This is a genomic window from Litorimonas sp. WD9-15 (assembly GCF_050271975.1).
Lineage (GTDB): Bacteria > Pseudomonadota > Alphaproteobacteria > Caulobacterales > Maricaulaceae > Litorimonas.
This window is the reverse complement of record NZ_CP189850.1, coordinates 973,774-1,089,116: the sequence shown is the minus strand read 5'-3', so window position 1 is coordinate 1,089,116 and position 115,343 is coordinate 973,774. Positions and strand designations below refer to the sequence as shown.

Below are 115,343 nucleotides of genomic sequence, written 5' to 3'. Positions count from 1 at the left end.
GGAACCCCTGCCTTATGAGCCCGTGGAAACGGTAGAGCCTGTCGAGACATTTGAGAGCTTCCCGCAATCCGTCGAAGCGATTGAGCCGCCCGTCATGGACGAACCGGCCCCTGAAGAGGTGCCCGTTGAGGAGGCCCCTGTTGAAGAGTTGGGCGAGGAGACACTGGACGCGACTCCGATTCAGGACCCCGTTTTGGAAGCGCCTGAGCCGGTTACCGACCTCCCGCTGGAGCTTGAAACGCCCTTAGAGGAAGGCGTGACGGATTTACCAGAGCCGGAGATTGAGGTTGAAACCGAGACGGATGTCGAGGTGGAAGAACCAACACTCGAAGACGGTGAAATTTATTAATTCCACCCCATTCTAAAACAAGAACCCGTCGGAGTTTCCGGCGGGTTTTTTCATGCCTAATCGTTTTTCACGACTCGCAGGAAGGGCCGCTTCTGCCCCGGTTTGGCCGTCGGTCGTGCAGGCGGGACATATTCGGGAATATAGGGTTCAGGTTTCGGCTTTGGCGCAACGGGTGCGTCTGTGACGGCGACAAGTTTCGGCGGGCCCGCATTGACGGGCGGGGGCGAAACTTCTTCCTCCTCGAAATCATCCTCAATGTTACGAACACGCGGCGTGAATTTCGATTTACGTTTTGACTTGAAAGAAGACCGCGCGCCATCCTCATTTTTCCAACGATCCGCCGTCCGTGTATAGTCGCGATCCGGATCAGGCTCTGTCGGCGCTTCCGCCTGTTTTTTCTTCAACTCTTTCACTTTGCGGTTCATCCGCGCGACGACCTGTTTCTGCGCCGCAGAGAGTGCATCGCCCGCGCGACCCTTTTCCAGATCATGAAAGGCAGAGCCATAAGTGTCGAGCCGTTCCAAGACGCTCTCGCCAAACTCATCCTCAAAATCTGAGATATGGCCCAACTCGGTCAGCTTGGCATGGAGGCGGGCGATTTTGCGTTTGGCGTTAGATGAGGACCGTTCCCGCGCCTTGGCCATTTTATCACGGTAGGCGGTCTCCGCGCGCTCCCGCGCCTCGGTCTCGGCCTGCCATTGCTGTCGATCATAATCGGACATAGCGCCCGATTAGAGTATTTAGAACGAAAAGGGAACAGAAAAACCTGCTCTTAAACCCCGTCCGCGGCTTCCAGATAAATATCCAGCAGGGCTTCCTGCTCGGCGCGTTCATTCTCGTCCTGTTTGCGCAGGGCGATGACCTTGCGCATGACTTTCGTGTCGAGGCCGAAGGTCTTCATCTCGGCATAGACATCGCGGATGTCGGAGGCGAGCTCGGCTTTCTCGGCCTCCAACCGTTCAACCCGCGCAATGAATTGGCGCAGTTTTTCGCGTGTGGCTTGGCCCATCTGATCGGCGCGGTCGGACTCACTCATCATGGCTATTTCTCTTCAAAAGGATAAACTGGAAGCAGGCTCATAGCGCCCCGCACGCGCAGACGCCACGCCCCGCCGCACCAAAATATGTGGATGAGACATTATTTCAGGTCGCCCCGCTCCGTCAGCCGTATATAAAGCCGACACACATTACAGAAAGCCTCCCATGCTCATCGCTCTTTATATCCTGACCGGCCTCGCCTTTGTCTTTGTCGTCGTGACCCTCGTCATGGGGACCGCCGCCATGACCCAGAAAAGCGAAGCCAGCCGCAAGAAATCCAATGACTGGATGTGGCGCCGGATTTACGCGCAGGTCGCCGCCATCGGCCTGCTCGCGCTCACCGTTTATATGCGCGGCAAAGGCGTCTAGCGTTGGTCAAGCTGAACAAGATTTATACGCGCACGGGCGATGACGGCTCGACGGGTCTCGTCGATGGGTCGCGCCTGTCCAAGACCGCGCAGCGCGTCCGCGCTTACGGCGATGTGGATGAGACGAATGCCGTCATCGGGCTTGTTAGGCTGCATCTGGAAAATCGCCGGCTCGACGACATGCTCTCGCGCATTCAAAACGATCTCTTCGACCTCGGCGCAGACCTCGCCACACCGCTCCCCAATGCGGGCGAAGCGGATAGCGAATATGCCCTGCGTATGGTGCCGGAGCAGACGACGCGGTTGGAACAGGAATTAGACGCGCTCAATACGGATCTCGCCCCGCTTAACAGTTTCGTCCTCCCCGGAGGAACGCCCCCCGCCGCCTATCTCCACCAAGCCAGAACCGTCTGCCGCCGCGCGGAACGGGAATGTGTGGCACTGGCGGAGGAAGAGGCGGTCAATCCGGCGGCGCTGTCTTATTTGAACCGGCTGTCGGATTTCCTGTTTGTCGCCGGACGCTGGTGCAATGGTCAGGGGGATGCGGATGTGAAATGGGTGCCGGGGGCTAATCGGTAGAGGTTTGAGACCTTGCGAGCTTCTTTAATTGGGTGATTCTAGGACGCTCGATTTTAGACTGGGCAGAGATTAAGAATTTTTCTTCCCAATACTTCAAACAATCACACGTGACAAACTTCAAGTATTCGGTAACAATCACAAGATGGATAACTTCATTGACAACAGAGAACATTTAGATGAAATCGTAAAAGGATTACAATTTTCATATATTGAAACCTATTCAATAATGAGAAATCATCTGTCTGAAACGGAAAGAACTCTACACAAGCAACTTTATTATAAAAAGGTGTCGCAAAAAGAAATATCAGAAAGTGACATGTTACTGTTAAAGAGTTTTGACAATTTAGACCGCAAAAATACTTTTTACTCACAATCTATGCTCTTTGGTACTGGAGAGCGACTGAATTCTTCAGCAGTAAGGACAAATCGTTATGCATTTGACGAGCCAATCGCACAGAGATTGATGTCTATTTTATCTATCCCCTATGAAAGTCATTTTGACTGGATGTGCGCACCTATTTATCGCGATGCAGTTGTTTTTCGAAATCAGAAAAACAAAATCATTATGCCTCTTAATATTTGCTTCAGCTGCACAGCAATGCTCGTTAATGATGATACTAGCATTATTGCCGATCAAAAAACTTTTAAAAGTTTGAAAGAGTTTTTCATTGAAATTGGCCACGATATCTTAAACGATATAGGTTAACTTTCATTTTTTAGTGTCAGTTCAATAGTGAAAGAACCCCAATTTACTCTTTTTGACTATGGGTGCCATTGGGGATTATCGAAAATCAATGAGCGTCCTATTCTGGGCGTTTTAAGCCACTCGGCATAATAGACAAATTTAGGGTGAACTCCCTCGCTTTGTCATTACCGGACTTGTCCCGGTAATCCATAGAGTGGCACAAGTTGGGACTAGATTACCGCCTAGTCGTTTGGAGCCAAACGACGAGGCGGTAATGACGGGGTTGAAAACCTCACTCTTAATTTTACTATCTCTCAAAGTCATAAGATAGTCGGGTGACAAGCCAGATTGTCATCCCGCACGCAGCGAAACGGAGATGCGGGACCTGTCGGTTGCTCTCTCGAACTTGCGTTCACAAACGACAGGCCCCGCATCAAGTGCGGGGTGACAGCTGGTTTTTGGTGCAGCGAAAAAGATAATCCTCGGTTATGACGTTTCTGAAAGTGGGGATTGATGAATTAAATTCTCAATAATTTCCGAATTTTAGTCCCAGAGCAAACGGGGATTGCGTTTTATTTCAAAACTGCGTCCACACCCCCTGAGAGTTGTGCAATCTTTAAGGTGTCTTCTTTCGCAGGGCGGTCACGTGCACATTGACTTGATTGGAAAGAAGCGGTGCTTGTCATTGGAGCGAAGGGCGTAATGTCCCGGTTGCTTGGGTGGCCTAACGAGAGCTGATCGTTCCCCGACTGAATGGTTCGGCCGTTAGTGCAAAAAGGCGCCGCCGCGTGGGCCCGTTGGGGTTCGAAAACTTAGCTTATAATCTGGTTTGCGACCGGAACCCTGAATACCCACGCGGACATCCCGTTTTATTCGAGAGTAAACGAAGCGAAACGGAAACAAGATAAGAGATACAGGAGTCAAGAGCCTCCGAGGCGCGGAACGCCCGCAATCGACCCGGTGAGTCGATTGCAGTGTCGTGCCGAAACGCTGTGCGTTTCGGTTCCTCAGCTATTTGATTGATAATCAAATAGCTTCGTCATCCCGCACGTAACGCAGTGGAGATGCGGGACCTGTCGACTACATTCTCAAACCTGCGTTTGCAAACGTTAGGTCCCGCATCTTCGGCTGCGCCTACGTGCGGGATGACATTTGGCATATTAGCTGTTTTTATTTGATTCCCGCGCAGTCAGGAAAAAATTAAGTGCGCCCTACTCCCCCTCGGCCAGAACCTTCCGCACCCGTATCGCAATATCCTGCGGGGTGGACCTGGCCGAGAAGAAATCCACGAATTGCCCGTCCGCGCCCATGAGATAAATAATATCGGAATGGTCGACGGTGTAGTCCATATTCCCCTCGGGCACGGGGGAGCCGTCGGGCATGATTTTGCTGCTAGCGACGCGGTAAACGGCTTTGGCGGCGTCGACCTGTTCGGGTGTTCCGGTGAAGCCTTTAAGCCCGCGCGGGAACGGGTCAAACGCGACATATTCGGCGAGCTTCTCAGCCGTGTCGCGTTCGGGGTCGACGGTGAAGAGGATATAGCCGACTTCATCACCGCGTTCGCCCAAAAGCGTTTCCGCCGCACCGAGCTTGGACAAAGCCGTCGGGCAAACATCGGGACAGAAGGCGAAGCCGAAATAGATCAGGTGCGGCTTTCCGAGCAGGTCGGCTTCCGTCACGGTCGCACCTGTTGTGTCGACCAGTGTGAACGGTCCGCCAATCGCGGCGGTCCCCGTGCTGGTCACCGTCTTACCGGAGGTTCCGGCGCGGTTGGTGTCTTCGGCCTGACACGCGACCAATGCGGAGGCTGCCATTGCGCCCATGGAGAGTTTTAAAAGCCAATTCGTCGCGTTTCCCATGTCATACCTTTCATGCGATGCGTAATAAGTTCAAACGTGGCTTATAGAGAACCGGAGACTTTGTGAAAGCGCTTAACGACGCAGCCCTGCATGGATTTGGTGGCGCGGCTGCCCTGTCCGGACGGTCCCCCGTAGCGACGATGGGCGCGTTGCGGCGTGAAACGCTCGTCGCGCTGCGCTGGGGCGCGGTGGTCGGGCAGGCGCTGGCCCTGATCATCGTCAGTCAGGTTTTGGGCTTTGCCTATCCGTTGCTCGCCTGCGGGGTCGTGATTTTGGCGTCGGTCGTCGTGAACCTCGTCGTGACCTTTGCGTGGCCGTTGGACCGGCGGGTGAGTGATTTCGAGGCCTTCATGCAATTGGGGTTTGATCTCTGGCAACTCGCGGCGCTGCTCTGGCTGACGGGGGGGATTACGAACCCGTTTTCGATCCTGTTCCTTGCGCCTGTGGTGACAGCGTCCGTGACGCTGTCACGCTGGGTGGTGTTTGCCTTGGGGACAATGGCGCTCGGCCTGTCCTTTACGCTCGTATTTTTTCACCAGCCCCTGCCGTGGTCGCCTGCGGGGAGTTTCGACCTGCCGCTTGTCTTCCGCGTCGGGATCTGGATGGCGATTTTCGTCGGTTCGATTTTCACGTCGCTCTATGCGTGGCGCACCACAAAGGAGAGCCGCAAGATGAGTGTCGCCCTCGCCACGACCGAGGCCATGCTCGCGCAGGAGCAGAAGCTCTCCGCCCTTGGCGGGCTGGCGGCGGCGGCGGCGCATGAGCTGGGCACGCCACTGGCGACCATCCAAGTCGTCGCGAAGGAGATGAGCCGCGAAGTCGAGCCCGGCACGGCGCTGGGCGAGGATGCGGCGCTGATCCTCAGCCAGGCGCAGCGCTGTCGCGAGATCCTCGAACAACTCGCCGTTCGCGGAGATGAGGGCGACATGATGCATGACGTCCTCTCGCCTGAGGACCTGCTGGAGGAAGCGGCGGAGCCCTATATTGGCCGGGATGTGGATATTGTCATTCGTACGAAGGGCGACGGACCGGAACCAAGTTTGCGACGGCAACCGGAACTGCTCTATGCGCTGAAAAACTATATCGACAATGCCGTGGATTTCGCGAAGGGCCGCGTTGAACTCTGCGCGAAATGGGATGAGGCAAGTCTGACGATCACAATTGATGATGACGGGTCAGGTTTCGATGCAGCACTTCTCGGACGATTGGGACAGCCCTATGCCAGCACGCGCGGCAAAGGCCGGACTGCGCCCGAATCGGAAAAGACGGGGCTGGGCCTTGGCGTGTTTATTTCCGCGACTCTGATTGAGCGGACCGGCGGCATTGTGAGCTACGGCGTATCGCCGCTTGGTGGGGCCCGCATCACGGCGATGTGGCCGCAGGACAGTTTGCGCCTCTCAGATGACTAAGGAATATCAGACTATTTGCTTCGCTCGTGCGTACCTAAAGTGAGACTAAATTTAATCGAGCTGAGGATTAAGACATGCCAAGTACTGAATACGCCCTTCCCGAAGATGCGTCCTTGTTAATTTTGGATGATGACGCACCGTTTCGCACGCGACTGGGCCGCGCATTGGAACAACGTGGATTTACTGTAGAGACCGCGGAAACGGTGCTGGACGCGAAATCCCGGGTCCGCGCCAATCCGCCCGCCTTCGCCGTGCTGGACATGCGATTGGAAGACGGCAACGGCATGGATGTGATTGACTTGCTTCATGAGCAGCGACCGGATTCGAAAATGGTCATGCTGACAGGTTACGGCAATCTCGCGACGGCGGTCTCGGCGGTAAAACGTGGTGCCGTGGATTACCTCGCGAAGCCCGCTGACGCGGATGATGTCTGCAAAGCCCTGCTTGCGGAAAAAGACGAAGCGCCGGAGCCGCCCGAAAATCCGATGAGCGCGGACCGTGTGCGCTGGGAACATATCCAGCGGGTTTATGAGCTTTGCGGGAAAAATGTGTCGGAAACGGCCCGTCGTCTCAGCATGCACCGCCGGACGCTACAACGTATTTTGGCCAAGCGCGCGCCGCGCTAAATCTGTTCTAAATTTAGACTGAAAGGTCTGAATGAACGTCGTAGCCCCACACTACGGCGTTTTTTATTATCGGAAATTACAAAAGATTATTCGGCAGCAATCGCGTCCATAAACATGCCGTTTAGGCGCGCGCCAAAACTGTCTTCGGGATCAAGGATTTCGCCTTCATTTTCCATGGCATAGACGGCCATATTTTCAGCCAGATCATCCAGCAGGCCCTTGGGCATTTCCTCATAGGCCATGCGCCAATCAGAGAAAGCCCGCGACGCGACAGGTCCACGGTGCAGCAGCTCCAAACTGTGATGACGACTATCCGATGAAATCTTAGAAAATAGCAGATCAAGGTTTTGCGGAACACCTTCCAAAATTTGGATGTACCGGTCACCGTCAAAAAGAAGAAGTCCCGTAATCTCATGCGCAACATTATTGCGCTGCGAGGATTTTAGAATGTCCTGCACGGCGGCATGAGAGGAGGCCGGGTTCGCCAAGCTCGTATAAATCAGTTCTTGCAAAGCCATAACGCTCACATCCAAAGTCTGCAGTATCTGCAATGTTCATAATCTCACTAACTACGCCGGAAAAGTCAAAACTGTTCATACCAAACTGCATTTTGACACATTGTGTCGCATGGGCCACAGTCACACCACTCTGGGGAGAGAGATATGTATAAATTTATGATGCTGGGCGTCTCGGGATTGGCTTTGTTTTTAGCAGGGTGCGGGACGGAGACTGACAACCAAAAAACAGCCAAACTATCCGACGCGGTCAAAACAGACACGCGCACAGCGGATTATTCCGAAACCCGAAATGTCTATTTCGGTGACCTGCACATTCATACGAAGAACAGTTTTGATGCCTATATTTTCAATGTGCGTACAACACCTGAAGATGTCTACCGCTTCGCCCTCGGCGAAGGCGTGCGACATCCGTCAGGTTACGAGATCAAACTGGGCGGAGATCCTCTGGATTTTGTCGCGGCGACAGATCACGGCGCTTACATGGGCATCCTGCCCGCGATGGATAATCCGGACAGTCCACTCTCAGAATTAGAACTGGCCAAGGGTATGTTTGGCACGGACCCCGCGACAATCATTGGCGCGTTCCAGAAAGTCGGCACATCTGTGCGCTCTGGCGAAGCGCTGCCCGGTATGTATGACCGCGACCTTGTCGACAGTACATGGCAGAGCGCGGTGGCGACAGCTAATGAGTTTTACCGACCCGGAGAACTGACGACTTTTGCGGCCTATGAATACACGGCGGTCACGACCAATCGCGAGAGTGGCGACACATTTGGCGGCGGTAATCTTCACCGGAATGTTCTCTTTGCGGACGATGCGCCGGACCGCCTTTTCTCGACACTGGAATCCACCAATCCGGAAGACCTCTGGGATTGGATGGACACGGAACGCGCGGCCGGGCGGGACGTCCTTGCCATTCCACATAATTCCAATGTGTCAAACGGGCAGATGTTCGACATGACCCAAATGGACGGCTCAGTCATGGATGCGGATTACACAGCCCAGCGCCTGCGCAATGAACCCATTGTCGAAATGACACAGGTGAAGGGGACATCGGAAACACATCCTGTCCTCTCACCAAATGATGAATTTGCGGATTTTGAAATTTATGAGCTCCTCTTAGGCTCGACGGCGAAGTCGAAAATCAACGGCTCCTACATTCGCGAGGCCCTCGCACGAGGTTTAGCCTTGGAAGCCGAGACGGGAACCAACCCCTATGAGTTCGGCCTGATTGGCAGTTCCGATTCTCACGTTGTGGGCGGCGCCTTTGATGAGGAGGATTACTGGTCCAAGGTCGGCATTGTTGACGGCACAGCGGAAGAGCGCGGTAGCGTCCCGCCCGGCGGCGCAAAGACGTGGGAAGGCGTTGAACGCGACGTGAATGCGGAGAACTGGTTCTCCAAATGGGGCGCATCCGGTTACGCTGCCGTCTGGGCCGAAGAGAATACACGCGAGTCCATTTTTGACGCCATGCGTCGGCGCGAGACTTACGCCACATCCGGCCCTCGCATCCGTCTGCGTTTCTTTGGCGGCGCGATGACGGAAGACATGCTCAACGCAACAGATGTCACGGCGCAGGCTTACGCGGCAGGTGTGCCGATGGGGGGTAAGCTGTCCGGCGAGACTGCGCCGACCTTCATGGCATTGGCTGCACGCGATCCGCGTGGCGCTCCGTTGGACCGGATTCAAATCATCAAAAGCTGGCACACGGCGGACGGTCCGCAGGAAGCGGTTTATGACATGGCGTGCTCCGACGGGGCCACGCCCGATCCCGCGACAAAACGCTGTCCTGATAATGGGGCGAGTGTCGACCTTTCCACCTGCACAGCCAGCACGGGAGCGGGCGATCCGGAGCTTCGTGCGGTTTGGACGGACCCCGATCACGACGCCTCTATCGCCGCCGCCTATTATGTGCGCGTGTTGGAAAATCCGACCTGTCGTTGGTCGACATGGGAAGCATTGCGAGCCAATGTTGAACGCCATCCTGACCTGCCCGCGACGATTAAAGAACGGGCGTGGTCCTCCCCTATTTGGATTTCATCGAATTAAATGAAACGATTTTTACGCGAGCCTTTCGTCCATTTTGTCCTGTTGGGTGCCTTGCTCTTTGCGGGACATTCCCTTTGGCAGAGACATGTTCAGAAAGCCGATCACACGCTGATCGTCAGTGCCGCCGAAATGGAACGGCAGGCGCAAATCTTTGCGACGGAAAATCGTCGCCAACCCACGGATGCCGATCTGGAAGCCTTGCTCTTCGCCTATGTCGAGGAGCAAGTCTTGATGCGCGAGGCCAGGCGGCTGGGACTCGATGCGGATGACACAATCATCCGCCGACGGCTGGCCCAAAAAATGCGCTTCATGATTGATGATGTCGGCGCACCGCCCCTGCCACCCGTCGACAATCTAAAAGCTTGGTTTGCGGAAAATCCGGAGAAGTTTATCCGTCCCGAAACACGCAGTTTCGAACATATTTATTTCTCTCCCCGCGACCGATCCGACACCGTTGTGCAAGTTGCCACGGATGCCCTCTCGGCGGGAATTCCGACCGGTTGGGAAGGACAAGGCGATGCCTTTATGACGGGGCGTATTTTCACCCGACAATCGCAAGACTCCGTTCGGCGGGATTTCGGAACGGCCTTTGCCGAAAAACTCTTCGATCTACCGGAAACCGATGATTGGCAAGGCCCGATCAATTCCGCCTTTGGCGTTCATCTCGTCCGCCTCACAAATATCACGCCTGAGCGTCTTCCCGATTTTAAAACCATTCAGCCGGAAATTGAGCGGGTCTGGTTGGACGCCGCCAAGCGTGAGGAAAATGCGGAAGCGCTCAAATCCCTGATGCGCAAATATAAGGTCGAGGTGGAAGAGTGAGACTGCTTCTCACGATTTGTCTCCTCTGGATGTCTTCTGTCACGGCCTTCGCCCATGAAGTCCGCCCGGCCTTCCTGCGCGCGACAGAGGTCGAACCCGCGCAGTTTCAAGTGATCTGGAAACAGCCCGTCCTGTCCGGGCAAAGGCTACGCATCACGCCGACTTTTCCGGAAGGCTGCACACAATCCACGCCGCGTCTGGACCGTACGGGCGATACGGTGGCTGAACGGTTCACGGTGTCCTGCGACCTGCTAAGCGGCGCACTCTCCCTCCCCGGTTTGGAACGCACACTTACAGATGCGTTTGTAGAGGTTAGATATTTAAATGGAGAGGCCCGCACGGCGCTCCTCAAACCCGCTGAGCCCGTCCTCCCTCTTGAAGGTCCGCAAGCCAGTCCGGCCAAAGATTATTTATGGATTGGGGTGGAACACATCATTTTCGGATGGGACCATTTGTTGTTTGTGATTGGCTTGGCTCTGCTGGTCGGTGGACGGAAAGTCTGGGGCGTCGCGACGGCCTTTACAGTGGCACACACGCTCACGCTTGCGGCAACCGCGCTTGGCGGCGTTTCCCTGCCCTCCCGACCCGTCGAAATTCTCATCGCAGCGTCCATCGTTTTACTCGCCGCGGAGATTATGGCGAAGGGCAAGGGCAAGGCGACTCTCGGCGTCAAACGTCCCTATCTCATCGCGTTCACAATTGGCCTCATCCACGGGTTCGGATTTGCAGGGGCGCTCGCCGATATCGGTCTCCCCCAAGGCACAGAACTCCTCGCGCTGTTTCTGTTTAATTTGGGTGTAGAACTGGGACAATTCGCCGTGATTGGGATGGCCCTATTCGCACTCTTCGGTTTATTGAAACTGGGTAAAAACTGGCGAAAAACAACAGAACTCGTCACGACCTACGCCATTGCCGGAATTGCCATGGTCTGGGTGATTGAGCGGTTGGGCGGATATTGGGTTTAGGATGGCCTGCCAAGCCGAAGCTTTTTCGAAGAAAAAGCGAAGGATGGTAGTGAGAGAGAGACTTGAACTCTCGACCTCAGGATTATGAGTCCTGCGCTCTAACCAGCTGAGCTACCTCACCATCTTCCGATAGGCGCGCGATGTAGGGGATTAGCGCAGGTCGCGCAAGTCCCCGTCTGCACGAAATTTTATAGAATGAAAATACTGCGCGGGTCTTCCAAACGGGCTTTCAGGTCCTGCATCATTTTGGCGGCGTCATAGCCGTCAATCACGCGGTGATCGCAGGAGATGGAGAAATTCATGACCTTGCGCGCAAAGACTTCCCCCGCTTCCAGCACGAGTTTTTCCCGGATTTTATTCGGGCCAAAGATTGCGACTTCGGGACGATTAATAACGGGGGTCGTCACAATACCGCCGAGTGGTCCCAGCGAGGTTAGCGTTGTCGTCGCGCCTTCTAGGTCTGTTGTCGCGAGTGTATTGGTCCGCGCGGCTTCGGCCAGACGCGCGATCTCTTCAGCAAGTTGCCAGATGGAGAGACTGTTCGCCTTTTGCACGACGGGTACAATCAAGCCGCCATCGGTCTGGGTCGCGATACCCAGATTGAGATCGGCAAAGCGGGAGACATAGCCCTCTTGGTCCATGTAACGCGCATTAAATTGCGGCCAGTCATCAAGGGTCACGGAGAGCGCCCGGATGAGCAGCGGCAGGACCGTCAGTTTCGGTTTATCCTCGCCGGAATTTGCATTCATCCGTTTGCGCATCGCTTCCAATGCAGTCATGTCGATTTCCTCGACATAGGTGAAATGCGGAATGTTACGCTTGGCCTCTTGCATCCGTGTCGCGATGACACGTCTGAGGCCGATGACTTTCTGCCGTGTTTCCCCCGGAAGAGGATCCGAGGCGACTGACGACCCCTGCGCTTTGGGGGTCGCAGGGGCCGCTGAACCGGAAGCCTCTCTGTCGGGGAGGATAGAGGCAGCGCCCGGATTTGGAGAAGTGGATGGATTTGCAATAGACGACAAAAGGTAAGCGTCAAGGTCAGCATGTGTGAGACGCTCATGAGCCGTGGGTACAGACGCCAAGTCAATGTTCAGAGCCTCGGCCCGCTTGCGTATGGCCGGCGACGCGAGGACTTTGCCCTGCGAGACTTTTCGTTCGATTTTAACAGGCGGCGCGAGAGGGGCAGCGGCAGATTGTCCAACACCTGCCGTCGACAAAGGTGTTCTTTCAGGTTCGGGTTGAGGCGTTTCAGCCACGACCGGATCGGCCTCAGGCTCAGCCGCTGGCGCATGACCCTCGCCTTCGACTTCCAACTCGACCAACACGCCGCCAACGGCCAGCATATCGCCCTCTTCGCAGGCGATGGATTTGATCACGCCGTCAACGGGCGCAGTCAGTTCAATCGTCGCCTTATCCGTCATCGCATCCGCGATGGGGTCCTCTTCGGAGACCGTGTCACCGACAGAGACATGCCAAGCCGTAATTTCAGCTTCAACAACACCTTCGCCAATGTCGGGAAGTTTATAGAGATAGATACCCATCTTACGCGGCCTCCATCACGGTGCGCAGCGCATTGCCGACACGTTTCGGTCCGGGGAAATAGGCCCATTCCTGCGCGTGTGGATAGGGCGTGTCCCAGCCTGTCACGCGTTGGATGGGCGCTTCGAGAGAATAGAAACAACGTTCCTGCACTTGGGCGGACAGCTCTGCGCCGAAACCGGATGTGCGGGTCGCCTCGTGCAAAATGACACAACGTCCCGTCTTGTTCACCGACTTTTCAATGGCATCAATATCGAGCGGGAGGAGTGAGCGGAGGTCGAGAATATCGGCGTCGAGGCCCATATCTTTCGCGACTTTATCCGCCACCCAGACCATTGTGCCATAGGCGAGAATGGTCACGTCAGAGCCTTTTGAAATCTTCCGCGCTTTGCCCATCGGAACTGTGTAGTGACCAGCCGGAACCTCGCCCAATTCGTGACCGCGCCACGCTTTTGCGGGAGCATGGGGGTCGCCGTCAAAGGGGCCGTTATAAAGGCGTTTAGGTTCCAAGAAGAGGACGGGATCATTATCCTCAATCGCGTCAATCAACATGCCCTTAGCGTCATAGGGATTGGACGGGATAATCGTCTTCAAGCCCGCAATATGCGTGAACAAAGCTTCCGGTGATTGGCTGTGTGTTGTGCCGCCGTAAATGCCGCCACCAACCGGCGTCCGGATGGTGAGCGGCGCGGTGAAGTCACCATTGGAGCGATAACGCAGACGCGCGGCTTCAGACGCGATTTGGTCATAGGCCGGATAAATGTAATCCGCGAATTGGATTTCCGCGACGGGGCGCAACCCATTCGCCGCCATCCCAATCGCGATGCCGACAATACCGCCCTCTGAAATCGGTGTGTCGAAACAGCGGTGCAGACCGTGCTTTTCCTGCAGGCCCGCCGTCGCGCGGAAGACCCCGCCAAAATAGCCGACATCTTCACCAAAAACTAAAACATCCGAGTCCTGGCTCATCTTCACATCCAGCGCATCGCGGATGGCTTCGAGCATATTCATCTGGGGCATGGTCTAATCTCTCTCTGCCGCGAACATACGCTTTTGTTCGTCCAGATGCGGGAGGGCGTGTTCATAGACTTGCTCAAACATCGTGTAATCATTGACCTGCGTTTCACCGGACAGATTGCCCATCGCTTCAGCGGCTTTATAGGTTTCGCGGATTTCGAGTTTGGCCTCTTCTTCCAGAGCGGCGTGGCGGTCTTCATCCCATTCGCCGATATGGATGAGATGACCTTTAAGACGATCCACCGGATCCCCGAAAGGCCAGACATCGGGTTCATTTTCTGGGCGATACTTTGTTGGGTCATCAGACGTTGAGTGACCGGATTTGCGGTAAGTGAAATGCTCGATCAGTGTCGCGCCGCCGCCTTTGCGGGCGCGCTCCGCCGCCCATTTCGTCGCCGCATAAACCGCAAGAATATCGTTGCCGTCCACGCGCAAGGTCGCGAGGCCGTAGCCCGTGCCGCGTGCGGCAAATGTTTCGCCCTCGCCCGCTGCGATGCCTTGGAAGGAACTGATCGCCCATTGATTATTCACGACATTGATGATGCAGGGCGCGCGGTAAGTGGACGCGAAGTTCAGCGCATAGTGGAAGTCACCTTCCGCCGTCGCGCCTTCCCCCGTGAAGACGGACGCGATTTCATCAGAGTTTTTGTAGGCACTCGCCATACCCCAGCCGACACCCTGGATCAGTTGCGTGCCGAGATTGCCGGAGATGGAAAAGAAGCCGTGTTTTTTGAAAGAATAAAGCACCGGAATAGACTTCCCATCCAGCGGGTCGCCGGAATTAGAGAGGCACTGACACATCATCTCTTTAATCGACGCACCGCGATGAATCAGGATGCCCTGCTGACGATAGGTCGGGAAAATCATATCCGCATCGCGGAGCGCCATGGCATGGCCAACACTGACGGCCTCTTCCCCTGCGGATTTCATGTAAAAGCTCATCTTGCCCTGACGTTGCATATTAAACATGCGGTCATCCATGGCGCGAGTCAGGACCAGATCGCGAAGAGCCCCGCGCAGCGCTTCAGCGGAAATCTCCGGCACCCAATCGCCCGCCGCCTCGCCGGAGAACCGGAGAACACGGATAAGCTTTGTTGCATGCGGCACAGTCTCGTGCGGATCACAGAGCGGGTCAGGACGTGGCGGTGTATGCGCGACGGGCACAGCAATATGGGAGTAATCCGGGGTATCACCCGGCCGGAATTGAGGTTCCGGCACATAGAGACGCGAACTGTTGGATCTCTTGGGCGTTGACATAAGCGGCCATCTTCATTTTGTTCGAAATACCCCGCGCTTATAGGTTTTATTATCGCGCTTGGCTAGTTTTGCCCCTTTACTCACTATTCACGAAAATATCATTGACCAATTTCGGCTTTTCTATAGTAGAAAATACCAATAAAGTGAATTTGAACAGCAAGAACTGTTCGATAATTCGGGGTTTACGACATGGTTGGCAAAACAAACGAGAAACTGGACAATATCGATGCGAAAATTCTGCATCTGATTCAATCGGATGCCAGTCTGTCTGTCTCGGATATTTCCGATAAGGTCGGCCTGTCCTCCTCCCCCTGCTGGCGACGGATTAAGCGGATGGAAGAGTTGGGTATCATAAAGGCCCGCGTGACCCTGCTGGACCGTGAAACGCTGGGTCTGGATTTCGAAGTCTTTGTGGCCGTGAAACTCTCATTGCCCAACCGTGTGAATATGGAAAAGTTTGAACAATCCATCGCGCGTATGCCGGAAGTCGTGCAATGCGCTGTCGTGACGGGAGCCGTCGATTTCATGCTGCGCATCGTGACAACCGACATGCACGCCTATGAGAGCTTCCTGCGGGAAGACCTGCTATCCATCGATCTGATCTCAGACGTGCAAAGCCGAATTGTCCTGCGTCAGAGCAAGGACACAACGGCGGTTCCGTTGAATTTGATCAGCAATGCGGTGCCGCGTTATTAGATAACGGCAGCGGCAATATTTGCCGTCTCTTTATCGTCCGCATTTAACTCAATACCAAATTCATCCCGCAAACATTTGAGCGTAGCATCCAAGCCCAACACTTGAACGGTTTGAGTGCCTCGCCCGCGATGGGTCAACATGCCGCCATAAAAGCTTGTCCGGCCTTCGGTCGTAAAAAGGCCCACACCAATACCTTGGCGAAAATGCGAGTCGGGGTGGCTTTCCGTCCAGTGATTGCCACAAAGAATATCTGCCAGAGGCGCGGCCGTCGGCTCAAAGCTATATTGATTGGACCACATACCGTCCTGTTCACGTTGTACCATAAATCCAAATGAGTCCTCCGGAATTATGCGGATGCGGCCATCTCCGTCATCAAGGGCAGTCTCCGTTCCCATCTTTAGAGGAATACGGGACGCTCGCCCGCCAAAGCCCACATCGGTGACCCACGTTTCGTCTCCGATAGATATACGGTGCATGAGATGCGTTCGTGGGGGCGTCTCTTCCGGATCACGCAACCAGACCCGACCCAACATCGGAACGGGGTTAAATCCCAATGCTCTCAAAAGCGCCGCATAGAGCGTATTTAATTCAAAACAATAGCCCCCACGTTTTTGCATTACAATTTTATCAAATAATGAGTCAGGCAACAAATTGAGCGGACGTCGCATAATGACATCCAGATTTTCAAATGGAACATGCCGCATATGATGGTCTTGTAAAACATACAGCCCATCAATCGTTGTAGGCGGTGTAAAATTTAGCCCGATACGATTGAGATAAGCGCGCACATCCATATTTAAAAATCTTTCTTATACTGCAACGAAAAGCTCTGCTGGCTATCGGCTTGAACCTTTGATCGAAGAGACAGGTTCTTTCGGATTTCCCAGTCAATGACTGCCCCTGTGGAGTCGGGGCCTGCGCCTGTGAAGACCTGAAGATAAACGTCCTTTGCCAAATATCGTCCACCTGATACCGTTGCCTGACCGTCTTCATCAATACCAATAGAGAGTTGCCCAACGCCCAGCGCATCCCGCAATCCCCCCAAGAGGTCAAAGCCGCCACCTGCGCCGGAAAACTGCGCCAGCGCCCCCGCGAGTTGCGCTGCTTCTATGGTTGAGAGTTCAGTCACAGACCGTCCGAATAAAAGAGCGGAGAGGATTTCATCTTGTGGTCTTTCGGGCGTCGAAGAGAGTTCAATTTCAGGCTTTTCCACCGTCCCCGTGATATTGACAGTCGCCGAAATATTCTGCGTGTCAGTCTCCGCAACGAGATTGACTTTGGCATCCTGCAATTTGCCATCAAATTCAATACTACCTGTACTAAAGGCCAGTTCTTTTCCCGCGATACGGTATCCACCGCGCACAACACTGGCCGTACCGTAAATTTCAGGTGCGGCCGTTGTACCTTTTAGTGTCACATCCATTTCAAGTTCGACATCAAGACCGCGTGTGCGGACAAAAACGCGACGCGGTGCACGGACACGCAAGTCGAGATAAATCGGGGCGGCCTCAGGCCGTTCCGTTGTATCTAATTCATCCATGCGGCCATTAATTTCCTCAACCTCAATTTCGACGACAGCGACGCGTCCGGCGACGAATTGTTTCACTTCGGCGCGATCAAATTTTACATCTCCGCCAATTGTGGCCCTCTCGGCTGTGCTGTCAAAATAAAGCGTTCCGGTCGTTTGGCCTTCGTAATCTTTGCGGTCGAGCGCGCGGAAGTCTTTGGCCTTCACTTCGAGCTTTCCAATCGGACGTCCAAATTCACCCAGTTTAAACTGCCCGCCGCCCTGTAACGTTCCGTCTTTCGCATCGGCCACAAAGACATCGCGCACATCAATCGTGTCATTCGTGAAATCCGCCGTAAAGCGTCCCTGTCGGATTCGGGTCCCCAGCGAAGGTATTTCCAGTCGCAAATTCTCTCCGCTAACATCACCTTCAATCAGAGGAGCATTGAGCGTTCCCGCCAGTTCAAGTTCCGCCGCGAGTGTTCCGTCCGGTTTCGCGTCATCCAATGTGACGAGACTTAAGAGAGGTTTGGCAGAGCCTGAAACAGTCAACCCTCCGGATAAAGGCGCGGTCATATTTGGACGGATGGCAGAAATATTATCACCCGGGATGAGCGAAAACTGCCCTGTCCCCGCAAGTTTCAAATCAGATTCCGTCCGGTTTTCCAGACGCCAAATGACGGAAGAAGGCTGCAGATCCAATGTCGTTGTGAGGGTCAATCCCCTCCCCGCATCGATATCCATACCGCGCCAATCCTTAATCCGGACAACGCCCTGCCCCGAGAGTTGTTCAGACGTGTTATGACGCGCATTGAGATTAACGGACACTGTGCCTCTGGACTCCGCAAGCGTGCCGGGAAGCGGCAGGAGCGTCATCGGCAAGTCGCGCGCGCGGACCCTAATTGTTTCCAATCCCTTCGCTCTGGCATAATCAAGCGAAAGCGGCTGCCCGTTTAGGAGCAGCGGCGCTTCGGCGGCAATATCGCCTGAATGATACCGGAGCGTCACCGCTTCACTATGGCCAATCCGGTGGCGCCCATAATCAGCTTCCGGCATGAGGGTCAGCGTGTAACCTGTTTCCGGAGTCCGGTTGAGCGTCAGGGGGGATTGAAACCCGAATTCGCGAATTAGCATTGTGTCTGTCCGACGACCGGAAATATCTATCTTGCCGGATAATCCGGCCAATGTGCCAGTTGCTTCCGCGACGAGGGATTGAACCGCATAATCGCCATAGGCAACGTCTTTGGCGTCGGCTGTAAAAGCAATGCCTTGTTCCCCGTTGACAGCTGAAAGGTCGACAAAGGCGCGGGCGTAACGCTCGCCTTCCTGCGGCAGGTTTACTCCAAGACGACCCGTCGCGAGTTTATCCGCTCCCAAAGCGAGATCACCGCCGACACTCAGACCTGCAATTTTCAGATCAATCTCACGGGCGGCATAGCCAGTCTCGGTGGAGGCCAAGTCAGCAGAAAAATCAAGCGGGCCATAATCTGTTTGCGCCTCCAGCCGCAAAGGACCTTTCGGCGCGGTGACGAGGTCCATAAGCTCAGTGCGCAATCTGACACTTGTCGCTCTTTGGCCCGCGACCAGAACTGACGGGGCGGACCCCTCCAGTTTCAGATTGGGGTCTGTCCGAGGTCCAGTGATCATCGCAGAAAACTCACTCGGTCCGCTCAGATCCACGGCATTCAGAGTGAGCGCGTTGAGAATGGAAAGCTCCGCCGAGATATCCAGTGTTTCGGTGGCCCGTCCCGCAAAGGCCGTGCGCATATTTTCTGTTCGAATACGACCATCTGTAATGCGAACGCCACCCGTAATAGGCTGCATTTTAATCTCGTAATTTATATCATTTCCGAGAAGTTGATCGAGCGGGGCGGAGAAATTTTCTGTCGTTGTAAAGTTACCCATCGCGCTGATAGCTGGATCGGATTGCGCTGTTTTACGAACAGCATAACGCGTAACAATCTGTCCGGAGGGAAATTGGCCCACGCTCTTCAAACGCGCATTTACCCGTCCGGCTAAATCCAAACGAGTGCTATCAAAAGAGAGACTTCCCTTCACCGTCACACGGTCTTGCCCAGAAGTGAGAGCGGCCTCTAATGTCGTCACCCGACGCGCATCTAAATCCGCCCGTCCTTTCGCAGTGAGCAAAACAGTTTGACTGAGCGTAATCGGAAGCTCTTGCGTGAAAACGGGCTGCATTGCCGTCAGATTCGTCTCGAACAAAAAGGCCTCACCCTCGGGAGACAGAGTGATCAGACCGGAGAGTTTCGCCATTCGGCCATAGGGCGTCAAAATATTTACAATATCCACGGTCGCATTACCGGAGATAGCCTCACCCAAATTCAATTGCCCCTTTGCGGTGCCTGTACCCAATGTGTAACCGTTGGGCAGCGGCAGAATGGCTCCAAGTTGGCTAGACTGTATATCAAAATTCACAGCCTCAGGCATGAGCCTTTCATCCCCCAAATCACCTGACACGTTTGCCTCAAGACTTTCCGCCTCTATTTTAGCTGTAAAGGCGCGTGGGTTTTTCGTGCGATCCAAATTTGCATTTATATTTAATTTCTGACCTATCATATTGCGGGCAGAGTTGAATATTGGCCAGCTTGTCGTGGTGATGTCAGTCGTTAAAGCTACGAAATCGGGAGTCCAGTTGACGCTGGCATCAATAGCTTGTGTCTCGCCAAAGCTGATGATGGCGTCGCCCTCTCCTCTTTCGAGGGTCCCGTTTATTTTCCCGGAACCTGTCACGGGCGCAGTCTCAGGGGCTTGTAAAATTGTGGCGACTGTTCCGCCAATCGCGCCCTTTAATTTAAAATCGCCCACCATATCGCCATTGGGTTTGCGCGTAAAATCGAGACTGACTTCATCGCCCGCCGCGTCTAGTCGGACAATATTCAATACAGCTTCCGCTGCGCCCTCTCCCAGTATGCCGCCCTGAGCAACGACCTGCAAAACAGCGTCTTGGCCTATCAACTCTTCCCGTAATGTCAGCGCCGCGATATCTATATCGCCGATTTGAGCGGTAAAAGGCTTGCCGGGCTCAGTGACTTCCAATGCGGGGCGCCGCAAAATATCTATCTCTGCAACATCGAAATCACGCAGATCCAAATGACGATTGCGTAACGACCAAGGCGACCAATCAATTTGGATGTCAGATGCACTTAACCAGAGCCCGTCGCGGTCATAGAGCTTCAATGACGAGATAGAAAATTCATTGAGTGGATCACCGGACAGTCCCGAAATTTCGGTGCGTTTAATCGGCCCCAATTGTCGGGTATTGATTTGACTTTCAATGAACCGCGCACCGCCGGATGTCGTGATCCAGACCCTTGCCCCGATCGCTAGCGCAAGGAGGAGAAAGCCCAAAACCAACACCGATAGTAGTAGCCGCTTGGCCCAATTAGCCGTCTTTTTTTGTTCGGTCTCGGCCATCTTAAAAAGCTTGCCCGATGGAAATATAAAGCTGGAAATCCGCGTCACCGGAGCGAGGGTTTATGGGAATTGCGATATCTGCACGGAGCGGCGCAAAACTTGTATAATAGCGCACACCCATGCCCGCCCCAAAGCGTACATCGTCCAAACCCGACGCCTGTTCACGAGATACCGTACCCGCATCGACAAAACCAACATAACCTATCGGCCCCTCGCCCTTATAGCGGATTTCAGCGGAACCTTCGATCAGCGTCCGTCCACCAATACGTTCAAAGTCCTCAACCAATTCGCCCTCATCATTTAATGCGGTAAAGTTTCGGCGCGGAGATATCGTTTGATATTCAAATCCACGCACCGAACCGCCACCGCCCGCATAGAAACGACGGTTTTGCGGCACGGTTGCAAAATCTTTGGAGAGAATGGTTCCCGTGCCAACACGACCCGCCAGAATGAATTTATCACTCACACGCTTATAGGTAGAGCCGCCCAATCGCAGTGTCGTGAACGACCCCGCCTCATCGCCAAAGTTATAAGTCGGGACGATTGAGCCCTCAATATTAAAGCCTGTCTCCGGATTTAAAACATTATCACGATTATCAAAAACGGCGCGACCCAAACCTTCGACAAGATAGGCGCGGACATCTTCGCCGTTCTGTTCGAATTGTGAGGCTTCCAGGCCGAGACCCAGCCCGACTCGGAATTTGCGAGAGAATTTCTGTGTGCCCAATAAACTGCCTTTAACGCGTTCACCTTCAAAGGCTTCCGTATCTAATCTCGCGACTTCGGCGTCAAAATCCAACTCCCGATCATCCCGCCAAGCATAAGGTATGTTATAAGCCACACCCGCACTGATTTCATTCGTTTTTGCCGTCCCGCGCAATTCCAGCGTCTGTGCATAGCCGATAAAGTTCCGGCGCTCATAGGTGACCTCTACGCCCGTCCCGTCAGAGGTTGAATAACCGACCTCGCCCGAGATCGTATTCACATCACCCTGTTCGACATCTAAAATCACATCGCGTGTGACGGTGCCATCTGCGTTCTCTGTTACTTCATCTGCCAGTGTCGCCACCGCGCCGTCAAAAACACCTGTCGCCGTGACACGCGCCGCCAAGCGGTTCATCTTCGCGATGTTAAACTCATCTCCGGTTTCAAAAGGCGCAATCATGTTTGGCCAACCTTCGGCGAGTTTCGCCGTTCCGGTCTTTTTGATCGTCCCAAAACGGGTTTTTCGGCCTGTCGCGATTCTGAACGTCACATTCATTCTTTTCATGGCGTGATCGACAATCGTTTCCCGGGTCAGGGCTTTGGCTTCTGGATATCCCTTCGTCTGAAGGTAATTAATCAGGCGAAGCTCAGTCGCGATAACCCGGGCGGCTTCCGCAGGTTCACCCGTTTTTATAACAATTTCAGATATCAGAGGTTTTTTTAAGTCTGGCTCACCATCCTCAAAAGAAATATTCAGCGTTCCGTAAGTGAATTGTTCGCCGCCAATAATGCGCAAAATAGCTTGGGGTGGACGTCGGATTTCCGCGTCATCGACCAGGGGTTCATTCTCCGCATTGATCTCTCTGGCCTCGGCCTTAGTTTCGATGACTTCCGCTACGATTTTTGCATCATAATAGCCTTGACTCCGCATGACAGAGCGGGCGGATTTAGCGGCGCTGACGACGCGGCGGCGGGCCTGTGCAACGGAGCGTGCGGGCGCCTCGACATCACCCAGAACATCACGCAATAATTCAGACTGCGCTTCCGGAAGATCGGATTCGATGACGACGATCGGTTCCGCTGCGACAGCCGCGCCTGACGCCAGTAGCGCGACACAGGCCACGCCATATTTTAATCGTCTGAACATTCGGCCTAATCGGTTCCTTATTTAAGCTAATTACGCTTTCGGACAGAAAAAGGTTCCCGCCTGTACAGCCCTGTAACCAGATGACATAAGAGTGCAAGTGACAGAGACTTAACCACAAATGGGAGTCAGTGATGGGGAATAATATGAATATCAATATCGGGCAGACACTCGCCTTCCGGACCAAAAGAATGCCAAGGCGTGAAGCCCTGGTCGAAGCCGCCAGCGGTCGTCGCTTTACCTATTTAGACCTCAATCACCGGACCAACCGTCTCGTCCATGCCCTGCGGGCGGAGGGGGTTTCTGCGGGAGACCGGATTGCCATCCTGCTGATGAATGGTGTTGAATTTATTGAGACGTTCTTTGCAACGGCTAAGCTCGGCGCGACCCTTGTTCCGCTAAACTGGCGTCTGACGCCAGATGAGTTGGAATTCATGCTGAAAGATAGCGGCACAACAACGCTGATATTTGGGCCTGAATTTGGTGGGCAAGTCACGGAGATTAAATCGCGCGGACCTAAGACCGATATTCTGCGCTACATCCAAGTCGGCGGTGAAACGGCGAGCTTTGCCAAAGATTATGAACGTTTGACAGACGGTCAATCTCAAGTTGAACCGGAAATCGCGGGCGGTAATGATGACCTGCTCTTCATCATGTATACCTCCGGGACAACGGGCCTTCCCAAGGGGGTTATGCACAGCCATAATTCGGTCTTTGCCGCGATATCGAATATGATGGCGACGAATGAGACGGGGATTGACGAGACAACATTGCTCTCCCTCCCCCTCTTTCACGTCGGAGCGCTGACGCCAGCATTCCAATCAATTTATTCTGCTTCCCGCCTCGTCATTACCAAGAGTTTTGATCCTGTAAAAAGCTGGGAGCTTATTGGTGACGAGAAGATCACAAATACGCTGCTCGTGCCCGCCATGTTGCAGGCGATGAAGGCCGTCTATGATCCGGCCAAACATGACGCCTCTACCATGCGGTCCATGGTCAGTGGCGCGGCCCCTGTTCCCGTCTCCATGATCGAGGATTTCGCGAAAATGGATATCGCAATCAATCAGGTTTACGGCATGACCGAAACCTGCGGGCCGGGCTGTCTTATTTTGGGCGAGGACGCGGCGGCGCATCCAGGTTCCACCGGCAAAGGCTATTTCTTCACCGAAGTCCGTATCACGGCCCCGGACGGCACGGAATGTCCACCGGGTGTGTCCGGCGAAGTCTGCATGCGCGCGCCCAATAATATGGTCGGCTATTGGAACCGCCCCGACGCGACAGCGGAAACGATCGTCGATGGTTGGCTGCATTCCGGCGATGTCGGCGTGGCGGATAAGGATGGGTTCGTGACCATCGTCGAACGGTTGAAAGACATGCTGATTTCCGGTGGCGAAAATGTTTATCCGGCCGAAATTGAAAATGTCCTGCTGTCGCATGACGGTGTGGCAGATGCTGCTGTGATCGGTATTCCGTCGGAGAAATGGGGCGAGAGTGCCATGGCCGTTATCGTGCGCGCACAGGGGTCTGAGGTCTCAGAAGCAGAACTCATCGCAATGACCAAAACAAAACTAGCCAGTTTCAAATCCGTCAAGGTCGTCCGTTTCACCGATGTCATTCCGCGCACGCCCAGCGGTAAAATCCTGAAACGCGCGCTGCGGGATCGATACGCAGACATCAAAGCGCCGGAGTAGGATCTAAATAATCAAGCGGATAAATTACTTAGATTTGAGAGATTCTGCGCTGAAATAAACCGGCGTCTGTGTCTTTTTGGGTTCAGTTTTATAAACAAAACGACTTAGGTCGGTTTTGTCGATCTGATTAACAAGAACCTTGCGCCCATATGCGTTTGTGACTGGCGCTGACAGGCCGGTAGCTCTTACCGGCACAGGCTCTACAACGCGTTTCACCTTGTAACGTTTGGGTACCAACGGTGCTGCGGTTTCATTTTCCGTGCTAGTCACAGGAGACGATGCGGTATTTTCAATCTTCAGAATTTCAGAGGAAGTTTGTGCGTTTGCCGCCGTAGAAAACAGGCAACAAGCAGCGATAATGACGGGTAATCCGATAGATTTGCAATTGGGCACTGGACGTTCCTCTGTTTCGATAATTGATCTCTAGGGAGCTTCTATTGAACTAACCCTGAATATTATTTTTATTATGGTTAACGGTCATCAATATCCTTGCAAACCCATCCTAATGAGTTGATAGATAAGACTTATTCATCCTCAAATTGATTCTAGCTTGCAAGGTCAACATCCAGATTCCAGGCCGCGCAAGCAGAGAAAAGCAACTTCTGTTCAGAAATGTGTTTTCGCCCATCTGACATCGCAACCTTCAGCAACGCGAATATGAGCTCTTTCTTGTTTTCAGCCGTATCCAGACTTTTTAGAATTCCGGACAGACTGCTGTCATAGAAAACAGGTGAGACTCGAATCGCAATATCGTCACGGTGGAGCGCGAACCAATCTCCGGCCATATGCCGTGTCAGCATGAGTTTAGGATTGACGATATCTTTTAAGGCGATTGCGGCATCTTTGAAGGCTTCGACTTCTTCCTCGAAAACTTTTCCATCCACTAGAATCATCATGCAGAGTAAGTGAAGCGTATCGTCCCAGTTTTTTGCATTCATAATCTCGCCGTTCCCTCCGTAATTTATGAAGAGTGAGCGTTTGTGGTGAACATTGCCTTAATAAGGCCAAATCGCAGCTGTCATATTAAACAAAAAAGCCCGGTCGCGAGACCAGGCTTTTCTTATTCAAATGCCTACGGCGTCCTTAGCGCAAACGCTTCCGGCTGGTCGGTTGGGGTCCAAAATTCTTTGTATTGGAACTCGCGCCGCGACGACGTGAGGGTTGATAGGCGACGCGGCTATGGGCGAGGCAATAGGGCTCTTCCGGATCCGTCTTGCGCCCGCAAAAGCGGAAATTATCTGCGCCCGGATCGCCAATCGGCCATTTACACATATGATCCGTAATCGTCAGAATTGTTGCAAATTCCCCATTGGACATGGGCTTGGCCTCGAGCGGCGGCTCCGGCGCTTTCAACGCTTTGACAATGACGCTGGGCGTGCGCGGCGCAGACGGAGCGCGGACCGTTTTGACTTTCGGCTTCGGTGTCGCCGTTGAACTTCGGGCGGCCGCCTTTGGCGCTTTTGCTGCCGTCTTCGCGGCCGCTGCTTTGCGGGCCGGGCTGGAGGGTTTCGCCCGACCGGACAGACCCAGACGATGGACCTTCCCAATCACGGCATTGCGAGTCACGCCGCCCAATTGTTTCGCAATTTGCGAGGCCGATAATCCATCTGCCCAGAGTTTCGTCAATGTCGCAACGCGATCGTCTGTCCAAGCCATGTTTAACCTCTAATGTCTGACGGCAAAGGCGCAATCCGACGGGATTTCAGCCAATTTCCGGTGAATATTTTAGGAAGAGCGATAACACTCTCCAACACTATATATCGTAAGGACCGAGGGTTTCACCACAAGATGAAGGGTCAGGTTCTCCACAGAAAAGCACAGGGTCTGATTCGATTTGCTGTGGAGAAGTCGGATTTATCTCAAAAAAAGACGCCCGTTTGACCAGACGTCTTTATATCTAGCAGATTTGTCTCGAAGACGGCGTTAGTCTTCGTCGTAACTGTGTAAGATCGCATTCCCACAATATTTACGGGACAGCTCAACGGCCTTTTGACCCTCCTGCGCTGTACGCGGAAAGATGTTCAACAAAACGCCCCCCATCGCCATCTGGCGATGTATCCATTCCTCGTGCCCCTTCGCGTAATTGACGCCAAGTGTTTCTGAAACAGTTGCCACGCCTCCCGCTGCGACTGCACCTGTAATGATTGCGGGGATTGCCATGCCGCCCGTAATGGCAGCCGCCAGACCCGCTCCGGCCATGCCGGCCACGGCCGCGGAAAAAGATGTCACAAGGACACGAAATTGCTGACGGTCATCAGGTTTCTCGACGGCTTCACTCTCGTGATTGAACGGATCGGAGGTCCCTTCCCGCGATAAAACAGAAAGCTGTGCCCGATCAAAACCGCCTGTTTCTAACGCCTGGACAAGCGCGTCCAATGTCTCGCCGTCGCGAACATGGGCCACAATATATTGATCGAATTTAGCGTCTGAACTCATAAAAAAATCTCCAAAATGAATATGTAAAACCTGTATTTCATACGTCTTATCGAATTGGACCGATGTGTTGGACGTCATGAATACCCTAAAACAATCAATGGAACCGGGTTTTGTTCCATATTGCGATATGACCGAACGCGGCGTATGGCCCGCATATGACTGAACAGCCCGACTCCCTCAATCTATCCGCCACAGTCCCTCAAAGGCGTACATATGGTTTGCTGAACTGGATGGGGCTACGCACGCTTTATGTGAAAGAGGTCAAACGGTTCTGGAAAGTCATGCCGCAGACCATTCTCGCGCCGATTATTTCAAACCTGCTCTTTATGACGGTTTTCGTGCTCGCCTTTGCGCAAACGCGCGGAATTGGCGAAGGCACGGCGACCGATAGTTTCGTTGTCTTCCTGGCGCCGGGTCTCGTCATGTTAGGCATTCTCAACAATGCTTCGGCCAACTCGTCTTCCTCTATCATGACGGGCAAGATGATGGGCTCCATCAATGATGTCTTGATGACGCCGCTGTCTTATATCGAACTCGCGCTGGGTTATATTGGCGGGGCGGCGACGCGCGGCATTTTGGTCGCCTTTGTGACGGCGATTGCGCTGTCCATTTTCTTTACCCCACTCATTCCGGTAAAACTCTGGGCGGTCCTTTATTTCGGGATCAGTGCAGCCGTCATGCTGGGTATGATCGGTGTGTTATCCGGTGTGTGGGCGGAGAAATTTGATCAACTCGCCGTCGTGAACCAATTCGTCATTCTACCGCTCTCCTACCTCTCAGGTACATTTTACAAAATCGAAATCCTGCCGCCTGTCTTTCAAACGATCAGCCTGTGTAACCCGCTCTTCTACCTGATTGACGGGTTCCGCTACGGCTTCCTCGGCGAGGCGGACGGTAATGTTATGATCGGGGTCGCGTTAACGGCGGCCATTAATCTGATCCTCTTCGTGATCGTCCTGCGCGTGTTGAAAAGCGGTTGGCGCATCAAGTCTTAATTTCGGTTGCCATCCGCTATAGCTCTCATATGCTAGGGCCTTACCCGCCGTGTTGATGCTTTGCGCAGACCGTCGGATTGATATGCTTCTCAAGGACAGTTCACATGGCTGCCAATAACCACATTTATGATTGCTACCGCCCGCCCGCACAGGAATTTGTGCGCGGTGAGGGCCCTTATCTCTATACCGAAGACGGGGACAAATATCTCGACTTTATCGCAGGGATCGCCGTGTCCGGATTGGGTCATGCGCATCCGAAACTTGTCGAAGTCCTGAACGCGCAGGCGTCAAAACTCTGGCATCTGTCAAACATGTTCAGGGTCGAGGGCGCAGAGCGTCTGGCGGAACGCTATTGCGATCATCTGGGTTGGGCTGGCAAAGTCTTTTTCACGAACTCAGGTGCGGAAGCGGTCGAATGCGCGATGAAAACCGCGCGGCGCTATCAACATGATAGCGGCCATCCGGAACGCGTCGATATCATCAGCTTTAGCGGCGCATTTCACGGACGCACGATGTCCACCGTCACGGCGGGTGGTAATCCGAAATATATGAAGGGCTTTGGCCCTGCCATTCCCGGCTTTATCAATCTGGAATTTGGCGATCACGAAGCCCTGAAAGAGGCGATCTCCGAGACCACCGCCGCGATCCTCGTCGAACCCGTTCAGGGCGAAGGCGGGCTCCGTCCGCTGCCGCCGGAATGTCTCCGCGGACTACGCGCACTCTGTGACGAACACGGCCTGATGCTCATCTATGATGAAGTGCAATGCGGCGCGGGACGAACGGGTAAACTCTTTGCCCACCAATGGGTCGAAGGCGGTCATCCAGACATCATGGCCGCGGCCAAAGGCATTGGCGGCGGCTATCCGCTCGGCGCCTGTTTCGCGACCGCAGAGGCCGCGCAATATATGGTGCCCGGCACGCATGGCTCGACCTATGGCGGCGGCCCGATGGCGATTGCGGTCGGCAATGCGGCGCTCGACCTGATGGAAGAGGAAGAGTTTCTCGACAATGTCGTGAAAGTCTCGAACTTCCTGAAACAACAATTTGAAGGCCTAAAGGACGAGTTTCCGGACATGATCGAGGAATTGCGCGGCAAAGGCCTGTTGATGGGTCTGCAAATGAAAGTCCCGAATGTGGATGTGAAAGTTAAAGCGCTCGACCATAATTTGCTGGTCGGCACGGCGGGCGACAATGTCCTGCGCATGGCCCCACCCCTGATCATCACCGAAGATCACGTCCGCGAGGCGATTGATGCGCTTCGCAAGACGCTGATTGATGTGAAGGCGGCGGGTTAAATCTCTCTGAATATGTCATCCTCCGGCTTGACCGGAGGATCCATTCGGAAATCCATCGAAATTTAAAACTCGTCGAATAGATTGTCTGATCAAGTCGGATAATGGCAAATATTAGACGATCAAACCAACATATCCGCCAAAACCTCCCCCTCCCACAGCACCTCACTCGGGCCGCAGAGTTCCGCCCATTTCACGCGGAGCGCAAGAAATTCCGATGTCACCTCAACCTCTTGCGAGGCTGTCATGGTCTCGACATCAGGCCATTGCGCATAGGCATAGAACGCACCGTCATTTCCGTAATGCAGGCGTGACCCAAGCGCCCCGCAATCATCCCGAAAAAATTCCGTAATGCCCGACCAGACCGCAATAAACTGACGCCGCGTCTCGGAGTTATTCGAGAGCAATTGGAAGCGGTAGGAGACGCAGTACATTTAATTGACGTCCGCCTCGCTCACGCAAACCCGACGGTCATGATCCCACGTCCCACCGCCCACTTCGCAGCGGTCAATTTTCCCGATTGAAAATTTTTGTTGAAAGATGGCCCCCGCGATGATGACGACCATTAGGACGGCATAGAGAGCGAGTTTGGATTTACGATCGGATGTCATGAGCATCTACCAGCAAGTTTCGAGCCGCTGCTAGAGGAGCGAAATCTCCAACGCAAGTGGATTAAACGGGTCTTGTGATGGGCATAATCTCTGTTACTTGCAAAAGGGGGAGTGCATTTTGGGGGATACAAGGTGACGACATACAAAATAACCGGAGGACGTCTCGCGCGTTGTGGTTTGATTACGGGATTAGCCAGCGTGTTAGCGGCCTGTGGTGGCGATGGCGGCAGCAGTGCTCCAACCACACCGCCCCCGCCAGCCGCTAACCGCGCTCCAACTGTGACGCTTACAAACGTTCCCACAGAAATCCGTGAAGCAGACGCTTTATCCTTTGATATTTCCGGCTCTGATCCCGATGGAGACGCGCTCACTTTCACATTGGCCACGACGGCTGGGCCAGAGTTAAGCCTTTCCGTTTCCGGTACGACCGGTATGGGTTCAGCCCCTGCCGTGGATGCGGATACAACCGCAACGATACAGGTCACAGCCAGTGATGGTCGAGCCAGCGCAACGGCAACAGCGGATATCACAATTTTGAATAATGCCGCCCCGACCGCAATTCTGACAACCGGAGCGACAACTGTACGCGAGGGCGAAGTGATTACGGTCGACGCCTCGACATCTTCGGACGAAGAGGGCGACGTGCTGACATATAGATATACGATTACATCAGGCCCCGATATAGATCTTTCAGGCCAGACAGGATCGATGGCAAGTTTTACCGCACCGGATGTCGATACGGATATAGTCCTGACTGTAGACGTCAGTGTCGATGACGGCCGCGACGTCGCAGTGGAAACCGTCGACATCAACATTCTGAACAATAATGCACCCGTCGCCTCTTTGGTCGCGACGCCAGACGATGTGGATGAAGGAGTCGACGTCACGTTTGATGCGTCCGCCTCAACCGATGCGGAAGGCGACCCCCTCACCTTTACATATATTCAGATCGCAGGTCCCGCGCTCAATTTGGACGGAGCGGGTGAAACCTTTACGACCGAAGCTCCGGAGGTGGACACCGATCGTGTCGTCACACTGGAGGTCCAAGTTAGCGATGGCCGCGATGTTTCATCACAGCGCGTCGATATCAATCTACGCAATGTAGAGCAGACGCCCGCCTTTCCCGTCACGTTTGAAATCGACAAATCTTTGTCAGTTGACGGTGAATTATTCGCGATTGACGATGTTCTCAATCCCGGAAGTCAGGGATTGATTGCCGTAAGTGAAAGCGATGCCGGACCTGTTGGTCTTCGCGCTGTCAGGGTCAATGCCAGCGCCGATTTTATTGAGGGATCAACCCCGCTTATATCGCCCCAGTTCGAACGCGGATTACAATTGGAAGAAGGTCGTTTCGGGCTTTACTTCCTCACCGAGTCCGACGGTATCACTTTCCTGCAATTGGATACCTCAAACACCAGTGCAGCCAATTTTTCGATCACCGGCAAGCTTGATGTGGATGCAGCCTGTGCTGTGGAAATGGTCTCTGCAGGCTTTTCCAGCGCTGGCGGAGTCATTATTATCGGTCGAAAAGGCGGGGTCGATCTTTATAGCTATAGCTTGGCAGAAGCTGAAAACGGGTTTCTTGAGCCGGATTTCACTTCCTTGACACTCCAGAGCAGCATTAATGACGGTCATGATTATTGCGCCCTGACCCTTCCAAGAGCGTTGATTGCAAGTGGCAGGAATTCCAGCGCTACGGACTTTTTAGCCATTAGAGCCGAGGATTTCAGTATTCAAGGTTTCGAAATTCGGGACAATGAGGCCGGGATACTGACACTGACGCCTACATTTCGGATTGCAGAAACGGGCCTCGACCCAAACACGCAGAGTTTTGTAAAAGGCTTGGAAGAGATAAATTCGTTCGGCACCACAGCTATTATCGTCAGCGATGGCATGCGGGAAGGCAAACACAGCCTTCTTTATATCTTCGACCAATCGGACAGCAGAACACGACCTATGGTCGAAGATATTCTAATACGCACGGGTCACTGGTCATTGGGCGTTCCGACAGATTTAGCGGTGCGCAGGTTCGACGAGGGCTTTGAATCTTATCTGATTGTTGCGACGCCGGGCACACCGCAGGCTGTCGCCTTTCCTCGACCATTCTTTGGCGATCCGAGTGTGCCCTTAGACGCAACCTATCTCGAAGTCGGACTGGGCGCCGCTCTCGTTTACGCGACAAGATCTGTGTCAGGCTCTAATCGGGATAATGCGTTTAATGGATTGATTTTTGGCTATCCCGAAAAAGGTGAAATCAGACGTTTCGACGAAACCGATCCACCCGAATAGGCCGTGATGTAATTTATCCGGCTTCCATTTGTGCGAGACGGGCGGCTTGGTCTTCGGCAATCAAAGCATCGACGACGTCAGAGAGCGCGTCGCCCGCCACGATTTTATCCAAATTATAAAGCGTCAAATTAATCCGGTGATCCGTCACGCGGCCCTGCGGATAATTATAGGTACGGATCCGCTCGGACCTATCCCCGGAGCCGACTTGTCCCGCCCGTTCCTCGGCGCGTTCGGCATCCATGCGCTGCTTTTCCATATCGTAGAGTTTCATCTTCAACAGGCGTTCCGCATTGGCGCGGTTCATGTGCTGGGACTTTGCATCACAGACAACGACAACGCCTGTCGGGACGTGAGTCATACGAACCGCGGAGTCGGTCTTGTTCACATGCTGTCCGCCCGCACCGGAGGCGCGCATCGTATCGACGCGGACATCATTCATAGAGAAGCCCGTGTCGATATCTTCAGGTTCGGGCAGGACGGCGACAGTCGCCGCAGAGGTATGAATACGCCCCTGTGTTTCGGTGACGGGCACACGCTGCACGCGGTGAACACCGGATTCAAATTTCATTTTACCATAGGCGCCCGCACCGGAGACGGAGGCAACGATTTCCTTATAGCCGCCCATATCGGCTTCGTTCTCGCTCTCAATCTCGACCTTCCAGCCTTGCAAGGAGGCATAGCGCGCATACATGGCGTAGAGATCGCCGGCGAAAATTGCGGCTTCGTCGCCGCCCGTCCCCGCCCGGATTTCGAGCACGATGGAGGCGTTGTCATCCTTATCTTTAGGCAGGAGGAGGAGCGACACTTCCTTCTCCAATTCCGGCAAAGTGTCTTTCAGCGTTTGGATTTCTTCCTTCGCCATCGGACCCATTTCAGGATCGTCCAGCATAGATTCTAATTCTTCCATCTCCGCCCGCACATCCATTAGCTTTTTCACGCCCTCAGCAACGGGTCGAAGCTCGGCATAATCCTTGCCGAGTTGCACAATTTCATCACTATCCGTGGTCGCCCCCATACGGGCTGTAATCTGGTCGAAACGGTCAACGACTTGGGCGAGTTTTATATCTGGGATATGCATGAGCGCGGGTTAGTCTAGTCGAGCGATACGGTCAAACCCGCAAATACGGTTCGCGGGCGTCCGGGGAAGAAACGTTCATTGCCAAAGGCGAAATCCGCGCGGTCTGCATAACGGATATCGAAGAGGTTATCCATGCGCAGAGAAAACTGCAGCGCCTCGGTCAAATCAACCTGCCCGCCCAGTGTAAAAATATCATGGCCGGGATAGTCATTCGTATTGCCTGGATTGGTGAAATACTCACCAACATGGGTCCAGCGGAGATAGCCCCCCGCGCGGTCGCCATCATAGTGCAGCGAGAGATTACCCAGCGTATCGGGCGCCGTATCCACACGGTCGCCATCGGTGATATTATTGGCGGCACTGCCCACGTCTTCTGTGAAGTCATAAGTGTGACGGGCGAGCGTCCCTGCGCCGTTCAATGAAAAACCTTTGCCAAGCGATAGATCAAAACTCGCCTCAATACCTTCATGCCGGGTCTTGCCATTTACAACATTGAACCCATTCGCATTGCGGAAGAAGAAATTATCCTTCCACATTGTGAAACCCGTGATTTCAAAATTTCCGCGACCTAAGTCCCCACGCAAACCAGCTTCGAGACTGTCCAGTGTTTCAACTTCGGCCTCGCCCGGCACTTGGTTTTGCTGTGCGGAATAAAGATCAGACGTCTGTGGTGCGCGAGAACCTCTGGCTGCTCGGGCAAAGAACGTAACGTCTTCCAGATCATAGGTCAGGCCAAGCTTGGGCGTTAGGGTGAAATAATCATCGGTGCGGTCCGCCGCCCGAATGAAACGGCCCGACTGTCCTGCCTCGACCTGATTATCATAATCGTAGGACGTATATTCACCGCGTGCGCCGAAATGGAGCGTTGCGCGATCACCGATTTCAAAGTCTTTCGTCGCAAAACCCGCGAGAACAATCGCGTCAACTTCGTAATCATAGTGAAGCCCTTGAACGAAACTAAACCGGTTTGGATTCTCTTGAAATTCATATTGAAAACCGGATGTATATTCCGCGTCAACGCCTGCGCTCCAGCCATCTCCGTATAGACCGGATTTCAGACCGAAGCTCGTATGGCCGTTTTTATCCAGCGCTTGTCCGGGCACAAAATGGCGAAGGAAACGCTGCTGCGTACGACGGGCATAGGGTTGGAGGATCAGCGTACCAAGGTCAGTTTCGCGTTGCGCCTTGATTTGTCCGCGCAGGGCTTGCGTGTCGCGGAAGGCTTCGGGAAAGGCATTGGTCGTTATGAGATCGCGGTCGAGATAGGCGTCATCGCCTTGAAGAAATCCTGCCGTTTCTTGGTTCAAATTATTGAGGGCGATAAGGCTGGAAATATCCCAATTGCCCAACTGTATTACGTGTTGAACCGCCAGTTTTTGCTGGTCAAATCCGCTATCGTCGCGAAAGCCGCTATCATGTGAAATATCGGCAGAGACGCGCAAATTCTGCGTCACATCTGTAACCAGAGTAGTATTCACAAACCCACGACTGCTAGCTTGAACAGAGAACGTATTCTCGCCCCGACCCGGCTCTCCTAAAACGACATTAATCAAGCCATGCACAGCGTTGGAGCCATAATCTGCGGGGCCCGGACCTTTGAAAACTTCAATTGTATTCGCTAATTCCGTCGGAGCCTCGAGCAAACCATTTACATTGGCAAAGCCTGCCGCGCGAAGCGGCACGCCGTCCAATGTGTAGAGAAAGCTGCCAGCCCCCGCCCCGCCCGTCAGAACAGGCGAGCGGATCGCCGTCAGATGTTCCTGCCCCGAACCGCGGTGGATATTCACGCCCGCAACCGTGTTCAGAATTTCCGCCGGATGGGCGAGAGTCAGACCTTCGGGCGAGGTCGGAATGATGACATCAATTGTCTCGGGTTGCTCCGACGTCAATGACTGCACGCCTTTGGCGACAACAATATCACCGACTTCAAGAGGCATGATACCTAAAAGAATAACCTCTTCATCATACTCTGAGACTTGTGCAGCCGCAGGTAAAACTGAGACAAGCACCGCAGCGCTTGCGAGTAAAAATATTCTCATCTTTGGAAACCTTAATTCAGAGACGTTTTCGGCGGTGATGTTTTACCGCTGGTCTTCTTACGCGCGGGCGGCGCTTTTGTTCGAATTTCGAGCGGGACGCCCTGACTGACAATATTCAGATCGCGTTGCGGGAACGGGATCGGGATGCCTGCGGCCTCCAGTGCTTTATTGATTTCCGTATGAACAATATGGGTCATTGGTACACGGTCATCAAAACTACTAAGGAAGATGCGAATTTCGAAATCCAGAGAACTGTCGCCAAAACCCATGAAGAGGACATTGGGCGGCGGCGTCGATAGAACCTTTGGCAGGGTCTTCACCGCATCCAGCATGATCTCTCGCGCGGCATCCGTATCGGACCCATAGGCAATTCCAACATTCACGATCAGACGCGTGATCGAGGAGGACAGTGTCCAGTTCGTCACCCGTTCGGAAATCAGGGCTTCATTCGGAATCAGGATTTCAAGATTATCCAAATCCTTGAGCGTCGTCGCGCGGATCTTAATCCGGCTGACCGTGCCCGACTGATCGCCAATCGTGACATAATCGCCAATCCTAATCGGACGTTCAAATAGAATAATGAGACCGGAGACAAAATTCGCGATGATCTTTTGCAAACCAAAGCCGATACCAACAGACAGACCCGTCGCAATCCATTTCAATTGTCCCCATTGCAGACCCAATTGATTAAAACCGACAAAGATACCGACGGCGACGATAATATATCCCAAAATCGTTGTGACGGCATAGCGTGTTCCGGCATCCACACCGACGCGGTTGAGTACAAAAATCTCCAAGAAACCCGGCAGGTTTCGCGCCGCAATAAAGGTGAGCGCAACAATCACGCCCGCCTGCACAACATCCCAGAGCGAAACAATTTGTTCAATTGTATTGCCCTGATCATCCGTGCGGCCGGTGTCGAGCTTCCAAACTTCAAACCCGTCAAAAATAGACAGAGCGGGAACAAGAGAGGACCAGATCAACCAGAGTATGGCCGCAAATCCGAGCAGAACTGCCGTCTGTAAGAGCTTAGACGTTTGACGCGTCATCGTCGTGACATCAATTTCTTTCGTATCGACGGGCGGTGGAGGTGGGGCTTCATCACCGCGTTCTTCGGCGGCTTCCTTCTCGCGTCGGGCTTTTAACTCTGCCTCACGTTTTTCGAGGGCCTGGCGATATTTAATCTGTCTTTGGGCGACAACAATCGCCCGGCGAATGGCCCCGTAAATGACATAGGTCAGCAGGATAAGCCCGCCCGAAAGGAACATCCGCCAGAGTAGTTCATCCGCGCTCTCATAATAACCCGCAGCCGCCAAGCCGATCGAGATGAGCGGGAGCCCAACGATAACAAGTGCAATCGGTCCACGGAACCGGGCAATCGGTGTGTCAGGCGCGACGAAACCCACAATATCGCGGCGCTTCGCCCAGAGAACACGTATGGCAAAGACCATCATGGACAAGCCCGTTAAGATGAACACAAAAACGGAAAATCCTTCCGCAATATTCTGCTCCGTCATATCCCGAGTCACGGCCAGCAATGTCGACGTCGTCGCCACGACCGGAACAAACCACCGCAGATTCATCGCGATTGTCCGGCGTAGATTATCCGGCAATTTGAAATGGGCGTCGAACAGACCATTTTCCCGATCCCATCGAATCCAAGTCGCAAAAACAAAGTTGAACAATGCTAGGAACAGAAAACCATCTGCCAGCCCTTTAATCAGACGGTCTGGGTTTTCAGACAAAATATAGAGTAAGGCAATCAGGAGGAAGGCGAGCGAGAGTGGGAGAGAGTTAAATATGCCTGCCGCAATCACAGCCGGTGTATGCCACGCACTATCCTGTTTGACACGTCCCACCAACTTAGCGCGTCTATTTACATCCTCACGAATGGCGGGACGCAGACGGGCAAATAGGAAGATGACAACCAGAAAACCTAAAACAATGAAAAAGTAAGTCCTGGCCTGATTAATGAATTCAGACACAGCCAATCGCATATTTTCGACAGATAAGAGTTCCAACGCCCCCAGCATAACTTTGCGCGGGAAATCCTTATCAATGGCCGGGACGGACCGAACCCAGAGTAGATTTTCATCCAAGAGCAATTGCAGCTTTTCCGTCTTTTCCAATAATTCAACTTGGGCCGTTTCCAATTCCGACACATCATTAAACTGTGCCGTCGCCTGAGAAACAACCTGTTGGAGAAGGTCCCGTCTGGTCGTCAGGATATCATTTAACGCGTCGCGGTCCGTCTCCGTCAGATCGGGCAGAGCAGGCGCATCATCCCGTGCCGACTCCATCGCCACATCAATAGCAAAGGCCCCGACGGGCAGGGCGCGCAAATCTTCCTGAGCAATGATGCCCTGCCGTGTCGCCGTCGTCAGGGCGTCCCGTGATTCACGCAGATCCGCCCGGATACTGTCCGGAGAACGGACTTGTCGGCCCAGACGCCGCAAAACTTCACCGGCCTCCCGGTCCAAACGACCCCGCTCGACGAGTTTTTCAGCGGCAGAGAGGTTTCTCTCAACATCCAGTAATTGCCCGCGCACATTGGCCGTGCGTTGCGAGGTTTCCGGTGCAGTCTCGCCCTCCATGCCTTCGGGTTGTGCTTCCTCCTCGTCTCCCATCGGTACGCCCGCAAGCTCCGCGAGTTGATTGGCAAGGTCGAGATTTGTTTTCGCAAAACTCGCGACGAGCGGATGGCTTTCCGCGACGGCCTCGGCCTCAGCCGAAATCCGACTGCGTAAATCGCGGGCGTCTCTCACTCGTTTTTGTCCGGTTTGCTCGGCAATCAGCCGTACTTCACGGCGCAAAATTTGGGCTTCTAAATCGGCCACGGAACGCCGACCCGTTAGCAATTCCTGACGCAGGGGCAGAGTCGCAATTTCCTGTTCCAAGGCCCGAATTTGATTTCGGCGATACCACGCCCGCGCCCTCAATTCCGTGCGGCGTGTTTCGGACAAGGTTTCCAGCTCACCGTCGCCCAATGTGTTCAAGCGGTTTTGCAGATCTGTCAGCGCCGTGCGCGCCTCAGACAATTCCCGCGGTGCCGTGCTCTGTCGCGCCGTGAGGGTTTGCAATGTATCGTCAATCCCCTCCAAGCGGGACGTAACCTCGGCGAGATCCGATTGTCGCGCAATCAGGTCCTGTTCCAGATCAAACAATTCGGCTTCACTATTAGGCTGTTTCATAGGCTCTGGGTCACTCGCCAGCACATCGCGCAATTGGCCCAATTCACGGTTTATATCCGCCCGAATGGTCGCCGCATTTTCAACAGAGGTCGCAAATTGGGCGCGCCGTTCCGTTTGACGCGTGGCTTCAGCCAAGCGGTCCGCGGCGGTCCGCAGGGCAGTCTGCGCAACCTCGCGCTGTTCCTGTGAAAGGTCGACCTGATCCTCCAACGCCTTGATCCGTGTCTCCAAAGACTGCGCCGTAAAGGTCGGCTCAACCGCTGCCGGAATGTCCTGCGCCATTGCTGGCCAAGCGATGACCAGACAGGCCAAAAGACTAAAAATATGACGGAAAGCGACCATGTGCGTCTTGAACGACAAAGCGTCGGAAAAGTAAAGCAAAGCGGCACTTTGTTTCACATCACGCTCCCTTTGTGACGGGGTCGTCACTTCCCTTCTGCGCGGTGACGGGTCATAGGCGAGTTATGACGACGCCGCGCACCTATAGAAATCGATTGGTCCTGGTTTTAGCGGGATTATTGACGATCCGTCTGATTGGACTTTTTGTAGCGCCGTGGGGTTTGCACGGGGATGAAGCGCAATATTGGGCCTGGTCGCAGGATTTGGATTTCGGGTATTTTTCTAAACCCCCGATGATCGCTTGGGTTATTGCGAGTACGACCTCAATTTTCGGGAACGAAGAATGGGCGGTGCGCCTCGCCGCGCCCTTCCTCCATATCGCAACGTCCTGGATGATTTTCCTGACGGGACTTAAAATATTTGAAGCCCGGATCGGATTTTGGGCGGCCCTGATTTATACGCTTATGCCTGCTGTCTGGCTATCGAGTTTCATTATTAGCACCGATGCGACTCTGCTGCTGTTCTGGGTGACAGCGCTTCACGCTTGGGCCTGTTTGCGGGAGCATCCGACTTGGCCCCGCGCGGTTCAGCTGGGTCTGGCCATTGGACTTGGCCTCTTGTCCAAATATGCCATGGCGTTTTTCACGCCAGTTCTAGTCTTGGCCGTTCTGTTTGATGCGCCCACGCGTAAGGCTTTGCTCGGCCCGAAAGGTGGTGTCGCCGGGCTTATCGCCGTGGCCTGTCTTGCTCCAAACCTGATGTGGAACGCGGCCAATAATTTCGCGACGATTTCCCATACGGCGGAGAACGCAAACCTGCAGCAGGACCTGTTTAACCCGATGGAAGTTCTGACCTTTTGGATCGACCAATTGGGCGTATTCGGAATTGTTGTTTTCCCGATGCTCATTTTGGCGATTATTGCGACGTTTAAATCCAAACTCAGCACACCTGCGAAATGGTTAGCCGGATTTGCAATGCTGCCCCTGCTGGCAATTACACTCGAAGCCCTCCTCTCCCGCGCCAATGCGAATTGGGCGGTGACCGCTTATGGCGCAGCCCCTATTCTCGTCGCGCTATGGGCTATAGAGTCGAAAAAACGCATGACTTGGCTCAAGGGCGGTTTGGCCGTTCAAACGGCGGTCGTGCTCTTTGTCGGCTTGGCCGCTACCACAACTGCTGGCGTGGATGCGCTGGGTCTGGATAATGCGGTCAAGCGCCTGCGGGCTTGGCCTGAGACGGCGAAGGCCGTCGAGATTAAAGCCGCAGAGAAAGATTACGATTTCATCGCAACGGATAACCGGCTCGTCTTTTACGATCTGGAACATTACGGCGTCGGCGAAACGCCGCTGCGTATGTGGCGGTTAAATGCAACGCCGAAACATCATGCGGACCTGACAAAGACGCTGCCGCAAGGTGACGGCAAGATTCTACTCGTGTCTTATTATGAGAGTTTCGCAGATTATTTCCGCGAAGATTTTGAGGTGATCACGCCAATCGAGACGCTCGAAATTAATCTCGGGCCCAAAAAAACCCGCCGTCTCTATCTCTATGAAGCGTCGGGTTATTCAATCACGGAACGTGAGGATAGGACTTAGGAGTCACCCCAGAGCTTCTTGAGCGTTTTATCGCGGCGGCACCCTGTCCGGTAATAATTATAGCGAACCGGGTTTTTCTTGTAATAATCCTGATGATAATCTTCCGCATCGTAAAACGTCACGGCCTGTAAAATAGGTGTCACGATCTCAGCCGCAAAAGGTTTGGTTTCGATAATGTTTTTGCGGGAGGCTTGCGCCGCTGCCATCTGTTCGGGTGTGGCGAAGATCGCAGTACGGTAACTGCTACCCTTGTCGCAGAACTGACCGCGCGGGTCGGTGGGATCAACCGTCTTCCAGTAATGGTCCACCAGCTGACGGTAAGTTACGACAGTCGGATCAAAGATCACTTTCACGACCTCATAATGCCCCGTCTCTTTATAGGAGACAGTTTTATAATCCGGATTGTCCAATGTTCCACCCGAATAACCCGAAATAGCTTCGGTCACACCGGTAAGTTTTTCAAAATCCGATTCCACACACCAGAAACAACCACCCGCGATAATCATTTCGGACAAACCGTCCGTGCGGGTAATTTCATAGGGGGCTTGTGGGCCGGCGGTTGCGATCGCAACATTTGCGCTAGTTGTTATGTCAGATTTCTCAGCCGATTGCGCAGGTGCGCAGGCAGCCATGAGAAGGATAGATGTTGTTACAAATAGTGTTTTCATACTCATATCATTCATGAATTCCCCGCCGTGTTCCAATCACATTGGAGTGTAAAAGCTGTGACTTATTCTCGGCTTTTTTTATAGGCTGCGAGGGCTTTCTCTCTCGCCTCTTTGTGATCGACAATTGGTTTTGGATAAGTCTCGCCCAGTTTGACACGTGCATTATCCAAAACGTTTTTGGGCGCTTCCCACGGTGTGTGAATATATTTCTTTGGCAGATGTTTTAATTCCGGTACATATTTGCGGACATAATCCCCATTCGGATCAAATTTCTGACCTTGGGAGAACGGGTTGAAAATCCGGAAATAGGGCGCTGCATCCGCGCCACTCCCCGCGACCCACTGCCAACTCGCCGCATTTGATGCAGGGTCAGCCTCCAACAATGTATCCCAATACCAATCCTCGCCCACACGCCAATCGGTGAGCAGATGTTTGATCAGGAAGGACGCACAGACCATACGGACGCGGTTATGCTGCCAGCCCGTCTGCCAGAGTTGGCGCATCCCCGCATCGACAAAAGGATAACCCGTCTGCCCCCGCCGCCACGCTTCGACTTTGGCGTCCTCGCTATCCCACGGGAACGCGTCGAAATCGGATTTGTAATTCTCGCTGCCCAGCTTTGGATTATAGAAAAGAAGCACATAGGAAAATTCGCGCCAGCCAATTTCTGTCAGGAATTTGTCAGAGGTGTACTCATTGTCTTTCGTCGCATGCCAGATCTGGCGCGGCGAAATTTCGCCATGCGCAAGATGGGGTGAGAGTTTGGATGTCCCGGTTTCATCATCCGGACGGTCACGGGCTTCGGCATAATCCTCGACGGGGCCTGCGAGGAAGGAGTTCAACCGATCAGCCGCCCCCGCCTCGCCCGGCGTGTGATTCTCCATCATTTTCGAACCCCAATCCGGGGAGGTCGGGAGGAGCCCCCAACTGTCCAAATCATCACTCCCAAGATTGCCAGAATAACACGCCAATTTGCGCGGCGTTGGAAGAATTTCCGGCACGGCAAGGTCAGCCTTCGCCGCGCGCCAGAAAGGCGTGAAGACCTTATAATACCCGCCAGTTTTCGTTTTAACTTCCCACGGCTCGCTCAACAGATTTCCGTTATGGCTTTCGACGGTGAGGCCACGGTCTTTCAAATCGGATTTAATCGCTTCATCGACATCCCGCGCCTCTTCTTCATAGCGGCGGTTCCAATGAATTTCATCTGCGTCTGTGGCTTCAATCAGATCATCAATAATATCAGCGGCCTTTCCCTTGCGAAGGATAAGCTGCCCGCCCTTGTCAGAAATATCCTTCGAAAGCGATGTCAGGGAGTGGTGCAACCAAACCTGTTTCGCGCCGCCAGGTTCACGCCCCCCACCCTCTTCCAGAATATAGAGCAGGATGAGCGGTTTATCCCCCTGCCGCGCCTCATCCAGCGCGGGGTTATCAGAAAGGCGAAGGTCGCGGCGGAACCAGACGATGACGGGATTTTTATCGGACATGCTTTACTTACGCATGAGCCGCCGCCGCGTTCAAATTAAGTCAGGGTCGTTGCAGAAATATCGAACAGATCCGCCATGACGGATTCAGTTGTCGGCCAGCGGCCCGCGCCTTTGCCGCGAATGCGATATTGATCGCCATCGTCGAAATCGAAAACGGCATGGGCTTCCTCGCCCTCGGCCTGCGCGATGAAATTATTCTTTGAGAGGTCCTTGAGTTCCAATGCGCTGGAAAATCCGTTTCGGTCTTTCCAGATATTGGCGACGCGTTTCCACGCACCTTTGGCGGGGGCGTTGGGTGCGAAATTGTCAATCGTGTCCTGCGGGATATTGTCCAGCCCAATCGTCTCACCAAATCCCAGCAGCGCAATCAGGCGGATTTTCGCCGCCGCATCGGCGCCGCTGACATCACCTGACGGATCGGCCTCGGCAAAGCCCTTATCCTGCGCATCTTTGAGGGCTTCCGCATAAGACCGCCCTTTTGCGATTTCGTCGAGCATGTAATTCGTTGTGCCATTTAGCAGGGCTTGCACGCGGGTAATCCGGCCCGCTTCGCGTAGACACATTTCCAGCACGGGCATGCCGCCCCCCGCTGCCGAAGAAAAACGAAGCTGGGATTTATGCGTCACCGCGAAATCGAGCAGGTCCTGCCCCCCTGCCGCAATCGCCTGTTTATTGGCGGACACAACATGGACGCCGTTTTCCAGCATGGTCTTGGTGTGAGAGAGCGCAGGTTCAACACCGCCCGAGACGTCAATGAACACATCCGGTTTTGCGGCGAGTAGCGCGTCAAAATCTGTTGCGAGAAGCTCAGGCTTATACCCTTGATCAATATATTTATCCGGCGAACGTACCATGACCTTAACGATCTCGAACTGATCCGCATGCGCCTTCACACGGCGGAACACACCGCCGCCAACGACGCCCAGACCCATCATCGCAATCTTCAACTTTTGCGGCGACGGCGCAATTTTCATCGCACCTGTCGTCGGACCAACACGTGTGTAAGACGGCAGGCCGGGCGTCCCGACGCGGAACGGCACTTGCTGTTTCCGCGCAAAACCGAGCGCGCGCGGCGCGATGAGCGGCCCTGCGACGCGGGTCGCGTCGTCCCAGCTAATCTCCTCATAGCGTTTGGCCTCAGGATTGGATTTAGGGTCGACCTCGTAAATCCCGTCGACATCTTTGAGCAATACCGCTTCGACATCCAGTTGGTCGGCCACATAAAGCGCCGTCAAATCCGCCCCGCCATCGCCTAGCAACACCGCACGGTCTTTTTCACCAATGGCAACAAAGCCCGGCATGACGACGATATCGTGATCTTTCAAATCCTGTAGCAATTGCGGTGTGTCCAATCCGGTCAGGCGGGCCTCTGTAAAGGAGCCTTCCGCCGTCAATCCCAAATCCCGCGCTTGCCGGACAAAAGCGGGCGCGCCGATCCGTTCCAGCGCCAGTGCCAGCAGTGCAGCCGAGCGACGTTCGCCGAGCTGTAAGAGTTCCGGCAGGTTTTTCGCCTCGCCCTCCGGCCCTATGCGCCGCGCTTCCGCCATCAGGACATCCGTCTGGTCGCCCTGCGCAGATGTCACAGCGACAACGTTCTGTCCCTGACGATAATGACGGTAAATCTCGGACGCGGCCTGCGTATAGTCTTCAAGCGAATTGAGGACGCTATGGCCGAAATTTAGAACGATAACCGGAACGGGCATGATTGTGTCTCGTATTAATAAGCAACGCGGGCTATGCGGCCCGCCCGCAGCTGTCAATTGGAGACCTTTATGTCAGACCCCGATTTTGGCCCCCTACCGCAGGATGGTTCTATCTGGCCACGCCTTTGGCGGGGCATGAAATTGCGCTGTCCCCGCTGTGGCGTGGGAAAACTGTTCAAGTCTTACCTGAAACCCGTAGAAACCTGTTCGAACTGTGAAAAGCAGTGGAGCCATGTCCGCGCCGACCTCGCCCCTGCCTGGGCGGCGATGACGATTGCCGCGCATCTGGTCGTACTGATCTGGCATTTCTTTTTCTGGAATACGGGGATGTCGACCTGGATGTTGATTGCTCTACTCTGCGGTCTCGCCACTGCGATCGCCCTCATTGCCCTGCCGCCGATGAAGGGCTTATTTATGGCGATTATCTGGGCGAAGGGCACGACGGATAGTTAAATGGCATGATAAATGCCCCGTTTAAACTATGCCGTCCTATTTTGGACCGCAGGGACTTAACGGGAGCTGACCATGGCAGTCTTCAATAATCGCGCGGGCAATAATACCTTTCGGGGTACGGAGCCCAATTACGATCAGGTCAATTTTTACGGCGCATTGGAGGATTACACCTTCCGCATGAATGCGGATGGCTCAATTCGCGTTATTGAAAGTGGTGTCGCGGTGGACAGGTTGATTTCAATCGAAGGCCTATGGTTCGGCGGAGAGCAAGCGTGGTATTCCATGGAAGATGCGCTACGCCTGACGGCGGACCGTCCATTTGTAGATGCAGCAGGCGTTTTGACGGGAACGCTGGGACGGGATGTCCTGCGCGGAACGGATGGGGTCTCTGACACATTTTACGGCAATCGCGGCAATGACCGGATTATCGGCGGCGGGGATGAATATGACCAAGTCGAATATGATGGCGAACTGATCGAATATACATTTATAGAGCGCGCCAATGGATCACTGGTCGTGCGCCACCCGACTTGGGGGCAGGATGTCTTGACCGATATTGACGGGTTCTGGTTCACCCGCGAAGGCGCGTGGTATTCCGTCGAGGACGCGATTGCGATCACGGCGGACCTGCCGCGTTTCCGATTAGACGCCGATAATGTCCTGAACGGCACACCGTGGAATGATGTCATGCGGGCAGAAGCTGGCGGTACGAACTTCTATGGCGGGACGGGAGATGATATCTATCGCGGCCTCGCCAACAGCTATGACCAAGTGAATTATGACGGCGATTTTGACGACTATACCGTCACGTCCAATGCGAATGGGTCTGTCACACTCAGCCATGATGTCTGGGGCAGTGATACACTCTTCGATATTGACGGGCTCTATTTTAACGGCCCGAATGGTGGCTGGATGAGTGTGGCGCAGGCGCAAGGCTCAAATGTTCAAACGGCGGTCGCGCCCATCGATTATGATCTGGACGCCGAAATTTTGCAGATTGCCGAAATAGAGTTTGATCTGAATATAGACATCGCGCTCTAACGCTTGACGCGGCAAGGCTTGCCGCGCATATCGCCTAACATCATCAAGACCAACGGAGGGACAGGCCCTGTGATGTTGGGGCAACCCCATTTATTGGACGGTGCCAAATCCTGCAACTTGCGAGGCAAGCGGCGAAGATGAGGAAAAGCGGCACGGCCCGCCCCCTCCCCTTCACCTCAGTCTGCGATGGAAAGGCGATCATGGCATCAGGCCACGACATAGAGATTGATCTCGGCACGCATGTATTGGAACGCGGCTGTGAAATCATGGATGATGTCGTGCGGGGGCGTGTCTATGGCAATCCCGATGGGCCGGTCATTATTGTGCTCGGCGGCATTTCCGCGACACGCTTTGTCTGTGACGGCGGGAAACTGGATCGCGGTTGGTGGTCACGTCTGGTCCGCGAAGGCGGCGCGATTGACCTGAACAGGTTCAAAGTCATCGGCTATGACTTCGCGCCAAATGATGGCGGGTTGAGCTGTCCGGAAACCATCACGACCACGGATCAAGCCGCGCGATTGAAGGCCTTGCTCGACAGTCAGAAAATCAAAACTGTGGCCGCCATTATCGGCAGTTCCTATGGCGGGATGTGCGCCCTGGCCTTTGCCCGCGATTATCCGGAGAGGGTCGAAAACCTCTGCATCATCGGCGCGGCCCATCGCCCTTATCCCATTGGCGTCGGCTGGCGCGGGATACAGCGCCGCTTGGTCCGTTTAGGACTGGATGCCGGACAACCGGAAGCCGGCCTAAAACTCGCCCGTGAGCTTGCCATGACGACCTACCGCACACCCGAAGAATTCGCGGATCGTTTCGACCTCGAAGAGACCGCCAAGGGGCGCTTCGACATTTGCGATTATCTCGGCAGTCGCGGCGATGTCTTTGCCGCCAATATGGACGCGAGGCGCTTCCTCGCCCTCAGTGAGTCCATCGACCTACACCGCGTCGAGCCAGAAAGTATCACAACGCCAACCCTCCTGATGACAGCTATCTCAGACCAACTCGCGCCTTTGCCAGATATGCGGGAATTGCGGGATAGGCTCGGCGGGAAGAGCGAGCTCTACACGTTCACGTCGCTCTACGGCCATGATGCGTTCCTGAAGGAATATGACGCGATGGACCCGAGATTGGCAGAATTTTGTAACGGCCTAGTGTAGGATGGAGATAATATTTTCTATATTTGAGATAATAATTAAAAAGAGAAGCTATAGATCTCTTTTCGTATTTTTCTTAGCTTTGTATGTCTCGCTGTCTATTTATGCGTTTGTAAGTGGCGTCTTTGAGGATGAATCATTGTCGCAAGTCTTTAAGGTCCTAGCTCCCATTTGCTTGGTCTTATCTGCATTTGGAGCAGCAGCTTGGAAATTTGTGACGTGGAGAGCACGTCAAAGCTTTGAATATTATCAGGGTAAACAAAAATGAGAGCACTCATTAGTTTCCTCTGGCTGACAGTTCGCTGTGTCACCTTTCTCTGGATGATAATCACAACTATCATTCTTATACTCTTTGCTGTTGGGACTGAAGCGGAAGGTTATAGCTGGGCTGAGCGTCTTCAAATTGCGGCCCTTTATGCCGGATATGCTGCTGTTATTTTTGGGTTATTATTGGCGGTATGGATTTTCTATCGGACATGGAAATCTAATCAAAGAAATCGAAAAATTCTGTCAAAGCGACAAAGTCTAAAAGAGCGATAATGTTGAATCAATTAGGACAAATGCTTTCAAAAAGCTCGAAATTATTTTTCTGGCTTCTTCTATGCCTGACAATAATTTTACTGATTATCACTCTCTGTTGGAGGCTAAGCGGATATGAGCCGAATGGTGCAGTCGGAATTGTTGTAATCGCTTTATTTTTCGGGGCACTCATTTCTGGAACAGTTATTATAGTTCTTTACGCAATTTCCCGCTCTTTCAATTTCGCTTATAAATCTGACCCTGATTGGAAGTCTGATGACTGACCCCAAAACCAAAATCGTCCAAGCGCAGATCGGCGCTGACCCCGCCCATGGCTCGGTTCCGCCGCCGCTCTATCTCTCCTCGACCTATCTCTGGCCCAGCCCGTCGGAGAAGGGCATTTATGATTATGGGCGGACGAATAATCCGAACCGCGACGGATTGGCCGAAACGCTGGCCGAGTTAGATGGCGGCGCGGGAGCGGTTGTCACATCTTCGGGGATGTCTGCGCTCGACCTAACGCTGAACTTGATTCAGGCGGATGACCTCGTGATTGCGCCGCATGATTGTTATGGCGGAACGCACCGCCTGCTGACGCACCGCGCGGAACAAGGTCGCATTCGTGTCGAGTTTATAGATCAATCGGATGAAAAGGCTTTACAAGCCGCCCTCGCGAAATCACCTGCCCTCGTCATGATAGAGAGCCCATCAAATCCCCTGATGCGGGTCGTGGATGTAAAGGCGATCTGTGCGGCCGTGAAAGCTGCAGGCGCGATCAGTGTCGTCGACAACACATTCCTTTCGCCCCTCCGCTTGCGCCCGTTCGACCTCGGTGCGGATATCGCGGTGCAATCGACGACGAAATATATCAATGGCCATAGCGATATTATTGGCGGCTGCGTTGTGGCGAAATCGGAAGACCACGCCGAAAAACTCGCTTGGTGGGCGAATTGTACGGGCGTCACGGCGAGCGCCTTTGACTGTCACCAGACCCTGCGCGGATTGCGGACCCTAGCCCTGCGCCTCGACGCGGCGGAAGCCAATGCGACCGCGATAGCAAAATTCCTCGACACGCAGTCACAGGTCAAAACGGTTTACTCGCCCGCTCTCCCCTCGCACCCGCAATATAAGATCATCCAAGCCCAACAATCCGGACCCGGTGCGATGCTATCTTTCGAGATAGAGGGCGGCTTGGACGCGGCCACGCAGTTCTGCGAAGCCCTCTCCATCTTCAAACTCGCGGCCTCGCTCGGCGGTGTCGAGAGTCTCATCTGTGTACCTGAGACCATGACCCATCGCGGCATGGCGGAATCTGCGCGGCGCGAAGCTGGAATTAGCGACGGTTTGCTGCGTCTTTCCGTAGGTATCGAAGCAATAGACGACCTTTTGGCCGATTTGACGAAAGGATTTTCTGCCGTTTCATAATTTTGCGACTTATATTGACTGCAGACTGACCCAATTTTCCGCAGTTGACGCAAATTTTTCGCTTGAGGGTGAGCGCTTGACTCGTTAACCGACACTCGCTTTAAGGATAGATATGAACCCGTATCAGGATAACGAGATCAAAGTGAAAGTTGCGACGCGTCAGCAGACGGTCTCCAACGACACCGCCCTCATCGGCGGACTGCTTCTTCTCATTCTTGTATCGGTCGTCGTCCTGATTGGGCGACCTGCGGGACTTATGTGAAGGAAACATTCCTAGCATGAACCACCCGCTCCGAGAGGAAGCGGGTTTTTTTATGTTTGGGACTTGGGATTGAATATGTCGAAACGAAGTGATGCCATCGTCAAAGGACCCAGCCGCGCCGCCGCACGGGCGATGTTGCGTGCCACGGGTATGGATGACGAAAATTTTGAAGGCCCAATCATCGCCCTGTTCAATACATGGACGAATATGGGGCCGTGCAACATGGACCTCGATAAGCTGGCCGTTCCCGTCCGTGCCGGTATCCGTGCTGCTGGGGGCACGCCCGTCGATTTCAATTCAATCGCCGTCAGTGACGGTATCACGATGGGCAGTGAGGGTATGCGCGCCTCCCTGATGTCCCGCGAAGTCATTTGCGATTCCATTGAACTGGCCGTGAAGGGTCACTCTTTGGACGGCGTGATTATTCTCGTGGCCTGTGACAAAACAATTCCGGCGGCGGGTATGGCGCTCGCGCGGATGAATATTCCCGGCGTTGTCCTTTATGGCGGCTCCATCATGCCCGGCCATCACAAGGGCAAAGACCTGTCCGTGCAGGACGTGTTTGAAGCCGTCGGCGCCTGTGCCGCAGGTATTATTGACGACGCGGAATTAAAAGAGATTGAGAAAGCCGCCTGCCCCGGTGCGGGTGCCTGTGGCGGTCAATTCACGGCCAATTCCATGGCCATGGCCATGACCTTTCTCGGCCTGTCCCCCATGGGCGCGAATGATGTCCCCGCCATTGATGAGGACAAACATAAGAGCGCCTATCGTGCCGGACAAATTGTGGTCGATTGTGTGAAAGAAAACCGTCTGCCCCGCGAGATGATCACACAGAAATCCCTGATGAATGCCGCGATTGCTCTGTCCGCGACGGCGGCCTCGACCAATGCGATTTTGCATTTGCTCGCCATTGCGAGTGAGGCCGAAGTCGAAGGATTTGAGATTGACGCCTTTGACGCCATCTCCCGCTCCACCCCCGTTATCGGCGATTTGAAACCCGGCGGGAAATATATGGCCTTTGATCTCTATGCCGCCGGCGGGTCCGGCCTGATCGGGCAGCGCCTCGTTGAAGCGGGCATGATTGACGATCAGCCGACTGTGACCGGCCGCAGCCTGTTTGAAGAAATTCTCGATGCCAAAGAGACTGACGGTCAAGACGTCGTTCGTACATTTGACGACCCCGTAAAATCGCGCGGGGGGTACGGCATTCTTTATGGTGACCTCGCGCCGGAAGGTTGCGTCGTGAAATTGGCCGGACATGGCGCGCTCTTCTTTGAGGGCACGGCCCGCGTGTTCGAATCCGAGGAAGCCTGTTTCGAAGTCGTGCAAAATAATGGAATCAAAAAAGGCGATGTCGTCATCATCCGCAATGAAGGTCCCGCAGGCGGCCCCGGTATGCGGGAAATGCTCGGCGTGACAGCCGCCCTCGTCGGACAAGATCTTGCCGATCATGTTGCTCTTATCACGGACGGCCGTTTCTCCGGCGCGAGCTACGGCTTTGTCATCGGTCACGTCGCCCCCGAAGCGGCGCATGGCGGACCCATCGCCCATGTGCGCGACGGCGATAAAATTACGATTGATGTTGAGGCGCAGACGATCAATGTCGCGGCTGACCTCGCGGAACGGGCCAAAAGCTGGACGCCACCTACGCCCAAATATCCCTCCGGCGCATATGCCAAATTCGCCAAACTCGTCGGCTCCGCGTCCAAAGGCGCGATTACCTCTTTCCCATTTAAATAACTCTATTCCAGACTCTTAAGGACCACCATCATGTCATCACTCGATATCTATTATGATAAAGATTGCGATCTCTCGATCATCAAGAAAAAGAAAGTCGCCATTCTCGGCTATGGCTCGCAAGGTCGCGCCCATGCGCTGAACCTGAAAGATAGCGGTGTGGACGTTGTTGTCGGCCTGCGTCCTGACAGTTCAACGAATAAGAAAGTCATCGCGGATGGGTTGCCTGTCAAAGCGACAGCCGATGCCGTCAAAGGCGCGGATGTCGTGATGGTCCTGACGCCGGACGAGTTGCAAGCCCGCATTTACCGCGAAGATATTGAGCCGAATTTGAAAGAGGGCGCCGCCCTTGCGTTTGGTCACGGCTTTGCCATTCATTACGGTCAAATCGCACCGCGCCGCGATCTGGATGTTATCATGATTGCGCCCAAAGCGCCGGGTCACACGGTCCGGAACGAGTTCGAGAATGGTCGCGGTATTCCCGACCTCATCGCCGTGGCACAAGACGCCAATGGCGGACACGCGCTGGAAGTCGCCAAATCCTATGCCTCCGCCATTGGTGGTGGCCGCACGGCCATCATTCACACGACTTTTGGCGACGAGACAGAGACTGACTTGTTTGGTGAGCAGGCCGTTCTGTGCGGCGGTGTCGTGGAACTCATTAAAATGGGATATGAAACTCTGACCGAAGCCGGTTATCCGCCGGAGCTCGCCTATTTCGAATGTCTGCATGAGACCAAACTCATTGTCGATTTGATTTATGAAGGCGGCATCGCCAACATGAATTATTCGATCTCCAATAATGCGGAATATGGCGAATACGTCACGGGCGAAGCTGTTATCAATGACAGCTCCCGCGAAGCCATGCGCACCGCGTTGAAGAATATCCAGAACGGCGATTACGCAAAATCCTTCATCCAAGAAGGCGCGCTCGGCTATCCCAGCATGACAGCCCGTCGTCGCAATACGGAAAAACATTCGATTGAAATAGTCGGCGCAAAACTCCGCGAGATGATGCCGTGGATTTCCGCGAATAAGATCATCGATAAGGATGTGAATTAGAGTATTTTTCTGCAGGTAAATTTACGCAAACTGAGAAAACACCATGACCACAGCCACACAATTTGACCGTCAGCAGACAGAAATCCTCGCGGATCGCGAGCCGAAATCCGGCTCTAAGCTTCTGCTGGAATCAATTGCGGCTCAGGGTGTGGATCTGATTTTCGGCTATCCCGGCGGGGCGATCATGCCCGTCTATGACGAATTGCCGAATTACCCGCAACTGCGCCACATCCTCTGCCGGCACGAGCAGGGCTGCGGCATGGCGGCAATTGGTTATGCGCGGGCGACGGGCAAAGTCGGGACAGCCTTTGCGACCTCCGGACCAGGTGCCACGAACCTCGTCACCGCGATTGCGGATGCCTATCTCGACTCTGTGCCCGTGGTCTTTGTCACGGGACAGGTCCCAACAAATTTGATGGGAACAGACGCCTTCCAGGAAGTCGATATTATCGGCATCACCATGCCGATTGTGAAGCACAGCTATATCGTGCGCGACCCGGCGGACCTGCCCGGGATGATTGCCGAGGCCTATTTCATCGCCGCAGAAGGTAGACCCGGTCCCGTGCTGATCGATATTCCAAAAGACGTCCAAAACGCCCTGACAACGCAGCGTCATAAATGGCGACCCTACCCGAAGCAAAAGCCGGAAATGGGCCAGAGCGCCGAGCTTGAAAAAGCGGAAGCACTGATGCGCGATGCCAAAAAACCGCTCTTCTATATTGGTGGCGGTGTGGCTCAGGGTGACGGCGTGGCGGAATTACGGGAACTCGTTGAGCGCACCCAAATTCCGGGGGTCTCAACCCTGAAGGGTCTGGGCGCCCTACCATCTGACCATCCCAATTATCTCGGCATGTTGGGCATGCACGGATTAAAAGCCGCCAATTTCGCGGTGCAGGAATGTGACCTGTTAATCGTTGTCGGCGCGCGTTTCGATGACCGCGCGACAGGCAAACTCGACACTTTCGCGCCGGATGCCAAAGTCATTCATATGGATATTGATGTTGCGGAAATAAATAAACTCCGTCGCGTGAATGTCGGCCTCGACGGAAGCCTCAAGAAAAACCTCGCCGCGCTCGACCCATTTGACGGAGGCGCCGCGCCGAATATCAGTGAGTGGACCGAACTCTGCTATGGCCGTCGCACGGAACATGAATGGGATTATGCGGGCGCACAGGCCAAAGCCTCACCCGGCGTCTATGCGCCGAAACTATTGCACGATCTCTCCCGCCGAGCGGATGATAGCGCCATCTTCACCTGTGATGTGGGCCAGCATCAAATGTGGGTTGCGCAACATTGCTATTTTGACGAACCGAAAGACCACATCACCTCCGGCGGTCTCGGCACGATGGGCTTTGGCCTGCCCGCAGGCCTCGGCGCAAAACTCGGTGCACCGGAACGCACCGTCATTACGGTCTCCGGTGACGGCTCCATCATGATGAATATTCAAGAACTTGCCACGCTGAACCGCTACGGCATTCCGCTCAAAATCGTCCTGCTGGATAATTCCGTGCTCGGCATGGTGCGGCAGTGGCAGGAAGTCTTTTTTGACAAAAATTATTCCGAGACAAATTTGGATGACAATCCGGACTTCGCATTAGTCGCCAAAGCGTTTCAAATCGATGCGTTCACCGTCAACACAGCCGACGAAATGGATGCCGGAATTGACCGCCTGCTAAAAACAGACGGCCCCGTCCTCATGCACGTGAAAATCGATCCGAACGAGAATGTCTGGCCATTGGTCCCACCCGGTCGGAGCAATGCCGACATGATGGAGCGGTAGCGGTGTCTGAAATCAAACGATTTTTCACTTCGCCATGGCTATACTCTTTTCTGGCGGTCCTGTTTGGGATTGTCGGCCTTCTCATAGTATTTTCTTATCATTTTGTCTTAGGAATGACATTTGATGTCGACGATAAACTCGGATGGAAGTTCTGGTCGATAGTCATTATTCTATCCGTAGGCATTCCAGTTTGTTTAAGTCTTATTCCTATCTGGCTATACAAATCTGTTTCTAAGAAATTAGTGTCATGACTTGTCTCACCCCCATAAAACCGTCCATACCAGCAAAGGCTGGTATCCAGAGCTTATCACCGCGCATGACGCTCTGGACCCCAGCCTTCGCTGGGGTGATCGGGACAAATGGTAATGTCTGGCTGCTCGTCCCGCCGGGGTGGAGCAATGCTGACATGATGGAGCGATAGGTGTCGAATAGGAAAAAGAAAATTGTTATTGGGTCATTCCTAGTGCTCGCGATAGCAGCAGTTGCTTTTGGAATGATATTAATGTCGATTTTCAACGACATTTCGCGAATGGAAGAGGGCGTAAACTATCAATTTAGCTTAGCAAACAATATTGTTTGGTTTTTAATACTTGTTCTACCACCTTTTTTAGTCGCGTTCTTTTGTATACGTAAATTATATAAAATTAAAAAAAAATCTAAAACACCATGACGCAAATCCAACTCACCATCCCGTCCATATCAACGAAGGCTGATATCCAGCGCATGACACGACGCATGGCGTTCTGGACCCCAACCTACGCTGGGGTGGACGGACATGCTTGGATAAACGGAAATAATGATGGGGCGGTAGAGTGAGCAGGTTGAAAAGATCGCTCATTGGTGTGGGCTTACTTCTAGCAACTGCTGTTATTTATTTTGCGGCTTTCGACTGGTTGTGGATGCAAGGATTGTATTATGGAAAGCAATATCCAATTTTTGAAATAATTTTGATTGTCAGCACCATTTTGGGAGCAGGCTTCGGCATAATTATGCTCATGAGTATTTTTATCAAAGACAGATCATGACCGAATTTTACCCCACTACCCTGCTGATATCAGCGAAGGCTGATATCCAGCGCTTGTCACAACGCGCGGCACTCTGGACCCCAGCCTTCGTCGGGCGGACGGATTTGTGGGAGCTGTAAGATGAGCACCACACTCATACGACTGGGGCTTTTCCTCTCTGCACTCTGGCTGACATATTACAGCCTGCGAGCTTTCATCGTGGCTGTCTTAGCGCCAAAAGACATGGATATATCTGCGTTCTCCGGCCTTATGTCTTCCATCAGTTCATTAATGCTGGGCGTACCGCTTATCATCATTCTGTTATGGGCCATGCATAATTTAAAACCCTTTCGGTGGATCAATGATCTGACATTTGCATCCATCATCAAAGACGTCCTGATTGTCGCCATCATTGGATTGATTGTCAGCTCAGCCGTCTATTTCAAGCAATCAGCGCCGTATCTACCGAATGTAAGCTCCAGTCAGTTTTTGGCCTTCATCAGATTGATGGATTGGTTGCCCTATACAATTGCGGAACTTTCCCTTCTCGCCTTTGCCTATTTACAACTGAAATCAAGAGCCAAAGGCCGGAAAATGGCGGAGTCATAAATGACAACGGATTTGAAAATTATTCGTAAGCTCCTCCTAACCATCAGTTTTCTTGCGATTGGTCTGGTGACAATTGATTTCGTCATGTCTTTTATTAATCGGTCCGGGCGACCCTTTTGGCTGGAATTAAATTTTTATGGATTGGCTTTAGCACTGCCTCTCATCGGTATTTGGCTGGCGGGGAGGATTTCAAGAAATGATTTTCTCGTGTCTAACTTTCAACAAAACTTGTTTCGTATCTTCGCCGTCCTCTCCAGCTTGGCCTTAGCCTTTCAACTGGTTGAAGCCGTTGGGTCTCTTGCAAACGGCTCTGGATCCATCATCCAGAACGTCAGGTTCATTTTGACGAATAGCCTTCTCATTACACTCCTTGCGGCCTGCACGCTCTGGCCGATGGACACTCAAACACTCGAAACAGTGGAGGACATTTTCGAATGACCGAACTCCAACGTGATAAAACTTTTGCGCCGTCCGGCGTTTCCGGCAAGCTGAAGGTCGTGCTGCACGATGTCAGCGGCACGCTGATCCGGGCGCTCGGTACGATTGAACGGCGCGGTTATGATTACCGGGATGTCCATTGTACGCAGCGTGTGGACGGTGATTTTGATTTGCTAGTCCATGTCGAGGATACGGGCGGTCCGAATGATCTGGATACGCTCTGCCTGCAATTGGAACGACTTTACAACGTCGTCTCAGCCGAGAAAGTGGGACGACGTAAAAGAGCAGAGCGAGCCTAGCGGCGCGCCTCTCATTTCCCCACATTTTGAAATGAGATTATCATGACCAACCAAGTAAAAATTTTCGACACCACCTTACGCGACGGCGAGCAGGCGCCCGGCTTTTCCATGACGGCAGGGCAGAAGCTTCGCATGGCGGAAGCGCTCGAAGCCCTAAAAGTCGATGTGATGGAAGCAGGGTTTGCCGCCGCGTCACAGGGCGATTTCGACGCCATTAAGTCGATTGCGGAAACGGTGAAAGACTCGACCGTAGCCTCCCTCGCACGCTGCAATGAAGGCGATATCCGCGCCTCGGGTGAAGCGATCAAACCCGCCACCAAAAGAGGAAGTGGAAGGGGCCGTATCCATACATTCATCGCAACCTCGCCCCTGCACCGCGAATTTAAATTAAAAATGTCCAAGGACGAAATTGTCCGCCGCGCCGTGGCGGGTGTTGAACTCGCCCGCGACTATACAGACGATGTGGAATTTTCCTGCGAAGATGCCATCCGCACGGAACGTGACTATCTGAAACGTGTGGTCGAAGCCGCGATCAAGGCGGGCGCGACAACGATCAATATTCCCGATACGGTCGGCTATACAACGCCAGAAGAAATCCAGAACCTGTTCGAATTTTTGACGACGGAAATTGAAGGTGGCGACGGCGTCATCTTCTCCGCCCATTGCCATGATGATCTCGGCCTCGCCGTTGCAAATTCTTTGGCAGCGGTCAGAGGTGGCGCGAGACAGGTCGAATGCGCGCTGAACGGTATCGGCGAACGCGCGGGCAATTGCGCATTAGAAGAAGTCGTCATGGCGTTGCGCACACGGAAAGATTTCTTTCAATTGGCTACCCGCGTCGAAACGCAGGGCATCTATGCCGCGTCAAAACTCCTCGCGACGATTACGGGTAATCCCGTGCCGCGCAACAAGGCGATTGTCGGGAAAAACGCCTTCGCGCATGAAAGCGGTATTCATCAACACGGCGTGTTGGCGAACCGAGAGACTTATGAAATCATGCGCCCCGAGGATGTCGGCGTCAGCACGGATAATCTCGTGCTCGGCAAACATTCGGGACGTGCGGCGTTGAAATCCCGCGCGGAAAAGCTCGGCTTCACCCTCGCCGACAATCAACTCGCGAGCGTTTTCACAGCATTCAAAACGCTGGCTGATGATAAGAAGGAAGTCTTCGACTCCGACATTGAAGCCCTCATTCTCGGCGAAGCTGTCGGGACGCAGGGGCCGTGGGTAATTAATTCACTCTACGTTTCAGCAGGGTCCGATGATAACCGCGAACCCGAGGCGATTGTCCGCCTGAGCCACGAAGACGGCCGCACGGAAACGCATGTCAGCCGCGCGAAAGGCCCGATGAACGCTGTCTTCGCCGCGATCTCGGAAATCGCAAAAATCCCGATGGAGTTGGAACATTATGCCGTGTCTTCCGTCTCCGGCGGGGAAGACGCCATGGCCGAAGCCACGGTCCGCGTGGCGACAGAGTTTGAAACCTATCAGGGCCGCGGCGCGGATACGGATACGGTGCTTGCCAGCGCCCTCGCATATCTCGACGTCATCAACCGGATTGAGCGGAGACAAGTCAGGGAGCGCGCAATCTCCGCGCAGCATTGATGATGGCGAAATTTGATGAATATCGACCCTTCGTAGGAAAATGGCTAAGTGGATTTTCTGTGGGTAAATGTGGTCTTACGCTAAACTTTTCAGGTGAGAAAGAAAGTCGGACAGAACTTAGGCTTTCGACAATGGCAGACATTTGTTTGGAGCAAGAGAATTTATTTTCACCTTACAGTGAATATGACACATATAATCCTCGTATTCTGGAGACTGTCTATTCGTTTTTAGAAAAAAAAGTCGTTTTTTTCTCATCTATTAATGGCATTCGCGCTTGCAAAATTGAGTTTTCAAACGGTCATCTATTTTGTTGGGCTAATAAAGGCGAATTACCTGACTCCCTATTTGAAGCACGTGAATATCAGAATGGTGAACGAACAAGTTGGTGGTTAATTGATAATGTCTGATAACGGAAAAACACTCTTCGACAAAGTCTGGGACCGCCATATTGCCGTGGCTGAAACAGACGCGCATCCGGCGACGCTTTATATCGACCTACATCTCATCCATGAGGTCACCTCTCCGCAGGCCTTTACGGTGCTCCGCGAGCGCGGGTTGAAAGTCCGCAGGCCGGACCGGACGCTGGCGACAATCGACCATTCCACACCGACCCTCATCAATGCGGATGGGTCCCGGCCTTTCGTGACGGAACAAGCGGGGAAACAGGTTGAGATGTTACTGGCCAACGCGGCTGAGTATGGAATCGAGACCCATGGCTGGGACAGTGACTATCGCGGGGTCGTCCACGTCATGGGGCCGGAACTGGGCGCGACACAGCCCGGCATGACGATTGTTTGCGGCGACAGTCATACCTCCACCCACGGGGCGTTTGGTGCGATTGCCTTTGGCATTGGCACGACACAGGTCGGGCACGTTCTCGCCAATCAATGTATCCTGATGCGTAAACCCAAGACGATGGCGATTGAGGTCAATGGCGAGTTGCAACCGGGCGTGACTCCAAAAGATGTCATCCTCGCCATTATCGCCGAAATCGGCGTTGGCGGCGGGACGGGCTACGCCCTGGAATATCGCGGGAATGTGTTTGAAGAGATGAGCATGGATGGCCGCATGACGGTCTGTAATATGTCGATTGAAGCGGGCGCACGTTGCGGGATGATCGCGCCGGATGCGACGACATTTAATTATTTAAAAGGCCGGAAATTCGCGCCGGATGAATATAAGGCCGCCTGCGAAGACTGGGCGTCACTCGCCACAGATGAGGGCGCGACATTCGACAAGGTCGTGACGCTGCGGGCGGAAGATATCAGGCCCATGATCACCTATGGCACCCATCCCGGCATGGCCATGCCTGTGGATGCCCTCGTCCCCGTCGCCGAGAATGAAACGGAAACGAAGGCGCTGGATTATATGCAGGTCACAGGCGGCAAAGCTATGATGGGCATGAAAGTCGACCGCGTCTTTATCGGCTCCTGCACGAATGCTCGGATTGAAGATATGCGCGCAGCGGCGGGGATTCTCTCCGGCCGCAAAGTCGCCGCCCATGTCAAAGCGATCGTCGTGCCCGGGTCAGAACAGATAAAAGCTCAGGCCGAAGCCGAAGGCTTGCACGAATTAATTAAGGCATCCGGCGCGGAATGGCGCGAACCGGGCTGTTCCATGTGTATCGCCATGAATGGTGATAAGGCGGCTCCGGGTGAACTCGTCGTCTCGACCAGCAACAGGAACTTCGCGGGCCGTCAGGGACCAGGCGCACGCACAGTCCTCGCCTCGCCGGAAACGGCGGCGGCGGCGGCGGTCATGGGCGTGATTACGGATGCCCGAACATTGGGAGCGGCAGCATGAGTTTCCAACCCTTAAAAACCGTTACGTCGAAAACTCTCGTTCTGCCCGCTGAAAATATCGACACGGACCAGATCATCCCTGCGCGCTTCCTGACCGTGACCTCACGCGATGGTCTCGGGAAACATGCGTTTAATGATTGGCGTTATGATGAGGACGGATCGGAAACCGATCACGAACTAAATAGCGACGCGGCCAAGGCCTGCCAAATTCTTGTCGGCGGTCATAACTTTGGCTGCGGATCCTCCCGCGAACACGCGCCTTGGTCGCTGACCGATTACGGCTTCCGCGTTGTGATTAGTTCTGAAATCGCGGATATTTTTCGTGGGAACAGCCTCAAAAACGGCCTGCTCCCCATCGTAATTGAGAAGCGCGCCCATGACTGGCTACTCGACAATCCGGGGGCAGAGGTCACAGTTGACCTCGACGCCTGCGAAGTCCGCCTACCCCGCAATGGCGGCACATATGGATTCGAGATCGACGCCTTTTCCCGCCACTGCCTGATGGAGGGCGTGGACGAGATGGGCTATCTGCAAAACCAATCCGATGCCATTGCAGCGTTTGAGGCGAAAAGATGAATATCAATTTCACATATCTTCCCGGTGACGGCATTGGCCCCGAAGTTGGTGAGGCCGCGATAGAGGTCTTAAACGCTGTCGCGGTTAAATTCGGTCATACACTAGAACCTGAACATCATCTTGTCGGTGGGGCCGCGATTGATGCGGGGGAAAAGCCCCTGCCGGACGCAAGTTTTGAGTCATGCCAGCGCACGGGCGCGATCCTGCTGGGTGCGGTTGGCGGACCCAAGTGGGATCATCTGAAGGGTGAAGACAGGCCTGAACTCGGTTCGCTCCTGCCCTTGCGCAAACGCCTGAACCTCTACGCCAATATCCGGCCCTGTAAACCTTATCCGGCTCTGATCGAGCGGGCGCCTCTGAAACGCGAACGGCTGGAAGGCGTTGATTTTGTCGTCATGCGCGAACTGACGGGCGGGATTTATTTTGGACAGAAAGGCCGCGACACCCGCGGGGCTTTTGATGAATGTCTTTATTCGGAAGCCGAAATCCGCCGCATCGCTATCAAGGGTTTTGACCTCGCGCAGACACGGCGCAAGAAAGTCACCTCTGTCGATAAATCCAATGTCTTGGAAACCTCCCGCCTCTGGCGGGAAACCGTCATTGACGTTGCGAAAGACTATCCCGAGGTCGAGTTAGAGCACCTCCTCGTCGATGCGATGACCATGCATATGCTGACGCGGGCACAGGATTTCGACGTCATTCTGACGGAGAATATGTTCGGCGATATCCTCACGGATGAAGCTTCCGTCCTCTGCGGGTCAATGGGGGTCATCCCCTCCGCGTCACTCTCTGATGGCAAGACGGGCATGTTTGAACCGATTCATGGCAGTGCCCCCGATATCGCCGGACAGGGTAAGGCCAATCCGCTGGCAATGATCCTGTCTGCGGCATGGATGTTACGGTTGAGTTTCGGATTGAAGGTGGAAGCCGATGCGATTGAAACGGCTGTCGCCAATGCTTTGGAACAGAACCAAACAACGGGTGACCTTGGCGGCAAGTTAAATACATCCGCTGTCGGCGAATGGATCGCCGCGAATGTCTAAGGTCAATCTCAATGATCTGGCCGCGCGGATTGAGGCAGCTGACGTCTACGGCCTCGCCAAACGCACGCCGACGCAACTTGCACCGAAACTGTCGGCGGAACTCGGGCAAAACATCTGGTTAAAACGTGAGGATTTACAGGATGTTTTTTCCTTCAAAATTCGCGGTGCCGCCAACCGGATTTCCGGCCTAAGTGACTCAGAACGCGCACGTGGTGTGGTTGCGGCTAGTGCAGGCAATCACGCGCAGGGTGTTGCGGCGGCCGCCCAATATTACGGGACAGACGCGCTCATCTTTATGCCTGTGACCACCCCGCCGATTAAAGTCGATGCTGTCGAAGCCATGGGCGCAAAAACGCAATTAATTGGTGATAATTATGATGAAGCCTGCGCGGCCGCCATTGATCATGCGGCAAACTCGGGCGCGGTGTTCATCCACCCCTTTGACGAGATAGATGTCATCGCCGGACAAGGCACGGTCGGACGCGAAATTTTAGAACAAATGCCGCGCACACCTGCCGCCATATATGTCTGTACAGGTGGCGGTGGACTGGTCTCCGGTATTGGCGCGTGGATGCATAAACACGCGCCGAAAACGAAAATAATCGCTGTCGAAGCGGCGGGGGCGCAAACACTGGGCCAATCTCTGCAGGCCGGAAAAGTCGTGAGCCTGAACCGCGTAGACGGTTTTGCGGACGGGACGGCCGTGCGCACCTTTGGCGAGACGACCTTCGAGATTTGCAAACAAGTTGTGGACGGCCATATTGCCGTCAGCAATGACGAAATATGCGCCGCCGTCAAAGACGTCTTCGAAGCCACGCGGACGGTCGTAGAACCCGCAGGCGCACAAGCCCTTGCAGGGGTTATCCAGCACATCAAATCCGGCGAAGCGCCTGAAGGCGATCTCGTTGTCACGATCTCCGGCGCGAATGTGAATTTTGACCGGATCGGCCATGTTGTGGACCGCGCGGAATTTGGCAGTGGCGAGGAAATGCTCTTCGCAGCAACCATTCCGGAACAGGCAGGTGCGTTTCTGAATTTTGTGCGGGCGCTCGGCCATCGCGCGGTGACGGAGTTTAATTATCGCTATGCGCCGCGTAAGGATGCGCATGTGCTCGTGGGGCTTAAGACACGTGACATGGAGGATCGCGAGCAAGTTATTACGGACATGGCGGAACAGAGTATTACCGTCACAGACCTGTCCCATGATCGCTTGGCCAAACGTCATTTGCGGCACATGGTTGGCGGACGCGGGGATGATAAAGCCGAAGTCTTATACCGTTTCGAATTTCCCGAACGCCCCGGTGCGCTCACCCAATTTCTGGAAACACTGGACGCGCGATGGAATATCTCACTCTTCCATTACCGCAATCACGGCGCGGCAGAAGGGCATGTCCTCTGTGGATTTCATGTGCCAAAGGGTGACGTTGAAGATCTGGAAACCCAACTCTCCGGCACGGGTTATCCCATGTGGCCGGAGACACATAATCCGGTCTATGAGTTTTTTCTGCGGGGTTAGGTCACTTAGTCTGTTTTATAGACCCAGCCACCCTTCATCACGAAATCCACGTCTTCCAATTCTTTCACATCCGCCAGCGGGTCACCATCCACAGCGATGATATCCGCGCGTTTTCCGACGGCGATTGAACCGCGATCTTCGGTAATGCCAAAAAGTTTGGCATTACCGATGGTGGAGGCTTGAATGGCCTGTATCGGGGTCATGCCCCAATCGACCATATAGGCGAATTGGCGTCCATTCTGACCATGGGGATAGACGCCCGCATCAGACCCAAAAGCGATATTTGCGCCCGCTTTGACGGCGGCTTGGAACCGCTCGCGTTGAGCTTTGCCAACTGTGCGTTCCTTGGCGAGGCTTTCCTCTAAGATACCCGCCGCTTCACCTTCGGACAGGATGTAATCCGAAACGTAAATATCCATGGAGAGATAAGTCCCCTTTTGTTTCGCCATGCGGATGCCCGCATCTGTAATGAGGCTGGAATGTTCGACCGAGTCGACGCCCGCACGGATGGCCGTTTCAATCCCGTCCGCCCCATGAGCATGGACAGCGACTTTCAGGCCTAAGAGATGCGCTTCGTCCACAATCGCCTTCATTTCTTCAAATGAGAATTGCTGTGCCCCGATCTTTGTGCCTTTGGACAGCACACCGCCGGTGCCGCAAAATTTAATAACTTTCGCGCCATATTTATTATTTTCCCGCACCTTCGCCCGAACGGCCCAAGGTCCGTCCGCGACACCGCCGCCTTTGGCTTGGGCTTCATAGGGTAGAAGGTTATTGTCACAATGCCCACCCGTAATACCAATAGACCGACCCGCCGGAATCATATGCGGCCCGGGCACATCGCCGTCATCAATGGCGTTCATCAAGTCCACATCAGCAAAGCCCGGCGCGCCCAAATTTCGAACGGTCGTAAAGCCAGCCATCAGTGTTTTCTCGGCATTGACCACGCCCGTAATGGCTGCGCGCGGTGTGGAGCGTGTCAGCCGTTTATAGCCATGAACATTGGCATCTGACGTCAGGTGAACATGGGAGTCGGAGAGGCCCGGCAAGACCGTCATATCGGACAGGTCGATCAATTCCGCGTCATCCGGAATTTCAATATCTTCAATGGTCGCGCGGGAGCCGATGGCCGTAATCATCCCGTCCTCAATAACGATGACTCGGTCTTTGAGAGCCTTGCCGGACTCAACGTCAATCATGGTCCCGGCATAGACGACCTTGGTATTGTGGTCGTCGGCGAATGCGGGTGCAGCCAGAACACTGCTGAGGAGTAAGCCCAGATAAAGATTTTTCATGATGCACCTATTTTATAAATCATCTCAGCTTGCGCAGGTCGCTTCTCTGCGTCAAGCGTCTCCGCCTGAGACACGAAAATTTTAGAGACTTGCCTTAAAAACAGACGCCAGCTTGGTACAGTCTGAGAGCGGCGTATAAGCATGGACGGAAAAGCGAAAACCCTCAGTCCGTTCGTCGTGCAAGATATCCGCTGCCTTCAAATTATTCCGCAAGAGGGTTCTGTCCGCCGGATTGACGACACAGGTCCCGCCGCGAGCTATCGGATGTTTGGGCGACACAAGCGCCTCATCCGGAACGGCTTCGCAAAGTGTATCCAGATTCTCGCGAATACGGGCGTGCAGAGTTTTGGCCTCGAGACCTGACCAAACCTCTATGGCTGCATTAGCTGCCACGAGCGGTGCTGGCGATGGCGTGCCGCCGAAAAAGCGCATCGCATTAGCAGCAAAACGGAACTGGGTAATATCCATTTCGAATGGATTTTCGTGACTGAACCAGCCGACATCCACGGGGTTGCAGTCCGGCAGGATCTCTTTCGCGGCATAGAGAAAACAAGCGCCCGGACCGAAACATAAAAATTTCACACCTGTCCCGATGACAAAATCCGCGCCCCAGTCTTTTGGAGTCACGGGAACAATGCCAGTTGATTGCGCGGCATCAATGACACTCTTGGCCCCCGCCTGTTTCGCGAGCACACAGATTTCTGCAACGGGAAGAAGGTGGGATGTGTTGGACAGCGAATGGGTGACATGGACAAAGGCCGTGCGGTCAGTGATCGCATCGCCCCAACGCTGCGCATCCAGCACATCGCCCTCCACAAAGCAAAGTTCAAACCCTGCAAGTTCCGCTTGTTTCACGACAAATCCAATCGTCGGAAAATCCTGCTTGGAGAGTAAGATTTGATTGCGGGAACTTGATGGTGGCAAGCTGTGCAATATTTTCGTCAGGGCGCTTGAAACATTTATCTGCGGGCAAATTTCCGCAGCCGTCACATCCATGATCTGCGCCATGCCGTGCCGGAACCTATCCAACACAGGCATCCAGTCCGCCCAACTCGCCCCGGATTTCCACGGGCCGAGAAAGTCGGATGTCAGAGCGGCTTCGGTGACTTTCGGCAAACACCCAACACTATGAGACAGGAAGTAATTCTCCGGAACGTGAAAATTTTTGCGCATTATTTCTTATCCAGTTTCGCGCGTTTTAGGCCATATTCGCCGCCCCAACGATCCGTCATCTCGGCCCGCACCTGCCAGAGATCAGGGAAGAATTTCTGCCTTAGGCCTTCATTCAGGATCTCCACCGGGCGACCTTTGAGTGAATTAGCCGCAACCCCGATGGACCGATAAATTAATTGCATATGGGCGTTGCGGAATTTCTGGAATTGTTCATCAAACTCGGCCAGCGCCTCCGCGATCATATAGGCGTCGTCATGGGAATATTCGCTGTCATAAATCTGTTCCAGTGTACGCTTTCCGCCCTCCAGATAAACATCTGAAAATGTCGCCCAGAGATCAGTCGGCATTTTTAAGAGGACACGAAACCCGGGACTTTCCTGTCCGCTGCCATTGCCGAGCAGAAGCCGGATTTCCTGATAATCCTTGGGCGACATTGTCTCCAAAAGGCTGAGCTGTGTCGTCATCATCTCCTGACAGATATGGACACGTCGGAACAAGGTCAGCGCCTTAAAGGAGTTCCGCGCCTGCATCTCCTCATCAATGTCGAGCAGCGTCGACGCCATGAGCTTCATCCACAGCTCCTCGACCTGATGAACGATCATGAATTGTAATTCGTCGGGATTGCAGAATGCATCCGGCGCTTTCTGTGCGGCCAGTAATTGTTCTGTGTTGAGATAGATTTCGTAGTCGAGTTTCCCCGCCCCGCGCATCATCTCTTGGTATTTTTCTCTGTTCATAAGTCTCTCCAAATTAAATGTTTAAAGGGGAAAGACCGAACTAGGCGTGACCTGTCAGCCAATGGCGCAGCACGTGCTGTGCGAGTTTAATATGCGAGACATGCCTCATATTTTGAGGGTGGCGTATTTTGAGCGGTGTGTAAACATAGGAACGCCCGCTTTAGTTTGAACCAAAGCGGGCGCTTAACGTGAGTTTCCGAGGCGTGGCCGCCTCGGCGCTTCATTGCAATCAATCCACTGGATTGATTGCGATCATTCCGCGTCAGCCAGCTTCTGCATCAGATAAACATGCTGCAGCGCCAGACGGTTCGCCGTTTCTTTCAAGTTCGCCGCCGCCGAGTGACCGCCGTCGATATTTTCATAATATAGGAAGTCATGACCCTGGTCTTCCATCCGCTTCGCCGTTTTACGGGCATGAGCCGGATGGACGCGGTCATCTTTCGTCGAGGTGATGAAGAAGACTTCCGGATAATCCGCGTCGGGGCGGATGTTGTGGTAGGGCGAAATCCGGCGCAGGAATTCCCGCTCTTCCGGTTTCTCCGCATCATCGGGATCGCCATATTCACCCATCCATGACGCACCCGCCAAGAGCTTGTTAAAGCGGAGCATATCGAGGAGTGGAACAGCGACAATCGCCGCGTTGAACAGGTCCGGACGCTGTGTGTACATCACGCCCGTCAGCAGACCACCATTGGAGCCGCCCTCAATACCGAGATGGTCTGGCGATGTAATATCTTTCGCAATCAGGTCTTCTGCGACCGAAATAAAGTCATCATAGATTTTCTGGCGTTCGGTTTTCAATCCGGCTTGATGCCATTTCGGACCATATTCGCCGCCGCCGCGAATATTCGCCAGCACATAGACACCGCCATTTTCCAGCCAGAGTTTCCCGCGTGTCGCGGAATAGGACGGGTTCAGGGAAATCTCAAACCCGCCATAACCATAGAGCAAGGTCGGGTTCGTCCCGTCCATTTCAATGTCCTTATCGCGCACGACGAAATAAGGAATTTTTGTGCCGTCCGTCGATGTCGCAAAGAACTGCTCAGACACCATATTGGACGCGTCGAACCAGCTCGGCAGAGATTTGGCCTTCGCCTTTTCGCCCGTTTCCGTATTGTAGGTCCAGAGCGTATCCGGAGTTAGGAAAGACTCAGAGGAGATAAATGCGACCTCTTCCTTGTCATTCGTATTGCCGACACTGACCGAGCCATTGGCGGGGAAGTCGAGCTTTTTCGACGACCATTTGCCATTCGTGAAATCATATTCATGCACAGATCCTTTGACATCCGTCGTCGTCGCGAGGAGCAGTTTCGATTTCGTTGTGCCGTAGCCATTCATAGAAGATTTCGCGTCAGGGCGATAAACGAGATTGATATCCTCAATTTCACCATTCTCATTGAAATCATTCCAAGCGAAACTGACGAGGTCACCGGTTTCAAATCCGCGCCAATCCTCATTCAGGGTTAGCAGGATTTGACCTTTAAACTCGCCGCCCAGATTGGACATAGTCGGGATTGGGAATTTGACAGGCTCGCCGACTTTTCCGTCCTTCATCGGGAACCAGAATGTTTCCGTGTCGTAAAATGTTGTGCTACGGGAGACGACGATTTCACGGTCGCCATTTGTGAATTCATAGACACCCGGCCAATAACCGACATCCGCCTGCTCGCCGCGCCCGATTTCAACGGCCTCAGAGAGTGGTGTGCCACGTTTCCAGACTTTCGCGACCATAGGATAGCCGGAATCTGTGAGGGTGCCTTCGCCAAAATCAACGCCGATCACGACGGTATCTGCGTCCACCCAAGACATCGTGCCTTTGGATTCTTCCGTGACAAAGCCGTCCTCGACCCAAGTTTTGGTCTTGGTATTAAATTCACGGCGGATGACAGCATCCTTGCCGCCATCTGAGAGATTGACGATGCAGAGCTCATTTTCGGGGGAGAGGCAGCTATTGCCTTTATAGACCCAGTTCTTGCCCTCGTCCTTGGCCAGCTTATCAAAGTCGATTACCGTTTCCCATTCTGTCTCGTCCGAGAGATAGCTGTCCAATGTGGACTTCCGCCAGACGCCCCGCACATGTGTCGCGTCCTGCCAGAAATTATGCACTTCGTCATTGCGGTAGGAGACGTAAGGAATTTTATCTTTCGAGTTCAGGATTTCCAGCGCATCATTATAAAATGTGTCATAGCGCGGATCGGCCTTGAGACGATCCAGTGTCGTTTTATTCCACGCCTTAACTTCGCCCAATGCCTCTTCGCCAAGAACCTCTTCCAGATAGAGATGGTCGGCATCCGTTTGGCCAGCAGTTGTATATTCGATCATTTCATAAGGTCTCGGTTTAGCGTCAGCTTTGTAAAGTGTGTCAGATCCAACATCAGAGGCAGCTAACTCAGCGGCATCCGTGACGGTCGTTTTTGTTGTCTCCGCTTCGCCGCCCGAACAGGCGATGAGCGCCGTAGAGGCGGTTAGCAGCAATGCGGTTTTTGAAAATCCTTTTAAGGTCATATCATCTCTCCTTTTCTTGGCACTCATAAAGCGGAGTTTGCACGTCAGAGCAAGGCGGCTTACTGTCCCGACATGATGGATCGACGCACAGTTTTGGCAAGCAGCGCCGCGATGGTAGGATTAACGGCCTGCGGGGGCGCTATGCCTGCCGCGGCAGAGCCCGGTCGGGGCTGGATCTTGAACGAGGGCGGTAAAACCATTGCATCTAGCATCACGGGCCAATCCGTCATTGGAACAGGACCAAATTTCTCGCTGGAAACGCCCTTCCGGATTGCCTCGATTACGAAACTCGTTGTGGCGATGGCGCTCCGTGATTTTGCAGCAGACGACAAAATTGATCTGGCCGCGCCTGTTTCCTATATTTTACCCTATACGCCGGACGGGCTCACACTCGGCCATCTGCTCTCTCATCAATCCGGCTTGAAAGACCCGGAGGTTTATTGGGCCGATATCCAGACGGATATTCGAACGCTTTATAATCGCGAGAGCTTCACTCACGCGCCCGGGACATATTTTCGGTATACCAATCTGAATTACGGGCTTGCGGCGACCGTGGTCGAAGCGCGTTTGGGCGAACGATTTGATCGCCTTGTCTGGAATTGGCTGACGCGGAATGGGTTTGACGCAGGACTGAACTGGTCGGGTGTATCACCCCGCAGACGCAAATCTGCTGCTGCCCTTTACCGCAAAAACGAGGCAGGAAACTGGGCTGCGACTGTCGATCTCCCCACAGATATTCCCCTTGCCAGTCCAACTTATCTGAGGCGGGATATTGCGCGACTTGACAGTTATTCAATCGGAAAAAACGGAACGCTCTTTTCCCCGCAAGGCGGAATGCGGATGAGTTTGTCCGACCTCATCAAAGTTGGAGAAATTCTTCATCAACGTCCCGACTTCCACAAACCCGTCTGGACATTTGACGGGAAGAACGGCGATGACGAAGACGCGCATTTCCTCGCTTTCGGTTCCGGAAGCTATGTCTATGACGCCGACATTTCACCTATTTCCGGCGTCCCTCTCGTCGGGCATCTCGGCTGGGCTTACGGCGCGCATACGGCCATGTTCATTATGCCGGGCACAGACATTACATTCGCCTTTGCCCGGCTCGGCTCCGGTGCGGATGATGCGACCATGACTGGCCCAGAAAATTTAGGAACGCGGGCCAACCAGTTCACGGTGCATCAGGCGCTCTTTGATGAGGTTGCGCCCATCCTCCGTACGCTTATATGAGCGCTTATGAGATTTCTGATCATGAACGGTGCGGGCAACCGCTTTGGCGTGTTTGATGCGCGCAAGGATCCCGGCTTCCGCCTGTCCGATGAGCAGACGATAGAGATCGCAAAGCCAGGCGGCGCGATTATGGGCGAAAAAGGCGCGGACCAGATTGTTATCCTGCGCGCGCCGAAATCACCGGACGCCAATATTTTCATGGAAATCCGCAACCAAAAAGGGTTCGAAGTCGATGCCTGCGGGAATGCGACGCGCACGACGGCTTGGCTTCATATGCGCGATAGCGGTACAGACACTTGCGTCGTCGAGACGAATGACGGGCTGCTCTATTGCACCCGCGCAGGCGAGTTCGAAATCGCGGTTGATATGGGCGAACCGAAACTCGACTGGACGCAAATCCCGCTGGAAGAATCCATGCATACGCATCATATCGACGTGAAAATCGGCCCGATAGATAATCCGGTCCTGAGCAACCCCGGCGCGGTCAGTATGGGCAATCCGCATTGCGTCTTTTTCGTCGAGGATTTCACGACCGTAAAACCGGACCTCGCCGGCCCCATGATCGAATTCCACCCCCTGTTCCCCGAACAAGCCAATGTCGGTTTTGCCAAAGTCCTCGCAGATGACCGCATCCGCCTGAAAGTCTGGGAACGCGGCGTCGGCATGACCCTGGCCTGCGGCACGGGCGCCTGTGCGGCGGTCGTCGCGGCCCACCGCCAGAAACGCACGGGACGCGATGTCACAGTAGAGGTCGATGGCGGCGTGTTGCACATTGAATGGCGGGAAAGTGACGGCCACGTGATCATGACCGGGCCTGTGGAATTGGAAAGTGAGGGGACGGTTTAATGGCGCTGTCACCCCGCACGTAACGCAGTGGAGATGCGGGGCCTATTGCCTATATGATGCACTCTGCGTTCTGCAAACGTTAGGTCCCGCATCAGCGCCCTTCGGGCTTGTGCGGGATGACATCTGCAATTAATTATTTCTGTGAAATTAACTCACCCCATCCCGCCAGACCCCGCCGCGAACATATCCGCTTTGGCGGGTATCCGCCCAAACGCAATCTTCACGCCGTCATAGCCGCCGGGTAAGTCGTCCGGTGCGCCGAGTTTCAGGACTGATTTTTCATATTTCTGGTTTAGCGCATCCATGACGTGAACGGCCTTATCCGTCCTCGGCAGATCGCGCGGGCCGGTAAACAGATCGCCGACAATCTCGTCTTCTTTAATGACACCGTGCAGCATGATGGAGACGTGCATGAAGTCCGACTCCCGCGATTTTCTCACAATCCCGTCAAAGGTCTCCGCCACAATCCGGTGCAGCGAGAAATCATCCCGTACCGCTGGAAATTCACGATCCATGGCGAGGCGCATCCCCTTCCCCGTCTTGACCGAGACCGTCAGACGCGTCGCAAAGAAGTCATCCGCCCGCAATCGCCGCGCCGCGTGGGTCGTCAGAATCCGCAGACACTCGCCCGCCTTTTTCGGGTTGCGCCAACTCCGCGCCAGCACCCGCGAATGACCGAACATGGAACGCTTGGTGGCGGGTCGTTCCGTGTGTTCCCCGTGCAGCGCCCGCCAGAGCCGTTCGCCCTCGACACTACCCCAAATACGACGCACTTGTTTCGGCTGTAGATTTAGCAGCCCCTCCGTCGTCGTCACGCCCGCCCGCCGCAACCGCACGAGCATCCCCCGCGCCACGCCGGGAATATCTTTTAACTCTATCCCGTGGAGGCGGTCGGGCATTTCGCGTGGATGGAACACGACGAGGCCGTCCGGTTTATTCGCTTCCGCCGCGATTTTGGCGAGCAGCCCCGTCTGTGCAATCCCAAAACTCGCCGTGACAAGGGGACCGAGCGCCTCGGCCAAATCCGCCTTGATCGCCTTCACCAGCGCGACCGCATCGGAAATCCGCATCCGTTTTAGATCGATCGACATCTCGTCCACGGACCAGGCCTTCTCGACGGGGACGTGGCGTTCTATGACCTCAATGATCGTGTGGTGTTTGCGGATATAAACATCATGCCGCGCGTGGCGGAAGACGATGTCGGGGCAGAGCGCCTCGGCCTCCGCCCGTTTCATCCCCCGCTTCACACCCGCCGCCTTGGACTGATAACAGCACGCAATCACCCCTGAATAAGGCGTCGGCGTGGGGCAAACAGCCACCGGCAAGTTGTGCAGCGCAGGGTCGGATTGCTTCTCCACATGGGCAAAAAAACTGTCAAAATCCAGAAACATGGACCAGTTACGTTTAGGCTCGGTCGCCATCAGAGGCGGAAATTGGGACGGTGTGTTCATACGAGAACGAAAGCAGAACAAACAAGGAGAGTCGAGCGAGTGGGGGATTTAGCCTGTGGATAAGACTATATTCCTATATCTTTAATTTAACGAAAGCCCGCCTAAATAATGAACTTTTCTAAATGCACGCTATACACATATTTAACATTTCGATTAACCTCACCGTTTTACGGCTATTTAAATATTAAATGCTAGTTTTTGAACGTGTCTCGCTTTGTGAAATCTTTAACTATATTGATTGGTTTATTTTTACATTTAACGGTAAGTTTTGTCGCACAAGCAGGAACGACTGACAGTGAATTAACGCTCGCACAAGCTCAATTCCAAAAAGGCAGTCAATATTATTACGGACGCGGTGTCGAAAAGAATCTGGATCAAGCTCTTTTTTGGTACTTAAAATCTGCTGAAAAAGGTCATGCGAAATCTGAGCTCGCCGTCGCTCAAGTTCTGGCTTTTGGCGATCGTAAAAAGCCCAGATATCAGGACGCCTTACCTTGGTTGATAAAAGCCCAAGGTCCACATACCAGCCCTCAAATTAGTGGCATGGAAAAAGCGGAAGCGTCCGCCACTAAAAATTTAAAATGGTTATGTCGAAAAGGTCTCGTTGATTTTCCAAAAGATCACGCCTTGGCAAAGGATCCAAATTGTTGGTTAAAGCGCGGAGACCGTTTGTTTCATGGGAGTTCTTCCCTCAATTATTATTTGAAGAAAGATAAGAAAAAATATTATGGCGTCATAAAAAAAGATTATGTCGCGTCACGACACTATTTGGAAAAAGCATTCTTTGCAGGCAAAACAGAAGCTGCCATCCACCTGGCAGAAATCTACAAAAAAGGTCTCGACGTCCAACCCGATTCTGAAAAATTTGATTATTTTACCAAACAAGCCGCAGAAGAGGGTCATGGAAAATCCAATTACTATCTTGCTGAACAAGCCTTGGAAGCTGGCGACAATCATGACTATGTCGAAAAGCTAAACTCTGCCGCCGCTGGTGACAGTTGGGAAGCCTCACAAAAATTAGCTTGGGCTTATTTTTATGGAGACGGCGTCAATCAAGATTATGAGAGAGCTTTCATGTATTTTTTCCTAAGAGAGCAATCCACATTTGTTAGAGAGCGAGACCCCCGGCACGGCGATACGAGACTTCCGTTTTTCAAAAATAAATTTCTTTCCGTATTTCAAACTGAAATTTCATTAGAGACTCTAGAACACGCCTATCGCCAAGCTGTGGACTTTGCGGAAGACCATAATTTCCGACAGTCAAAATTCGAGAAAATTGAGAGATCATATAATATCGCCGTAAGTGATTTTCATTACGTGAAAGAAACGGGCGGCGAATGGTATAAAAGCGACCTTCTATCCAAGCTTTCAATTTACTTTCTATTTTTTATCATGGTTTTGACGATTCGAACTGTCACAAGTGGCCTCATCAACCGAAAATAAATGGCGATTGGCACAAAATATGGGTTTCGTTACGTGACGGGCAAAGCGCAAAGCTGCTCTTGGAGTCTTGCGAAATCCGGTCTTTGATTCGCATTGGGTCGTAGACAGGATTCCGACAATTTTTTAAGAGTCGTTATGAAATCTATCCGACAGTCCTCGAGCTTCATCGTGCCCAGAATATCTTCCAGAAAACACCCAAAGGCTCGAACCTCAATAGATTCCAGCGCTTTGGCATGTGCGTGACTCAAGGACACATAATGCGAGGCCGCGCCGAAATCGCCGAGGAGGATGTCACCCGCCTCATTGACTAAAATATTATGCGCGTAGAGATCGCCGTGACAAATATCGCGGGCGCGCAAATGCACCATGATGCGCGACAGACTTTGTGCCATTTTCAAAACCTTTTCAGGGCTAAAAACCGTGTCTTTTAAGAACACATCGCGCGTGCAAGTCTCAAGGTTCGGCGGCTGGCCCAGATTGGAAAAACGCTCCTCAATTAATTCCATGACGAGGCCCATTTCTAACTCCGATATAATCGTCGCCAAAATAGGGATCAGGCCGTCCTGCACCCCCGCGGCGAGGCTAGCGGCAAACTCATCACGCGGATAACCATCGGATGTCACCGCGCCTTTAAATGTTTTGACGGCGAGAGGGCCTTGCGGATTTTCAATCGTTGTTGGCGCATTGATCCAGTCGCCCCGCGTGATGATACCCGACGCGCCCGCCCCCAATATCTCGCCCCGCGAAACGTCGTCAAAACTGACAGTAGGGAGTGCGTCATTTTCCGGAAAAGGCACGCAAAACGGATTGCCCGAAAATGCCAGCCATGCCAATTTTGGTAGGCCGAGCAACGCGCCCGGAAACGCTGTTAATTGATTGGCGGAAATACGGATCAGTTCCAGCGCATGACACTGCGCAATGGAAAGCGGCAACTCCGCCAATTGATTTCCCGCCAGCATCAGTTTTTGCAAATGCGGCAAGTCTCCAATGGAGTCCGGTAAATGCGTCAATTTATTATCCGTCAAGATAAGCCAGCGCGTCTGTTTCGGGAGCGCGTACTCTGGCAGTTGCGAAATTTTATTCGCCTTGAATCCGATCATTGAAAGCTTGGCGCATTGACTCAAAACTTTGGGAAAGACGGTGAAATCATTATTGGCGAGAAACAGGATTTTTAAGTGCGAGAGCCGCGCAAAATCATCCGGCAGAGATTTTATCTGATTGCCGGATAAATCGAGAATTTCGAGTGTGTCGGCCAGATCAAAAATCTCTCGTGGAACCTCGGTCAAGCCATCGGAAATTTTGACTTCGCGCAGACCGGCAAGGCGTCCATTTTTTAAATCATTAAGAGTGTGATGAGTCATAATCTACGCTTTCACCCCAACCACCAAATCCTGAATTGACCCATCCAGAACACTCTCGCGCCAACCGCCCAATTCTATCCCCTCAATCTCCAACCCCAATCGCGCATAGAGCGCCTCGACCCAATCGCGGTTAAACGCCAATGCAGCTTCCGGGTTTTCGGGCAGGGTCGTCCGGCTAACCGCGTCGACCTCGGCGTGGAAATCCATGATGGGATTTAATTTCGGCGCCTCATCCCACAGGAACCATGTGATGAGGGCTTTGCCGCCTGGCTTCAATACCCGCGCAATTTCCGAAAGATAATTTTCCACATCATTCGCGAACATATGGGTGAAGACGGAGGTCAGGAAGACGAAGTCGAACCTGCCATCTGCATAGGGAAAAACGTAATCTTTCGCCGCGACCGCACCATACGGATTGTACCGCGCATTGAAAACATCGGCATGGTCAAAGGTGAAATTCGGCACATCCGCATAATGCTCCCGGCACCAGTCAATGCCCGTCCGCTCAATATCAAACCCGGTATAGGACCCGCCGTCCAATTCCCCCACCAAAGGCCGCGCCATCCGCCCCTGCCCGCAACCCACGTCCAGAATATCCATATCGGGTGTCAGGCCGTGCTGACGAAACCGCGCCCGAAAACTCTCGCCGACTTTCGCAAAATCCCCGCCCCCGATCAGCGTATCACGTCGCGGCGGAATGCGCGGGTCTTTAATCGGGTCAACCAGATCATGCAGGGCATGACCGACACGCTTAATCGCGATGCGCGCGGAGACGGGCAGAATGGCTTTTAGAAATCGTTTCATTAGAATTTCAATAGAGGTCAAACTCTGTCTTGCAATGCCTAATCAAAGATCGAAAACGGTCATCCATTCAGAGGCTCCGACACGATATCCTCGAACATCACAAAGATGCCGTATAATTGCCCTCATATGACCTGCACCAAAAACAATCGCTATATCATTTTTTTTATTCAATGAGACTGAGAGCTCGTTATCCAATTTCTTTAAGAGTTCCAAATCTCGCCAGTGCAAAATCATATCATTCATCTCATAACTCTGAGGGGTCGACCATAAAATATCCTCTCTTGATTTGAGAACATCCATGTTCATCGCCTTTGCAATCTTCTCCCGTGTTCCAAAGAAGCGCATATAGAAACCGAATAGAGGCGAGAGGAAAAACGCCTCAACTTTCAACCGAAAAGATAGGGCGGCCCATTTTCTATCGAATTCACAAGGGTCCACATCTATATTAATTATATCTCCCGACATATCGGAAGACTTGATTTTCGATTGCAACACAAGATTGAGTTTAGGGTTCTTGACCGCAAATCTGTAACTTGAAGTCAACCGAAGTACTTTTCGGGACCTGACGCCTTCAACGCAAATAGTTTCACATTTCTGAAGCTTTGATTTCACATCATCGTAGAATGATTGCTGCGCCAAATGAACCATCGGAAACAGATGTATTTGTGGCGCTCCGAGGTCATTTACCATCACTCGATAAGCACTTCTCAAGCCGAATGAAGAATGTTCCAAAATTTGCACATTATAGAGATGTGAACCGAAAGGCTTGAATGCAAGATAGCAGATCGAACAATCGACACGACTTGACCCAACACCGCTTTGCCACCACTTAGCGGGAATGTCTGAAACCCCTGACATATCAAAGACGAAAGTCGTCACATTAGGCTGTCGCCTGAACGCCTATGAGTCTGATGTCATCGCGGCGAATGCCCGCGACGCAGGTGAAAGTGCAGCGGTTGTGATTAATACCTGCGCCGTGACAAATGACGCCGTGGCGGAAAGCCGCCGTCAGGTCCGCAAAGCCGCGCGCGAAAACCCTGAGGCTCGGATTATCGTGACGGGCTGTGCCGCGCAGATCGACCCGACCATGTTCGCCGATATGGCGGAAGTTCACCAAGTCCTCGGCAATCAAGAGAAGATGAACCCGCTCTCTTTCGGCCCGGATGCGCCGATGGAGCGCATTCGCGTAAACGATATTATGAGCGTCCGCGAAACCGCGCCCCAATTTATGGGCAGCGAGAATGCGCTTCCCATAAAAAGCCAATCGCGCAGCCGCGCCTTTCTGCAAGTCCAGAATGGCTGCGACCATCGTTGTACCTTCTGCATCATTCCCTATGGGCGCGGAAATTCGCGCTCCGTCCCGGCGGGCGAGATTGTTGGGTCTGTGAAATCCTTGGTCCGGCAGGGTTATAATGAAGTCGTGCTGACGGGTGTGGACCTGTCGAGTTGGGGCGGAGATCTGCCCGGCACGCCGCCGCTGGGCGATGTGGTCAGGCGGATATTGAAATTGGTGCCGGACCTACCGCGCCTACGTCTGTCCTCCATCGATCCGGCGGAAGTGGATGACGTGCTCTTTGATTTACTGGTCACGGATAAACGGATGAGCCCCTATCTCCACCTCTCCCTGCAATCGGGGGATGATATGATTTTAAAAAGGATGAAACGCCGCCATTCCCGCGCCGATGCAGTGGCGTTGTGCCAGCGTCTGAAAGCCGCGCGGCCGGAATTTACATTCGGCGCGGATATCATTGCAGGCTTCCCGACCGAGGATGACGCGATGTTCGAAAACTCCGTTTCCGTGGTTTCGGAGATCGGTATTCCGTGGCTCCACGTCTTTCCCTATTCCGCGCGACAAGGCACGCCCGCTGCAAAAATTTCGCCTGTTGACGGCAATATCGTCAAAGCCCGCGCGAAGCTTCTGCGTGAGGCGGGCGCAGCAGAAAAAGCGGCGCATTTGCAAACGCGCATTGGCGATGAGGACGAAGCTCTATTCGAAGAAACAGGTCTAGGTCGCCTCCCCGATTTCTCGATGGTGAAGGTGGACAATCCAGCCGAAGCAGGTAGCTTGGCGCGTGTCCGCATCACGGGCGCGACGGATACGCAATTAATTGGAACTTTGATCTAAATGGCTGAAAAGAAAAAAGGCTTTCTGAGCAAGCTCGGGTTCAAGTCCAAAGCGGATAAACTTGCCGAAGAAGCGGCAGCCAAAGCGGCGGCGCAGCAGCGCGTCGATGAACAAATGGCCGCGCGCATGGCCGCGATTAACGCGGCCGCCCTCGCCTCTGCCCGGAAACAGGACGAGGCGTCCCAGGGACTCTCAGCCGAAGAAGTCGCGGCAAAAGAGCTTGAGGAAAAACGCCTCGCCGAAATCCAAGCCGCCCGCGACGTCGCCCGGGCCAAACAGTTGGCCGAAGAGCGGGCGCGTAAGGATGAAGAGGCCGCTGCCGCGAAAGCCCGCGCCGAGGAAGAGGCCCGCCTCCGCGAGGAAGCTGAGGCTGCGCGTCTCGCCGAAGAAGAACGGCTAGCGGCGGAAGCCAAAGCTAAACGCGCGGCCGAAGATCAAGCCCGTCGCGAAGCGGAAGCCGCAGAAGCTGCTCGTATCAAAGCCGAGGAAGAAGCCGCCCTCGCCAAGGCGAAAGACGAGGCGGAAGCCGCCGCGCTGAAAGCGAAGCAAGAGGCTGAGGCGAATGTCCGCAAGGAGGCCCGCCTTGCTGAAGAGGCCAAACGCGAAGCAGAAGAAACAGCGCGCCTTGAAGCGGAACGTCTTGAACGCGAACGGTTGGAAGCGGAGCGCATAGAGGCCGAAAAACTCGCCGCAGAAAAAGCCGAGTCCGAACGTCTGAAACGCGAAGCCGAAGAAGCCGAACGCCGCGCCCGCATCGCCGAAGAACGCGCCGCCCGCGAGATCGCCGAACGCGAAGCCGCCGAGCAAGCCGAAAGAAATCGCGCCGCCAAACGCGCAGAAGCCGGCCTGCCCGAATTAAAAGCCGAGCCTGAACCACTGGCCGAAGGCGGGTTTATGAACCGCATCTCGGCGGGTCTACGGAAATCCACGACGCGCATGTCCGACCAGATGGGTGCGGCCTTTACGAAGCGCACTTTGGACGAAGCCGCGATTGAGGAATTGGAAGATATCCTCATCATGTCAGATCTCGGCTACGGGGTCACAGCGCAGGTGACGGATCGTTTGCGCGAAACGAAATTTGATAAACAGGTCACGGATTTGGAAATTAAAATCGCCCTCGCCGATGTGATTTCCGATATCCTGACCCCATTGGAACGGCCCATCGTCTTCGGCATGGCCAAGCCGCAGATCATGCTGTTTGTCGGGGTGAATGGTTCGGGCAAAACGACGACGCTCGGCAAAATCGCCAAGAGCTATACGGATAAAGGTAAGAAGGTTCTCATCGCGGCGGGCGATACATTCCGCGCGGCGGCAGTCGAACAGCTCACCGTTTGGGGCGAACGCGCGGGCGCACCCGTTATGTCTTCGGGACAGGGCACGGACGCGGCGGGGCTCGTCTTTGACGCCATGAAACGCGCCAAGAACGAAGACTTTGACATCCTGATGATCGACACGGCGGGACGGTTACAGAATCGCTCGGAACTCATGGAAGAATTAAATAAAATCATCCGCGTCATCCGCAAACAAGACGCCACCGCACCGCACCATTCCATCCTCGTCCTCGACGCGACGGTTGGACAGAATGCACTGACGCAGACAGAAGCTTTCCGCGACACGGCGGATGTGACGGGATTGATTATGACCAAGCTGGACGGCACAGCGAAAGGCGGCGTGCTGGTCGCGCTCTCAGACAAATACGCCCTGCCCATCCATCATATTGGCATCGGTGAACGGATCGAGGATTTAGAGAATTTCAGCGCCCCGGTCTTCGCGGCAGCGCTGTCCGGCGTAGCGGATGCTTTGAACTGATGGCTTTTCGGTTCACAACAGCTACCCTCTTTGCGCTTTTAACTGCGCTTTCATATGCTTTTGTCGCAGCCCATCACTCGGAGACATTCACATATATTAAAAAACCGCTTCCCAATGTCCCTGAAAGCGCGATGAGAAGTGGATATTGTTGCATGCTCTACGACATCGATAGAGATGGCCGAACACAGAACGTAGAGGCGACTTATTGTACAGATGAAGTCTATCGCCAAGAGTCTATCCGGACATTATCGTCATGGGTCTATGATAAAAAACGGCAAGACGGGACTCCTGTGGCGGCTTATAATATTACAGCCAGCATTGCTTACCGTATCGAAGATATGATGGGTGTGCCAATCTCCGGACCTCATGAATTTATGACGCCCTTATCGAATGGGGAATATTATATGGAACGGATTTGTTCGCCCTTGATTGGTTAAGTTAAAAATATCATTTAATTGATTTCAATCTTGGGAAGTCCGCGCGGGTTTTTCAGGCGGTTGAGGGTTGAACTTACGGTTAGAGGTTAAACTTACGGGTGAGAGCCTGTTGAACAGACCCACGCGGTGTTGAGCGTTTCCTTTAACCGTGTGAACCACATTCAAACCCGTCGTCAGTCGAGTTTCAAATCTGAACGGACCACCGAAACTTTCGATGATATTTGCCCGTCCCCCTCGCGACCGGACCGGTTTGCAACCCGGTCGTCCCTTGAGGAGAACAGCGTGAGTTTAAGCGTTGTTTTTCGGGGTGGGGATTATTCTCTTAGTTATTCAATTAGCGCATTGAATTTATTGATGAGTCGCAGACACATAAATGCGGATATAGTTTTGTGATTATTTTCAAACCGTCATTACCGGGCTTGTCCCGATAATGACGGAAGAGAGATAGTTTTATCTCCGCTTTCGGTGCGGGGCACGGCGTTGATAGGCGGGGTGGTTTTCTGTGCCGTAATAGCCCGTCGTTGCATCTGCTTGTGATGAAGAAATCACCTCTGTCGATACATCAACGTTATGTGTTGACGAGGTGGAATAATGCCCGCTGGTATAGCTGCCACTCGAATAACCGGACGTATTCGACACGCGTCCCGTTCCGGGCTGACACAATACCCGCCGCCATTCATAGCGTTCCGGCGAAATCAGGTTTCGCGTTTGAACATCGCCATATTCGGCGGGGACATTGACTTCATAGGCTTCAGCCGGACGGACGAGATCTTCCACCGTTACATTCGTATACTCCGCAGGGACTAGGATTTCCCGCACACCGCCGGGATCCGCCAGCACCTGCTTCGTGATCGAGCGGGTCTGTGCGGGAATCGGCGTGCGGATAACGCGAGACGGCGCGCTCATGACGCGGCGAGTCGTTGTGACGGAGGTGCCCGGTTCTTCGACGAGACACCAGATCTCGCAGCCCGGACCGCATGTGTCGCCGCCCTGCTGCGTCGTGGCGTAACTGCCACCGCGATAGCCGGAGCTGTCCCGCAAGCGCCCATCCGCCGTCGAGCGAATGATATAACCCTGCCGTTGCAGCTCCGCAGGATTGCCACGTTTCCAGACGAGATGCGGCGCACCCGTTTGCAGGCGTTCCGTCACGGTCGAAAATTGCGGCGCACTGACCGAGAGACGGTCATGTGCAGGACGCGTGACGATCTGTTCCGTACGGGTGGTATAGCGCGGTTGGCGGACCTCATAGCGGACACTTGGTTCCTTCGTCATGATTGTTTCCTGCCGCGCCTGAAGCTGGGGTTCAGTCACCTCTAACCGCGCATGTGCTTCGCTTTTGATGACGGTCTGCGTCCCCGTCGAATATTGCGCGGGAATACGGACCTGCGCGTAACATTCACCGGGATTGGCGACGGGCGGCAGGGCTTCGGGAAAGGCGGGATTACCCGCAAAGGCCGACGTCGCCGTCCCCGCTATGATGAGAGCCAAAATAGGGCTTAGCTGACGCATGGGACACTCCGGTTCAGGATAAAAGGCGTTTTCGGATAAGATGAAAAAGGATGACGGCCAGAAGCACGCCAAGAGCATTGGCGATGGCGTCGGCGACCGAGCCCGTCCGTCCCAGCCCCATAAAATGTTGTGCGAACTCTAAAACGATTCCTAAACTGATAAATCCAACGACGACCCACCCGCCCCAAAGGCGCGGCCAGCCGAGACGCGTCAGTCCCGCGAGCACACCATAAGAGAAGAGATGCAGGACCTTGTCGACATGTGGTGTGCCACCCGTCGAAAAGCTGGGGCGCAGGCTCATGTAAATCACGACAAGCGTGGCGAGGATCGAGAGAATCTGGATGAGTCGGGTCATGGGCCCCGCTATAGGCGGGACAAGCGGGCGCGGCGATGACCAAATCACGATCATTTTTGGTCGGCCCACGCCGGATATCTGTCCCACAACAGCACATATTATGATTAAGCAGGTGTAAATGTGGCGGGAATATGGCAAATACCCGAATGAAGGGCCGCATTATGGCCAAATTCGGGCTTAGACACGCCCCATAGTTTTGACGGATTCTCCCATGGACACACTTGACCCCAAAGACGTTGCGAATGAGCTGGATGGTTGGACCGGCGGCGATGATTTCATCACTAAAGTTTTCCAATTCGAAGATTTTGCGGAAGCCTTTGGTTTTATGACGCGCATCGCGATTATCGCGGAAAAAATGGATCATCATCCCGAATGGTATAATGTTTACAACCGTGTCGACGTGACCCTGACGACCCATGATGCGGGCGGTGTGACGGAAAAAGATGTTACGCTGGCCAATGCCATGGAAAAGGCTACGTCATGAAGCCAGCCCTAGTTTTCGCATTGCTTTTGGGCACGGCCACACCTGCACTCGCGCAAAGCAACATCTCCATCATGCCCGTCTGTCCGGGCGGGGCGGTTATCGAATTGGACGGTCAACCTGCCTGTGCAAAGGAAGACACGCTGGCGCTGCTAATCTCTGATTTTGAAGCCTCCGAACTTGAATTCGACATTTACCGCCGCGGGCAGGAGGGCGACAGAGCCGCCCTTCGCCTGCTGCCGGATAATTCACCCGAAGCGGCGGCGGAGGCGGATGAACGTCGCACCCGCTTCCTCTCCCGCCATGCCGCGCTGTCGACCGTTCCGATGACGGATGCGGACCGGATGAATTATGATCTGCTCGGCTTTGTCCTCACGCAGCGTCAACGCCTCGCGCCATTTGATGCAGCACGCATTCCATTTATGAATGATAGCGGGTTTTTCAACGAACTCTCTTTTGTCGTCCGTCAGACGGATTTCAAAACGGTTGAAGATTATGAAGCCTATGCGTCCCGCCTGACCCGCCTGCCGCGTTTCTTCGGGCAGGCGCAGGAAAATATGCGGCGCGGGATACGCGACGGATTTACGGCCAGCGATATTATCTTGCCAGGCATCCAAGAGATGATCGACGACATGGCGGAAAGTACGCCGGAGAGCCACCCGCTCTACGCGCCGTTCAAATCCTTCCCCGAAGACATGGCTGAAGCCGATCAAGCCCGCCTGCGCGGATTGGGCAGAGCAGCCCTCGAATCCGCAGCCATTCCCGCCTATCGCGATCTGGCGAAATTTATGCGTGATGAATATGCGACCGCCGCACGTCAAACGGCAGGCCTCGGCGATAGCGAGACGGAACGCGAATACTACCGCGCCCTCACACGGTATTTCACGACATTGGATATGTCCCCGGACGAGGTTCACGAACTGGGCCTGCGCGAAGTTGCGCGCATTCGGGCCGAGATGGACGGCATCATCGCGGAGACGGAATTTGACGGAACCTTTACGGAATTCCTGAATTTCCTGCGCACCGATCCCCAATTTTACGCAACGACGCGCAAAGAGCTGCTGATGCATGCGAGCTATTTGGCGAAGAAGCTGGACGGGAAGATGCCGGAATATTTCGCGACCCTGCCGCGCCTGTCCTACGGCGTCATTCCCGTGCCGAAAGAGATCGAGAAGACCTATACCACCGGCCGTTATTTTGGCGGAAATCCGGATCGCGGACAGGCCGGCAATTATGTCGTGAACACCTATAACCTGCCGCAACGCCCGCTTTATAACCTCCCTGCCCTGACCGCGCATGAGGGCGTGCCGGGACACCATATGCAAATCGCGATTGGGCAGGAACTCAAAGGCCTTCCGAAATTCCGCCAGAGCCTTTATCCCAATGCCTTTGGCGAGGGTTGGGGACTCTATGCCGAGAAACTCGCCGGAGAGATGGGCATATACGAGACACCTTATGAGCGGTTCGGGCAGTTATCTTATGAGATGTGGCGCGCTTGCCGCCTTGTTGTCGATACGGGTCTGCATTGGAAAGGCTGGACGCGGGAGGAGGCAGAACAGTGTTTCCTGGAGAACTCCGCCCTCGCTCCGCATAATATCAAGACGGAAGTCGAGCGCTATATTTCATGGCCCGGACAGGCGCTGGCCTATAAAATCGGCGAGCTGAAAATTCTGGAATTACGCGACAAAGCCAAAACGGAATTAGGCTCGGATTTCGACATTCGCCGCTTCCACGATGCCGTCCTGGAAAATGGGGGCATTCCACTGGATATGTTGGAAGAGCGGATTAATCGCTTTATTTTTTCCGAACGGCAACGAATTTCGGAAAGCGCCAACCCGGTCAATGCGCCGCCGCTTTAGCCCCAATTGAAAATGCCCACCGAAAGACGACCTCAAAAGGTCGGTTTCGGCAGGCATTGTCAGCCCCCATTATCTGGGTAGGTTAGAAGCGGTAGCGTCCGCGTATTGTCACTGGAATTGTGACACGACCCTGATTGTTATTCAGTCCGCCCAGTGCCGTTCCCGGCGCCAGCAGGCTGTTATCCGACTTTAATCCGCCCTGAAAACGGACACCCGTTTCCAAACCAATTGTTGTGTAACGCGCGACGGGCGTTTCCAGGCCGACGAGCGCGGCACCAGTTGGCACCCAGCTATCTTCGTAAAATCCGAAAGAGCCACCGTTAATATCGCGGTCGCCATTGCGGGCATTATCGACGGAGATGTCACCGACGCGAGACACACCTGCGCGAGCCTCTACATAAGGACGCACACTGTCGAGGATGATACCATTTGTAGGTTGGAAATATTGACGCAATCCGATTTCAGCACCAAAGGCTTCATAGTCGCTGAGTGAGCCCGTAATGGCCCGGCCATTGATGGAGCCGAAGTTCTGCACACCATCGCTATCGGCTTGCTCATAATGACCCAGCAAGCTGACCTTTGTATTCGGCGCTAGTGCATAAGACCCGCCAAGTTCGGCGCGGACGCCCGTATCATAAGCATCACCAAAAGAGATTGAGTCAAATTCCGTACCTTCCAAATTATTTGAGCGGCTGGCTGTTACGATATTATTCCCGGCCGCAAATGACGGACCAATGCCGCCTTCGAGGTTCCAACGGGCCAAACAATTGCCGGAATGGCAGCGTTTATCCGGTGTGTGCGCCGCAGGCTGGCCGTAATAACCGGTTTGCGGATTATAATTTGTGTGGTCTTTTTTTCCGCCGAGGCCGAGGAAAGAACATCCCGACAATGCGATGGCGGCGGCGCCGAGCATGAGAATACGCATAGTATCATCCTGTATGTTCCGGATTGGCACAATCGCCTATTTGTTCCGGTATCTTGCAGGATGAGGGTGCAAAGCAGAGGCCAGTTTTTGAAAACACTCCCCTAAAACGAGAAAACCCGACCGCGAAGGCCGGGCTTTGAAACTTTATCTTTGGATTTGCTTAGAAAGCAACCCGTCCGCGGAGGCTGACCGGAATGGAAATCCGGTCTTCTGCTGCCGGGTCATTCGCTTTCAGGTTATCGCGCCAACGAATGCCGGTTTCGACACCAATCGCGGCACGCGGACCTACAGCCATTTCCGCACCGATGACACCTGCCGCCGTTGGACGCCATCCACTATCGATGAATTGCTGCTCATTAAAGAGGTCACCATTATCATCATATGTCTGGGTCAGTGTGACCGCGTCATTATAGGCAAAACCTGCAGACGCACCGACATAAGGACGAAGCGCATAGCTGTTGCCAACATATTGACGAACACCGGCTTCGAGCGTGTATTGCTCAAGATCGCTGAACTCACCGCTGAGTGTGCGCTCTGTTGCGCCGACATCCGGTGTGAACGTACCCGCCGCATCATATGTACCTGATGTAAAGGATCCTGTTGAAACAGACTGTCCTTCTTTTTTTGAATATCCTGCAGTCGCCAAGAGCGTTGTGTTGCGGGAAATATCATAGCTTGTCCCGCCGCCGATTGTGAACCCGTCTCCAAATGCGTCAGAATAGCTGATGGCATCAATTGCACCGGCTTCGCCGCCACCTCCGTCAGCCGGCCCAGCCTCTTTTCCACCGAAAAGGTCACCGTCAATATCAAATTCTGAACCGCCAAAGACTTCAAAGCCAAAGGGCATAGCACCTGACCCACCGCGCAGTTGCGTGCCACAAGGGACTGAGCCCGGACCACAAGGCGCCGCGCCGTAACCGGCTTGGCCACCATAAGCTGCAACACCGTAAGGCTGCGGCACGTAAATCGGTGCGCCCTGAATATTTTGAACATATTGACCGTTGATATATTGGCCATTGGAAAGCTGTGTTCCGACAACATTTTGTCCGTAGGCCGCGGCACCGTAAGGGGCAGCCGCACCAAGTGTTGTCACACCTGCGCCGTAACCTGAGTTAATCGCGCCCGGGCCAAACTCGCCGCCAATTCCCTGTGCGGAAAGACCCGCACTGACATTTTGACCGTAACCTGCGCCTGCCGGACCATATCCTGCGACGCCTGCAAAAGGATCAACGCCATACCCGGCCTGTTGACCGTAACCCGCCTGACCAAATCCAGCTTGGCCGTATCCTGCATGACCATGACCGGCATGTCCGCCGTAACCCGCTTGCCCGGTGGCGCATCCCGCGCCGTAACCCTGTGCCTGATAGGCTTGACCGTAACCTTGTTGACCATAGGCCTGTGTCGGTCCACATCCGGCACCGTAGGCGCCATTTGCCGCACCGTAGCCCGCATGGTGTTTCTGTCCGCCCATTCCAAGCCAGGAACAACCCGACAATAATACCGCTGATAATGCGCAAGCTGCAAGCCTCATGTCGGCCTCCTTCATTTTGAACCTTCGTCCTCTTGTCTCAACTTAAAACAGAGGATGCTTAAAAAACCGTTCCCAAACCGGAAACAAAACCTTAACAAAACCAAGTCTTTGCTTGGTTAATGAACCCAAACCCTAAAAATTGACCGATCCGCGCAATGTGAACGGGATGGAGATATTCGCATCGCCCTTTTCGCCGGAGATTGTTTCCCCCGCCGCATTGGTGAAATCTGCATATTCTCGCGCGCCCTGAACCCGGACACCTGTTTCCGCCGCGAGCGCGAAGCCCGGAGTCAATTGCCATTCGGCCCCAACATTTAACTGACCCTGTGGAATCCATTGTGAGTCATAAAGGCGGGTCGAATTTGCCGGTGTCGGAACGGTGTAGAAATGTTCAGCGTCACCCGTTTCTTCAAATGTGCGCTGATAAAAAGCTTGCGATTGTCCGACCGTAACATCAACCGCGCTGACATGAGACGCCCCGACGGCACCGCCGATAAAGGGCGTGACCGTGCGGAAGCCTTCAGACTGTACGAATGGCTTCAGGTAATGGCGGGCACCGATTTCGACATCATATTGTCTGAGGTCGGAGAAATCATAAGTGAACCGCGCAATTTCATTATTAGGAATAAAAGTTACATTTCGGATCGGACCGCCACTTGGCACAAATGCACCCGGCACAGGGTCACCCTCAGCATTGAGGACCGGCGAGTAATTCTGTATAATGTCTTCTTGATACAGCGTTGCAGTCACAGTCGCACCATCGCCAGAATTACCTTCTGCGTGAGTATATCCACCATTCACGAAAACAGTTGTGTTCTTACCGGCGACATATTCCAATCCGGCTTTCAGGCTGGCCGGTGTTGACCAAACATCATCAAAAGAAACTGTCGGGCGTGTGCTGGATTCAAATGTATTTGGCGCAAAGATATTTGCGGCATCCAGTTCATTTGCAGTAAAACGGGTCGTGACGATCTGGCCCTCGGCCTGAGAACCCGTAACACGGCCTTCATTATAAACTTGAGGATTATATCCGTTACGCGGGTCGAGATCGTCCCTGACGCCATAATCAAGCAGGTTGCCGGAGACACTTTTCTCGACACCGAGAGACAGTGAACCGCGCAGTTTTGGCTTTTTCAGCTTGGGCCCTGTCTGATAATGTTGCGTCTGGCCGTGCGCTTGCCCGACTGCCGTGCCATATGATCCATCCGCATATTGCGGTTGGCCATATTGCGGTTGTTGCGGAAAACCATTGGTGGAGCGGTATTGACCCGCCCCGTACTGACCTTGCGGCGCAGTCGCGAGGGTGACTTGCTCCGGACGGCAACCTTGCGGGATTTGTTGGCGCGGGGAAAAGACCTGACAGCGATTGGCCACGTTATGTGAGCCATATTGACCGTGATGCGCCGCTTTCTGCTTGGCATAAGGATTTTCATATTTTCCCGGCTTACCCGTGATAAAAGAACACCCTGACAGTAAAACCGCAGACAAAGCAGCAGAAGCAGCAACAGAATACAGACGCATATCGTCCCCCGAAAGCAAACCCAGATTTGGGCACGGGACGCACTCGCCCCGTCATGGTTAATAGGGGTGTGAATGATTTTGCTTAACAACCCGTTTAGGCGGGAGATTTTCGTGAGATTTTCCCTAGAGGAGTGTTTTCACCGCCTCTGGCGGGCGTCCAATGATGGCCCGCTCACCATCACTGACAATGGGACGTTCGATCAATTTCGGATGTTTGGACATGGCTTTGAGCAGGGCGTCAGACGCATTGACGGCCTTTAAGCCCAGCTCTTTATATATCGCTTCGCCCCTCCGCATCAGCGCGCGAGGATCGTCGAGACCTAATTGGTTCAGCATTCCCGTGATCTCTGCTGCCGTTGGCACATCGTCTAGATATTTACGAATTTCGACAGGTTTGCCAGCCGCTTCTATGAGGGCCAGCGTTTGTCGGGATTTCGAACAGCGGGGATTATGCCAGATCGTCAACATGGGAGATCCTCTCTTTTGCGGGTTGCCAGAGTGCGCGTGTAACGCCAAATGGGTCCCGTGACCACAGCCAGCCCAAAAGTCCTGCTCATCAGTTCCACCGTCGCCAGTTCGCGCGTCGGCGCAACAGCGGCCGGCTTTTGCTTGCAGCGATTGGGCGTGGAGACGGTTGTGCTGCCCACGACGCTAATGGGGCGGCATCCTGGATGGGGTGCGCCCGGTGGTGGGGCAGTGGAGACTGAACGTCTGCGCAAGATGTGGCATGCCATCCGCAAACAGGACCTGCATTTTGACGGTGTCCTGACGGGATATATGGGCGAAGTCGGACATATTGATCTGGCGGCAGATATTATTCGCGACATCCGTGCGAAAAATCCGGCGGTCAAAATCTGGGTCGATCCTGTTATGGGCGATCACGGAAACCTCTATATTCCCGAACACCGTGCGGCGGCCATTCGGGACGCCCTCGTCCCCCTCGCGGATTGTATTACGCCAAACCTCTGGGAGCTGTCTTGGCTGTCCGGTCAGGTATTAGACACGCCACAGAATATTCGAAAAGCGGCATCGGCTTATGGCTCTGTCCTCATCACCTCTGTGCCGGATGGAGAGGACATTGGCGCAGCTTGGGAGTCACCAGAGGATGCGCTCATCTGCTCGCACGAGAAATTCGCCTCTGTGCCGCATGGTGGCGGGGACAGTCTCGGCGCGATCTTACTGGCCCATCATTTGCGCGGGTTGGACGCACGGACGGCTCTCAGTGCAGCTGTCGGTTCAATCTTCGATATTATGCGCGCCGCCAATGAAGCGGATGCGGGCGAGCTGCCACTCGTGCGCTGCCAAGGGGCGCTCATCGCGCCGCAAGGCCTAGACGTGAAGGACTACATATAATGACCGATTATCCCTTGAGCGGCCAATTACCAGATCAATTCAGCTCCTTGCGGACGACGATTGATACGAACTTCACAGAACATGAGGAGTTGGGTTTTCAATTCTGCGTCATGCAACATGGCCGCACGCTTATTGATATTCAGGCGGGTTGGACCGACCGCCAAAAATCCGCACCCGTCGATGAAGACACGCTCTTCGCCGTCTTCTCCTCCGGCAAAGCCGTCGCCGCGCTCGTCATCGCGTGGCTCGTAGAAGAAGATAAAATCGGCTATGACCAATTGGTCGAGACGATCTGGCCGGAATTCGCGCAGGCCGGAAAAACCGGCCTGACCATTGGTCAACTCATGTCGCATCAATCCGGTCTATCCGGCATCATCAATCCCGATTGGACGCCTCAGGATTGGTTCGATTGGGAGAAGACCATTCAACAATTGGAAACCCAAACGCCCCTGTTTGAACCCGGTTCTGCCTCCGGCTATCATCCTGTGACTTACGGTTTCCTCGCAGGAGAAATCGCACGCCGCGCCGACGATCAAGGCCGCACCTTGGGCCGAATCCTGCGCGAAGAGCTTTGCGACATAGCGGATGCGGATGTCTGGATTGGCCTGCCGGAAGCCGAGCATGCGCGCTGCACTCAGATGCAAAAGCCGAAAGCCATGGCCGATCTCGGTGAGATGAATGAGGCCTCCAAAGCAGCCTTCATGCAAAAATGGTCTTCCCCCGGCGGCAAAGGCACACAGGCTTGGCGTGAAGCGGAACTGGCGGGATCGAACTGTCACGCCACAGCGCGTGGTTTGGCGACGCTGATGCAGATCGGCGCGGATGGACGGTTGGCGGGCGCACCTTTCCTCAGCGAAGATATACTCGCCGCCTTCTCCAAATCGCGCATCTCCGGCCAGAATCTCGTCCTGCCTTTCGAGATCGACTTCGCGGCGGGAGTCATGCGCAATTCACCTAACTTCTTTTATGGTCCGACGGCGTCCACACTCGGCCATAGCGGTTGGGGCGGGTCGTGCCTTTTTGCCGATCCGGTCACGGGTCTGCACGGGGCTTATACAATGAACCGACAGCGCAACACGTTGCTGGGTGATATCCGCCCGCGCGCCTTGATCGACGCTGTTTACGAAAGCCTTTAGAATGAGCGCACTTGTAGAACGACTTTGGGAACTCGGTCCCACAATGGTGGAGGGCACGCCCCACGCGCAAAAAATCGGGATGAAATTCGTTGCCGTGGATAAGGGTCGGGCGACACTGTCCCTACCTTATAACACGGCCCTCATCGGGGACCCCGCAACGCGCGTTGTGGCAGGCGGTGCGGTGACAACCTTGCTGGACCAAGCCAGCGGCCTTGCCGCGATTGCAGGGTTCGACGCGCTCGGCCCCGTCGCGACACTCTCCCTGCGCATTGATTATCAGCGCCCCGCCAAACCGGGCGAAACCATAATTGCCGAAGCCATCTGCTATAAGGTCACGCGTAATGTCGCCTTTGTTCGCGCCGTCGCCCATGACGGCGATGAGGAAGATCCAGTCGCCACGGCGCAATCCTGTTTCATGGTCACGGGAAAACAATATACCGTCGAAGAAACTTACAAGGCGGGAGACAAGACATGACCCCGCGCGACGCCCAGAAGCTGGTAGAGTCCATTCCCTATGCGAAGAGCCTCGGTATTGAGGCCCGCCTCATGGGGGACGATTTTTTCCTCGTCCTGCCCTACACAGATAGTAATATCGGCAATCCCGCCCTGCCCGCGCTCCATGGCGGTGTCGTCGGTGGGTTCATGGAAGTTTGCGCGATGGCGGAATTAAAACGCCGGAGCCTTGAGCTGGGCGACCCTCATGCGAAATTCGCCAAGACCATCGGAATCAATGTCGATTACCTGCGCCGCGGGAAACCCGTCGAGACTTATGCCCGCGCCGATATTTTCAAAGAAGGCAGCCGCGTCGCCAATGTCCGCGTGCGCGCCTGGCAGGAGCGCGAAGACAAACCCATCGCGGCCCTGAGCGGGCATTTCCTCCTACCCCGTGCGGATGATAAATGACGCCAGTGATGGAGATCTGTTCACTCGAACGGTGGAACAGGCTCTGCCGACGGATGGGCCTTGCGGCAGATGCCGCAACTTATAGTGATCTGGTTGTGGCTCATGCAGAGAAACACCGCGCTTATCATACGCTCGACCATATCGCCGCCTGTCTGCGGCATTTGGATGAGGTTCGGGACCAAACCGAACGCCCGGATGAAATCGAAATGGCGCTCTGGTTTCACGACGCTATCTATAAACCGCTCTCCGGCACAAATGAAGAAGACAGCGCGGACTGGGCGGCAGACTGGCTGGCCAAACGCGGGGCGGAAGACGCGGTCATCTCGCGAATAGTAACCCATATTCTGAACACCAAAAGCCACGGCACGCCAGAATCTCTGGACGGGCAATTCATGCTCGACATAGACCTCTCCATCCTCGGCACACCTAAACATGTTTATGACCAATTCGAAAAAGACGTGCGGTTTGAATATCGCCGCGTCCCAAAATTTATCTTCCGCAAGAAACGCGCGGAGATTTTGAGCGGTTTTCTAGAGCGGAATAGGATTTATGCGACGGAATATTTTTACGAAAAGCTTGAGACTCAGGCCCGGAAAAATCTGCTGCAAGCCATCGAAATGTTGCAGCGTTAGGGAAACAAAAATTAACGCTAAGGTTTAAATTAAATTGAACGGCTTTTTGCTACTGGCGCCACATGACAAAGCTCGTGGGATTTCTGACAAATTACGTATTAATCGATTTCGAGAACGTTCAGCCCAAAAATTTGAATGTACTCAAAGGAGAACACTTCAAAATTTATTTGTTTCTAGGCGCAAAACAAACCCGCATTGATGTTCCACTCGCGACCGCCATGCACGAATTTGGACCTGAACGTGCCAGATATATTAGAGTCTCGGAAACGCGCGCCAACGCACTCGACTTTCATATGACATATTATCTGGGGCAACTCGTCACCCGTGATCCCGACGCATATTTTCATCTCATAACAAAGGATAAGGGGTTTGACCCGTTGATCGATCACTTAATGTTGGAAAATATCAATGTCCGTCGGCGCGAAGCGCTTGCTGATATTCCAATATCAAATATCAGCAAGGACGCAGATTTAGACGAAAAATTTGATGCCATTATCAAAAATCTTATAGGGCGGGGTCAGGCAAAGCCCCGTACGGAAAAGACTCTCAAAAACGTCATGCGAAATGTTTTTAAAGAGGGTTTAACTAAGACAGAAGTCAACGCGCTTTACAACAAATTGACCGCTTCAAATTATATCACATCCAGTGACAATAAAATTTCCTATTCCCTACCAAGGTAGTATATTTTGCAGCCCTAACAGCGACGCATATTGCATGACTTCATAGGCGCATTTCTTTATGCCTCTCCCATGATTGCCGCCGCCACACTCACCCGACGCAATGTCTTTAACCAATCTTGGCCAATTATGCTCGCCAATGGCGCCGCGCCGATTGTGGGTCTTGTCGACACATTGATGGTCGGTCGTTTTGTTGGGACGCAGGCTCTAGCAGGCATCGGTTTGGGCGCGGTCATTTACGGGATTGCCTATTGGGGATTTGGCTTTTTACGCATGTCGACGGCGGGCTTGGCCGCGCAGAGTGACGGGGCGGGCGCTGAGGCCGAAGTGCAGGCCCATATTCTGCGCGCTATTCCGATTGGTCTTGTCATCGGACTTCTCGTCTTCGCGCTGCAAATCCCTCTCCTGACAGGCGCATTTAAAATTTTCACCGCGAGCGCGGAAATTGAGGGCAGCGCGCGGGATTATATCATGGCGCGGCTTTGGGGGCTGCCTGCTACCCTCGGCACAATCGCACTCATGGGTTGGTTTGTCGGGATCAGTCGCGCGGGATTAGCGCTCTGGCTTCAGATCGTCCTCAATATCGTGAACATTATTCTCTCGCCAATATTTGTGATTGTCTTAGGCGGCGGTTTGGTCGGCGTAGGGCTGGCGAGTGCGGCTGCAGAATGGGCGGGTTTTGCGGCGGGCCTGTTTTTGATGATCCGCGAGGTGCGGCGGCGCGGCGGTTGGAGGCCCGGCGCGTTCACGAAGAAAGTGCTATTGGCCAGAGACGCCTTGTCGAAACTGGGTGTGGCCAATGGGAATATTTTTATCCGAACAATGGCCCTGACCGTTGGATTTAATTTCTTCGGCAATGCGGCCGCGACGGAAGGCGAGACCTTCCTCGCGGGTTATCACGTCCTGATGCAGATGATCACCATGGCCGCGCTTGTGCTGGACGGGTTTGCCCACACCGCCGAAGCCGTGACAGGGGCCGCTTATGGGGCGAAGGACAAACCGCGCTTCAAACGCGCTGTCCGGTTGACGAGCGAGTTTTCCGTCGGCTTCGCGCTCCTGATCGGCGTGTTGATTTACTTCGGCGGGCCCTATCTCATTCAATTGCTGACAACAGATCCTGCCGTGCGCGAGAGCGCCATGACCTATCTCCCCTATTGCGCCCTCGCGCCCATCATGGGCTTTGCGGCCTATCAGATGGACGGGATTTTCATCGGCACGACCCGTACCGCCGCCATGCGGAATGCGGGAATTGTCGCCGTCATTTTATATATCGCCGCGCATTATGTCGTGTACCCGATCTTCGGCGCGGCGGGCATCTGGATCGCGTTTTTATTCTATTACGTCATGCGGGCTGTGACGTTAGGCTTCGCCTATCCGGCGATCACGAGACATATGGAGGCGACTGCATGAGCATTCCTGAAGGCTATAAACCCCACTTCCGAAAATCCGCTTTCACCGATCCGTGGGAGCCGCTCTATTCCCGTATGACGCCGGACCAAATCAGTCTCGGCGCGGTCCTGCGCGAGGCGCATTGTAATTCGCGCGGGATTATTCACGGCGGATTTATCTCATCCATCGCCGATAATGCGATGGGCCTGACCTGCGCACAGATGATGAAAGCGGAGGGCCGCGAGATGAAAAGCCTCATCACCGTCAACCTCTCCGTCGACTTTACGGGCATGGCAAAGGTCGGCGAATGGATTGCGACACAAAGCGAGATGGTAAAGCTCGGCGGCAGTCTTGGCTTCGTGCAGTGTCAGTTGGTGACGGAAAAGGCGATCGTCGCCCGCGCCAATGCGACGTTTAAATTAGGTTAGGGTAGCGCGACCTTCGTCGGACGTTTTGGGTCATATATAATTCTCAATTTCTGACCACTCTTGAACCGGTTACATGCCGCGCCGCGTTTAGCCAAAACAGCTTCAACGAATTCTCCTCGACCCTCAGGCTGATAATTGACAGTCACGAGACATCCTTTCCCTTGCCGTTTACGCAGAGATATTGTTGTCACTTCAGAGATTGTGGCTTCGGCTTGAAGTTCTTTTGGCTCCCCGTTGCACGCCCCGAGACAAGTCGTGCTAGCAATTAAAATAGCCGCGAACATCCGCATTGGATCAAATATCTGCTCCGACGGCATCCGAAACAGACTCAAACCCATCCGCCTTTAATCGCGCTTCCAAATCCGCGCAGATTTCCGCAACCAATTGCGGGCCTTTATAGACGAGCGCGGAATAGAGCTGCACCGCTTTCGCGCCCGCCCTGATTTTCGCGTAAGCCTGCGCGCCGGACCCAATGCCCCCGACTCCGATTAAATCAATAGAGCCGTCAGCCGCATCTGCAAACTCACGCAAGATATGGGTCGATTTCTCAAAGAGTGGCTGACCGGATAATCCACCGCCCTGACCCGCATGTCCGCTCTGTAAACTGTCAGGACGGTCCAATGTTGTGTTACTGACAATGATGGCGTTCATGCCGTAAGTCCGCGCCTGTTCGACGATGCGGTCAATTTGCGTGACGTCGACATCCGGTGCGACTTTCAGGAACATCGGGACGGAGGGATTATCACCCGTCAATTCCGCGCGGGTTTCCGACAAACGCCCGAGCAGGTCTTCCATTTCATCCGCGCCTTGGAGTTGGCGCAGGCCCGGTGTGTTGGGCGAACTGATATTGATCGTGAAATAATCGGCCATCCCCCAAAGGCGGGTCAGGCCCGTGACATAGTCCGCGGCACGGTCATCGCTATCCTTATTCGCGCCGAGATTGGCGCCGACAATGCCGCCCTTGCCTTGACGCGCGGAGAGCCGCGCATGGAAATGATCCAAGCCCTGATTATTAAATCCCATCCGGTTAATGACGGCTTCGTCCTCGACCAAGCGGAAGAGGCGTGGCTTCGCATTGCCGATCTGCGGGCGCGGAGTCACTGTGCCGCATTCGACAAAGCCGAACCCCGCGCCGAGCATGGCGTCCGGCACGTCACAATCTTTATCAAAGCCTGCGGCCAAACCGACCGGATTAGGCAAATCGAGACCCCCGACATTTGTTCTGAACAAGTCGGATGTGATGACGCCAGATTTCGGCCCGAACCCCGCACGAAGGAGTTTCACCGTCGTGACATGGGCCCGCTCTGCCGGAAGGCTTCGCAGCACGGCTGTTCCGGTTTTGTAAATCAGGCTCATATTAATTGGCTTTCAAATTACCCGGCAGTGTATAGCTGCCGACATCAGCGGACACGTCCCACACTTTGCCCACGGCGGACAGGGGGAGGTCCGCGAAAAGGTGGGGGAATTCCGCCCCGCCGCGCGAGACTTCATATTTCAGGTCAGTAGCAATCGGATGACTGTCGACTTCGAGTATAAAAACGCGCGTCTCATCCGCATACCATTTATCCATCGTTTCCTTTAGCTGAGCTTTGCAGGACATATGAATATACCCATCGGCGAGGTCCACGGGACTGCCTGTAAAAACCTTATTCGCTTGAAACGTTACCCATTGATCCGGTGTCAGCACTTTAAAAATATAACGGTCTTTCATTGGGGCCTCAAGAATCGGTCAGTTTCGGGTCGCGCACAGCCATAGGGCATTCTTTAAACGAACGCGCACAGAAAATGCGCCTACCTTGAATACGGTCCGCATTGCCGCAAACCTGACTCGCCCTGCCCGTCATCGCCTGTGCAATGACATCCCACACATCTTATTTGGAGGGAACACAAATGCGACGTTTCGCAAAAATCTTGGGAGGGGCGGCATTATTATCCGCGCTACCCGCACTGGCTATGGCGCAGGACGCCACCACGGTCGTCGAAGCGGCCAACTCAACGGCCTATATTTTTAACACGCTGCTGTTCTTGATCGGTGGATTTTTGGTCATGTGGATGGCAGCTGGCTTTGCCATGCTCGAAGCCGGTTTCGTGCAAACGAAAAACGTTTCTATGCAGTGTTTGAAGAATATCATGCTCTACAGCTTGGCGGGTCTGATGTTCTGGTTGTTCGGTTACGACATGCTCTATGCGGGCGCGTCAGACTTCATTAATTTCGCGTCTGTCTTGTCTCCCGGCTATCCGCTGGAACCCGTTGGATTGGCCGGCGCTACTGACGCTGAAACAGCCGCAAATCAGGCTGCTGCACTGGATACAGGATATTCGGTTGCGTCTGATTGGTTCTTCCAGATGGTGTTTTGCGCTACAACGGCGTCGATCGTGTCCGGTACGGTCGCAGGCCGCGTTAAATTCTGGCCATTCTTCATTTTTGTCGCAATCCTGACAGCCTTTATCTATCCTGTCGTTGCTGGCTGGGAATGGGGCGGTGGTTTCCTCGACGACATGGGCTTCTCCGACTTCGCCGGTTCGACCCTTGTCCACTCGACAGGTGGCTGGGCCGCTCTTATGGGTGCGATCATCATCGGGCCGCGTCTGGGCAAATATGTTGACGGTAAGGTCAACCCAATTCCGGCGTCCAACATCCCGCTTGCAACATTGGGTATGTTTATCCTGTGGCTAGGTTGGTTCGGCTTCAACGGCGGTTCACAACTCGCATCCGGTTCAATTGGCGATGTCACCGACGTGTCCCGTATCTTCGTGAACACGAACATGGCCGCTGCAGCTGGCGTCATTCTCGCCATCGTCTACACGCAACTGCGGTATGGCAAGATCGACGTAACCTTTGCCATCAACGGCGCCCTAGCTGGTCTGGTCGCCATCACCGCCGAGCCTTTGGCTCCGTCCATCGGCATGTCCGTCCTGATCGGTGCGGTTGGTTCGCTGTTGGCCTGTCTAACAGTACCACTGCTCGACAAGCTTAAAATTGATGATGTCGTTGGTGCGATCCCAGTTCACTTGGTCGCCGGTATCTGGGGTACATTGGCTGTCGCCATCAGTATGCCGGAAACGCTCGTCGCTCAGATCGTCGGTATCGTTGCAACAGGTATCTTTGTGAGTGTCGTGTCCGCCATCATCTGGTTGGTCCTGAAGGTCACAATCGGCGTCCGCCCATCGGTTGAAGACGAGACAGCTGGTCTCGATATCTCCGAAGTCGGCCTCGTCGCCTACCCTGAGTTCGTCAACACATAGACGACTTCTACGGTTAAACGGGCGCAATAACCTCGGTCTTCGGGCCGGGGTTTTTTCTTTGGCTGACGCACAGGTTTTCGACAAATCATTCGAAATTCCGCCCCTCAGTTGTGCGAAGTACTTATGTCCACATCTTGTGCAAAATCGGCTAAAGCCGCACAATATTCCCTCAACTAGGTGAAAGATATAAACATCACATGAGGGGAAATCATGTCACACTATCTTAAATCCGCTGGCGCGGGGCTCGCTGCGCTAGCACTACCGTCAGTCGCTTTCGCGCAAGACGCGACCCTTAATTCCGGTGACACCGCCTGGATCCTAACGGCCACGGCACTTGTTTTGTTTATGAGCCTTCCGGGCCTCGCCCTCTTCTATGGCGGGCTTGTCCGCGCGAAGAACTATCTTTCCGTCCTGATGAAGGTCTATGCCATCGCGGCACTGGCCAGCATCATCTGGGTCATTGCCGGTTATTCCATCGCCTTTGGCGAAGGCAATGCGTGGTGGGGTGGACTGGACAATCTGTTCCTGAATAATCTGGAGCGCGACGCGGTCTCGGGGACAATCCCCGAAAGCGTCTTCCTCGCCTTTCAAATGACTTTCGCCGTGATCACGCCCGGCCTGATTGTCGGGGCCTTTGTCGAGCGGGTGAAATTCCTGCCCGTCATGATCTTTACGGCCCTCTGGCTCTTGGTCGTCTATGCCCCCGTCACCCATTGGGTTTGGGGTGGTGGTTGGTTGGCCGAACGCGGCGTGATTGATTTTGCGGGCGGTTTGGTTGTCCATGCGACAGCGGGTATTTCCGCACTGGTTTACGTCTTCATGTTGGGGAAACGCAAAGGCTTCCCGACAGAGCTTGCCGTGCCGCATCGCCCCGCAATCGTCATGATCGGCGCATCCATGCTCTGGGTCGGGTGGTTCGGGTTTAATGGCGGCTCTCAACTCGCAGCCGATGGCGGCGCAGGCATGGCCTTGCTCGTCACGCATATCGCGGCCTCAGTCGGCACATTGTCGTGGGTCGTGATGGAAGCGATTGCGAATAAGAAACCGACACTGGTCGGCGCGGCGACGGGCACGATTGCAGGCCTCGCAACGGTGACCCCTGCGGCGGGTGTCATCGGTCCGGGAGGCGCCTTGCTGATCGGATTGGCAGGCGGGCTCGTCTGTTATTTCGCGGTCAACCTCATTCGTGTGAAGTTAAAAATTGATGACAGCCTCGACGTTTTCGCGGTTCACGGTGTCGGCGGCATGCTCGGTATTCTGCTGCTGCCCTTCCTCTCTGCAGAAATCCTCGGCGGGACGGGCGATGGGGATATCGTCGCGCAATTGATCGGGACGGGTGCCGTCGTTCTCTGGTCAGCGCTGGCCAGCTTTGTCATCCTCTTCGTTTTGAAAATGACACTCGGCCTGCGCGTCACGGAAGAGCAGGAATATGAGGGGTTGGATATCAGCCTCCACGGTGAAAGCGCGTATAATTAAACGCCCGCCTCATAAAGATTATCGAAAAGGCGTTCCATTTGGAGCGCCTTTTTATTTGACCTGATAGGGATTTAATCCTAGCCCATTCTCCATGTTATCGCACACAGATATTTGGGCGGCACTCGACCGCCTCGCCCGCAAACGGTCTATGTCCCCTTCCGGCCTCGCCAAGGAAGCCGGATTGGACGCCACGACATTTAACAAATCCAAACGGGTGACATCTGCGGGAAAACCGCGCTGGCCCTCGACCGAATCTATCGCGAAAGTCCTGCGACAGGTCGATATGAGCTTTGAGGACTTCGCCTGTATGGCCGCAGATCGCGGCGCTCGCGGTCCCGCCATTCCCGTCATCGGATTGGCCCAAGCCGGTGGTGAAGGATTTTTTGATGATGCTGGATTTCCGATTGGCGGATCCTGGGAAGATGTCCGGGTGCCGGGGTTGCAGGACGAAAATGTCTATGCGCTGCAAATCGCGGGCGATTCCATGGACCCCGTCCTGCGCGCGGGTGACAAAGTCCTTGTCGCGCCTAATGCGGAGTGCCGCCGTGGCGACCGCGTTGTCGTCAAAACGCATCAGGGCGAAGTCATGGCCAAGGAATTGCGCAAACGCACGGGCACAACAATCGAGCTCATTTCGCTCAACCCGGAATATGAAGACCGCACGCTGCACATGCATGAGGTCCAGTGGATCGGGCGGATTATTTGGGTCTCTCAATAACTCGATAAATTGAGCGTTGATGTCACACCGACATGGCCGAAGGCCATCCGGTGCCCATGCCGTAAAATTTCCGAAATTCGCAAATTCGATTTAAACGTGACCTTTACGGCATGGGTACCGGACGTCCGTGCGGGCCGCGACGGTGTGACAAATTAATTAAGCTCCGGCTTTTCACCGTCCAGAAACATTCCCGCATAATCCCGCGCGGCGTCGCGGTCGGCTTTCACCGTTAGGGCCTCCCGCCCGTAATCCATCACCGTCCGGTTCAGATGATCGGGTTGGTCAAGTGCCGACAGATGTTCCAATATCGCCCAGGCTGCACTCACATTCGGCATATCTTCATCCTCCAGTGCAATCATCGCGAACGCATAGTTCACGCCGATCACAGCGTTATCCGGCTCAAACGCAATCGCCTTATCATAAAAGGCCTGCCCGTCGGCGACATTTGCACCGAACCATTTCCGCGCATTCCCATCGCCCGCCTTGCGCACAATGGCGAGATGCCATGCGCCCATCAGGGCATCGCCCCGCACATCATCGGGATAGTCGAGGCGGTAGGCCTGCACGACCGCCTGCGTTTTCTGCGGCAGTTTTTTCATCCACGCCGAGACATCGCCCGTCTCCCGCGTCACAAACCCGTCCGCGATTGTGAATTGTAGCCGCGCATTTTGATGTGCGGCATCAAGTTCCAGCGCTTTGTCCGCCAATTCACGGGCCTGCTTTGCCTGTTTTTTATTTTTATGCGCCGTCCCCAACATGATGTCGGAAAGGAGACTTTCCGCCGCAAGGGCAAGGCTTTCCGCCGTCTCTATCGTTTCCGCGACGGTGAAAGCGGCGTCATAATCGCCCGCCGCCATCGCCCGTCGGACTTCCGCGACATTGGCGGCCACGGCCCCCGTCGGGAGCGCGAGAAGGCCCAAGATAACGATGGTGGATTTGAATAATGTCATCATCCCCGCAAGCTTTCCACATTTCTGCCGCGTCACAAAGTGAATACGACAGAACGCGTTATTGCGGTTTGTTACGATAAGTTGCCCGCCAGCGAGGTTTCAATCAGATCCGCCGTCTCTTCAGGACCGTAAATCGCGACGAATGACCCAAAGCGCGGACCCTGACTCTGGCCGAGGCAGACTTCGTAAATGGCTTTGAACCAATCGCGCAAGTTTTCAAACTCATGGTCCTTCCCAACAGAGAAGATCATCGTTTGCAGAGCTTCGCCGTCGTTAGATTCCGCCGCTGAGACATTGCGGAACCGTTTGACCAAATCCTCCAGCGCTGCGCGCTCTTGATCTGTGGGGTCGCGATAGGCCTTATTCGGTTTCACGAAATCTTCGTAATAGGCGACGGCATAATGCGTCAGACGGTCAAGACCCGGGCTGTTTTCGGGCGTCGCGTCCGGCGCATATTTCTTGATGAAGCCCCAGAGTGTTTCTGTATCCGACGCATTGGCCGCGCTGACCAGATTGAGCAGCAGCGCAAATGTCAAAGGCGGGTTTTCATCCGGGGGCGTGCCGTTATGAATATGCCAGACCGGATTATTCGCGCGTTGTTTTTCGTCTTGCCGCGACCAGCCATCGAGATGCTGGTAATATTCGTCGACCGTTTTCGGAATGACATCGAAATAGAGTTTCTTTGCCGCGCGGGGCTTAGCGAAATTAAATAGCGAGAGGCTCTCCGGCGGCGCGTATTTCAGCCAGTCTTCGACGGAAATACCGTTGCCCTTTGTCTTGGAAATTTTCTCGCCTTTTTCGTCGAGAAATAATTCATAGACGAATTGCACGGGCGGGTTACCGCCGAGGATTTTACAAATGCGGGAGTAGAGCGGCGCATTATCCTGATGGTCTTTGCCAAACATTTCAAAGTCCACGCCGAGCGCAGCCCAGCGCATCCCGAAATCGGGCTTCCATTGGAATTTCACATTCCCGCCCGTGACGGACATCGTGACTTCCGTGCCGTCCTCATCATCAAAAGTAATCGTGCCGTCTTCTGGATTGACGGCTTTCATTGGCACATAGAGCACGCGGCCCGTAGACGGAGAAATCGGGAGGAAGGGCGAATAAGTCGCCTGACGTTCTGCGCCCAATGTCGGCAGCATGACTTTCATAATGTCGTCGAATTTATTCAGGGCGCGGAGGAGATATTCATCATAGGCGCCGGAGCGGTAGAGTTCTGTCGCGGACATAAATTCATAGTCAAAGCCGAAGCTGTCGAGGAAGGCCCGCAAACGCGCATTCATGTGATTACCAAAACTGTCATGCGTGCCGAACGGGTCGGGCACATCGGTCAGTGGCTTTTGCATATAGGCTTCGAGTTCGTCCGGGTTTGGCACCGTTCCGGGGACTTTTCGCATCCCGTCCATATCATCAGACACGCAGATAAGGCGTGTCGCGATCTTGCCTTCGGTCAGCGCAATAAATGCGTTCCGGACCATTGTCGTGCGCACAACCTCGCCAAATGTTCCGATATGCGGCAGGCCGGAAGGACCATAGCCCGTCTCGAATACGACCGGTTTATCGCCGCGATCAATCCCGCGTTTTTTTTCAATATCGAGCCGGCGGAGAATGGCGCGGGCCTGATCGAACGGCCAGGCTTTGGAGGTCATGTAAATTTCATTTGTCATATGCGGCGATTAGGCTTTGCACGGGACAGCGTCAATCGGACACGTTCACCTGACTGATCTATCACAGCTCAACTTTACGATTATTAAGGATTTTTCGCTATTCTCGGTCCATGTGGAAGAAACAAAATATCGGCCTATGCCTGATATTTGGAATGGTATTAGCTCCGGAATGGGCTGCGGCACAGACAAATGTCATGGTCCTCGACACATTTATCGAGACACATCGCATTGAGAATGTGTCGGCGAACTGGGAAACGATTGCACTCGCGAATGCTTACACCGCACCCGTCGTAAGTTGCACCTATGTCCTACCATCGGCGGCCAGCAACGAAGCTCATACGCGTGTTAGAAACGTGATGCCGACCTCTTTTGAAGTTCGCGTTCAACGTTTTGAAGATTCTTCGGCGTTCACCGCTTCGGATGTTCACTGCCTTGTCGTGGAAACAGGTGCGCATACACTTTCTGACGGGCGAAAAATCGAAGCCCGAACAGTACTCTCTGATGATACAAGCGGAAATGCAGTCGGCTGGACCAGTACAGAGACCGAAAACGTTACAGCCAGTCTGACATCCGGCTTTTCGTCACTCGCCGTTTTCGGACAAGTCATGACATTCAACGATGCTCAAGCGAGTGTTTTTTGGACGAATAATTGCGGTAATCGAAACACCCCGCCAACACCGACCGCCTTTTGCGTCGGGAAACATATCGGGATGATCAATGACACTCGGTTCAACGAAACACTGGGTTATATCGTGGCAGAGCCCGGCACTGGTACGGTTAACGGTGTGACCTATGTTTTTGCGCGCGGCGGAAATTCGATTGCAGGCACGGGGAATTCGCCGCCTTATAGCTATAGCATTTCCGGTGATTTCGAGACCGCTATTCTGACCCAAGCCGCTGAAAATGGCGGTAATGGTGGGTGGGCTGTGCTCTTCGGCTCTGATCCATTACCAAATGGATCCATCCAACTCGCTGTGGAAGAAGAAACAGTCGCGGGTGACACAAGCCGTCGCCACATTAATGAAGAAGTTTATTACAGCGCTTTTCGATCAACTCAGGCCGCCATTTTCTCCGGCACAAAAACCGTTGCCATGGCGACGGATAATCCCACTATCTACGCCGTACCGGGAAGCGATGTCATCTACACGATCACATTGGACAATACGGGAACCGGGCCCGTAGACCTGAATAGTCTTTTTCTAGTTGATAGCGTTCCGGACGAAATGGAGTTTTTCACAGGCGACATGGGAGGTGGTGGCCCTATCCTCTTCTCGCCCGGCACAAGCGGTTTAAGCTTTTCACCCAGCACGGATGTTGCCTATTCCTTTGCGAGTGCGCGCCCCACAAATATCGGACAATGCGATAAAACGGAAGCGGACTTAAACGCCAGCTATGACGATCAAGTTCGCCATATCTGCCTCGTCCCCAAAGGTTATGTCCGCCCCGGGTCACTCTATCCAGGGAATACGGCCAGCTTTAGTTTTAGAATGAAAATTCCCTAGATCGGAAAAGCGCGTTTAGCGTTTCCACGTAAAGGACAGCGCCGCTGCATCTTCGACGATCTTGAATTCCTCGGTCGAAGCCTCACGTCGCATGTAAGACAGCGACACATCCGCATCACCAATCCGGTAACCCAGACCTGCCTGCGCATCTCCGACGATGATCCGGTCCTGCAGGTGGAATTGGCCCGAGGTGATCCTGCCCACGGAATTCGGCGCATAGGTCAGCGCTTCCGCATCCGCACCCGCGAAGAAATACCACGTATTATTCTCGAACTCAGACCCCTGACGCAGGTCTTCGCCAATTTCGATGACGGCCCCCACGACGGCAGAGCTAACCTCATCATTGAAACGCATGGAAGCCCGCGGCATCAGTTTAAGATCGAGCCCTTTTTCAGAGCGACGATTAAATGTGTCAGACAGACCCAAATTTACGCGGTCATTGCGCTTCAAACAGCCTTCGCCGCCAGAGGCACAGGCGGGGGAGGACAGGTCGAGTTTAAATAGTGTTGAGCCAACGGCATCCAATGGCAGTTCAAGCTGCGGACCCGTTTGCGTCCCCAGATCAGCCGGTGCGGGAAGGTTGAAATTCAAGCCCTCCGTTGGGGCCATCGCCTTATTGGCCCCGAGCGTTTCCACGCGCGTCTCAGACGCATCCTGCGCAAAAGCCGGGGTTGCAACAAAGCACATAGCTGTTAGGGCCACAGCAAGCGTGCTGCGGACAGATTTTGCGTATGTCACTCCCTTGAGGACCATAAATTGCGCCTGTTTCCCTTTTATTCTCTTCTGTCTTATCAGGTCGAAGCCTTTTCTACCACAAGAATGTGACCCCCGAAGACTCGTTGGTAAAGAATGTGTTCCATCTGCAACACTGTTTTACTTTGGTACAGGCGGTTTTCCGCTTTAACACAAACGAAAAAGGCCACCACAAACCGCGACAGCCTTATCATCATTTATATTTTATGAACCCGGACTGAACCGGATTTCAAAAAATCATTCCTTATTGGCAGGCGAGACATTCCTCATAATCGGTGGGAGCGGCAGCCTCCATGCTCTTTTCCATGTCGGTTTTCGCTTCCGATCCGGCGAATCCTGCGCGCTGAATAGATTTAGAGCGGCAGTAATAGAGCGACTTCACGCCTTTTTCCCAGGCCTGCCAATGCAACATGTGAAGGTCCCATTTATCAATATCACCCGGGAGGAAAATATTGAGCGATTGCGCCTGACAGATCATTGGCGCGCGGTCGGCGGCATGCTCAATCACCCAACGTTGGTCAATTTCGAAAGCTGTACGGAAGACGGCCTTTTCATGGTCGTCCAAACAGGAAAGATGCTGGACGGAGCCTTCATTTTCCAGAATCGTCGCCCAGACACCGTCCGTATTCTTGCCCTTCGTCTCCAACAGCTCTTCGAGCATCTGGTTGCGGACGGTGAAGGAGCCGGAGAGTGTTTTATGCGTGTAGATATTAGCCGGGATAGGCTCGATCCCCGCGCTCGTCCCGCCGCAGATGATGGAAATTGAGGCTGTCGGTGCCACTGCCATTTTGTGAGAGAACCGTTCCATGACGCCCATATCGGCAGCATCCGGACAGGCCCCGCGTTCATGAGCCAAAGTCACGGACGCTTTATCCGCATCACCGCGGATCTTGTTGAACAGGCGCATATTCCAGCTTTTCGCCATTGCGCTCTCAAACGGGATATTCTTGCTCTGCAACAGGGAATGGAAACCCATCAGGCCGAGGCCGACGGAACGTTCGCGCATGGCAGAATATTTCGCATCATTCATCGCTTCCGGTGCGCCCTGAATGAAGCTCTCGAGAACATTGTCGAGGAAGCGCATGATGTCTTCAATAAAGCCCGGAACGTCTTTCCACTGATCATATGTTTCAGCATTGATGGAGGAGAGGCAGCAAACGGCTGTGCGCTGACGATCATATTTATCACGGCCCGTGGCGAGCATGATTTCGGCGCAGAGATTGGACTGCTGAACCTTGAGCCCCGCATCGCGCTGATGTTTGGCGAGGGATTTATTCACTGTGTCAGAAAAGACCATATAGGGCTCACCCGTGGCGAGGCGCATTTCCAGAATTTTCTGCCAGACCTTGCGCGCATTGACGTGTTTGATCGTCTCGCCCGTATGCGGGCTGCGCAGCGGATATTCCGCACCGTCACGCACGGCGATCATGAAATCATCCGTGATGTTCAGACCGTGATGCAGGTTCAGGGATTTGCGGTTGAAGTCGCCGGAGGGCTTGCGGATTTCGAGGAACTCCTCGATTTCCGGATGGTGGATGTCGAGATAGACGGCGGCCGATCCGCGACGCAAGGACCCTTGCGAAATGGCGAGGGTCAGGCTGTCCATCACGCGGATGAACGGGATAATGCCGGAAGTCTTGCCCGCGCGGCCGATCTTCTCGCCAATAGAACGCACATTGCCCCAATAGGTGCCGATGCCGCCGCCATTACTGGCCAGCCAGACATTCTCGTTCCAGACGTCAACGATGGAATCGAGCGAATCGTCCACGGCGTTGAGGAAGCAAGAAATCGGCAAGCCACGATCCGCGCCACCATTAGACAGGACGGGCGTTGCCGGCATGAACCAAAGCTGGCTCATGTAATCATAAAGACGTTGTGCGTGGGCTGTGTCATCAGCGTAGGCCTGTGCCACGCGACCAAACATATCCTGAAAGCTCTCTTCGGGCAGAAGGTAACGGTCCAGAAGGGTGCGCTTGCCGAAATCCGTCAGCAATTCATTGCGGGCTTTGACCTGAACTGGACGTTCCGGTTTGGGTGTGAATTCCAGTTCCGGCTCGCGCGCGACCTCGGCATCACTCATCGGAATGCCGGACGGGGCGTTCGGGTCGAGATCTGCGCTTAAAATATCCATGTTTTGTCCGTCCAATTGAGCCAGTTCCGCGTCTACTTCAGCCGTACGGAAGTCTTCGTTATTCTCAGCCATGTTTCTCAGTCCTTATCCCCAAAAGCGGCGCAAAATCCATCCCCTTCCCGCAGTTTGCAGGTGTTCCCGTCGAGGATAGTAATATGATGTGAACCGCTACGTTCCACAACATATAGTGTTGATTTGCCCCATATGGTCAACACCTAGTGTGTCTCTTTAAGGCGAAAAAAGGTTACTAGACTCTTAACCCTTTGGATTTGCCGCAAATTTTTTGAAACCCCGCAAGCTATCCACAACACCGTCCACATCCCGCAATCCACAGTGTCGCACCTTGCAAAACAAGCGCTTAACACGGCGGGACGGGCATCATTGCGGGACCGGAATAAAATCGGGGATCAAAGCGATTCGAGCATGAAAAAACCCACCACCTGCGACGGCAGGGGCGGGTTGGTATCTTAGATTATCGTATCTTTATCTAGACGTATCTAGAACTCCCCACGCACACCGAAGAAGAAGAAGCGTCCTCTTGGCCCGACAGGGCGTGCGAGCGAGCCAAGGAACGGCTCTCTATCGGTCACATTTGCGACACCGCCATAAAGCGCGAGCTTTTCAGAAAACTCATAGTTCAGGCTGACATCCATTTCGAAACTATCCCCCGTGTTCAGCTGGGAGGGATCGGCCAGGCCGACATTCTCAGAAACCACGACGGCTCCGTCAACGATTTCTACATCTGTACGGGCGGAATTTGAAAATAATGATGTCGATTCTTCAAAACGACCCGTCCAATTGGCGCTCAGTTTTCCGATTTCCCAATCAAGACCCATATTGAAAATCCACTCCGGGGTCCCAATCACGCCTAACAGGTCACTGACCGTCGCTTGGTCTTCGATGAGCAATTGCTGCTCCAGCGGATCTTCGATGGAAGCAATCGTTTCTCTGATAATTGGATCACTTTCTGTGAACCGCTCTAAGAAATGTGTTCCGACGACAGACGCCTGAATGAAGCCCATATCCCGTCCGCCAATTGATGGAGCGTCAAAACCATAGCGAACATCGAAATCGACACCCCTGGCTTTCAGGAAGGCGAGATTAATATTCCCGGATGTGAATCCTGAAATCGCACCGCCATTGCCCGCATCACGCTCAATCGCATCGCAGAACTGATTATCCGTTGAGGGTAAGTCCACGCAGGCGGATGCAATGCCTGCACCCGTCAAACTGCCAACCGCATCATCAATTTCGATGTCATAGTAATCCACCGCGATGACCAAGTTCTCAAGTGCACCTGTAGGCTGGAAAACACCCCCCAGAGTAAAGCTGGTGGATGTTTCTTCCGTCAAATCGGGGTTGCCGCCGGTCGTGCCTGTTACGAAGGCCGTTAGGAAATCTGAAGAATCGAAGCCGTCTGCGACAAATTCCAAACAGTTTGCAGCCCGGTTACTACTCCCTTGTGTAATATTACCATCATCACAGGGATCCGCATCAACGCCGATAAACGCACCAACCTGAGGGCCAAAAAGCTCGCCAATATTTGGCGCACGAATAGCCCGCGAATAGGTGCCGCGCAGGGTCAACCCATCGATAGGCTGATACCGTCCACCAAAGGAATATGTCTCAGTATTCCCGATCGTATTGTAATCGGAAACACGACCAGCGGCTGTAACTTCGAGTGATTTGGCGAAAGGTAAGTCTGCGAGAACCGGAACTTTGAGTTCACCGAAAACTTCATGAACACTAATGCCCTGACCATCGATAGGGGATGGTAGAATTGGGTCCTCCGTGTTCCCAACGACATTCAGAGCATCAATCGCACTGAAAGCGGCAGGCGTGAATTGTGAGGCCTCTTCACGCCATTCAAACCCAACGGCAAACCCGATTGGGCCGGCTGGTAGTTCAAAATAATCTGCAGAATCACCTGATACTGTGAGGAGCAACTGTTTCTGCGTGATTTCCGTCTCGTCTTCGAGATCAAAGAAGGCAAAGCCTGCACCCGCGCCCTGAATAGCATTCGCGCCTAGAATATTCACAGGCGCACATTGCCCGTCACCCAGCGCGAAAGTTACGGGACGTGTCAGACTACTGACATCAACACCGTTAATCGTTGCGCCGTCCTCGAACAAAGGCGGCGATCCTACGAAAAGGGCGGCTGGGGAAGGCAGTCCGGTCAATTCAGACCGACAGACAATATCCCCGACCTGCGCACTGCCGGGATTGATAACAATATCTTCGCCATTGCGGACCGCATTTAATGTTCCAATACCGTTCGCACCAAATGCTACATTTGGATTTGTGCCGTCTAAGTCAGCAGCCGTGAGCGCAACTGCATCAATTGCCGTGAAATATCTGTCATTTAGACGCGCATTGCGGGACGTAACAGTGGCGTCTGTCCGCCCATAATTATAGGACAGTTCATAATCAAAACCGGTTTCCAAAACTTCCCCTCGGAAACCACCGGACAGACGGAATGTCTCACGCTCTGCCGATGTTCCCGAATTCGTCTCGGACCCCAATATATCGCGGGCAACAAAAATACTGGGCGTATCATCCGGTAAAAGCGCGTCAACAATCGGTATTTGGTTCTGAATGGCCAGCGGTAGAAACGGATTGTCCAAAGCAATTGGAATATCGTCTGAGAACGGAATCCCGGCGACTGAGTCAGATTCAACACGTGAATATTTAGCATCCGCAAAAAACTCAACTTTATCGTTGAGTTCCAAGCTCACCGCCGAAGAGCCCACAAAGCGGGTAATTTCGGGAATCAATGTTAAATCAGGCGCCGTCTCAGCAATCGCAATACCGTCACCACCGATGGCATTGAACGCTCCGGTGGAGAAGCCTGGATTAAATGCGCGAACCTCGCCAGTCACAGGGTCAATAACCTGAAGAACTGGAATATCTGTGCCGTCAATAAGTGGAACGGTTCCTGTTGTTGGATTAAAGTCCGTGACGTAGGAAAGTAACTGGCCGAATGGGAAGGCAAAAGGCGTTGGGTCAATTGCAATTGTCGACCCTGGGCTGGACACAGGAAGCGTACGGTTAGGTACAAAAGCCTGCTCTGCATTCGGGTCAAGCCCCAGAATACCGTTCAGAAACGCGTTACTATTGTTCAACGAGGAGAAACCCGCGCCTGCAAAATTAGGACGATCCGCATTCACGATGGATGTCGAGTGATTATATTCCCCCGCCACAACAAAATTACCACGACCCTTTGCAAATTCAGTCCCTGTTGCAATGGATCCAAAAAACTCTTCCGCATCACCTTTGTCAGAAATCCCGCCTTGGAGACGATATTCAACGCCGTCAAAATCACTTCCATCCCGCATGACAAAGTTAACGACACCCGACACAGCATCTGCACCATATACCGAGGACGCGCCGCCTGTGAGAACTTCAGTTCTGGCAATAAGAGCCTGCGGGATTGTGCCAACGTCAACAATCGCCGTACCTTCGAGGCCAGCAACATGACGACGGCCATCTTGCAGAACTAGCGTTCTATTCGCGCCCAAGTTACGAAGGTCTAAGGAGCTTACACCTGTCGCAGCAAAACCTTGCGCGGAATCAAGCGTAGCCGGGTCAGATCCTTGAAGGGCGGGAACATTCCGAAGACCTGAGGCAATTTCAATGTCACCCGATTTGATAAAACTGTCGATCGTAACGGTTTGCACAGGGCTTGCAGCCGTCAGAGCCGAGTCAGTCGCGATCCGCGACCCCGTCACAACGATGACATCGTCTGATGTATCTTGGGCTTGCGATGGCACGGAGAGCGCACCGGCGAGGGCGAGTGCGAGCATAGAACATGACAGACCGCGGCGCACGGGTTTTGCTTGTTGTGATATGTGGAACTTCATAGTCTAAGTCTCCGAGACTAAATTTTTTGATTATTACAGAACAGTTAGCTTTAATTTCGTGACGCGGGCAATCAAAGAGACTGAGAAAATATGTGAATGACTCAAAAACGCACAAAATTTAGAGAGGCGACCTTATTTTGTGCAGGTTTGGTAGAAAGCACGTGAGATCTGGCACACTGAAATGAAAATTCTACTCGTCACAGATGCTTGGCATCCTCAAGTGAATGGCGTCGTCCGGACGCTGGATAAGACCATGAAAAGTCTGCGCAAGCGTGGACATGAGGTCGAAGTGATTGCGCCGAGCGATGGGTATTTCACCCTCCCCCTTCCGACTTATCCGGATATCCGGCTCGCGCCCTTTGCCTATAATGATGTGAAGCGGCGGATGCTGGCCTTTGGACCGGAGGCCATCCATATCGCAACCGAGGGACCATTGGGGCAGATGGCGAAAATGCTGTGCCATAAATGGGCGATGCCTTTCACCACAAGCTATCACACAAAATTCCCGGAATATATTAAGGCCCGGATGCCCTTTATCCCGATGTCTTGGTCCTATCGGTTCGTGCGGGGATTTCACAATGCGGGCGGGCGCACGATGGTGACGACACCGTCCATGGTTGAGTTTCTGGATGAGCGCGGCTTTACGCGACTCGCCCCTTGGGCGCGGGGCGTGGATACGGTTCTATTTAACCCGGATAAAAAATCCGCACCAGACGATGTCTATGCCGGACTGCCGCGCCCCATCTGGGTCAATGTCGGGCGGGTCGCCGTCGAGAAAAACCTGCAAGCCTTTCTGGATCTCGATCTCCCGGGTTCAAAAGTCATTGTCGGGGACGGGCCTCAATTAGAGGAGTTAAAAAAGAAATATCCGGAAGTGACCTTTACGGGCGCGAAATTTGAAGTCGAACTGGCACGCCATTTTGCCGATGCAGATATTTTCGTCTTTCCGTCGAAAACCGACACATTCGGTCTCGTCATTATTGAAGCCATGGCAACGGGACTGCCTGTGGCGGCCTATCCGGTCTCGGGGCCGATTGATATCATCCCGGGATCGAAGGCAGGTATTCTCGATAAGGACCTGAAAACGGCTTGCCTCGCGGCGCTGAAGCTAAAGCCCGCAGACGCCATTGCGCATGCACATAAATATAGTTGGGACGCGGTGACGGATGTGTTTTTTGAGCTGCTCACGCCGCAATATAAACCGCGAAAGCGCTGGCGAAGGGTGCGGCGTGTGACACGAATCGCCTCGAGCCCTTTTCATATTCTGAGACGGAGCTTGCGGCGGATTTGGCAAATTATGCGCGGAAAGCCGACACCCAAGTCTTAGCTAGAATTTTTGCCGTTCTAAAAACGCATCAATATGATCGAAAAAAGCGTTGCGATAGATATCCCGCTCAAGGAATAATTCGTGAAGCGCACCCGGCACGACTTCGAAATCGCAGCCCGCCTTCCGCGCAAAATTCTCAACACTCGCCGGATCAACGATTGGGTCCGCCCCCGCCGCAATCATCAGGCCAGGAATGCCCAATTTATCCGCATTCCGGTTGACATAAGACATGGCCGCCAGTGAGGCGCGTATCCAGCCATAGGTCGGCTGTCCAACACGCAATCGCGGTGTCGTCTGAAAATAGGAGGACCAGATTTTATAGCGATCCTTATCCGAGGTCAGCTTATTGCCCAAAAACGGGATCGGTAGACCCGAACGCTGCCGTTGAAAGGGCAGGTTCCGCTTGTCCAAACCGAGCCGTGACAGGGTCACGATCACAGCTCGCAATAAGGGTGTCTCCAGATCAAAAAGCCCTAACATCGGCGCACTACCAATGACCGCATCCGGATTTAACGCGCCTGAAATAATGGCCTGCAACACAATTGTGCCGCCCATAGAGTGACCAATCGCGAGGTGGGGCCGGGGAAGAAGCGGCGCAAATTCTTCCGCTGCAAAGGCCAGATCATCGGCGTAATCCTGAAAATTCCCAACATAGGATTTCAGGCGGTCTTCCATCAACCGATCTGACAGGCCCTGCCCACGCGGATCGACCATCAAGACATTAAATCCGCGCGAAATCAGATCCGCAGTCGTCTCGAAATATTTCTCGATAAATTCAGTGCGGCCCGGCGAAAAAATGATGGAACCACGCGGATTATCCGTCGCTGCGCTGGCAAACATCACGCGAAGTCGCAACCCGTTTCGGTTTATGTAATACGTCTTCAGCCGTGGCTCTAATACCGCAGGGACGGGCCGACCGCCCGGACGGACGATCTCGGCTTCTTCGAAATTTGGAAGGACGCTGGACATAAGAAGGGCGCGAGCGGACTTTATCCCCTCACGCCCGATCTCAAATTACATATTGGCGAAAAGGCTTTGCAGGCCCATCGCAACGGACATGTCGCCTGCGACCTTTAGCTTGCCTGACATAAACGCCATCATGGGGTCCATGGAGCCGGACGCCAACGCGATGAAGTCTGCTTTATCGACAGAGATCGTGCAATCCGCGTCCTTATCGGCGACTTCAGCCGTTGTGCCGGACGCAAAGACCTGTCCGCCATCGCCAAAGTCGAATTTTACCGACTTATCGAGACCGCCGGCCTTCTCCAAGGCTTCAGTCATCTTTGTCGCGATTTCTGCATTTTCCATGATGTGTTCTCCAGTCTAGAATCTGTAAAATATATATGGGGCGTCCGCCGCCCCATTAAAAGCCAAAATTTGGGAAAGCCCTTATTCAGGTTTGCGGAATTTCAATGTGGCCCGGTCACTTTCGCCGATATTGAAATAGGCTTCCGCATTAAAATCCTTGGCCTCTTCACTGCCCTCTTCCGGTGTGCGGGAGCGCGGTTGCAGCGTCCAAACACCAAAGGGGTGATCCGCCGTGTCACGCGGGTTTGCATTGACTTCGGATGAGGCAACAAACTCAAAGCCGGCCTTGGCCGCCAAGTCTTTCATGTAGCTTTCCTGCACATAACCGGACCGGCCTTTTGGATTCTGCTCGGCTGTTTCGGGCAGACGATGTTCAACAACACCCAGAATTCCGCCCGGTTTCAAGGCTTCGTAAAAGCGGTCAAACGCGTCCTGTGCATAATCGCCGCCCATCCAGTTATGGACGTTGCGATAGGTGACCAGCACATCGAGCGGTTCCTGACCTTCGGACAAGATCGGCCCCGAATCCTTCAGGAATTCGGCATATTCGATCTCGCCATAAACATCGGCATCAGAATATTTCTTTTTGTAGCCTTCAATCCGTTCGTCCAGACGCTCATTCACGCCCATGGGATAGAGGACGGCAACATATTGGCCATCATTCGCGGCGAGGTAGGGTGCCGTCGCATTGGTATACCAACCCGGCCAGATTTCACCGACGCGCTTGCCAGGACCGACTTCAAAAAACTCGAGCGTTTCCTTGGGGTTACGGAACTGATCGCGCTTGGCTTCCTCGGCACGGCGGGGATGGGCCAGCACGTCATCCAGCGTGACCATTTTCACCTCGGGCTCGGTTACAGTTTCAGCTTTTGTTTCAGCTGTCGTATCACCCCCGCCACAGGCGGTCAGGGTCAGGGCTGCAGCACTCAAAAGCGCCGCCATTGTTGTTGTCACTCGCATAAATCTCTCCATCTCGCGAATTGCGTTGCAAGGGAGATAGGGGCACGCGCGGGAAAGTAAACTCAATTTCTCGTGGGGTGTTTTTTGCAGATAGCCCCCTTGAAGGTCAGGACGATATTCCCATTTCTAATCCCGCAAACGCCGATTGTCGGGTTTGCAGCTTACACGGCCCGCCATTTTGGGGGCCAAACACACATTGCTTTTATAAAGGATGACACCATGAGAACTTATGATTTCTCCCCCCTCTACCGCAACTTTGTCGGCTTTGACCGCATGGCCAGCATGATTGATGCCGCCGCCAGCCAAGCCGCGCAATCAGGCTCCACCTATCCACCCTATAACGTCGCGCGTCTGTCGGAAGACAGCTTTCGCATTGAACTGGCCGTGGCCGGATTTACGGCTGACGAAATCGACATTGAGAGCCATAACGGCATCCTGACCGTCACGGGCACGCAGGCGCCCAAGGCCGAAAATGACGCGGCAGAATATCTGCACCGCGGTATCGCGGAGCGCGGCTTTGAGCGTCGTTTCCAATTGGCCGATCATGTCCGGGTCAGCTCTGCCGATCTCACGAATGGTCTGCTAATCATCAGCCTGGTGCGCGAAGTACCGGAAGCGCTGCGTCCGCAGAAAATCGCGATTACAAATGCAGCGGCTGATAATGGCGAAAAGTTAATTGAGGCCAAGTCTGGCAAATCCAAAAAGGCTGCCTAGATTGGAATTATGACGCAACACGCGGCGGATCGCTCTCCCCCTTAGGGCTTTTACTACCGCCGCGTGAAACGCGCATAAAAGACGGCGTCGTTCGGTTTATCCCTCCCAGACCGAGCGACGCCGCATTTGTTTTTATGATATGAATTTCAGAATAACAGAGCCGGAGAGGCGTGGACTTTCACCCAGCTTAAACGCGGCTTCAACAGCGGATTGAATGGCTTCATTTTTTGGCGCAATTATCCCGACATTCGCCGCCTGCCGCACGATTTCACCCTGTAAATATTCAATTTCGGGCGGACGGCCTGCCTCCAAATCATCCAACATTGAAGACCTTGCCTGTGCGTCGATCTTAACAATGAGTTGCATGACGAGAGCGTAGAGCCAATTTGGCAGTCTCAACGTTTTGACAAGTGCGTTGGGCTTTCGACCGTTAAAGGTGCCCACCTCAACACCAACGGCTTTTGCAATATCCAGCGCTTCTTCAACACAAGCGGCCAGAGCGCGACGATAATCG

At 53.8% G+C, this 115,343-nt stretch carries 104 protein-coding genes, 1 tRNA gene and 1 riboswitch (2 of these 106 only partly in view); of the genes, 57 read left to right on the top strand and 48 right to left on the bottom strand.

Going from position 1 to position 115,343, the window contains the following annotated elements; genetic code table 11:
- Window positions 1-349, top strand: partial view of a hypothetical protein gene (locus ACP9M6_RS05125; RefSeq protein ID WP_427454100.1) — the 3' portion only. Its footprint begins 281 nt before the window's first position; only the last 349 of its 630 coding nucleotides appear in the window; its start codon lies beyond the left edge, outside the window; the stop codon is at window positions 347-349.
- Window positions 350-405: 56 nt separating this feature from the next.
- Here the strand turns inward: ACP9M6_RS05125 and ACP9M6_RS05120 are convergent, their stop codons facing one another.
- Window positions 406-1,071 carry a hypothetical protein gene (locus tag ACP9M6_RS05120; protein WP_427454098.1) on the bottom strand — a complete coding sequence of 222 codons (666 nt, stop codon included), beginning with the start codon at window positions 1,069-1,071 and terminating at the stop codon, window positions 406-408.
- 50 nt (window positions 1,072-1,121) lie between these two features.
- Window positions 1,122-1,388, bottom strand: coding sequence for a DUF2312 domain-containing protein (locus ACP9M6_RS05115; protein WP_427454096.1), 267 nt, complete (start codon window positions 1,386-1,388; stop codon window positions 1,122-1,124).
- A 163-nt stretch (window positions 1,389-1,551) separates the two neighbouring features.
- Between ACP9M6_RS05115 and ACP9M6_RS05110 the strand changes: the two genes are divergently transcribed.
- The 3 genes from ACP9M6_RS05110 (at window position 1,552) to ACP9M6_RS05100 (ending at window position 3,039) form a co-directional block, all read left to right on the top strand.
- Window positions 1,552-1,755, top strand: a complete 204-nt coding sequence (locus tag ACP9M6_RS05110) for an HIG1 domain-containing protein (RefSeq protein WP_427454094.1) — start codon at window positions 1,552-1,554, stop codon at window positions 1,753-1,755.
- A gap of 2 nt (window positions 1,756-1,757) precedes the next feature.
- On the top strand, window positions 1,758-2,333 hold the full coding sequence (locus tag ACP9M6_RS05105) for a cob(I)yrinic acid a,c-diamide adenosyltransferase (protein WP_427454092.1): 576 nt from the start codon (window positions 1,758-1,760) through the stop codon (window positions 2,331-2,333).
- Window positions 2,334-2,475: 142 nt separating this feature from the next.
- Window positions 2,476-3,039: a hypothetical protein gene (locus ACP9M6_RS05100; protein WP_427454090.1), complete on the top strand. Its 564-nt coding sequence runs from the start codon at window positions 2,476-2,478 to the stop codon at window positions 3,037-3,039.
- 1,190 nt (window positions 3,040-4,229) lie between these two features.
- Here the strand turns inward: ACP9M6_RS05100 and ACP9M6_RS05095 are convergent.
- Window positions 4,230-4,877 (bottom strand): SCO family protein, encoded by a 648-nt coding sequence (locus ACP9M6_RS05095; RefSeq protein WP_427454088.1) that lies wholly within the window; start codon window positions 4,875-4,877, stop codon window positions 4,230-4,232.
- A gap of 62 nt (window positions 4,878-4,939) precedes the next feature.
- Between ACP9M6_RS05095 and ACP9M6_RS05090 the strand changes: the two genes are divergently transcribed.
- A complete protein-coding gene (locus ACP9M6_RS05090) occupies window positions 4,940-6,286 on the top strand; it encodes an ActS/PrrB/RegB family redox-sensitive histidine kinase (RefSeq protein ID WP_427454086.1) in 1,347 nt (448 codons plus the stop codon).
- Between the two features lie 74 nt (window positions 6,287-6,360).
- Window positions 6,361-6,912, top strand: a complete 552-nt coding sequence (locus tag ACP9M6_RS05085) for an ActR/PrrA/RegA family redox response regulator transcription factor (protein WP_427454084.1) — start codon at window positions 6,361-6,363, stop codon at window positions 6,910-6,912.
- Between the two features lie 86 nt (window positions 6,913-6,998).
- Here ACP9M6_RS05085 and ACP9M6_RS05080 read toward each other — a convergent pair whose 3' ends face one another.
- Window positions 6,999-7,430, bottom strand: coding sequence for a BLUF domain-containing protein (locus ACP9M6_RS05080; RefSeq protein WP_427454082.1), 432 nt, complete (start codon window positions 7,428-7,430; stop codon window positions 6,999-7,001).
- A 144-nt stretch (window positions 7,431-7,574) separates the two neighbouring features.
- Here ACP9M6_RS05080 and ACP9M6_RS05075 point away from each other — a divergent pair, with 144 nt between their 5' ends.
- From ACP9M6_RS05075 to ACP9M6_RS05065, 3 genes are read left to right on the top strand one after another with little or no spacing between them, the layout of a single operon-like run.
- Window positions 7,575-9,479: a DUF3604 domain-containing protein gene (locus ACP9M6_RS05075; protein WP_427454080.1), complete on the top strand. Its 1,905-nt coding sequence runs from the start codon at window positions 7,575-7,577 to the stop codon at window positions 9,477-9,479.
- Complete coding sequence (locus ACP9M6_RS05070; protein ID WP_427454078.1) at window positions 9,480-10,301, top strand: peptidyl-prolyl cis-trans isomerase; 822 nt, start codon at window positions 9,480-9,482, stop codon at window positions 10,299-10,301.
- Window positions 10,298-11,266 carry a HupE/UreJ family protein gene (locus ACP9M6_RS05065; RefSeq protein WP_427454076.1) on the top strand — a complete coding sequence of 323 codons (969 nt, stop codon included), beginning with the start codon at window positions 10,298-10,300 and terminating at the stop codon, window positions 11,264-11,266. Before ACP9M6_RS05070 ends, ACP9M6_RS05065 begins: the two co-directional genes overlap by 4 nt.
- A 44-nt stretch (window positions 11,267-11,310) precedes the next feature.
- On the opposite strand, the gene ACP9M6_RS05060 is transcribed toward ACP9M6_RS05065, so the two are convergent.
- From ACP9M6_RS05060 to ACP9M6_RS05045, 4 genes are all read right to left on the bottom strand, one after another.
- Window positions 11,311-11,387: transfer RNA gene (locus ACP9M6_RS05060), tRNA-Met, on the bottom strand.
- 67 nt (window positions 11,388-11,454) lie between these two features.
- Window positions 11,455-12,807 (bottom strand): dihydrolipoamide acetyltransferase family protein, encoded by a 1,353-nt coding sequence (locus ACP9M6_RS05055; RefSeq protein WP_427454075.1) that lies wholly within the window; start codon window positions 12,805-12,807, stop codon window positions 11,455-11,457.
- Between the two features lies 1 nt (window position 12,808).
- Window positions 12,809-13,825, bottom strand: coding sequence for an alpha-ketoacid dehydrogenase subunit beta (locus tag ACP9M6_RS05050; protein WP_427454073.1), 1,017 nt, complete (start codon window positions 13,823-13,825; stop codon window positions 12,809-12,811).
- Window positions 13,826-13,828: 3 nt separating this feature from the next.
- Window positions 13,829-15,079, bottom strand: a complete 1,251-nt coding sequence (locus tag ACP9M6_RS05045; RefSeq protein ID WP_427454071.1) for a thiamine pyrophosphate-dependent enzyme — start codon at window positions 15,077-15,079, stop codon at window positions 13,829-13,831.
- A 189-nt stretch (window positions 15,080-15,268) separates the two neighbouring features.
- Here ACP9M6_RS05045 and ACP9M6_RS05040 point away from each other — a divergent pair, with 189 nt between their 5' ends.
- A complete protein-coding gene (locus ACP9M6_RS05040; protein ID WP_427454069.1) occupies window positions 15,269-15,775 on the top strand; it encodes an Lrp/AsnC family transcriptional regulator in 507 nt (168 codons plus the stop codon).
- On the opposite strand, the gene ACP9M6_RS05035 is transcribed toward ACP9M6_RS05040, so the two are convergent.
- The 3 genes from ACP9M6_RS05035 to ACP9M6_RS05025 all read right to left on the bottom strand — a co-directional run bounded on the left by ACP9M6_RS05035 (window position 15,772) and on the right by ACP9M6_RS05025 (window position 22,569).
- Entirely contained in the window at window positions 15,772-16,479 is a 708-nt protein-coding gene (locus ACP9M6_RS05035) for an arylamine N-acetyltransferase family protein (protein WP_427454756.1), read from the bottom strand. The genes ACP9M6_RS05040 and ACP9M6_RS05035 overlap by 4 nt on opposite strands.
- A gap of 92 nt (window positions 16,480-16,571) precedes the next feature.
- Window positions 16,572-20,717, bottom strand: a complete 4,146-nt coding sequence (locus ACP9M6_RS05030) for a translocation/assembly module TamB domain-containing protein (RefSeq protein WP_427454067.1) — start codon at window positions 20,715-20,717, stop codon at window positions 16,572-16,574.
- A gap of 1 nt (window position 20,718) precedes the next feature.
- Window positions 20,719-22,569, bottom strand: a complete 1,851-nt coding sequence (locus ACP9M6_RS05025) for an autotransporter assembly complex protein TamA (protein WP_427454065.1) — start codon at window positions 22,567-22,569, stop codon at window positions 20,719-20,721.
- A gap of 143 nt (window positions 22,570-22,712) precedes the next feature.
- Between ACP9M6_RS05025 and ACP9M6_RS05020 the strand changes: the two genes are divergently transcribed.
- The gene (locus ACP9M6_RS05020; protein WP_427454063.1) at window positions 22,713-24,257 is read left to right on the top strand and encodes a long-chain-fatty-acid--CoA ligase; all 1,545 of its coding nucleotides are present in this window, start codon (window positions 22,713-22,715) and stop codon (window positions 24,255-24,257) included.
- A gap of 24 nt (window positions 24,258-24,281) precedes the next feature.
- Here ACP9M6_RS05020 and ACP9M6_RS05015 read toward each other — a convergent pair whose 3' ends face one another.
- The 4 genes from ACP9M6_RS05015 to ACP9M6_RS05000 all read right to left on the bottom strand — a co-directional run bounded on the left by ACP9M6_RS05015 (window position 24,282) and on the right by ACP9M6_RS05000 (window position 26,693).
- A complete protein-coding gene (locus tag ACP9M6_RS05015) occupies window positions 24,282-24,650 on the bottom strand; it encodes a hypothetical protein (RefSeq protein WP_427454061.1) in 369 nt (122 codons plus the stop codon).
- 152 nt (window positions 24,651-24,802) lie between these two features.
- Complete coding sequence (locus ACP9M6_RS05010; protein WP_427454059.1) at window positions 24,803-25,195, bottom strand: hypothetical protein; 393 nt, start codon at window positions 25,193-25,195, stop codon at window positions 24,803-24,805.
- 145 nt (window positions 25,196-25,340) lie between these two features.
- Entirely contained in the window at window positions 25,341-25,913 is a 573-nt protein-coding gene (locus ACP9M6_RS05005; protein ID WP_427454057.1) for a GcrA family cell cycle regulator, read from the bottom strand.
- A 267-nt stretch (window positions 25,914-26,180) separates the two neighbouring features.
- On the bottom strand, window positions 26,181-26,693 hold the full coding sequence (locus tag ACP9M6_RS05000) for a hypothetical protein (RefSeq protein WP_427454056.1): 513 nt from the start codon (window positions 26,691-26,693) through the stop codon (window positions 26,181-26,183).
- A 155-nt stretch (window positions 26,694-26,848) separates the two neighbouring features.
- Here ACP9M6_RS05000 and ACP9M6_RS04995 point away from each other — a divergent pair, with 155 nt between their 5' ends.
- Together ACP9M6_RS04995 and ACP9M6_RS04990 are read left to right on the top strand one after the other, a co-directional pair.
- Window positions 26,849-27,688: an ABC transporter permease gene (locus tag ACP9M6_RS04995; RefSeq protein WP_427454054.1), complete on the top strand. Its 840-nt coding sequence runs from the start codon at window positions 26,849-26,851 to the stop codon at window positions 27,686-27,688.
- 104 nt (window positions 27,689-27,792) lie between these two features.
- Entirely contained in the window at window positions 27,793-28,983 is a 1,191-nt protein-coding gene (locus tag ACP9M6_RS04990) for an aspartate aminotransferase family protein (protein WP_427454052.1), read from the top strand.
- Window positions 28,984-29,102: 119 nt separating this feature from the next.
- On the opposite strand, the gene ACP9M6_RS04985 is transcribed toward ACP9M6_RS04990, so the two are convergent.
- Window positions 29,103-29,414 carry a hypothetical protein gene (locus ACP9M6_RS04985; protein ID WP_427454051.1) on the bottom strand — a complete coding sequence of 104 codons (312 nt, stop codon included), beginning with the start codon at window positions 29,412-29,414 and terminating at the stop codon, window positions 29,103-29,105.
- Window positions 29,415-29,597, bottom strand: coding sequence for a hypothetical protein (locus ACP9M6_RS04980; RefSeq protein WP_427454050.1), 183 nt, complete (start codon window positions 29,595-29,597; stop codon window positions 29,415-29,417).
- A 126-nt stretch (window positions 29,598-29,723) separates the two neighbouring features.
- Between ACP9M6_RS04980 and ACP9M6_RS04975 the strand changes: the two genes are divergently transcribed.
- The gene (locus ACP9M6_RS04975; RefSeq protein WP_427454048.1) at window positions 29,724-31,880 is read left to right on the top strand and encodes a hypothetical protein; all 2,157 of its coding nucleotides are present in this window, start codon (window positions 29,724-29,726) and stop codon (window positions 31,878-31,880) included.
- Between the two features lie 13 nt (window positions 31,881-31,893).
- On the opposite strand, the gene prfA is transcribed toward ACP9M6_RS04975, so the two are convergent.
- The 3 genes from prfA to ACP9M6_RS04960 are packed head-to-tail and all read right to left on the bottom strand — an operon-like array spanning window position 31,894 to window position 38,587.
- On the bottom strand, window positions 31,894-32,958 hold the full coding sequence (gene prfA, locus ACP9M6_RS04970) for a peptide chain release factor 1 (protein ID WP_427454046.1): 1,065 nt from the start codon (window positions 32,956-32,958) through the stop codon (window positions 31,894-31,896).
- 14 nt (window positions 32,959-32,972) lie between these two features.
- Complete coding sequence (locus tag ACP9M6_RS04965) at window positions 32,973-34,997, bottom strand: TonB-dependent receptor (RefSeq protein ID WP_427454045.1); 2,025 nt, start codon at window positions 34,995-34,997, stop codon at window positions 32,973-32,975.
- Window positions 34,998-35,008: 11 nt separating this feature from the next.
- Window positions 35,009-38,587 carry a mechanosensitive ion channel domain-containing protein gene (locus tag ACP9M6_RS04960; RefSeq protein ID WP_427454043.1) on the bottom strand — a complete coding sequence of 1,193 codons (3,579 nt, stop codon included), beginning with the start codon at window positions 38,585-38,587 and terminating at the stop codon, window positions 35,009-35,011.
- A gap of 65 nt (window positions 38,588-38,652) precedes the next feature.
- Here ACP9M6_RS04960 and ACP9M6_RS04955 point away from each other — a divergent pair, with 65 nt between their 5' ends.
- Entirely contained in the window at window positions 38,653-40,122 is a 1,470-nt protein-coding gene (locus ACP9M6_RS04955) for an ArnT family glycosyltransferase (RefSeq protein WP_427454041.1), read from the top strand.
- On the opposite strand, the gene msrA is transcribed toward ACP9M6_RS04955, so the two are convergent.
- From msrA to ACP9M6_RS04940, 3 genes are all read right to left on the bottom strand, one after another.
- A complete protein-coding gene (gene msrA / locus ACP9M6_RS04950; RefSeq protein ID WP_427454039.1) occupies window positions 40,119-40,790 on the bottom strand; it encodes a peptide-methionine (S)-S-oxide reductase MsrA in 672 nt (223 codons plus the stop codon). The two genes, ACP9M6_RS04955 and msrA, sit on opposite strands and share 4 nt — an antisense overlap.
- Before the next feature lie 62 nt (window positions 40,791-40,852).
- The gene (locus tag ACP9M6_RS04945) at window positions 40,853-42,274 is read right to left on the bottom strand and encodes a cryptochrome/photolyase family protein (RefSeq protein ID WP_427454037.1); all 1,422 of its coding nucleotides are present in this window, start codon (window positions 42,272-42,274) and stop codon (window positions 40,853-40,855) included.
- Window positions 42,275-42,309: 35 nt separating this feature from the next.
- On the bottom strand, window positions 42,310-43,977 hold the full coding sequence (locus tag ACP9M6_RS04940; protein WP_427454035.1) for a homoserine dehydrogenase: 1,668 nt from the start codon (window positions 43,975-43,977) through the stop codon (window positions 42,310-42,312).
- 69 nt (window positions 43,978-44,046) lie between these two features.
- Here ACP9M6_RS04940 and ACP9M6_RS04935 point away from each other — a divergent pair, with 69 nt between their 5' ends.
- From ACP9M6_RS04935 to ilvA, 20 genes are all read left to right on the top strand, one after another.
- Entirely contained in the window at window positions 44,047-44,430 is a 384-nt protein-coding gene (locus ACP9M6_RS04935; RefSeq protein WP_427454033.1) for a DUF983 domain-containing protein, read from the top strand.
- Between the two features lie 72 nt (window positions 44,431-44,502).
- A complete protein-coding gene (locus ACP9M6_RS04930; protein ID WP_427454030.1) occupies window positions 44,503-45,471 on the top strand; it encodes a hypothetical protein in 969 nt (322 codons plus the stop codon).
- A 37-nt stretch (window positions 45,472-45,508) separates the two neighbouring features.
- Window positions 45,509-45,615, top strand: a riboswitch (SAM riboswitch).
- Window positions 45,609-46,625 (top strand): homoserine O-succinyltransferase MetX, encoded by a 1,017-nt coding sequence (metX, locus tag ACP9M6_RS04925; RefSeq protein ID WP_427454027.1) that lies wholly within the window; start codon window positions 45,609-45,611, stop codon window positions 46,623-46,625. (Overlaps the previous riboswitch by 7 nt.)
- Window positions 46,626-46,886: 261 nt before the next feature.
- On the top strand, window positions 46,887-47,162 hold the full coding sequence (locus ACP9M6_RS04920; protein WP_427454024.1) for a hypothetical protein: 276 nt from the start codon (window positions 46,887-46,889) through the stop codon (window positions 47,160-47,162).
- Between the two features lie 255 nt (window positions 47,163-47,417).
- On the top strand, window positions 47,418-48,566 hold the full coding sequence (gene metB / locus ACP9M6_RS04915; RefSeq protein WP_427454021.1) for a cystathionine gamma-synthase: 1,149 nt from the start codon (window positions 47,418-47,420) through the stop codon (window positions 48,564-48,566).
- Window positions 48,567-48,678: 112 nt separating this feature from the next.
- On the top strand, window positions 48,679-48,828 hold the full coding sequence (locus ACP9M6_RS04910; RefSeq protein WP_427454018.1) for a hypothetical protein: 150 nt from the start codon (window positions 48,679-48,681) through the stop codon (window positions 48,826-48,828).
- 75 nt (window positions 48,829-48,903) lie between these two features.
- Entirely contained in the window at window positions 48,904-50,568 is a 1,665-nt protein-coding gene (locus tag ACP9M6_RS04905; RefSeq protein ID WP_427454016.1) for a dihydroxy-acid dehydratase, read from the top strand.
- 30 nt (window positions 50,569-50,598) lie between these two features.
- On the top strand, window positions 50,599-51,627 hold the full coding sequence (gene ilvC, locus ACP9M6_RS04900; RefSeq protein WP_427454014.1) for a ketol-acid reductoisomerase: 1,029 nt from the start codon (window positions 50,599-50,601) through the stop codon (window positions 51,625-51,627).
- A 43-nt stretch (window positions 51,628-51,670) separates the two neighbouring features.
- Entirely contained in the window at window positions 51,671-53,407 is a 1,737-nt protein-coding gene (gene ilvG, locus ACP9M6_RS04895; RefSeq protein WP_427454011.1) for an acetolactate synthase 2 catalytic subunit, read from the top strand.
- 247 nt (window positions 53,408-53,654) lie between these two features.
- Window positions 53,655-53,828: a hypothetical protein gene (locus ACP9M6_RS04890; protein ID WP_427454009.1), complete on the top strand. Its 174-nt coding sequence runs from the start codon at window positions 53,655-53,657 to the stop codon at window positions 53,826-53,828.
- 600 nt (window positions 53,829-54,428) lie between these two features.
- Complete coding sequence (locus tag ACP9M6_RS04885) at window positions 54,429-54,551, top strand: hypothetical protein (protein WP_427454007.1); 123 nt, start codon at window positions 54,429-54,431, stop codon at window positions 54,549-54,551.
- A 1-nt stretch (window position 54,552) separates the two neighbouring features.
- Window positions 54,553-55,020 (top strand): hypothetical protein, encoded by a 468-nt coding sequence (locus ACP9M6_RS04880; RefSeq protein ID WP_427454005.1) that lies wholly within the window; start codon window positions 54,553-54,555, stop codon window positions 55,018-55,020.
- Window positions 55,021-55,458: a hypothetical protein gene (locus ACP9M6_RS04875; protein ID WP_427454003.1), complete on the top strand. Its 438-nt coding sequence runs from the start codon at window positions 55,021-55,023 to the stop codon at window positions 55,456-55,458.
- Window positions 55,455-55,757, top strand: coding sequence for an ACT domain-containing protein (locus ACP9M6_RS04870; RefSeq protein ID WP_427454000.1), 303 nt, complete (start codon window positions 55,455-55,457; stop codon window positions 55,755-55,757). The genes ACP9M6_RS04875 and ACP9M6_RS04870 overlap by 4 nt, the downstream gene beginning before the upstream one ends.
- Before the next feature lie 42 nt (window positions 55,758-55,799).
- Entirely contained in the window at window positions 55,800-57,362 is a 1,563-nt protein-coding gene (locus ACP9M6_RS04865) for a 2-isopropylmalate synthase (protein ID WP_427453999.1), read from the top strand.
- Window positions 57,362-57,769: a hypothetical protein gene (locus ACP9M6_RS04860; protein WP_427453997.1), complete on the top strand. Its 408-nt coding sequence runs from the start codon at window positions 57,362-57,364 to the stop codon at window positions 57,767-57,769. The genes ACP9M6_RS04865 and ACP9M6_RS04860 overlap by 1 nt, the downstream gene beginning before the upstream one ends.
- Window positions 57,762-59,165: a 3-isopropylmalate dehydratase large subunit gene (gene leuC, locus ACP9M6_RS04855; protein WP_427453995.1), complete on the top strand. Its 1,404-nt coding sequence runs from the start codon at window positions 57,762-57,764 to the stop codon at window positions 59,163-59,165. Before ACP9M6_RS04860 ends, leuC begins: the two co-directional genes overlap by 8 nt.
- Window positions 59,162-59,740: a 3-isopropylmalate dehydratase small subunit gene (leuD, locus tag ACP9M6_RS04850; protein WP_427453993.1), complete on the top strand. Its 579-nt coding sequence runs from the start codon at window positions 59,162-59,164 to the stop codon at window positions 59,738-59,740. Before leuC ends, leuD begins: the two co-directional genes overlap by 4 nt.
- A complete protein-coding gene (leuB, locus tag ACP9M6_RS04845; RefSeq protein WP_427453991.1) occupies window positions 59,737-60,783 on the top strand; it encodes a 3-isopropylmalate dehydrogenase in 1,047 nt (348 codons plus the stop codon). Before leuD ends, leuB begins: the two co-directional genes overlap by 4 nt.
- Window positions 60,776-62,299 (top strand): threonine ammonia-lyase, biosynthetic, encoded by a 1,524-nt coding sequence (ilvA, locus tag ACP9M6_RS04840; RefSeq protein WP_427453989.1) that lies wholly within the window; start codon window positions 60,776-60,778, stop codon window positions 62,297-62,299. Before leuB ends, ilvA begins: the two co-directional genes overlap by 8 nt.
- A gap of 5 nt (window positions 62,300-62,304) precedes the next feature.
- Here ilvA and ACP9M6_RS04835 read toward each other — a convergent pair whose 3' ends face one another.
- The 4 genes from ACP9M6_RS04835 to ACP9M6_RS04820 all read right to left on the bottom strand — a co-directional run bounded on the left by ACP9M6_RS04835 (window position 62,305) and on the right by ACP9M6_RS04820 (window position 68,009).
- A complete protein-coding gene (locus ACP9M6_RS04835) occupies window positions 62,305-63,594 on the bottom strand; it encodes an amidohydrolase family protein (RefSeq protein ID WP_427453987.1) in 1,290 nt (429 codons plus the stop codon).
- An 81-nt stretch (window positions 63,595-63,675) separates the two neighbouring features.
- The gene (locus tag ACP9M6_RS04830) at window positions 63,676-64,767 is read right to left on the bottom strand and encodes an aminotransferase class V-fold PLP-dependent enzyme (protein WP_427453985.1); all 1,092 of its coding nucleotides are present in this window, start codon (window positions 64,765-64,767) and stop codon (window positions 63,676-63,678) included.
- Entirely contained in the window at window positions 64,767-65,504 is a 738-nt protein-coding gene (locus tag ACP9M6_RS04825; RefSeq protein WP_427453983.1) for a tryptophan 2,3-dioxygenase family protein, read from the bottom strand. Before ACP9M6_RS04825 ends, ACP9M6_RS04830 begins: the two co-directional genes overlap by 1 nt.
- Before the next feature lie 252 nt (window positions 65,505-65,756).
- Window positions 65,757-68,009: a prolyl oligopeptidase family serine peptidase gene (locus tag ACP9M6_RS04820; protein ID WP_427453980.1), complete on the bottom strand. Its 2,253-nt coding sequence runs from the start codon at window positions 68,007-68,009 to the stop codon at window positions 65,757-65,759.
- Window positions 68,010-68,081: 72 nt separating this feature from the next.
- On the opposite strand from ACP9M6_RS04820, the gene ACP9M6_RS04815 reads away from it, so the two are divergent.
- The gene (locus ACP9M6_RS04815; protein ID WP_427453978.1) at window positions 68,082-69,239 is read left to right on the top strand and encodes a serine hydrolase domain-containing protein; all 1,158 of its coding nucleotides are present in this window, start codon (window positions 68,082-68,084) and stop codon (window positions 69,237-69,239) included.
- A gap of 6 nt (window positions 69,240-69,245) precedes the next feature.
- Window positions 69,246-70,085: a diaminopimelate epimerase gene (gene dapF, locus ACP9M6_RS04810; RefSeq protein WP_427453976.1), complete on the top strand. Its 840-nt coding sequence runs from the start codon at window positions 69,246-69,248 to the stop codon at window positions 70,083-70,085.
- Between the two features lie 152 nt (window positions 70,086-70,237).
- Here the strand turns inward: dapF and ACP9M6_RS04805 are convergent, their stop codons facing one another.
- The gene (locus tag ACP9M6_RS04805; protein ID WP_427453973.1) at window positions 70,238-71,536 is read right to left on the bottom strand and encodes a Y-family DNA polymerase; all 1,299 of its coding nucleotides are present in this window, start codon (window positions 71,534-71,536) and stop codon (window positions 70,238-70,240) included.
- 216 nt (window positions 71,537-71,752) lie between these two features.
- Here ACP9M6_RS04805 and ACP9M6_RS04800 point away from each other — a divergent pair, with 216 nt between their 5' ends.
- Window positions 71,753-72,979 (top strand): tetratricopeptide repeat protein, encoded by a 1,227-nt coding sequence (locus ACP9M6_RS04800; protein WP_427453971.1) that lies wholly within the window; start codon window positions 71,753-71,755, stop codon window positions 72,977-72,979.
- 29 nt (window positions 72,980-73,008) lie between these two features.
- On the opposite strand, the gene ACP9M6_RS04795 is transcribed toward ACP9M6_RS04800, so the two are convergent.
- From ACP9M6_RS04795 to ACP9M6_RS04785, 3 genes are read right to left on the bottom strand one after another with little or no spacing between them, the layout of a single operon-like run.
- On the bottom strand, window positions 73,009-74,340 hold the full coding sequence (locus ACP9M6_RS04795; protein WP_427453969.1) for a leucine-rich repeat-containing protein kinase family protein: 1,332 nt from the start codon (window positions 74,338-74,340) through the stop codon (window positions 73,009-73,011).
- Between the two features lie 3 nt (window positions 74,341-74,343).
- Window positions 74,344-75,144 carry a class I SAM-dependent methyltransferase gene (locus ACP9M6_RS04790; RefSeq protein WP_427453966.1) on the bottom strand — a complete coding sequence of 267 codons (801 nt, stop codon included), beginning with the start codon at window positions 75,142-75,144 and terminating at the stop codon, window positions 74,344-74,346.
- Between the two features lie 42 nt (window positions 75,145-75,186).
- Window positions 75,187-76,002 carry a hypothetical protein gene (locus ACP9M6_RS04785; RefSeq protein WP_427453964.1) on the bottom strand — a complete coding sequence of 272 codons (816 nt, stop codon included), beginning with the start codon at window positions 76,000-76,002 and terminating at the stop codon, window positions 75,187-75,189.
- On the opposite strand from ACP9M6_RS04785, the gene mtaB reads away from it, so the two are divergent.
- The 3 genes from mtaB (at window position 75,983) to ACP9M6_RS04770 (ending at window position 79,515) form a co-directional block, all read left to right on the top strand.
- On the top strand, window positions 75,983-77,269 hold the full coding sequence (gene mtaB / locus ACP9M6_RS04780; RefSeq protein WP_427453962.1) for a tRNA (N(6)-L-threonylcarbamoyladenosine(37)-C(2))-methylthiotransferase MtaB: 1,287 nt from the start codon (window positions 75,983-75,985) through the stop codon (window positions 77,267-77,269). The genes ACP9M6_RS04785 and mtaB overlap by 20 nt on opposite strands.
- A complete protein-coding gene (gene ftsY / locus ACP9M6_RS04775; RefSeq protein WP_427453960.1) occupies window positions 77,270-79,078 on the top strand; it encodes a signal recognition particle-docking protein FtsY in 1,809 nt (602 codons plus the stop codon). It abuts the gene before it with no gap.
- 152 nt (window positions 79,079-79,230) lie between these two features.
- Window positions 79,231-79,515 (top strand): energy transducer TonB, encoded by a 285-nt coding sequence (locus ACP9M6_RS04770; RefSeq protein ID WP_427453958.1) that lies wholly within the window; start codon window positions 79,231-79,233, stop codon window positions 79,513-79,515.
- Window positions 79,516-79,965: 450 nt separating this feature from the next.
- Here the strand turns inward: ACP9M6_RS04770 and ACP9M6_RS04765 are convergent, their stop codons facing one another.
- Together ACP9M6_RS04765 and ACP9M6_RS04760 are read right to left on the bottom strand one after the other, a co-directional pair.
- The gene (locus tag ACP9M6_RS04765) at window positions 79,966-81,024 is read right to left on the bottom strand and encodes a hypothetical protein (protein ID WP_427453955.1); all 1,059 of its coding nucleotides are present in this window, start codon (window positions 81,022-81,024) and stop codon (window positions 79,966-79,968) included.
- 13 nt (window positions 81,025-81,037) lie between these two features.
- Window positions 81,038-81,379, bottom strand: coding sequence for a VanZ family protein (locus ACP9M6_RS04760; protein WP_427453953.1), 342 nt, complete (start codon window positions 81,377-81,379; stop codon window positions 81,038-81,040).
- Window positions 81,380-81,590: 211 nt separating this feature from the next.
- Here ACP9M6_RS04760 and ACP9M6_RS04755 point away from each other — a divergent pair, with 211 nt between their 5' ends.
- Both ACP9M6_RS04755 and ACP9M6_RS04750 read left to right on the top strand, forming a co-directional pair.
- The gene (locus tag ACP9M6_RS04755) at window positions 81,591-81,863 is read left to right on the top strand and encodes a 4a-hydroxytetrahydrobiopterin dehydratase (protein ID WP_427453951.1); all 273 of its coding nucleotides are present in this window, start codon (window positions 81,591-81,593) and stop codon (window positions 81,861-81,863) included.
- Window positions 81,860-83,719: a DUF885 domain-containing protein gene (locus ACP9M6_RS04750; RefSeq protein ID WP_427453949.1), complete on the top strand. Its 1,860-nt coding sequence runs from the start codon at window positions 81,860-81,862 to the stop codon at window positions 83,717-83,719. The genes ACP9M6_RS04755 and ACP9M6_RS04750 overlap by 4 nt, the downstream gene beginning before the upstream one ends.
- An 82-nt stretch (window positions 83,720-83,801) precedes the next feature.
- On the opposite strand, the gene ACP9M6_RS04745 is transcribed toward ACP9M6_RS04750, so the two are convergent.
- The 4 genes from ACP9M6_RS04745 to arsC all read right to left on the bottom strand — a co-directional run bounded on the left by ACP9M6_RS04745 (window position 83,802) and on the right by arsC (window position 88,164).
- Window positions 83,802-84,644, bottom strand: a complete 843-nt coding sequence (locus tag ACP9M6_RS04745; protein ID WP_427453947.1) for a hypothetical protein — start codon at window positions 84,642-84,644, stop codon at window positions 83,802-83,804.
- Window positions 84,645-84,804: 160 nt separating this feature from the next.
- Window positions 84,805-86,175 carry a hypothetical protein gene (locus ACP9M6_RS04740; protein ID WP_427453945.1) on the bottom strand — a complete coding sequence of 457 codons (1,371 nt, stop codon included), beginning with the start codon at window positions 86,173-86,175 and terminating at the stop codon, window positions 84,805-84,807.
- Between the two features lie 132 nt (window positions 86,176-86,307).
- The gene (locus tag ACP9M6_RS04735; RefSeq protein WP_427453943.1) at window positions 86,308-87,696 is read right to left on the bottom strand and encodes a hypothetical protein; all 1,389 of its coding nucleotides are present in this window, start codon (window positions 87,694-87,696) and stop codon (window positions 86,308-86,310) included.
- A 123-nt stretch (window positions 87,697-87,819) separates the two neighbouring features.
- Entirely contained in the window at window positions 87,820-88,164 is a 345-nt protein-coding gene (arsC, locus tag ACP9M6_RS04730; RefSeq protein ID WP_427453941.1) for an arsenate reductase (glutaredoxin), read from the bottom strand.
- 57 nt (window positions 88,165-88,221) lie between these two features.
- On the opposite strand from arsC, the gene ACP9M6_RS04725 reads away from it, so the two are divergent.
- The 8 genes from ACP9M6_RS04725 to ACP9M6_RS04690 all read left to right on the top strand — a co-directional run bounded on the left by ACP9M6_RS04725 (window position 88,222) and on the right by ACP9M6_RS04690 (window position 94,214).
- A complete protein-coding gene (locus ACP9M6_RS04725) occupies window positions 88,222-89,049 on the top strand; it encodes a bifunctional hydroxymethylpyrimidine kinase/phosphomethylpyrimidine kinase (RefSeq protein WP_427453939.1) in 828 nt (275 codons plus the stop codon).
- Window positions 89,049-90,185 carry a serine hydrolase domain-containing protein gene (locus ACP9M6_RS04720; RefSeq protein WP_427453937.1) on the top strand — a complete coding sequence of 379 codons (1,137 nt, stop codon included), beginning with the start codon at window positions 89,049-89,051 and terminating at the stop codon, window positions 90,183-90,185. The genes ACP9M6_RS04725 and ACP9M6_RS04720 overlap by 1 nt, the downstream gene beginning before the upstream one ends.
- A gap of 1 nt (window position 90,186) precedes the next feature.
- Complete coding sequence (locus tag ACP9M6_RS04715) at window positions 90,187-90,660, top strand: PaaI family thioesterase (protein ID WP_427453934.1); 474 nt, start codon at window positions 90,187-90,189, stop codon at window positions 90,658-90,660.
- Window positions 90,657-91,088, top strand: coding sequence for a PaaI family thioesterase (locus ACP9M6_RS04710; protein WP_427453932.1), 432 nt, complete (start codon window positions 90,657-90,659; stop codon window positions 91,086-91,088). The genes ACP9M6_RS04715 and ACP9M6_RS04710 overlap by 4 nt, the downstream gene beginning before the upstream one ends.
- A gap of 8 nt (window positions 91,089-91,096) precedes the next feature.
- Entirely contained in the window at window positions 91,097-91,720 is a 624-nt protein-coding gene (locus tag ACP9M6_RS04705; protein WP_427454755.1) for an HD domain-containing protein, read from the top strand.
- Between the two features lie 62 nt (window positions 91,721-91,782).
- Window positions 91,783-92,400, top strand: coding sequence for a PIN domain-containing protein (locus ACP9M6_RS04700; RefSeq protein WP_427453930.1), 618 nt, complete (start codon window positions 91,783-91,785; stop codon window positions 92,398-92,400).
- A gap of 69 nt (window positions 92,401-92,469) precedes the next feature.
- Window positions 92,470-93,807, top strand: a complete 1,338-nt coding sequence (locus tag ACP9M6_RS04695; protein WP_427453928.1) for an MATE family efflux transporter — start codon at window positions 92,470-92,472, stop codon at window positions 93,805-93,807.
- Window positions 93,804-94,214 carry a PaaI family thioesterase gene (locus ACP9M6_RS04690; protein WP_427453926.1) on the top strand — a complete coding sequence of 137 codons (411 nt, stop codon included), beginning with the start codon at window positions 93,804-93,806 and terminating at the stop codon, window positions 94,212-94,214. Before ACP9M6_RS04695 ends, ACP9M6_RS04690 begins: the two co-directional genes overlap by 4 nt.
- Window positions 94,215-94,508: 294 nt before the next feature.
- On the opposite strand, the gene ACP9M6_RS04685 is transcribed toward ACP9M6_RS04690, so the two are convergent.
- Complete coding sequence (locus tag ACP9M6_RS04685; protein WP_427453924.1) at window positions 94,509-95,570, bottom strand: quinone-dependent dihydroorotate dehydrogenase; 1,062 nt, start codon at window positions 95,568-95,570, stop codon at window positions 94,509-94,511.
- A gap of 1 nt (window position 95,571) precedes the next feature.
- Entirely contained in the window at window positions 95,572-95,925 is a 354-nt protein-coding gene (locus tag ACP9M6_RS04680) for a DUF952 domain-containing protein (protein ID WP_427453922.1), read from the bottom strand.
- Window positions 95,926-96,104: 179 nt separating this feature from the next.
- Here ACP9M6_RS04680 and ACP9M6_RS04675 point away from each other — a divergent pair, with 179 nt between their 5' ends.
- The 3 genes from ACP9M6_RS04675 to ACP9M6_RS04665 all read left to right on the top strand — a co-directional run bounded on the left by ACP9M6_RS04675 (window position 96,105) and on the right by ACP9M6_RS04665 (window position 99,654).
- Window positions 96,105-97,460 (top strand): ammonium transporter, encoded by a 1,356-nt coding sequence (locus tag ACP9M6_RS04675; protein ID WP_427453920.1) that lies wholly within the window; start codon window positions 96,105-96,107, stop codon window positions 97,458-97,460.
- A gap of 210 nt (window positions 97,461-97,670) precedes the next feature.
- Window positions 97,671-98,936, top strand: a complete 1,266-nt coding sequence (locus ACP9M6_RS04670) for an ammonium transporter (protein ID WP_427453918.1) — start codon at window positions 97,671-97,673, stop codon at window positions 98,934-98,936.
- A gap of 91 nt (window positions 98,937-99,027) precedes the next feature.
- Entirely contained in the window at window positions 99,028-99,654 is a 627-nt protein-coding gene (locus ACP9M6_RS04665; protein WP_427453916.1) for a S24 family peptidase, read from the top strand.
- A gap of 152 nt (window positions 99,655-99,806) precedes the next feature.
- On the opposite strand, the gene ACP9M6_RS04660 is transcribed toward ACP9M6_RS04665, so the two are convergent.
- Entirely contained in the window at window positions 99,807-100,607 is an 801-nt protein-coding gene (locus tag ACP9M6_RS04660) for a hypothetical protein (protein ID WP_427453914.1), read from the bottom strand.
- A 68-nt stretch (window positions 100,608-100,675) separates the two neighbouring features.
- A complete protein-coding gene (locus tag ACP9M6_RS04655; RefSeq protein WP_427453912.1) occupies window positions 100,676-102,274 on the bottom strand; it encodes a lysine--tRNA ligase in 1,599 nt (532 codons plus the stop codon).
- Between the two features lie 110 nt (window positions 102,275-102,384).
- Between ACP9M6_RS04655 and ACP9M6_RS04650 the strand changes: the two genes are divergently transcribed.
- The gene (locus ACP9M6_RS04650) at window positions 102,385-103,776 is read left to right on the top strand and encodes a hypothetical protein (RefSeq protein WP_427453910.1); all 1,392 of its coding nucleotides are present in this window, start codon (window positions 102,385-102,387) and stop codon (window positions 103,774-103,776) included.
- A 15-nt stretch (window positions 103,777-103,791) separates the two neighbouring features.
- On the opposite strand, the gene ACP9M6_RS04645 is transcribed toward ACP9M6_RS04650, so the two are convergent.
- The 3 genes from ACP9M6_RS04645 to ACP9M6_RS04635 form a co-directional block, all read right to left on the bottom strand.
- Entirely contained in the window at window positions 103,792-104,529 is a 738-nt protein-coding gene (locus ACP9M6_RS04645) for a hypothetical protein (RefSeq protein WP_427453908.1), read from the bottom strand.
- Between the two features lie 244 nt (window positions 104,530-104,773).
- Window positions 104,774-106,660 (bottom strand): ribonucleoside-diphosphate reductase subunit alpha, encoded by a 1,887-nt coding sequence (locus ACP9M6_RS04640; RefSeq protein WP_427454754.1) that lies wholly within the window; start codon window positions 106,658-106,660, stop codon window positions 104,774-104,776.
- A gap of 497 nt (window positions 106,661-107,157) precedes the next feature.
- The gene (locus ACP9M6_RS04635; RefSeq protein WP_427453906.1) at window positions 107,158-110,520 is read right to left on the bottom strand and encodes a TonB-dependent receptor domain-containing protein; all 3,363 of its coding nucleotides are present in this window, start codon (window positions 110,518-110,520) and stop codon (window positions 107,158-107,160) included.
- A 181-nt stretch (window positions 110,521-110,701) separates the two neighbouring features.
- Between ACP9M6_RS04635 and ACP9M6_RS04630 the strand changes: the two genes are divergently transcribed.
- Window positions 110,702-111,847 (top strand): glycosyltransferase family 4 protein, encoded by a 1,146-nt coding sequence (locus tag ACP9M6_RS04630; protein ID WP_427453904.1) that lies wholly within the window; start codon window positions 110,702-110,704, stop codon window positions 111,845-111,847.
- Here ACP9M6_RS04630 and ACP9M6_RS04625 read toward each other — a convergent pair whose 3' ends face one another.
- From ACP9M6_RS04625 to ACP9M6_RS04615, 3 genes are all read right to left on the bottom strand, one after another.
- Window positions 111,848-112,816, bottom strand: a complete 969-nt coding sequence (locus ACP9M6_RS04625) for an alpha/beta fold hydrolase (protein WP_427453902.1) — start codon at window positions 112,814-112,816, stop codon at window positions 111,848-111,850.
- A 45-nt stretch (window positions 112,817-112,861) separates the two neighbouring features.
- Window positions 112,862-113,155 carry an SCP2 sterol-binding domain-containing protein gene (locus ACP9M6_RS04620; RefSeq protein ID WP_427453900.1) on the bottom strand — a complete coding sequence of 98 codons (294 nt, stop codon included), beginning with the start codon at window positions 113,153-113,155 and terminating at the stop codon, window positions 112,862-112,864.
- An 81-nt stretch (window positions 113,156-113,236) separates the two neighbouring features.
- Entirely contained in the window at window positions 113,237-114,115 is an 879-nt protein-coding gene (locus tag ACP9M6_RS04615) for a class I SAM-dependent methyltransferase (protein WP_427453899.1), read from the bottom strand.
- Window positions 114,116-114,334: 219 nt separating this feature from the next.
- Between ACP9M6_RS04615 and ACP9M6_RS04610 the strand changes: the two genes are divergently transcribed.
- Window positions 114,335-114,829, top strand: coding sequence for an Hsp20 family protein (locus ACP9M6_RS04610; protein ID WP_427453897.1), 495 nt, complete (start codon window positions 114,335-114,337; stop codon window positions 114,827-114,829).
- 132 nt (window positions 114,830-114,961) lie between these two features.
- On the opposite strand, the gene ACP9M6_RS04605 is transcribed toward ACP9M6_RS04610, so the two are convergent.
- A protein-coding gene (locus tag ACP9M6_RS04605; protein ID WP_427453895.1) for a 2-dehydropantoate 2-reductase crosses the window boundary here: on the bottom strand, window positions 114,962-115,343 show its end. Its footprint extends 614 nt past the window's final position; only the last 382 of its 996 coding nucleotides appear in the window; its start codon lies off the right edge, out of view — the gene reads right to left on this strand; it ends in the stop codon at window positions 114,962-114,964.

Excerpts from the sequence above, each read along its gene's own strand:
- ACP9M6_RS05120 (WP_427454098.1), bottom strand. The coding sequence starts at position 1,071 with ATGTCCGATTATGATCGACAGCAATGGCAGGCCGAGACCGAGGCGCGG.
- ACP9M6_RS05115 (WP_427454096.1), bottom strand. The coding sequence starts at position 1,388 with ATGATGAGTGAGTCCGACCGCGCCGATCAGATGGGCCAAGCCACACGC.
- ACP9M6_RS05110 (WP_427454094.1), top strand. The coding sequence starts at position 1,552 with ATGCTCATCGCTCTTTATATCCTGACCGGCCTCGCCTTTGTCTTTGTC.
- ACP9M6_RS05100 (WP_427454090.1), top strand. The coding sequence starts at position 2,476 with ATGGATAACTTCATTGACAACAGAGAACATTTAGATGAAATCGTAAAA.
- ACP9M6_RS05095 (WP_427454088.1), bottom strand. The coding sequence starts at position 4,877 with ATGGGAAACGCGACGAATTGGCTTTTAAAACTCTCCATGGGCGCAATG.
- ACP9M6_RS05085 (WP_427454084.1), top strand. The coding sequence starts at position 6,361 with ATGCCAAGTACTGAATACGCCCTTCCCGAAGATGCGTCCTTGTTAATT.
- ACP9M6_RS05080 (WP_427454082.1), bottom strand. The coding sequence starts at position 7,430 with ATGGCTTTGCAAGAACTGATTTATACGAGCTTGGCGAACCCGGCCTCC.
- ACP9M6_RS05075 (WP_427454080.1), top strand. The coding sequence starts at position 7,575 with ATGTATAAATTTATGATGCTGGGCGTCTCGGGATTGGCTTTGTTTTTA.
- ACP9M6_RS05070 (WP_427454078.1), top strand. The coding sequence starts at position 9,480 with ATGAAACGATTTTTACGCGAGCCTTTCGTCCATTTTGTCCTGTTGGGT.
- ACP9M6_RS05055 (WP_427454075.1), bottom strand. The coding sequence starts at position 12,807 with ATGGGTATCTATCTCTATAAACTTCCCGACATTGGCGAAGGTGTTGTT.
- ACP9M6_RS05050 (WP_427454073.1), bottom strand. The coding sequence starts at position 13,825 with ATGCCCCAGATGAATATGCTCGAAGCCATCCGCGATGCGCTGGATGTG.
- ACP9M6_RS05045 (WP_427454071.1), bottom strand. The coding sequence starts at position 15,079 with ATGTCAACGCCCAAGAGATCCAACAGTTCGCGTCTCTATGTGCCGGAA.
- ACP9M6_RS05040 (WP_427454069.1), top strand. The coding sequence starts at position 15,269 with ATGGTTGGCAAAACAAACGAGAAACTGGACAATATCGATGCGAAAATT.
- ACP9M6_RS05035 (WP_427454756.1), bottom strand. The coding sequence starts at position 16,479 with ATGCGGCATGTTCCATTTGAAAATCTGGATGTCATTATGCGACGTCCG.
- ACP9M6_RS05030 (WP_427454067.1), bottom strand. The coding sequence starts at position 20,717 with ATGGCCGAGACCGAACAAAAAAAGACGGCTAATTGGGCCAAGCGGCTA.
- ACP9M6_RS05025 (WP_427454065.1), bottom strand. The coding sequence starts at position 22,569 with ATGTTCAGACGATTAAAATATGGCGTGGCCTGTGTCGCGCTACTGGCG.
- ACP9M6_RS05020 (WP_427454063.1), top strand. The coding sequence starts at position 22,713 with ATGAATATCAATATCGGGCAGACACTCGCCTTCCGGACCAAAAGAATG.
- ACP9M6_RS05010 (WP_427454059.1), bottom strand. The coding sequence starts at position 25,195 with ATGAATGCAAAAAACTGGGACGATACGCTTCACTTACTCTGCATGATG.
- ACP9M6_RS05005 (WP_427454057.1), bottom strand. The coding sequence starts at position 25,913 with ATGGCTTGGACAGACGATCGCGTTGCGACATTGACGAAACTCTGGGCA.
- ACP9M6_RS05000 (WP_427454056.1), bottom strand. The coding sequence starts at position 26,693 with ATGAGTTCAGACGCTAAATTCGATCAATATATTGTGGCCCATGTTCGC.
- ACP9M6_RS04995 (WP_427454054.1), top strand. The coding sequence starts at position 26,849 with ATGACTGAACAGCCCGACTCCCTCAATCTATCCGCCACAGTCCCTCAA.
- ACP9M6_RS04990 (WP_427454052.1), top strand. The coding sequence starts at position 27,793 with ATGGCTGCCAATAACCACATTTATGATTGCTACCGCCCGCCCGCACAG.
- ACP9M6_RS04985 (WP_427454051.1), bottom strand. The coding sequence starts at position 29,414 with ATGTACTGCGTCTCCTACCGCTTCCAATTGCTCTCGAATAACTCCGAG.
- ACP9M6_RS04980 (WP_427454050.1), bottom strand. The coding sequence starts at position 29,597 with ATGCTCATGACATCCGATCGTAAATCCAAACTCGCTCTCTATGCCGTC.
- prfA (WP_427454046.1), bottom strand. The coding sequence starts at position 32,958 with ATGCATATCCCAGATATAAAACTCGCCCAAGTCGTTGACCGTTTCGAC.
- ACP9M6_RS04965 (WP_427454045.1), bottom strand. The coding sequence starts at position 34,997 with ATGAGAATATTTTTACTCGCAAGCGCTGCGGTGCTTGTCTCAGTTTTA.
- ACP9M6_RS04955 (WP_427454041.1), top strand. The coding sequence starts at position 38,653 with ATGACGACGCCGCGCACCTATAGAAATCGATTGGTCCTGGTTTTAGCG.
- msrA (WP_427454039.1), bottom strand. The coding sequence starts at position 40,790 with ATGAAAACACTATTTGTAACAACATCTATCCTTCTCATGGCTGCCTGC.
- ACP9M6_RS04945 (WP_427454037.1), bottom strand. The coding sequence starts at position 42,274 with ATGTCCGATAAAAATCCCGTCATCGTCTGGTTCCGCCGCGACCTTCGC.
- ACP9M6_RS04940 (WP_427454035.1), bottom strand. The coding sequence starts at position 43,977 with ATGCCCGTTCCGGTTATCGTTCTAAATTTCGGCCATAGCGTCCTCAAT.
- ACP9M6_RS04935 (WP_427454033.1), top strand. The coding sequence starts at position 44,047 with ATGTCAGACCCCGATTTTGGCCCCCTACCGCAGGATGGTTCTATCTGG.
- ACP9M6_RS04930 (WP_427454030.1), top strand. The coding sequence starts at position 44,503 with ATGGCAGTCTTCAATAATCGCGCGGGCAATAATACCTTTCGGGGTACG.
- metX (WP_427454027.1), top strand. The coding sequence starts at position 45,609 with ATGAGGAAAAGCGGCACGGCCCGCCCCCTCCCCTTCACCTCAGTCTGC.
- ACP9M6_RS04920 (WP_427454024.1), top strand. The coding sequence starts at position 46,887 with ATGAGAGCACTCATTAGTTTCCTCTGGCTGACAGTTCGCTGTGTCACC.
- metB (WP_427454021.1), top strand. The coding sequence starts at position 47,418 with ATGACTGACCCCAAAACCAAAATCGTCCAAGCGCAGATCGGCGCTGAC.
- ACP9M6_RS04910 (WP_427454018.1), top strand. The coding sequence starts at position 48,679 with ATGAACCCGTATCAGGATAACGAGATCAAAGTGAAAGTTGCGACGCGT.
- ACP9M6_RS04905 (WP_427454016.1), top strand. The coding sequence starts at position 48,904 with ATGTCGAAACGAAGTGATGCCATCGTCAAAGGACCCAGCCGCGCCGCC.
- ilvC (WP_427454014.1), top strand. The coding sequence starts at position 50,599 with ATGTCATCACTCGATATCTATTATGATAAAGATTGCGATCTCTCGATC.
- ilvG (WP_427454011.1), top strand. The coding sequence starts at position 51,671 with ATGACCACAGCCACACAATTTGACCGTCAGCAGACAGAAATCCTCGCG.
- ACP9M6_RS04890 (WP_427454009.1), top strand. The coding sequence starts at position 53,655 with ATGACTTGTCTCACCCCCATAAAACCGTCCATACCAGCAAAGGCTGGT.
- ACP9M6_RS04885 (WP_427454007.1), top strand. The coding sequence starts at position 54,429 with ATGACCGAATTTTACCCCACTACCCTGCTGATATCAGCGAAGGCTGAT.
- ACP9M6_RS04880 (WP_427454005.1), top strand. The coding sequence starts at position 54,553 with ATGAGCACCACACTCATACGACTGGGGCTTTTCCTCTCTGCACTCTGG.
- ACP9M6_RS04875 (WP_427454003.1), top strand. The coding sequence starts at position 55,021 with ATGACAACGGATTTGAAAATTATTCGTAAGCTCCTCCTAACCATCAGT.
- ACP9M6_RS04870 (WP_427454000.1), top strand. The coding sequence starts at position 55,455 with ATGACCGAACTCCAACGTGATAAAACTTTTGCGCCGTCCGGCGTTTCC.
- ACP9M6_RS04865 (WP_427453999.1), top strand. The coding sequence starts at position 55,800 with ATGACCAACCAAGTAAAAATTTTCGACACCACCTTACGCGACGGCGAG.
- ACP9M6_RS04860 (WP_427453997.1), top strand. The coding sequence starts at position 57,362 with ATGATGGCGAAATTTGATGAATATCGACCCTTCGTAGGAAAATGGCTA.
- leuC (WP_427453995.1), top strand. The coding sequence starts at position 57,762 with ATGTCTGATAACGGAAAAACACTCTTCGACAAAGTCTGGGACCGCCAT.
- leuD (WP_427453993.1), top strand. The coding sequence starts at position 59,162 with ATGAGTTTCCAACCCTTAAAAACCGTTACGTCGAAAACTCTCGTTCTG.
- leuB (WP_427453991.1), top strand. The coding sequence starts at position 59,737 with ATGAATATCAATTTCACATATCTTCCCGGTGACGGCATTGGCCCCGAA.
- ilvA (WP_427453989.1), top strand. The coding sequence starts at position 60,776 with ATGTCTAAGGTCAATCTCAATGATCTGGCCGCGCGGATTGAGGCAGCT.
- ACP9M6_RS04835 (WP_427453987.1), bottom strand. The coding sequence starts at position 63,594 with ATGAAAAATCTTTATCTGGGCTTACTCCTCAGCAGTGTTCTGGCTGCA.
- ACP9M6_RS04830 (WP_427453985.1), bottom strand. The coding sequence starts at position 64,767 with ATGCGCAAAAATTTTCACGTTCCGGAGAATTACTTCCTGTCTCATAGT.
- ACP9M6_RS04825 (WP_427453983.1), bottom strand. The coding sequence starts at position 65,504 with ATGAACAGAGAAAAATACCAAGAGATGATGCGCGGGGCGGGGAAACTC.
- ACP9M6_RS04820 (WP_427453980.1), bottom strand. The coding sequence starts at position 68,009 with ATGACCTTAAAAGGATTTTCAAAAACCGCATTGCTGCTAACCGCCTCT.
- ACP9M6_RS04815 (WP_427453978.1), top strand. The coding sequence starts at position 68,082 with ATGATGGATCGACGCACAGTTTTGGCAAGCAGCGCCGCGATGGTAGGA.
- dapF (WP_427453976.1), top strand. The coding sequence starts at position 69,246 with ATGAGATTTCTGATCATGAACGGTGCGGGCAACCGCTTTGGCGTGTTT.
- ACP9M6_RS04805 (WP_427453973.1), bottom strand. The coding sequence starts at position 71,536 with ATGAACACACCGTCCCAATTTCCGCCTCTGATGGCGACCGAGCCTAAA.
- ACP9M6_RS04795 (WP_427453969.1), bottom strand. The coding sequence starts at position 74,340 with ATGACTCATCACACTCTTAATGATTTAAAAAATGGACGCCTTGCCGGT.
- ACP9M6_RS04790 (WP_427453966.1), bottom strand. The coding sequence starts at position 75,144 with ATGAAACGATTTCTAAAAGCCATTCTGCCCGTCTCCGCGCGCATCGCG.
- mtaB (WP_427453962.1), top strand. The coding sequence starts at position 75,983 with ATGTCTGAAACCCCTGACATATCAAAGACGAAAGTCGTCACATTAGGC.
- ACP9M6_RS04785 (WP_427453964.1), bottom strand. The coding sequence starts at position 76,002 with ATGTCAGGGGTTTCAGACATTCCCGCTAAGTGGTGGCAAAGCGGTGTT.
- ftsY (WP_427453960.1), top strand. The coding sequence starts at position 77,270 with ATGGCTGAAAAGAAAAAAGGCTTTCTGAGCAAGCTCGGGTTCAAGTCC.
- ACP9M6_RS04770 (WP_427453958.1), top strand. The coding sequence starts at position 79,231 with ATGCTCTACGACATCGATAGAGATGGCCGAACACAGAACGTAGAGGCG.
- ACP9M6_RS04765 (WP_427453955.1), bottom strand. The coding sequence starts at position 81,024 with ATGCGTCAGCTAAGCCCTATTTTGGCTCTCATCATAGCGGGGACGGCG.
- ACP9M6_RS04760 (WP_427453953.1), bottom strand. The coding sequence starts at position 81,379 with ATGACCCGACTCATCCAGATTCTCTCGATCCTCGCCACGCTTGTCGTG.
- ACP9M6_RS04755 (WP_427453951.1), top strand. The coding sequence starts at position 81,591 with ATGGACACACTTGACCCCAAAGACGTTGCGAATGAGCTGGATGGTTGG.
- ACP9M6_RS04750 (WP_427453949.1), top strand. The coding sequence starts at position 81,860 with ATGAAGCCAGCCCTAGTTTTCGCATTGCTTTTGGGCACGGCCACACCT.
- ACP9M6_RS04745 (WP_427453947.1), bottom strand. The coding sequence starts at position 84,644 with ATGCGTATTCTCATGCTCGGCGCCGCCGCCATCGCATTGTCGGGATGT.
- ACP9M6_RS04740 (WP_427453945.1), bottom strand. The coding sequence starts at position 86,175 with ATGAGGCTTGCAGCTTGCGCATTATCAGCGGTATTATTGTCGGGTTGT.
- ACP9M6_RS04735 (WP_427453943.1), bottom strand. The coding sequence starts at position 87,696 with ATGCGTCTGTATTCTGTTGCTGCTTCTGCTGCTTTGTCTGCGGTTTTA.
- arsC (WP_427453941.1), bottom strand. The coding sequence starts at position 88,164 with ATGTTGACGATCTGGCATAATCCCCGCTGTTCGAAATCCCGACAAACG.
- ACP9M6_RS04720 (WP_427453937.1), top strand. The coding sequence starts at position 89,049 with ATGACCGATTATCCCTTGAGCGGCCAATTACCAGATCAATTCAGCTCC.
- ACP9M6_RS04715 (WP_427453934.1), top strand. The coding sequence starts at position 90,187 with ATGAGCGCACTTGTAGAACGACTTTGGGAACTCGGTCCCACAATGGTG.
- ACP9M6_RS04710 (WP_427453932.1), top strand. The coding sequence starts at position 90,657 with ATGACCCCGCGCGACGCCCAGAAGCTGGTAGAGTCCATTCCCTATGCG.
- ACP9M6_RS04705 (WP_427454755.1), top strand. The coding sequence starts at position 91,097 with ATGGAGATCTGTTCACTCGAACGGTGGAACAGGCTCTGCCGACGGATG.
- ACP9M6_RS04700 (WP_427453930.1), top strand. The coding sequence starts at position 91,783 with ATGACAAAGCTCGTGGGATTTCTGACAAATTACGTATTAATCGATTTC.
- ACP9M6_RS04695 (WP_427453928.1), top strand. The coding sequence starts at position 92,470 with ATGATTGCCGCCGCCACACTCACCCGACGCAATGTCTTTAACCAATCT.
- ACP9M6_RS04690 (WP_427453926.1), top strand. The coding sequence starts at position 93,804 with ATGAGCATTCCTGAAGGCTATAAACCCCACTTCCGAAAATCCGCTTTC.
- ACP9M6_RS04685 (WP_427453924.1), bottom strand. The coding sequence starts at position 95,570 with ATGAGCCTGATTTACAAAACCGGAACAGCCGTGCTGCGAAGCCTTCCG.
- ACP9M6_RS04680 (WP_427453922.1), bottom strand. The coding sequence starts at position 95,925 with ATGAAAGACCGTTATATTTTTAAAGTGCTGACACCGGATCAATGGGTA.
- ACP9M6_RS04675 (WP_427453920.1), top strand. The coding sequence starts at position 96,105 with ATGCGACGTTTCGCAAAAATCTTGGGAGGGGCGGCATTATTATCCGCG.
- ACP9M6_RS04670 (WP_427453918.1), top strand. The coding sequence starts at position 97,671 with ATGTCACACTATCTTAAATCCGCTGGCGCGGGGCTCGCTGCGCTAGCA.
- ACP9M6_RS04665 (WP_427453916.1), top strand. The coding sequence starts at position 99,028 with ATGTTATCGCACACAGATATTTGGGCGGCACTCGACCGCCTCGCCCGC.
- ACP9M6_RS04660 (WP_427453914.1), bottom strand. The coding sequence starts at position 100,607 with ATGATGACATTATTCAAATCCACCATCGTTATCTTGGGCCTTCTCGCG.
- ACP9M6_RS04655 (WP_427453912.1), bottom strand. The coding sequence starts at position 102,274 with ATGACAAATGAAATTTACATGACCTCCAAAGCCTGGCCGTTCGATCAG.
- ACP9M6_RS04650 (WP_427453910.1), top strand. The coding sequence starts at position 102,385 with ATGTGGAAGAAACAAAATATCGGCCTATGCCTGATATTTGGAATGGTA.
- ACP9M6_RS04645 (WP_427453908.1), bottom strand. The coding sequence starts at position 104,529 with ATGGTCCTCAAGGGAGTGACATACGCAAAATCTGTCCGCAGCACGCTT.
- ACP9M6_RS04640 (WP_427454754.1), bottom strand. The coding sequence starts at position 106,660 with ATGGATATTTTAAGCGCAGATCTCGACCCGAACGCCCCGTCCGGCATT.
- ACP9M6_RS04635 (WP_427453906.1), bottom strand. The coding sequence starts at position 110,520 with ATGAAGTTCCACATATCACAACAAGCAAAACCCGTGCGCCGCGGTCTG.
- ACP9M6_RS04630 (WP_427453904.1), top strand. The coding sequence starts at position 110,702 with ATGAAAATTCTACTCGTCACAGATGCTTGGCATCCTCAAGTGAATGGC.
- ACP9M6_RS04625 (WP_427453902.1), bottom strand. The coding sequence starts at position 112,816 with ATGTCCAGCGTCCTTCCAAATTTCGAAGAAGCCGAGATCGTCCGTCCG.
- ACP9M6_RS04620 (WP_427453900.1), bottom strand. The coding sequence starts at position 113,155 with ATGGAAAATGCAGAAATCGCGACAAAGATGACTGAAGCCTTGGAGAAG.
- ACP9M6_RS04615 (WP_427453899.1), bottom strand. The coding sequence starts at position 114,115 with ATGCGAGTGACAACAACAATGGCGGCGCTTTTGAGTGCTGCAGCCCTG.
- ACP9M6_RS04610 (WP_427453897.1), top strand. The coding sequence starts at position 114,335 with ATGAGAACTTATGATTTCTCCCCCCTCTACCGCAACTTTGTCGGCTTT.